The sequence below is a fragment of the Corynebacterium pilosum DSM 20521 = CIP 103422 genome (assembly GCF_000373805.1).
GTDB lineage: Bacteria > Actinomycetota > Actinomycetes > Mycobacteriales > Mycobacteriaceae > Corynebacterium > Corynebacterium pilosum.
Map to the genome: position 1 here is coordinate 57,331 of NZ_KB892461.1, position 115,343 is coordinate 172,673.

Consider the following 115,343-nt stretch of genomic DNA (forward strand, 5'->3'; position numbering starts at 1 on the left):
GAACCGAGCGTCATCGGCACGGCGTCCTGCAGCTGGGTGCGGCCCATCTTCAAGATGTCGACGAACTCGTCGCCCTTGTCGCGGAAGGAGCTCTGCAGCTGGTCCAGCTGGTCGATGAGTTCCTGCATCGCGTAGTACAGGCCGAGGCGCAGGCCGGTTGGGTATGCGTCGTTGGTGGACTGTGCCAGGTTGACGTGATCGTTCGGGTTGATCACGTCGTAGGAACCCTTCGGCTTACCCAGCTTCTCCAGCGCTAGGTTGGCCACGACCTCGTTGGTGTTCATGTTCAGGGAGGTACCTGCGCCGCCCTGGAATGCGTCGATCGGGAACTGATCCATGCAGCGCCCCTCGTCGAGAATCTGGTCGCAGGCCCACACGATCGCTTCCGCGATGTCCTTCGGCAGGGCGTGGAGCCGGCGGTTCGCGATGGCGGCGGCCTTCTTCACCTGCACCATGCCACGTACGAAGTGCGGGAAGTCATTGATGTGGGTGCGTGAGATCTGGAAGTTGTCCACGGCGCGCATGGTGTGCACGCCGTAGTAGTACTCGTTGGGCACCTCGACGGTACCTAGGAGGTCTTCTTCTGTCCGTGTTGACACGATTGCAGGTTCCTTTCATTGGTTTCATCACACCTTACTTCCTAGGGCGTGATCTTCACCAGAAAAATCGTTGAGGAATATTTTAAAGCCGCGCGATACGCAGTTCGGAGGCCAGGATCGCCTCGCCACCAACCGCCGCGAGTTCGTCCATCACAGCGTTGGCGTTTTTCTTCGGCACCATGGCGCGCACTGCGACCCACCCCTCGCGCGAGAGCGGCGAAACCGTCGGCCCCGACAGTCCCGGCGTAATCGCCGATGCCGCCGCCAAATTGTCGCGCGCGATGTTGTAGTCGATCATCAGGTACGTGCGCGCCGCTAGGATACCCCTGATGCGCGCGAGCACCACCTGCATTTCTTTGGTGGTTTCGGCATCAGCGCGCTTTACGACGACCGCCTCGCTAGTCACGATCGGCTCGGAGAAAGGGGCGAGCCCCTGCTGCCGCAATGTGGCACCGGTGGAGACAACGTCAGCAATCGCATCAGCGACACCTAGCTTGATGGAGATCTCCACGGCACCGTCGAGGCGGATCACTTCGGCAGACATGCCACGCTTAGCGAGGTAATCTTCCACCAGGTGCGGGTAGGAGGTGGCGATGCGCTTGCCGTTCAGCTTCTCCAGCGACCATTCCTCCCCTGCGGGTGCTGCGAAGCGGAACGTGGAGCCACCGAAGCCGAGCTCCATGACCTCGTCGACCTCTGCGCGTGAGTCGAGGGCTAGGTCGCGGCCGGTAATGCCGAGGTCAAGGTGGCCTCCGGCAACATAAATGGCGATATCCGTGGGGCGCAGGTAAAAGAATTCTACCTGGTTTTCTTCGTCGAAAACGTTTAGCGCCTTGGTGTAGCCGCGCGATTTGTAGCCGGCTTCGGCAAGGATCTCGGTGGCGGCCTCTGAGAGAGAGCCCTTGTTGGGCACGGCGATCTTAATCATGAAGCGGGCTCCTTACTAAAGGTACTTGTAGATGTCGTCGGGGCTGAGGCCGCGGGAGACCATCATCACTTGTGTCCAGTAGATGAGCTGGCTCATTTCCTCGGCCAGCTCCTCGTCGGACTGGTACTCAGAAGCGATCCACACTTCGCCGGCTTCTTCGATGATCTTCTTGCCGATGAAATGTACTCCCTTGTCCAGCGCGTCGACGGTGCCGGAGCCTTCGGGGCGTTCCTGCGATTTCTGTGTAAGTTCAGCAAAAAGGGTATCGAAATTTTTCACGCCGTTAACTCTAGTCGATGGACTCCCACCATGTGATCACATCCTCGGCTCCAGCCCTGACAAAATTGGCCGCGTCGAAGCGCACTACCCCGTCAGGGACAGGCCGATCTTCCCCAGGAAGACCAAGCACCCGGCACCCCGCCGCCGCAGCAGCCGACATCCCCGCCCAAGAGTCCTCAAAAACCAAGCACTCCGCAGGGTTAGCGCCCACCCGCCGGGCCGCCTCAAGGTACATGTCTGGGGCAGGTTTGCCATGGGGCACTTCGTCGCCGGTAATCGTGTCGGTGAACAGTTCACGGCCAATGGCGTCGATGCAGTAGTCGGCCAGTTCGCGCTCCGTGTTTGTGGTGACGAATTGGACCACGCCCTCGTCGTAAAGCGAACGAAGCAGAACTGCGATACCGGGAAGCGGTTCGATATCGCCGGACAGTAACTGGCCCATGCGCTGGTACATCCAGGCGCGGTCGCGTTCGAGGTCGCCGTCGACAAGCGTGACCCCGGCCCAGTCCGCGCAGACTTGCAGCGTGTTGGCGAAGCTGCCGCCGATCGTCTCTTCCCGCTTGGCGGTGCTGAGGCGGCGGCCGAGGCGCTCGGAGAGTTCGTAGGTAGCGATGCCCCACAGCGGCTCCGTATCGATCAGCGTGCCGTCCATGTCCCAGAAGATCGCGCGGAACGGGAAACGTGCGGGAGTTGTCATGCTACTCCAGCTCCGGAAGCTCGCTCAGCGCTTCCTCGTCGGCACCCGTCGCAGCTGAAGCATTGAAGATCAGCTCGGAGAGGTCCTCTTTCTCCTCCGGCTCCAGCACCGCGCCGTGATGTTTGGCGTTGAACTCATGCAAGTTGGTGTGGAAGGCCTCCACCACGGCGAGCAGCTCGGTAGCACTCGGATCCTCCAGGGTCTCCAGTGCGTCGAGGAACATTTCGATCAATTTTTTCAGATCCGGCAGCACCGCCGGGTCAAATGGTTCGTCCCAGAACTCCTTGTCCTCCTCGCGGAGGTAGGAGCCGGTAGCGAAGGTGTGCAGGTCGGCGATGAACTCGTCGACATCAGCTTGGAACTGTTCACGGATCGTCATGAGCTCTATTCTCACCGAAAACCACTAAACGCGCACGCCGAGCAAACCATGCACCGCATTGGCGATCATGCCCTCGTGGTCGCCGCGCGCTTCGTCGACAATGCTCAACGCACGCGGAGTATCCAGGTCATCGGACAGAGCTTGACGAAGCTTATCGACGATCGCCTCTGCCTCTTCCTTGCTGGATTCCTGGGCGAAGTTCTTCCGCCACGTAGCCAGGCGCTCTTCTGCTGCGGCCAAGATTTCGCCCGAGAAGTCACGGTCAGAACGGTAATGCCCGTTGAACACGGCCAAGCGGATCGCCGCGGCCTCGTGGCCTGCTTCGGTGAGCTTGTGTACGAAGACGAGGTTGCCTAGGGACTTGCTCATCTTCACCCCGTCCAGTCCGATCATGCCGGAGTGCACGTAGTGACCGGCCATGCGGTCGATTCCCTTGGCAGCCTCGGCGTGCGCGGCGGAAAACTCGTGGTGCGGGAAGGCCAAATCGCTGCCGCCACCCTGAATGGCGAACTGGTTGCCCAACCGATTGGTGGCGATCGCGGAACACTCCACGTGCCAGCCGGGGCGGCCAGGGCCGAATGGGGAGTCCCAGGATGGTTCCCCTTCGCGCTCGCCCTTCCACACCAAGGCGTCGAGGGGATGGCGCTTGCCTTCACGCTCAGGGTCTCCTCCGCGTTCAGCGAAGGCTTCATTCATTTCCTCGCGGGTGTAGTTGGATTCATAACCGAACTGCGGGGTGGCGTCGATCGAGGCGTAGATATCGCCCTTGTCGATCTGATAGGCCGCGCCCTTGTTCAGCAGTTCTTGGACCAGCTCGATGACTTCGTCGACTGATTCGGTAACGGAGACGTAATGCTGTGGCGGCAGCACGTCGAGGACGTCCATATCGGAGCGGAAAAGATCGATCTGCCCGCGGCCCAGCTCGCGCCAGTCCACGCCGTCGCGCTCTGCACGCTCGAACAGGGGGTCGTCGACATCGGTGATGTTCTGGACGTAATGGACCTTGTGCCCGTTAGCCAGCAGGATGCGATACACCAAGTCGAAGGTGAGATAAGTCGCGGCGTGGCCCAAGTGGGTGGAGTCATACGGCGTGATACCGCAGACGTACATACCCACCGGGTCATCCGACACGTCGACCGGTTTAACTACCTGGTCAGCGGTGTCGAAAAGGTGTAAAGGAGCGGGAGTACCTGCTACGTGGGGTACTGAGGGTTCTGGCCAAGTCTGCATGGCCCCCACCTTACATAGGTGACATCACACCGGTGGCCAAGAGGATCATGACCAGGATGCCCACTGGGATGCGGTAGGCGGCGAACCAGGAGAAGGAGTGGTTGGCCACGAACTTCAGCAGCCAGGCAATGGAGACGTAGCCCAAGACGAAACAAATCACCACACCGACGGTTAGCTGCGCGCCCGAGGCTGCCTGGCCCACATCCGGGTTGAAAGCGTCCGGCAGGGAGAACAGACCTGAAGCGAGCACGGCGGGAATCGCCAGCAGGAAGGAGAACCGGGTGGCGACCTCGCGGTCGAGGTTCATGAACAGACCACCTGAGATGGTGCCGCCGGAGCGCGACACGCCGGGGATCAGGCTGAGGCACTGGAAAAGACCCATAATCACGGCGTCTTTCATGGTCATCTCGTCGTAACCGCGGTTCTTCTTACCCACGCGCTCCGCCCAGATAAAGACAAAGGAGAACAGCACAAGCACGGTGGCGGTGATCCACAAGTTGCGCAGATTGTCGCGGATCAAGTCCTTGCCCAAGAAGCCGATGACACCCACGGGGATCGTGCCGACGATCACCATCCAGCCCATCCGATAATCCAGCCCGCGGCGCTCCGGGTTGAAGAGCCCGGCGAACCACCCGGTAAGGATCTGCCAGATCTCCTTAGCGAAGTACACCAACACGGCGGCCTCGGTACCCAGCTGGATCACCGCGGTAAAAGAGGCGCCGGCGTCTTGGCCCCAGAACAGCTCAGAGACGATCCGCAGGTGCCCTGACGACGAGACCGGCAGGAACTCGGTGAGACCTTGGACGATGGATAGTACGATGACCTGCACCCACGTCATCGACTCTGCAACTTGAGCTACTTCATTCACAGCGAACCACCCTACAACTATTGTGGATGAAGTGAAGAAACGAAACGTGGGTCACAGCGGATTGAGAGTCTCCTCCCTAGGTTTAGACACGAATTCGCTTATCGACGAGGACAGCGCCACCACTAACTCGATCGTCTCCGCTTTCGTCGATGCCGGCGGGGACTTGATCGACATCGCCCCCGGCACCGAGGCGCGGGTGGCGCAGGCGATACACGAGGTCGGCCGAGACACTGTGGTGCTCTCCGCATCTGCAGGCGTGGACATGTCCCTGCCGATGGGCCAACGTGTGAACTGCTCACGTTCCCAATTGCTGCGCGGATTAGAGCAGCGGCTGCGGGATTTGGACACCGAGTATCTCGACGTGTTTCTTGCTGGCTACTGGGATCCGCGCACCCCACCAGCCGAAGTCGCCGCCACCCTGGAATCGGCCGTGGCGGCAGGAAAGGTGCGCTATGCGGGCGCGATCGGCTACGGCGGGTGGCAGTTGGCGGTCACGCCAGGGCTCACCGTGGCGCGCACTGAGTACTCCCTGCTCCAACGCGACGCGGAAGAAGAACTCCTGCCCGCGGCGAACCACCTGGGAATCGGAGTCATCGCCTCCTCCCCGCTCGCCGGCGGGGTGCTCACCGGGCACCCAGTGCACGGCACGCCATCGACCCACCCCTATGAATCTGAGAAGGCGCGCACCATCGTCGAAGCGCTGACCACCGCTGCCGACGGCCTCGGCCTCTCCCCTGCAGCGACCGCGTTGGCCTGGGTATGCGACCAGCCTGAGGTGGCAAGCGTGCTGGTGGAGCCTTCGTCGATAAGCGAATTGGAGGAATGGCTGCCGGCCGCGGATCTGACCTTGCCGCGGGCGATCGTGGCGGCGCTGGACGACGTTTCGAAATAGGGGTTCAGCCTCCCAGTTGCTAGGCTTAGGCCTTGTGAAGAAGCTCAAGGTTATCGCCGTGGTATCAGCACTTTCTGTCGGTTTAGCGGGATGTGGGGAGGACACCGCCCCGCCGCCAAACCCAGAGATGGGCAGCGCTTCCCCGGTGGAATCCCCGGCTTCGACCAATCCAGCTGGTGAGGTCACCGAATTCGACGCGATCACTGACATGGACCTTACCGGCGACACCTTGGGCGTGCGCACTGCCGCAGGGTTATTCGTCGGCACGCTCGACGACATCCTTGCCGGCGAAGTCAACCCCATCACCCTCGACGACAGCTGCACCGAGGTCTCTGCCCACGACGGCGTCTTCACCGTTGCGTGTGGCACCACCGTGCACATGATCGACGAGAATGGCGCCGAAGAGACCCTGGAGCTGGAAGAGCCCGCGAACGCGGCGGTGCGCATCAGCAATGGCGACGTGGTCACCGCTAGCGGCACCGAAGGCCAGGCCTGGGTGTACCGTGGCGGCGCGCTCGATGCTGATTTCAAGGTCCAGGACAGTACGGATCAGCTGATCGCCGTGACGCATGACGACGATGAAGCGGACGATGTCGTGCGCATTGGCCGAGAGATGACCACGATCCAAGACATCGACCTCGAAAATGACCGTGGCGGCGGTACGCTGCGCGTCGGCCTGGGTGTGGCGCAGATGGCTCCGGGCGAAGACGGCCTGGTCGTCGTTGCCGACAACATGGCAGACCAGCTGGCAATCTATACCGCCGGTGAAGTGATCCGTCTACACCAGACCGCCCCAGTCGACCCCGCTCCGTGGGGCGTGGCGTGGGACCCGGCCAAGGACCTGGCGTGGATCACCTCCCTGGAAAAGAACACCGCGGCCGGCTACGACATCTCCAACGGCGTACCCCTTGAGCAAGCCCGCTTGGACACTGTCGCGGATGCGCAGAACATGGTCGTGCTTGCCGACGGCACCCTCGTCATCGCTTCCGCCTCCGGCGACGGCCTGCAGGTGGTCAGCCCAGACTCCATCAATGGAAACGACGCTTAAGGACACTCCATGACAATCGGCGACAAACTATACGATGCAGCCTACGGCCTCGCACTCAAAGCCATGCTCCGCCTGTCACCAGAGCGGATCCACGACATCATTAACGTGGGGCTACGCGGCCTTCACCTGGCCTACCCAGTAAACCGCCTCGTCGAAAAGCTGGTGCGTAACGACGATCCCTGCCTGAAACAGGAACTCTTCGGGGTGGACTTCCCCGCCCCGCTGGGCCTGGCCGCCGGTTTCGACAAGAACGCTGCATCCATTGACGCCTGGGGCGCGCTGGGATTCGGCTACGCGGAGCTAGGTACTGTTACGCCGAAGCCGCAGCCGGGTAACCCTGCGCCGCGGCTGTATCGTCTACCGAGGGATAAGGCGATTTTGAACCGCATGGGTTTCAACAACGAGGGCGCTCTGACCGTTGCCGAGGGGCTGAAGCGGCGTCGCTCTCAAGATGTGGTGGGCATTAATATCGGGAAGAATAAAACCTCCGAGGATGCAGTGGCTGACTTCCGCCAGTGCGCTGCCCTACTGGGCCCCCTGGCGGACTACGTAGCGGTCAACGTCTCCTCGCCCAACACACCGGGCTTGCGCGACCTCCAGGCCGTTGAGTCCCTCCGCCCACTACTCCAGGCAGTGCTCGAGGCAACAGACTCACCCGTCTTGGTCAAGATTGCGCCGGATCTTGCCGACGACGATATCGACCTTGTCGCAGACCTTGCCCTTGAATTGGGGCTGGCGGGCATCATTGCCACCAACACGACGATCTCACGTGCCGGACTGTCCACCGATGCCGAAACCGTCCACAGCATGGGCGCCGGTGGGATCTCGGGTGAACCGCTGAACGTTCGTTCCCTCGAAGTGCTGCGCCGCTTGCATGCACGTGTAGGGGGAAAACTGGTGCTGATTAGCGTTGGCGGGATCAGCACGCCGCAGCAGGCGTGGGAACGCATCACCTCGGGCGCCCACCTACTGCAGGGCTACACCCCGTTCATCTATGGCGGGCCCGGGTGGATCTACCGCATCCACCGCGACCTGGCCGCTCAGGTCAAAGCCCACGGCCTGACCAATATCAGTCAGGCCGTGGGCAGTGGCAGGCCGTGGCGCGGGTAGGTCTGCTCGTCGTTAAGCGATCGAACGGCGCAAGATAAGCGCGCAGACCACCGCCATCGCCGCGTAGGCTGCGATCCAGTACGCTGCTGTGGTCGTCAGAGCAATCGTCGGGGTGACCACGCTGATGATGATCAACACCAGAGCAATCACGAGCGCAATCACCTGAGACCGCGAGCCGGGATGGTCGCGGCGCTGAGTGGCAAAGGCGCCAAAAATCAGGGCGGCCACCCACACCAACACGGTGCCGACGGTGATCTCGAAGACCCCGCCGGAGATGAACGCCACGACGGCCTGGACGATAAGGACGACGGCGAGCGACATGAACGCACCGCCGACGCGAAGCTGAATCGGAATCATTTAGCCTTGGTTCTCGTAGTAACCCCACAGCACAGTGCGCGCCAGGGAATGGAAGTAGAGATTAAAACCTAGCACGGTCGGTGTGGATTCTGGATCAATATCCAGCTTCTCTACGTCCACGGCGTGGACCGCGTACAGGTAGCGGTGTGGCGCATGGCCCGCGGGTGGGTTGGCGCCATAGTGCTCTGCCACACCATTGTCACCCTTGAGAGTGACCACGCCGTCGATGCCGCCCAGCGTCGCATCAGAGCCGGCGCCGGTGGGAAGCTCAGTGACCGAGGTTGGGATGTTGAACACAGCCCAGTGCCAGTAGCCCGAGCCGGTTGGCGCGTCGGGGTCCAGGCAGGTAATCGCCAGCGACTTCGTCCCCTCTGGGAGGTCAGACCAGCTCAGCTGCGGGGACTGGGACTGCGGGGCGCGGAGCTTCTCATCGAGCTCCTCGCCGTTCGTCAGGTCGGTGGAGGTCAGTGTGAACGTGGGCAGATCCTTCAGCGGTGCGTAAGGATCGGGCCCTGGGAATCGATCTTGTACGTAATCAGGAGTTGAATGTGCCATATCCCATTTCTACCTGAAACCGTGCCCTCGGGGGTGGAGATTACATCATTAAGATTAACGCTCTACGAAAGCGCCCTGACGTGGCGATTTGTGCCAACGCGCACGTTCAGGATAAAGTAGGCGAAGTGTTCAGCGCAACAAGCCGCACAGGAGACTGTGACTGTGCGCTGGGTGCACAACCCTTGCCCGGGTGGCGGAATTGGCAGACGCGCTACCTTGAGGTGGTAGTGTTCTATTAACGGACGTGGGGGTTCAAGTCCCCCCTCGGGCACCACACAAAATCTCGCGACATCGCTCCAGCGGTGTGGCGAAATTTTTTCTTTTCCGAAGACCCACGCAGAAAAAGGAACTCCCGAAACACCATGCGATGCCTCGGGAGTCCCCCTGCCTAGTTGTGGCTAGTGCTGCTCATTTGGATCGTTGTCAGCATCTTCCTTCGTCTGGTGGAAGGTGCCCTTCACGTGGTCCGGGGCAGCGTAGATCGAGTACAGCTTCACGGGCTCGTCGCCGTCGTTGACCAAGTTGTGCCACTTCCCCGCCGGGACGAAGATGGCGAAATCATCCTCAACCACCTGATCAATATCCAGGTTGTCTTCGCTTTCACCGATCATGATGCGGCCCTTACCGCCCTCGAGGCGCAGGAACTGGTCGTGGTCGTCGTGGACCTCAGCACCAATCTCCCCGCCAGCTGGGATCGACATGACGGTCATCTGCAGGTACTTGCCAGTCCAGAGGGTGTCGCGGAAAGCATCGTTCTGCTTAGTGACGTCCTCGATGTACAGTACGTATGGGTTTGGGCCATGGTCAGTACGTAAGTCAGCCATAAAATCTCCTTTGTCCGAACTATTGGTATAGCTTCCACTATAGGAGCATTTTAGGCTTCGCGTCGTCGCCCCTTAGAATGATGGCATCATGAAAACGCGTACTTGGCGGATCGTCGCCATTATCCTTGCGGCTGCAGTTTTTGTCGTCGCTTGGGCGCTTATCGACGTCCCCCCGCTGTCTGTTCTGCGCGAGTGGGCCACCACCACCGGCGCATGGTTCCCAGTGGTGTTCTGGTTGCTGTATGTGTTGATCACACAGTTTCCAATCCCGCGGACGGTGATGACGTTATCCTCCGGCATCCTATTCGGCCCTGTGTGGGGCATCATCATTTCTCTGACAGCCACAACAGTCGCAGCCGCGTTGTCATTGGTGATCGTCCGCGGGCTCTTGCGCGACTGGATCGAGCCCCGGCTGACTCACCCCACCGTGGCCACCATCAATGACCATCTGGAGCGTCGTGGCTGGTTGGCAGTCGTGAGCTTGCGCTTAATCGCAGGTGTTCCGTTTTCGATCATGAATTATGTTGCCGCGCTGACCAAGGTTCGGCTGGTGCCTTTCACACTCGCTACTTTGGTGGGGTCTGCCCCCGGAACGATCCTGATTACCCTGTTCGGCGATACCTTGACGGGCGAGGCAAACCCAGCGGTGATTGCCACGATGGCCGTCCTGGCTCTGGTGGGAATCGCGGGGTTGATCGTCGATACGCGAAGAGCGCGTCGGGACAACGCGCAACCAGATGACCTAAACGTCAAGCCCTCACAGTAGACTGATAGCTGTGATTGCTGTCCATGCCCGTTACCGAGGCCGCGAAACCCGCCGCGCCGATATTGTCCGCCGTTCCGCCGACGCGCTGGCGACCCTGCCTGGCGTGGGCACCTTTGAGCATGTGGGTGTGGAGGACATCCGGGCGCACGTGATGGGCCCCGCCGAGACGTGTGATCTGGTCATGGCGCTGCTGTCGGACGGCAACTGGGCCATCGGCATCGGGATTACTGATCATGGACCAGCGACGTTCGCCGCTACCGAAGCGGTGGGTACGCGACCGGCTCAGGTGCGCGTGGTCGTCGATAGTGTTCGGGAAAGTAGCGATGCCTCAGATATTGAAGCCACCTTCGCTCTGATTGGGCACGTGCTGGCGAAGCGCACCGTCGAGGGGCGCGAAGCAACGTCACTGGTGCGCAGCGGGCGGAATCAGAACGAGGCAGCCGAAGCCCTGGGCATTTCCAAGCAGGCGATGAGCCAGCGCCTGCAAGCCGCCGGGTGGCAGGCAGAGCAGGCTGGTTGGCGCCTGGCGGTTAACCTGATTACTCGCGCGACCGCTCCGACAACTCCTTGAAATTAAAGCTGGGGTTCACTTCGTCCGAGCTTGACGACGACTCCTCCACCTTCGACTCAGGCCCATTATCTAGTTCCGCCGCCAGCGGCGAATCCGCCGGCTTGTTCGCCACCGCGCGGGCCTCAGCCACGGCGCGGGCAATCTCCGGGTCGGTATTGGTCTCGAACCAGGCGTCGGTGTCCTCTTGGCCGGCCAATTGCTTGGTCTGCTCGTCGGCCTTGGCGGGTTCATAGCGGAACACGCCATCGTCGTCCTTCTTGGCAAAGGCCTTCGCGAACTGCTCCAGCGAGTCGCCGAACTGGGACGGGATCATCCACATCGTGGAGGCCTCCCCTTGCGCCATCTGCGGAAGCTTGTCCAGGTACTGGTAGGTCAGCACCTCCGGGGTCACCTCAGAGGACTTGATCGCGGCATTAATCTTCTGGATCGCGCGCGCTTCACCCTGGGCCTCGAGGTACTTCGCGGCACGCTCACCTTCCGCACGCAGGATGGTGGCTTGACGCTCCGCCTCCGCCGCGAGAATAGCGGCGTGCTTCTCGCCTTCTGCGGACAAGATACGGGCCTGCTTTTCACCCTCGGCGGTTTTAATATCGGATTCGCGCTGACCCTCGGCCGTGAGAATCATGGCGCGCTTCTCGCGGTCGGCCTTCATCTGCATCTCCATCGACTGCTGGATGGATGGCGGCGGATCAATAGCCTTCAGCTCAACGCGGCTAATCCGCAGCCCCCACTTCGCGGTGGCCGCGTCCAGCTCGCCGCGCAGGCGCCGGTTGATCGTCTCACGCGAGGTCAGAGTCTCTTCCAGGGTCATGCCACCGACAACATCACGCAGTGTGGCCACGGAGATCTGCTCCACACCCACGAGGTAGTTGTCCACGCCGTAGATAGCACGCGCTGGGTCATTGATCTGGAAGGTCACCACAATATCAATGGCCACAGTCAGATTGTCTTGGGTAATGACGGCCTGCGGCGGGAAAGACACCACGCGCTCACGAGTATCGACGCGCGCACGAACGCGGTCGATGAACGGGACCAGCAGGGTCAGCCCGCCAGAGACGGTCCGCGTATAGGAGCCGAGCCGCTCGATCACTGCGGCTTCACCCTGCGGAATCAGCGCAATGGATTTGAAAACGACCGCGGCGATCAGAACAAGGATGAGGATGATTGCAATTGTTGCACCCACTGTTAAGCGTCCTTCCAGACGATAGCGGTTGGCCCGTCGATCTCCGCCACAACAACGGATTCGCCAACGGGAATTGATTCTTGTGGATCGATCGATTTGGCCGACCAGAACGTGCCATCAAGGCGAATTTGACCGCCCGAAGGACCGATAGCCTCAATCACCTCAGCACGCTTTCCGACGAGCGCCTGCGGCGACGTGTCCAGCACCTTCGGCTGGTGGTACCGCTTCTTCAGATACGGGCGAAGGAACCCAATAAGTGCAGCCGACGCGGCCGCGAACACCACAACCTCAACCCACAACGGAACCCCGAATAGAGCGACGCCTGTAGCCGCGAGCGCACCCCCAGCGAGCATGAGCAACGTGAACTCGCCAACTGCCAACTCCAAGCCGGCTAGGACAAGCGTAGCGATTAACCAAATAAGTGGACCCACGCCATAAACATTACATATCTTCCTTCGATAACTCAGGGGTTGTTACAAAATCGACCAACCGCTCAACCGCGCCGATCAGCGTGGAATCTAGGTCACGGAAAGAGTTCACCGCACCATAGACCCGGTTCCAGCCCTCCTTCGGGTCCGTCCAGCCCAGCCTGCGGCACACACCCGTTTTCCAGTCCTCCCCATAAGGCACCTCGGGCCAGGCGCGAAAACCTAGCCGCTCAGGCTTCACAGCAGCCCAAATATCAATATACGGATGCCCCATCACCAACACATCGGGACCCACATTAGCCACCAAGCGCGACTCCTTTGAGCCTTCCACCAAGTGGTCGGCCAAGACCCCGATCCGGCGGCCCGGGCCGGGTTGGAACTCGTCGAGACGCGCCGGCAGATTATCCAGCCCCTCGAGGTACTCCACGACAACGCCCTCCACCCGCAGGTCGTGGCCCCACACCTTTTCGACGATCGCCGCATCGTGGATACCTTCCACCCAGATCCGCGAAGGCATCGCCACTTTCGCCTGCACATTTTCCACGCGCCTCGAGCCCGAATTGGACCTGCGCGGGGCGTGCTTCTCGACGAAACGTGTCAAAGTGACGCGGTGGCCCTCATAGAGAAACGCGCCGGGCATCATCTTGAAAAGTCGCTGCACGCCGTGACGGTCCTCGAGGCGCACGAAGTGTCCGTCGTAAGTTTTCTCAAAGTTGATCACGGCTCCGACGAAGTCATCCCCGTAGACTTCTACGACGATTCCGGGCTTCGCCGGTACCTCCGGGTACGTGGGTGCTTTGGTGCGGGCGTGGCCAGAGAAAATGTCGCCACTATAACGATCATCAGTGCTCATAACCTGCACAGTGTATCGGCTAGAATGCCGGGAATGGATATGCGCGCCGAAGTCTATTCCCCCTTGCAAAACACCGCCGTGTGGTTGGCGGCGTGGCTCTACGGCTACGAGCCAACTGACTCCGTTCTTGACGCCTTCACCGACCTCGGCGGCACGCATACGTGGGATGGCGGCCCCCTCGTCGATATGCTGCGTGAGATCCGTGCTGCGGCCGATATCGATGGCGAGGAGCCAGTTATCCGGCTCATCCTATGGGGCCCGGGACAGGCTGCAGGAATACCGGCTGGTTCGCAGGCTGCGGAAGCGCTGACTTCGGCGGGTGCGCTCGTCGTTCGTGGCGCTGGCGTGTCGCACATCCTGATCCCGCGTTACGACGAGGGCGGGGTGGCTTGGCGCTGGTTCGAAGAAGAGGAGCGCCTGCCGGAGCCAGCGTGGCTGTCCCCCGGGGAGGCCGACCGGCTCCTCGCGCAGGCGACAGACGGGGCAGCGGCTCTCATTGAGGCGATCGGATACAGCACCGATGCACTGCCCAATCCGCGGCTGACGGTGGGCACTTTAGCTGATTTCTATGACACCCCCGGGCTGCCCAGCAGCATCACGCCGCGTGCCGCAAAATTATTTGCCCGTGCGGACCGGGTGGCCGCCATCATCGAAACGGTGACTGACCGGATCGGCGACCACAGCCTTGACCCCCAATTGTTTGCCCTGTGGCGCCACATCCGCACCGCACGCATGGCAGGCGTGGCGGATGCGGTCCAAGACTATTGGCGTGACGCCTAGTCGTTCTTGCAGCAGCCAGGCGCACAAGGGGCACCGTTGGTGGTGCAGCCCTGCACGGTGATCGTCGACAAGGACTTCGGACGTTCGTCAGCGCCGACGTTTTCTGCGAGGTCGACGACCATTTCCGCGAATTCGCGCGTGTGGCCAACCGTTGGCGTGCGATCCAGGGTGATCCCTGCTTTGTCGCATGCTTCCTTCAGCTCGGTGTCCAGGTCCCAGATCACTTCCATGTGGTCGGAGATGAATCCCACGGGCACACAAATCAGGTGCTTGAAGGATTCGTCGTCACGCGCCAGCTCCTCGGTGCGGTCGACGACATCCGGCTCTAGCCACGGGGTGCGTGGGTTGCCGGAGCGTGACTGCCAAACGATCTCATAGTCCTCTACGCCAGCGGCTTCGGCGATCAGGCGAGAAGACTCTGCGACCTGACGGGAGTACAGGTGTGCGTCGTTCGGCCCGCCGGCAACCTCGTCCGCCGCGGTCGGTACCGAGTGGGCGGTGAAGAGGACCTTCGTCGCATCCTTGTCGGCCGCTTCCCACGCCTTCTTTAAGTCGTCTGCCATGAGACGCACGAACGTGGGGTGGGCGTAGAACTGCCACAGTTTGGTGAAGTTCAGCCCTGGTACTGCTTCGCGCATACCGACGATGTCCTCGTCGTACTGTCGACATGCCGAGTAGCCACCCCACGCGGAGGTAGCGAACACGAGGACGTTGCGGTGACCGTCGTCAGCGATCTGCTGGGCGGTGTCGTTGGCCATCGGGTGCCAGTTGCGGTTGCCGAAGTACACCGGAAGGTCATGGCCACGCTCCTTGATCACCGCCTCTACGTTGGCGATGACTTCGCGATTGAGGCGGTTGAGGGGGCTGACCCCATCGAAGTGAAAGTAGTGTTCACCCACCTGCTCCAGTCGCTCGCGTGGGATGCCACGACCGCGCGTGACGTTCTCTAGAAAAGGCACAACCTCGTCATTTCCTTCAGGACCACCGAAGGAAAGGACGAGGAGTGCATCGTAGTCGCTCATAACCATATAGGAGAGCCTATCAAACTTTCGTTTGTGATTGGATTCAGCGCTTAGATCAGGCGAACCGCGTACTGGGACATACCGGACCAGCGGACGGGAGACTTCTTCACCACGTCACCAGACTGTGGGGCCTCGATCATCATGCCGTCGCCCAGGTAGATCGCCACGTGGTGATTGCCAGCAGGCCCCCAGAACAGCAGATCGCCGCGCTGAGCCTCGCTTGGGGCGATCTTAGTTCCGCGCTGGTACTGGTATCCCGTGTAGTGCGGAAGCGAGATGCCCACGCCCGCAAAGGCGTACAAGGTAAGACCGGAGCAGTCGAAGCCGATCTTGTTGTAGTCGCCATGTGCGTCAGCGACACCGCCATCGCGGATGCCCTTAGTCGGGCCGTTCGCGTCGCCGCCGCCCCAGGCATAGGTGACGCCCAGCTGCGATTCAGCGCGTGCGATGACCGTCTCGATCTTCGCCGCCCGGGACGTGTCCGCGACGAGCTCGGTAGCTGCCTCGGTGACGTCCTCGACGGTCGAGATTTCCGGTAGCACGGTATCTAGATCAGCGGTATCCGTTTCCACGGTGTTAGCCGTGGATGGAAGCCCTGAGTTTGAGGTATCGGTGGAGTCCCTAGACTCCGAAGCGTCCGTCGTGTCCCCTGCGTCAGACTGTTCTGCGCCGCTAAGCGACGAGGAGCCTTGCGCCAAGTCCGTGTTCGACACCTGTGTAGCCAAAACAACAAGTGTTGCTGCGACGACAGACGCTGCAGAGGCCAGGTCGTTCTGACTGGACTCGTCGAAAGAACCGCGGGCGGACATCACGGTGTTTACCGCGTCTTCGATCTGCTGCTGAGTCGGCACCGGGATCTGACGGTCAAGGATGGAATCCTCAGCCTTATCGGTTGCCATTTCCGAGATTGCAGTGACGGCCTGCGAAGACAGCTCCGATGCCGCGTCACTGTCTGCTGCGGAGTCTTCCCCGGACTCCTCAGCCTCAGTGTCGCCATTGAGAGAGCGAGTGTCGCTGAAGTACTGGTTCGCGGGCTGTTCAACAGAGTCTTCCCCGGACTCTGCTGGCTGCTCCTCTGCAGGTTCCTCAGCTGGTGCCTCTTCACTCGTCGTGGGCTCAGCCTCCGTTTCCGCCTCAGTTTCGGTGGTATGGCCGCTAGTGCTTTCCGACGCCGCCGTGGCCTCAGTGCCCTCGGAGGTCTCGGCGGTGGCGGCCGCTCCTGGGCGAACCTCTTCGAGTGCCTCTTGGGCCTCTACGAGCTCGCTTTGCGCCTCAACGAGTTCATCACTCTTCTCAAGGAGGGCCTCCTGGTTTTCAGAAAGCAGATCATTTGCGCTTTCCTCAGCCGCAGCGGCCTCGCTCTCACGCTCCTCAGCAAGTTGCACCGCTAGGCGCAGAAGTGAGTCCGCGTTGGCCTTAGCCGTGCGTTCCTCTTCAAGCGCATTGAGGGTGTTCTGCTTCTCATCGCGTTGCTTCTGCAGGTAGGCGTTACGGTCCAGCGAATCCTTGACCGCATCGCCGCTGTCGAGCGGAGCAATGCTGTTTCCGGACCCGCCGTTTCGGTAGGTCGAGCGCGACACTTCATCGAGCTCGTCTTGCGCCGTTTCGACGGCACTCTGGGAATTCTTCAGCGCTTCCCGAGCTTCCTCGGCGCCCCGGCGGGCCTGTTCGGCGGCCGAGCGGGCATCGCCATAGTCGACGATCGCCTTATTCACCGCTTCGCGAAGTGCACCCACCTCAAGGTTGAGGCGGTCAATCGTGGATTGGGCTTCGGAAATGGCGGATACGAGTGAGCTTGCCGACGACCCCTCTTGGGCGACGGCGGGGGTTATCGGTGCTGCGAGAGACACCGAGGTGGTGCAAGCGACGGTGGCGACCCAAGCGCGGGCACGCACACTCCATCGCTGACGGTTCAGATTAAGCACGAAGGAACTCCTTCACACCGCATGCCGAAGTAGAGCCGGGTGGCCGCCTAGCAGGCAGATCCCAGCCAAGCTTCGTCAAGCTATAAGACTTGACCGCTGCGGTAGATATAGATCGACTACTGATGTACGGACACATGAGCGCGACGATGTAGCCGATCTACCTATGAAGTATCTGACGCTTGGCGTGCTTCCCCACATGCCCGTGTCTTGTCGATACGCAAGATATTCGTGTTACATATACGCGACTCATGAGCCGACATTGAAACCTTAAGCCACTTCACTGGTCAGTCGCACAAGCTTTACCAATTTTCACATCAGTCAAGGCAAACCTCATGACGACACAAGCGCCCCAGCTGGGACTTCGTCGATAGGCATAAAAAATGTGATTCTCGTCACTTCGAGAATCACAGTCGGGTAACTTTTTGACTACATTTCAAAAGTCAAGCTTTAGCGCTTGACGAAAAATGCAGTAAAGACCGCCACTCCTATAGCAAGAATTAAGAGGCCAATGAATACGACACTCCACGAAATATCCAACCCCTGGGAGGCGGAGGCAAAGTCCTCCAGACCGGCCACATAATCAGGCTGCGCGAGCATCGCCTCCTGACCCGCCTCGATTTCGCTTCTCGTCAGCGTGTCACTGACGGCCGCCACCGCCTGGGGGGAACGAACGACGACAGTATCTATACCCGTCTCCAGGTTGAGGTCCTGAGCAAGATCGCGCAGCTGTGCGCCGTGCAGGTCGACCCCCTCAACGACCACTACCCCCAACTGGGGGAATCCCTCGTCGGCCACCTCGTCAACCACATGCAAGAGCGATTCCTCTATCCCCCAATTCGCTAGATTATCCGTGCCGAAGGCGACACCATCGTGACGTAACTGCTGGGCTAAAGCCTCTAGATCAAGATTGTCCTGACGCATTAGAGTTCCCTTCTCGCGGTCGAATCGGCTTTGAGGTTACCTGAATGGGGGTGGTACCCGGACCTAAACATGCCTCAATTCAGTGAGAACCCCCAACAGAACGGACGTACTGTTAGACTCGGCAGTTGACCGCGACAACTGTCATACAATTGGCGGTTGACCGCTGTGCTCGCGTTGCGACGAGGAGAAGGTCCGACAGGGGCTTTTCCAAGTGATCAACGTAGGCGCCCGCATTAGGGGTCACACCCATTCTGAAAACGGATCACCAACGAGAAACGGAGCTCACTGTGACTGAAAGCAAGAACTCCTTCAACGCCAAGAAGACTCTCGAGGTCGGCGATAAGTCTTATGACTACTTCGCACTCGACGCAGTCGAAGGCATGGAGAAGCTACCCTACTCCCTCAAGGTTCTCGGCGAGAACCTGCTGCGTACCGAAGACGGCAAGAACGTCACCGAAGACCACATCAAGGCAATTGCGAACTGGGATCCAAAGGCTGAGCCTTCCATCGAGATTCAGTTCACCCCAGCACGTGTCCTGATGCAGGACTTCACCGGTGTTCCTTGTGTCGTCGACTTGGCTACGATGCGTGAGGCAATCTCCACCCTCGGCGGCAACCCAGATGACGTGAACCCACTGGCGCCAGCCGAGATGGTTATCGACCACTCCGTCATTATCGAAGCCTTCGGTACTGAAGATGCGATGGCAAAGAACGTGGAGATCGAGTACCAGCGCAATGAGGAGCGCTACCAGTTCCTGCGCTGGGGCGCAGAGAACTTCTCGAACTTCCGCGTCGTGCCTCCAGGCACCGGTATTGTCCACCAGGTCAACATCGAGTACCTCTCCCGCGTCGTCTTCGACAACGAGGGTCTGGCATACCCAGATACCTGTATCGGTACTGACTCGCACACCACCATGCAGAACGGCCTGGGCATCTTGGGCTGGGGTGTGGGCGGCATCGAGGCCGAGGCAGCAATGCTGGGCCAGCCAGTATCCATGCTCATTCCTCGCGTCGTCGGCTTCAAGCTGACCGGTGAGATCCCTGTCGGCGTGACCGCAACTGACGTTGTTCTGACCATCACCGACATGCTGCGTCAGCACGGTGTGGTCCAGAAGTTCGTTGAGTTCTACGGCAACGGCGTGAAGTCCATCCCACTGGCAAACCGTGCAACCATCGGTAACATGTCGCCAGAGTTCGGTTCCACCGCCGCGATCTTCCCGATCGACGAGGAGACCATTAACTACCTGCACCTGACTGGTCGCGACCAGGCTGACATCGACCGCGTTGAGGCATACGCCAAGGCACAGGGCATGTGGCTGGAGCAGGACGCTCCAGAGGCTGAGTACTCCGAGTACCTCGAGCTGGACCTGTCCACCGTTGTTCCTTCCATCGCTGGCCCGAAGCGCCCCCAGGACCGCATCCTGCTGTCCGAGTCGAAGGAAACCTTCCGCAACCAGCTGCCTGACTACAACACCGCTGGCGATGACACCACCGAGCCAGTGCGCGCTGAGAAGGTCGACGCTGTTGACTACAACGAGTCTTGGCCAGCAAACGGTGAGTCCGCAGCAGAAGGTGCTGAGGGCCGCGCATCCAAGCCGGTCATCATCGAGTCCCCACAGGGTGGCGAGTACACCCTTGACCACGGTGCCGTGACCATCGCTGCTATCACCTCCTGCACCAACACCTCCAACCCTTCTGTCATGGTCGGTGCAGCCCTGCTGGCACGCAAGGCCGCAGAGAAGGGCCTGACCGCAAAGCCATGGGTCAAGACCATCATGGCGCCAGGCTCCCAGGTCGTTGACGGCTACTACCACCGCGCAGATCTGTGGAAGGACCTTGAGGCTGTCGGCTTCTACCTGTCCGGTTTCGGTTGCGCATCGTGCATCGGTAACTCTGGTCCACTGCCAAACGAGATTTCCACTGCTATCAACGAGTACGACCTGACTGCAACCGCTGTTCTGTCCGGTAACCGTAACTTCGAAGGCCGCATCTCCCCAGACGTGAAGATGAACTACCTTGCATCTCCGCTGCTGGTCATTGCGTACGCTATTGCCGGCACCATGGACTTCGACTTCGAAACCCAGGCGCTGGGCAAGGACCAGGACGGCAACGATGTCTTCCTGAAGGATGTCTGGCCATCCTCCGAGGAGATCGAGACCACCATCCAGGGTGCGATCTCCCGCGAGATGTACGAGGCTGACTACGCTGACGTCTTCAAGGGCGACGAGCAGTGGCAGCAGCTGGATGTTCCACAGGGCAAGACCTTCGAGTGGAACGAAGACTCCACCTACATCCGCAAGGCTCCTTACTTCGACGGCATGCCAACCGAGCCAGAGCCAGTCTCTGACATCAAGGGCGCACGCGTTCTGGCGAAGCTGGGCGACTCGGTCACGACCGACCACATCTCCCCTGCTTCCTCCATCAAGCCAGGCACCCCGGCTGCTAACTACCTCGATGAGAACGGTGTTGAGCGCAAGGATTACAACTCCTTCGGCTCCCGCCGTGGTAACCACGAGGTCATGGTTCGCGGTACCTTCGCGAACATCCGTCTCTCCAACGAGTTGGTTGACGTCAAGGGTGGCTACACCCGCGACTTCACCCAGGAGGGCGCGCCACAGGCATTCATTTACGATGCCGCTCAGAACTACCGCGCAGAGGGCACCCCACTGGTGGTCCTCGCAGGTAAGGAATACGGCACCGGTTCGTCCCGTGACTGGGCTGCAAAGGGCACCAACCTGTTGGGCGTGAAGGCAGTTATCACTGAGTCCTTCGAGCGCATCCACCGTTCTAACCTGATCGGCATGGGCGTTATCCCACTGCAGTTCCCAGAGGGCGAGTCCCACGGCTCCCTGGGTCTGGACGGTACCGAGACCTTCGATATCACCGGTATCGAGGCTCTGAACGAGTCCGACACGATCCCGGAGACCGTGCACGTCACCGCCACGAAGGAAGATGGCAACACCGTTGAGTTCGATGCTAAGGTCCGCATCGACACGCCAGGTGAGGCTGAGTACTTCCGCCACGGTGGCATCCTGCAGTACGTGCTGCGCAACATGGTGAAGTAATTCCCACTAGCTTGCTTGAAGGCAACACTGCATAAAGGGTAAAAGGGCCATGCTCACCCCAGAGCACGGCCCTTTTAACTATTTACTACACTAATTTTCTTTCCCCTGCGTTGCAGGTTTTTAGGAGGTCTCCCCTATGCCGATCATCAGCGATAATGAGCTACAACGCCGCCGCGACGACATCCTCGTTGGGGCCCGCAAATGCTTCGCCGAATTCGGCTATGAGGGAGCCACCGTGCGACTGCTCGAAGAAGCCACGGGCAAATCCCGCGGCGCTATCTTCCACCACTTTGGCGACAAGGAGAGCCTCTTCCTCGCGGTTGCAGAGGAAGACGCACAACGCCAGGCAGATGTCGTCGCTGAAGGCGGTCTGGTGGAGGTCATGCGCGATATGCTGCGCCACCCCGAGCGCTACGACTGGCTGGCCACCCGCCTCGAAATTGTGCGCAAACTCCGTTCAGACTCCGAGTTTAAGGCCCGCTGGAAGGCACACCAGGAGGTATTGGATCAGGCCGTCGCTAAGCGTCTGCAGAAAAACGCCGACCAGCAACGCATGCGCGACGATGTCCCCGTGGAGGCCCTGCACACGTTGCTGGAAACCTTCATGGATGGTTTCATCACCAGGCTTGCCAGCGGTGAGAGCACGGAGCATCTCGACGAGGTCCTCGATCTGGTGGAGCAGACTGTCCGAGGGCAGGTTAGCACCGAATAGACCAAGCGGTATAGAATCTGTTCATGTCAAAAATCTTGTTGCTGTCGCTGCGCGACGGACCCCTAGGTAATAGCGTCGCCGCTGCAGAAGCTCGCGACGTCATGCAGGCCACAGGATTATCCAACGACACCTTGGTGCACCGCATCCTCGAGTCCACCGACCACGTTGTCGGCGACCTGACCGACATCAGCGGAGTGATCATCGGTGGCAGCTCGCTCAACATCACCGACCCCGAGTGGTCGCCCTGGCAGCATCACGTGCACCAGCAGCTCGCCGAGCTTATCGACGGCCCCTTGCCAGTCTTTCTGATCTGTTATGGCACAAGCTGGCTCACCCACCACACCGGAGGTGCAGTCAGCCACGCACATGCCGAAGATTCAGGCCCCACGGTGGTACGCCTAACCGACGCTGGGCGCGAAGACATATTGCTGCAAGGTTTTCCAGACGAGTTCACTTCGTTGACCGGGCATACGGAAAACGCAGAAACACCATCTAGCGCTCTCGAGGTTCTGGCGACTGGACCGTCCTGCCCAGTCCAACTGGTCCGGTACGGCGACCGCGTGTGGGCCAGCCAGTTCCACGCAGAGATGGATGCCCAGGCGATGAAGACCCGGATGGATTTTTATTACGACTACGGTTATTTTTCGCCTGCCGACTATGACACGATCGTCGCCGGGCTACCCGCCGTTGACACAACCTGGGCCAACCTCATCTTGCGCCGCTTCGTCGAGACGTGTTTTAAAGCTCAATACTGAGGATCTCTTCCTTACCATCGACGAAGGCCACAATGCGTTGCTGCGGGTGGTCCTCGCGCAGGGCACATTCAGCGATCACTTCTGCCACGAGTTCGCGTGAGGTCTGCTTGGCCTCGGCGGCGCTGGGCGTATTGTCGACGATCTCAATGCCTGTCGCGGGACCGTCGTGAAGTGCGGCCGGGGCCAGAATCGTGTACTCGATATCAGAATCGACCAGTCGTCGGTCGACAGCCTTCTTGGATTCGACGTAGGCGTACCACGTTCCACCGTCGTCCTCGGCAGTGTTGTCCAAAGCACCGACGTAGGACACCATGATCAGTCGCGGAGGGAGATCCATGGATTCGAGTGCCTCGATCAGAGTGAGGGCACCATCGCGGTCCACGGCATAAGTCACGTCCGCTCCCCCGCGCCCACCGTTTCCAGCAGACCACAACACTACGTCAAAGTCTTCAACGAGGGTGCCCCATTGCTCCACTGAGAGTTCGGTCAGATCTTGGACGAGGGCTGTCGATCCGAGCGGTTCGACTTCGGCGCGTGATTCGTCGTTACGCACCATCGAGGTGATCTCCGCCCCGGCCCCACTCAACATTTCCGTAGCAAGCTTGGCAATCTTGCCACGCCCGCCAATGATTAGTACTTTCTTTACGTCTGCGCTCATATACCTACGCTAGCGGAAAATTCGCAAAGCGGGGCTGTTTCACCACCAGCTGCCCCCGCTCGTGCGTGAGGGCGGTGAAAGGAGGAAAAGCTTTGATAGCTACAATCATTCCCATGTACGCCATCATTACCGTGACCGGTGCAGACCACACCGGAATCATCGCAGCTGTCACCGCCGCCCTTGCAGAAAACGACGTCAACATTCTCGACGTGTCCCAGACCTTGATGGACAAATGGTTCACCATGATCTTGCGCGTCGAGCTTAACGACGATCGCATCGGCATCAAGGAACTGCAGGGCCGCATGGACACAGTCGGTGAAGAGCAGTCGCTGGTGATTCGCATCCAGTCCGAAGCTTTGTTCACCGCCGTCAACGAGATCTAGGAAGGCAAGGCAATGGAGCTGAAGTTTGCCAGCCACAGCATTCTCGACACGATCGACATGATCGAGAAGTACCGCCTGGACATCCGCACCGTCACGATGGGTATCTCCTTGTTGGAGTGCTCACGTAGCTCGATGGAGGATACGGCCCAGGCAGTCTATGACCGCGTCACCACCCAGGCCGCGCGTCTCGTGGAGGTTTGCGAGGGCATCGAGACCGAGTTGGGCATCCCCATCGTGAATAAGCGCGTCTCTGTCACCCCAGTGTCGCTGGTCACCGCCGGCTGCGAGGGCGATCCGACGCTCGTCGCTAAGGCGCTGGATCGTGCGGCGCAAGAGATCGGTGTGAACTTTATTGGTGGCTACTCTGCCCTCGTCGAAAAGGGCGCCACCACCGCAGAAAAGCGTCTGATCGATTCCATCCCGGAGGCCTTGTCGACGACGGACCTCGTCTGTGGTTCCGTGAACATCGCCACCTCGCGCGCCGGCATCAACATGAATGCCGTGGCCCGCATGGGCGAAGTGATCAAGGAAGCCGCCGAGCTGACCAAGGATGAGTCCTCGATCGCGTGCGCCAAGCTTGTCGTCTTCGCTAACGCAGTCGGCGATAACCCGTTCATGGCCGGTGCCTTCCACGGCATCGAAGAGCCGGACTGCGTCGTCTCGGTCGGCGTGTCCGGCCCCGGTGTCGTCGACCGCGCCCTGGGCAACCTCGAGGGCGCGAGCCTGAACGATGTTGCAGAGGAGATCAAGAAGGCCGCGTTCAAGATCACCCGTACCGGCCAGTTGGTGGGAACGATGGCGGCAGAACGCCTAGGCGTGCCTTTCGGCATCGTCGATCTGTCCCTAGCACCTACTGCAGAGATGGGCGATTCCGTCGCGCACATCCTGGAGCACATGGGCTTGGACCAGGTGGGCACCCACGGCACCACCGCAGCTCTTGCACTGCTGAACGACGCGGTGAAGAAGGGCGGCATGATGGCGTGTTCCCGCGTAGGCGGACTGTCCGGCTCCTTCATCCCCGTTTCTGAGGACAAGGGAATGATCGACGCGGTACGCTCCGGTTCCATCACGATGGACAAGCTGGAAGCAATGACCTCGATCTGCTCGGTTGGTTTCGACATGATCGCCATCCCGGGCGACACCCCCGCCACCTCCATCGCGGGCATGATTGCCGACGAAGCTGCCATCGGCGTGATGAACCATAAGACCACGGCCGCTCGCCTCATTCCGGTGCCCGGCACCGTGCCTGGCGACGAAGTGAACTTCGGTGGGCTGTTGGGCTACGCACCCGTGATCCCCGTCAACGAGGTTGGAAATTCCGCGTTCATCGAGCGTGGCGGCTATATTCCGGCCCCAGTGCACGGTTTCCGTAACTAGGATCACAACCGGCGCGCGGCTTTTTCATTAGCCTAGGGTTATGAAGATTATCAACCTAGGAAGCGATGAAAATGAGCGCGCCCTCGGCACTACCCAGCTCCCCACATGCACAAACTATTGATGCGGTATATGAGGAGGTGGACAGTTCCCCGGGCGGGCTCAGTGGCGACGTCGCGCAGACGCGCCTTGAACAGTTCGGGCCCAACGCGTTGCCCCGTGCGGAGCAAGAGACCGCTCTGCAGCGCCTGTTGCGCCAGTTCAATGACCCGATGATCTATGTCCTCATCGCCGCGGGCATCCTTACCGCGGTTCTGGGGCAGGTCATCGACACGATCGTCATCGCGGCTGTTGTCCTGATCAATGCGCTCGTCGGCTTTTTCCAAGAGGGTAAAGCCGCTGACGCGTTGGAATCCATCCGCACCATGCTCTCCCCGGAATCCGAGGTCAAGCGCGACGGAACGTGGTCGACCATCGATGCCGAGGACGTCGTGCCCGGAGACCTGATCAAGCTGCGCGCCGGCGATAAAGTACCCGCCGATGCCCGCGTGGTGGAATCCGCCAGCCTCCGCATCGAGGAATCCGCGTTGACCGGCGAGTCAGTACCCACGGACAAGTCCACGGCACCCGTCGACGAGTCCTCTGATCTCGGCGACCGACACTCCATGGCCTTCTCCGGCACAACGGTAGCCGCGGGCAGCGGGGTGGCCGTTGTCACCTCCACCGGATCCGACACCCAGATCGGCCACATCACGACGATGCTCGAAGATGTCGAACAGGTCGAGACTCCCCTGACTAAATCCATGGGCAAGCTCTCCTCCCTGCTGGCGGTGATCGCTGTGGTCCTTGCTATCGCGATGATCGTGGTCGCCTGGATCTTCTACGACTACACCTTCATTGAGCTCATCATGTCCGCGATCGGTTTCGCCGTCGCTGCGATCCCCGAGGGCCTGCCCGCCGTCATGGCGATTACCCTGGCTCTCGGTGTACAGCGCATGGCGCAGCGCAACTCGATTACCCGCCGCATGAATTCGGTGGAGACGCTCGGCTCCGTCACCTCCATCTGCTCCGATAAGACAGGCACGCTGACACGCAACGAGATGACAGTGCGCCAGGTGGTCACGAATAGCGACACCTACGAGGTCACGGGCACCGGCTACGCTCCCGAAGGGCAGGTGCTTATCGACGATCAGCCCGCCCACGCCTCCGACCACCCAGATTTGCTACGCATCGCCCGTGTGGCGGCGTTGACTAATGACTCTTCAGTGGTGCAACAGGAAGACGGATCATGGACCCTCAACGGCGAGCCGACGGACGGTGGCATCCGCACCTTCGCCCTCAAAGCAGGGTTCGAGGAGCCTGGTGATGATGTTCGCTTGAGCGCTGTCCCATTCGATTCCGAGTTTAAGTACATGGCCACCCTGGACCGCGTCGGCGATGGTGAAGCCCGCGTCCATGTTAAAGGTGCCCCCGACAGGTTGTTGGCGCGCAGCGAGTACCAGCTCGATGCCGAGGGCAACCCCGAACCTATCGATGTCGCCGCATGGGAAGAAAGGGTCGACGAGCTCGGCTCAACGGGTGAACGCGTTCTTGCCGCCGCCTACCGCCCGGCCACGGAGGAAGATAGTGAGCTGACCACGGAACGAATCGACAGCGGCGGCCTGATCTTCCTCGGCTTCTACGGCATCATTGACCCGCCACGCGAGGAAGCAATTGAAGCAGTGGATACCGTGCAGAAGGCGGGCATCAAGGTCCGCATGATCACCGGCGACCACGCCTCCACGGCCGCAGCAATCGCCCGCGAAATCGGTATCGCTGACGCTGACTCCCGCACGCTCACCGGCGCGGAATTGGAGGCCGCAAACGACGAGGAACTGCGCGAGATGGTCAAGGACACGGCAGTATTTGCGCGCACTTCCCCCGAACACAAACTCCGCCTCGTCCAGGCCCTCCAGGCCAATGGCGAAGTGGTCTCCATGACCGGCGACGGTGTCAACGACGCGCCCAGCCTGAAACAGGCCGACGTGGGCGTTGCCATGGGCATCAAGGGCACCGAGGCCACAAAGGATGCGGCAGACGTGGTGCTTGCCGACGATAACTTCGCCACCATCGCCCACGCGGTCAAGATGGGACGGACCATCTATGACAACCTGAAGAAGGCCATCGTCTTCATGCTGCCGACTAACGGTGCTCAGGGGCTGGTCATTTTCGTCGCGATGCTCGTCGGCATGACCTTGCCGATCACTCCCCTGCAGGTGCTGTGGGTGAACCTGATCACTGCGGTGACTCTCTCGCTGGCTCTGTCCTTTGAGCCACCAGAGCCAGGCATCATGCAGCGCAAGCCGCGCGACCCGAGCGAGGCCTTCCTCAACTCTGAGGCGGTCATCCGCATCGTGTACGTGTCCCTGTTGATCGGCGGGGCCACGATCGGTGTCTTTGCCTGGCAGATGTCCACTGGCGTCGGTGTTGATCACGCCCGCACGGTCGCGGTGAACACGCTGGTTGTCGCCCAGATCTTCTACCTGTTCACTGCCCGGTTCAGCAAGGTCAGCGCGCTGCGGAAGGAATTGTTCACCACGAACCCGATCTCGTGGTTGTGCGTCGGCATCATGCTGGTGCTGCAGCTGATCTTCGTGTACACGCCATTTATGCAGATGGCGTTCGATACCACGCCTGTTGCACTAGACACGTGGCTCGTGCCCCTCATCGTCGGCCTGATCGTGTTTGCCGCAGTTGAGATAGACAAGGTCATTCGCCGTTAAGCGAGCTCGACGATCTCCATGTACTCGTCGCTCCACAGGTCCTCGTCGCCCTCCGGCATGATGATCACGCGCTCGGGCTCGAGAGCGCGCACAGCGCCCGGGTCGTGGGTAACCAGCACCACGGCGCCGGTGTAGGTGCGCAGAGCATCCAGCACCTGCTCACGGGACTGCGGATCCAGGTTGTTGGTGGGCTCGTCGAGAAGCAAAACGTTCGCGCGTGAGGAGACCAAGGTGGCCAAGGCCAGTCGCGTCTTCTCACCACCGGACAGGGTGCCCGCAGGCTGCTCCAGCTTGTCGCCGGAAAACATGAACGCGCCTAGGAGGCCGCGGAGGTCCTGCTGACCGGCATCGGGACAAGCCTCGATGGTGTTCTCCCACACGGTCTTGTTGGGGTCGATGGTGTCGTGCTCCTGGGCAAAGTAGCCAATCTTCAGGCCATGGCCGGAGACGATGCCACCTTCCCCATCAGTGCGCTCCACGCCCGCAAGCAGTTTCAGCAAGGTGGTCTTACCAGCGCCATTGGTCCCCAGCACGACCACGCGCGAACCCTTATCGACGGCCAGATCAACGCCGGCGAAGACCTCTAGGGATCCGTACATTTTGGTCAAGCCCTTAGCGTGCAGCGGTGTCTTACCGCAAGGTGCTGGCTCAGGGAAGGAAATGTGGGCTACCTTGTCGGCGACGCGAACGTCGTCAAGCTCGCTCATCATGCGCTCCGCACGCGCCAGCATCTGCTTCGAGGCGGCGGCCTTCGTCGCCTTCGCCCCCAGCTTCGCGGCCTGCTTCTGCAGCGCGTCGGCTTTCTTTTCGGCGTTGGCGCGTTCACGACGACGACGTGCCTCATCCTGCGCGCGTGCGTCCTTGTACTTGGAAAAGCCCATGTTGTAGACGTCGGCCTCGGCGCGCACGGCGTCGAGGAACCAGACCTTGTTGCAGACCGCGTCGAGAAGCTCAACGTCGTGCGAAATCAGGATCAGGCCGCCTTCGTGCTTCGCCAGGAATCCGCGCAGCCACCCGATCGAATCCGCATCCAAATGGTTGGTGGGCTCGTCGAGAAGCAAGGTGGTCGTCGACTTGCCCGAGCCGTTGTTCGCCGCGAACAGGATCTGCGCCAACTCCACGCGGCGGCGCTGCCCGCCAGACAAAGTCTTCAACGGCTGATCGAGGATCCGTTCCGGCAAACCAAGATTGTCGCAAATCTGGGCCGCCTCCGCGTTGGCCTCATAGCCGCCGAGCGCATGATACTGCTCCTCTAGACGGGAATACTTGTTGATGGCCGTATCGCGCTTGGAGCCCTCGGCGATCTCCATGATCTCCTGCTGCTTGTCCATCGACGCCCGGATCCGGTCCAGTCCCCGAGCAGAAAGCACGCGGTCACGCGCCGACTGATCAATATTGCCTTCGCGAGAATCCTGCGGCAGATAACCGACCTCGCCGGAGCGCGTCACCGAGCCACCATAAGGCTCCGTCTCCCCCGAAAGGATGCGCATCGTCGTCGTCTTTCCCGCGCCGTTGCGCCCCACCAGCCCGATACGATCGCCTGGCTGCACGCGTAGGTGCTGGCCAGGGGCCTCCAGCAAGGTGCGCGCGCCGACTCGGACTTCAAGATCATTGGTGACAATCACAAGGGCACAGTGTACCCCGCACCCCGCTTCACCTGCGAAACGGTAGATCATCCTATTAGAATTAGAGGCATGGAAAAAATGCTAAAGGACAAAGTCGCAATCATTACCGGCGCTGGGTCTGGCTTCGGTAAAGCCACCGCCAAACTCTTCGCCGAAAAGGGCGCCGCAGTAGTCGTCGTCGATATGAACACAGAAGCTGCGCAAGCTGTCGCTGGCGAGATTCAGGCCGACGAACGCCGCGCCATCGCCGTCACCGCGGACGTGACCAAGGAAGACGACGTCAAGAATTTCATCGACCACGCGATCAAGCACTTCGGCAAGATCGATGTCCTGTTCAACAACGCGGGCGTGTACGTACCTGGCAACGTCGAGGAAACCGATATGGACGGCTGGTTGGCCTCCCTCAACGTCAACCTCACCGGCGTGTACCTGGGATGCAAGTACGCCATGCCTCACCTGAAGAAGACCAAGGGCTCGATCATCAACACCGCCTCCGCCGGTGGTGTGATCGGCTTCCCTGACGCGTTTGGCTACGCCACCACGAAGGGCGGCGTCATTTCCGCTACTCGCGCCATCGCCGTGGACTACGCCGACGACGGCGTGCGCGCAAACGCCATCGCCCCAGGCACCGGCGTGACCGGCATGACCGAGGACCTGCTGAAGGACGAAAACGTCTACGATGCTTTCGTCTCCCCCATCCCCATGCACCGCCTGGGCCAGCCGCAGGATGTTGCGGGCGCTGCACTCTTCCTCGCATCTGATTACGCTTCCTATGTCACCGGCGCCACCATCCCAGTCGATGGCGGCTGGACGATGTCCTAGGCGTATGACGGCAAACTCACTCGGGGGCAGAGAGTACGTGATCGAGTACTCTCTGAGCGAGTATCAGCACGGATCTTTGGTGGCTCGGTTTGATTCCGAGCCCAAGGAAGCGGATGCTCGACAGCATCTCGCCGCGTACGGAATCGCTCCAGACACGGCAACGTCGATATCTATCCAGCTTCTTGGCACACCCGCGGCGTCGAATAGCTCGCTGACGAGCGTCGTTCGTTCCACACCGGAAACCTCGCGCTCACGGTACAAAGAGATCCTATTGGACGAGGACGTGTGGAAGTGGGCCACGAAAGTCCTGCCCCCAGTACTACTATTACTTTTCTTGATCGTTACGGACCTGGCAGGGCTCATTTTCTAGCCTGCACAAAGAAAATACGCCTGACACACGTCAGGCGTATTTTTCATAGCTTGGGCTTAGACCGCGAACCCGAGCGCGCGTAGCTGCTCGCGGCCTTCCTCAGTAATCATGTGCGGGCCCCATGGCGGCATCCACACCCAGTTCAAGGTGAGGCGGTCAGCGATGCCATTTCCGACGATCGCCTGTTCAGCCTGGTCCTCCATCACATCGGTCAGGGGGCAGGCAGGCGAGGTCAACGTCATGTTGATGACGCACTCGCGGTCCTCACCCTCATGGTCGACGAAGAAGATTTCATAAACAAGGCCTAGATCCACGACGTTGATGCCCAGCTCTGGGTCAATCACGTCACGCATATATTCTCGAGCGTCGAATGCTAGGGACTGGTGTTCCTCAGTCTGCGGCGGGCGCACGCCGGCGCCCTCAAAACGGGACTCAGAGGTTTGCTTGTTCTCGGTAGGTTCAGTGGTGTTGTTCGGCTCAGTCACTTCTTTTCCTTTTCTTCTAATGCTTCAGCGGTTGCTGCCTGAAATGCTTTCCAGCCCAGCAGCGCGCATTTCACACGTGCGGGGAATTTCGCGACACCCGAAAATGCGATGCCATCGCCGATGAGTTCTGGGTCGCCCTCTTTGGTGCCGCGCGAGGTGATCATCTCGTCGAAAGCGTCTAGCTTCTTCATCGCTTCGTCGACAGGCAGGCCGATGATCTCCTCGGTCATGACACTGGTCGAAGCCTGCGAAATGGAGCATCCCTCAGCGTCATAGGAGACGTCTTCGACCACGCTTCCATCGTCGGAAAGCTTCACCCGGACGGTCTGTTCGTCCCCGCAGGAGGGATTAACGTGGTGAACCTCGGTGTCGAAGGGGTCGCGCAGACCTGCGTGCTTCGGGTTCTTGTAGTGGTCCAGGATGACTTCCTGGTACATCGATTCAAGGTTCATCTAGTTCACCCCAAAGAATTCTTGCGCCTTGCGGATACCTGCTGCCAGCGCATCAATTTCAGATTCAGTGTTGTACAGGTAGAAGCTAGCACGCGCAGTAGACTGCGCCGACAGTGCCCGGTGCGCCGGCCACGCGCAGTGGTGACCAACGCGGATGCACACGCCCTCCGAGTCGAGCACTTGGCCCAAGTCATGTGGGTGGACGCCGTCAACGCCGAAGGCTATCGCGCCTCCACGGTTCTCCGCGGTGGTTGGGCCGTAGATCGTCAACCCATCAATGGCTTGGAGCTGCTCCAGGGCATAGGCGGTGAGCTTATGCTCGTGGGCCTGAATGGCCTCCATACCTACCTCTTCGAGGAACTCAACGGCGGCACCCAGGCCGACTACTTGACTGTTCATCTGCGTGCCGGCCTCAAAGCGCTGCGGAATATCAGCGAAAGTCGTCTTCTCCATCGTGACCACCTCGATCATCGAGCCACCAGTCAGGAATGGAGGCAGCTTCTCAAGGTGCTCCGCCTTGCCGTACACAACGCCCACACCGGAAGGGCCAAGCATCTTGTGGCCAGAGAAAGCGGCGAAGTCGACATCCAAATCATGGAAATTGACCGGCATGTGCGGCACTGACTGGCACGCATCCAGCACCGTCAACGCGCCAACGGCCTGGGCGCGCCGCACGATTTCTGCCACGTCTGCCACTGCGCCAGTCACATTCGACTGATGAGTAAACGCAACAACCTTGACAGACTCATCAAGTTCTAAGGAATCGAGGTCAATTCGGCCGTCCTCGGTGGACTTGTACCACTTCAGCGTTGCACCGGTGCGCTGTGCCAGCTCCTGCCATGGAACCAAGTTGGCGTGATGTTCCAGCTCGGTGATCACGATCGTATCGTTTTCGGTGACCTGCAGATCGCCGGCGCGCTCGTCGCCAAGCACGTACGCAACGAGGTTCAAGCCCTCTGTCGCGTTTTTCGTGAAAGCGATCTCCTCGCCGGACGCGCCCACGAACCGTGCGATATTCTCGCGCGCGGTTTCGTAAGCGTCGGTCGCCTCCTCCGCCATGGCGTAGGCGCCACGGTGAACGGGGGCGAAATTGTTCATGACGAAGTGCTCTTCAGCCTTCCACACCCGAGCCGGACGCTGCGAGGTAGCACCCGAATCCAAATAGATTAGGGGCTTGTCGTCGCGCACGGTGCGGCCGAGGATGGGAAATTCGGCGCGGATGGCGTCGACGTTCAGCGTTCCGTCTGCGTGTGTAAAAGTCATGTGTTCCTCGTCATTCCTTCCCTAAGTTCCTTCTATTACTTCAGGAACTGATCGTAACCATCGGCCTCAAGCTGGTCAGCCAGCTCGGCGCCACCGGTCTTGACGACCTTGCCGTCAGCGAACACGTGGACGAAGTCTGGCTTCACGTAGTTCAGAATGCGCTTGTAGTGGGTGATCATGAGGATGCCGCCGTTGGTTTCCTCCTGGTAAGCGTTGATTCCATCGGAGACGATGCGCAGTGCGTCAACGTCAAGGCCGGAGTCAGTCTCATCCATGACAGCAAACTTTGGCTTCAGCAGGCCAAGCTGCAGCACCTCATGGCGCTTCTTCTCGCCACCGGAGAAGCCCTCGTTGATGGAGCGCTCGCCAAAGGACTTATCGATCTGCAGCGCTTCACGCTGGCCGTTGAGTTCCTGGACCCATTCGCGCAGCTTCGGTGCCTCGCCGCGCACGGCCGTCACGGCAGAGCGCATGAAGTTCGACGAGGAGACACCAGGTACCTCGGTTGGGTACTGCATAGCCAAGAAGAGGCCAGCGCGTGCGCGCTCGTCAACCTCGAGGTCGAGCAGGTTCTGGCCGTCCATGAGGACTTCACCTTCGGTGACTTCGTAACGAGGGTGGCCAGCCAGCGCGTAGGCAAGGGTGGATTTGCCGGAGCCGTTAGGGCCCATGATCGCGTGGGTCTCGCCGGACTTAATGGTCAGGTTGACGCCCTTCAGGATTGGGGTCGGTTCCTGGCCTTCCTCGCTCGGCAGCACCTGAGCGTGGAGATTCTTGATTTCAAGAGTGGACATTAAAGCTCTTTTCTTTCTAGTTCGTGATGTTTGTCAGGTGCGGGCTTAGAGGTTGATCTGGCCCAGCTCGTCCTCGACGCGCTCTGCCAGTGCCTCGCGAACGGACTCAACAGGGACCTGGCGGATTACTTCGTCGAAGAAGCCACGGATGATCAGGCGGCGGGCCTGGTCCTCCGGGATACCACGGCTGCGCAGGTAGAAGACCTGCTCATCGTCGAAACGCCCGACGGTAGCTGCGTGGCCTGCGCCAACGATTTCACCGGTTTCGATCTCCAGGTTAGGAATCGAGTCAGCGCGAGCGCCCTCGGTGAGCACGAGGTTTCGGTTGACCTCGTAGGTGTCGGTGCCCTGTGCGCCGGAGCGGATGAGCACGTCGCCCACCCAGCAGGTCCGGGCCTCTGGCAGTTTGGACTGCTTATCAGCCTGGAGTGCGCCCTTGTACATCACGTTGGAGCGGCAGTTTGGCACGGTGTGGTCAACGAGCAGACGGTTCTCGATGTACTGACCATCGTCGGCAAAGTACACACCCAGCAGTTCGGCATCGCCGCCAGGGGCGGTGAACTTCACGCGTGGCACGATGCGGACGATTTCGCCGCCGAATGTTGCCACGGTGTGGCGCAGGGTTGCGTCACGGCCGACGACGACATTCTGCTGGCCCAAGTGGACTGCGTCCTGTTCCCAGTTGGCATCGACCACAACGTCGAGGCGAGAATTGTCGCCAAGCACGAAGTTGACGTTATCGGCGTGGGTGCCGGAGCCCTGGTACTGAACGACGACGGTGGCATCCGATCCGGTCTCGGTCTGAACCAGAACGGCGCCAAACGACGTCACGTCCTCACCAGCACCGGTAATGGTGATGACGATGGGCTCGTCGATAGCTTCGTTGGCCGGGATGGTGACGATCGTCGCGCCTTCTGCAGAGGTCCATGCCTGTGCAGCAACGCGATCAACCGCGCCGCCGGCTACCTTGAGGCGCTCGTCGTTAGGCGCAACGGTTTCGACGGTGACTGCCTCGGATCCCTTGACCTCAATGTTGGCCTTGGTCGCTGGGGCGAATTCGCCATTGTGTAAACCGCGCATCCGGCGCAGCGCGATGAAGCGCCACACCTCGTCACGGCCACCTGGGACCTCGAAGTCTTCCACGTTAAAGGAAGAGAACAGGTCACCCTTGGTCTGGTTAGCGCCACCAGACTGTACAACTGTATCTGCCATGGGTTTTAGCCCACCGATCCTTCCATCTGTAGTTCAATCAGGCGGTTGAGCTCAAGCGCGTACTCCATCGGGAGTTCCTTTGCGATGGGCTCGACGAAGCCACGGACGATCATTGCCATTGCTTCTTCCTCAGGAATGCCGCGGCTCATCAGGTAGAACAGCTGCTCCTCGGAGACCTGCGAGACGGTTGCCTCGTGGCCCAGCGTGACGTGATCGTTGCGGATGTCGTTGTACGGGTAAGTGTCCGAACGCGAGATGTTGTCGACCAGCAGCGCGTCACACTCAACGTTGGAGTAGGAGTGGTGCGCGTTGGCGTTGACCTGGATCAGGCCACGGTAGGCTGCGCGTCCGCCGCCACGTGCCACAGACTTGGACACGATATTCGAGGAGGTGTGCGGAGCCATGTGCGTCATCTTCGCACCGGTGTCCTGGAACTGACCCTCACCAGCGAATGCTACGGAGAGCACCTCGCCCTTAGCGTGTGGGCCGGTCATCCATACAGCTGGGTACTTCATGGTCACCTTGGAACCGATGTTGCCGTCCACCCATTCCATGGTCGCGCCCTCTTCGGCCTTGGCACGCTTGGTCACCAGGTTGTAGACGTTATTCGACCAGTTCTGAATGGTGGTGTAGCGGCAGCGGCCACCCTTCTTCACAATGATCTCCACCACTGCCGAGTGCAGGGAGTCAGACTTGTAGATCGGTGCGGTGCAACCCTCGACGTAGTGCACGTATGCATCTTCGTCGACAATGATCAGGGTGCGCTCGAACTGACCCATGTTCTCCGTGTTGATACGGAAGTAAGCCTGCAGTGGGATATCCACGTGCACGCCAGGTGGGACGTAGATGAACGAGCCTCCGGACCACACAGCTGTATTTAGCGCGGAGAACTTGTTGTCGCCGGCTGGAATGACGGAACCGAAGTACTCCTTGAAAAGCTCCGGATGTTCCTTCAGCGCGGTGTCGGTATCCAGGAAGATGACACCCTTTTCCTCGAGGTCCTCGCGGATCTGGTGGTAAACGACCTCGGATTCGTACTGTGCTGCAACACCCGCGACGAGGCGCTGCTTCTCAGCCTCGGGGATGCCAAGCTTGTCGTAGGTATTCTTAATGTCTTCCGGGAGATCTTCCCACGTCTGTGCCTGACCTTCGGTTGAGCGGACGTAGTACTTGATGTTGTCGAAGTCGATCTCCGAAAGGTCCGCGCCCCACTTGGGCATGGGCTTCTTTTCGAAGATGTCGAGTGCCTTGAGACGCTGGTTCAGCATCCACTCGGACTCTTCCTTCTTGGCTGAAATATCGCGCACGACTTCTTCGCTGAGGCCGCGGCGCGCGGACGCGCCCGCCTCGTCGGAGTCATGCCAGCCGTAGTTATATGCGCCGATGGAATCGATGATTTCGTCATCGCTCATCGGGGTTTCAAGACCTGGTGCTGGGTTAGCTTTGGTCAAGAGTCGCTCCTTTCCGTCTGAGTCCTCGCTTTGATCGCGAGGGGAATATTGGTGGTGCATACACCGTGGCCACCAGCAATGGATGCAAGTGGTTGCACGTGAACGCCGGTGATCTCCGAAATTGCCGTATGTTCTGCTTCGCACAGTTCTGGGTGCTCTGCTGCCACTGCCGCAACTGGGCAGTGGTGTTGGCAAATCTGGATTCCGGTTCCTGCCCGGGTCACCGTGGCGGCGTAGCCGTTGCGGTCAAACGCCTCCGCTACCTCACGCGTTGTCTCTTCTACAGAGACATCGTCGTCCCCTGCCGGTTCAATATCGTCCAGGATCTGTTCGATACGCCCACGTGCGAGTGCACGCACCGCCTCGTCTCCCCCAGCCTCTCGAAGTTGATCGAGTGCTAGTAAAGCGAGGGTGTCATAGCTGTGTCCGAACTGGGCCCTGCCCTGCTCCGTCAACCGGTATGTCTTGGCAGGCCGTCCCCGTGATTGGGTTTGGCCGCTAATTCCGGGTGCTTCACAGTTTTCGGCGAGGTGTTCTTCCACCAGAATGTCTAGGTGTCTGCGGACACCAGCGGCTGATAAGCCGAGATGCTCTCCTAATTCGCCAGCGTTGGAAGGCCCAAGCTTCAACAGGAGCAGCATGACGTTTTTGCGGGTTTCTCCGTCGGTGGAGCGCGCCTTGCTTGCCATGTGGTCACCTCCGGGTTGTTGCGTGTTCCGTCTCCGCCGCTCGCAAATCAAGCAGCTATCTTTAGACAACACTAGTGTGCCTAAATTCATTCCCAGTGTCCACCCGAGCCTTTATGCCAGCACCTAAGCCGCTCATGTGCGCGCGGGTTCACGGAACCTTCAGCACACTTTGTAGAATGGCCTTTCATGAAGGAACCTCAACGTCGGCGCGGCCTCGGCATCGGCAATATTGCCGACGAGCTGCCACGTTTAGGCGCCGCTGGTTCCCGCTCCGCGCTGCTTAATCAGGGCCCCGACACGGCCCCGGATACTGAGAAGTCATTGTATGCCCCGCCGCGGGAGCTCAATCGGTTCATGGTGTTGCGCATCGTCGGCACTGTCGGTGCGTTGTTGATCGGCATCGGTGCCCTCGGCGCGGGTGCACTCCCCGTGGTGGGCAACCCTTTCAATAATCTTCCGGGCGGCGCGATCATGGCGCGCATGCTCCAAGCATCGTCAGTGATCGTGTTAGTCGGCGTGGCGATGCTCGTTGTCGCTTGGGTGTTGATGGGCCCGTTTTTGACCGGCCGTAACCACGCCTCGTCGATAAGTCCCGGCATGATCATGCGGACCTTTGTTGCGTGGACCATTCCGCTTCTGTTCACCGCCCCGATTTTCACCCAAGACATTTATTCCTATCTGGCCCAAGGCTCCATCGTCGCCCAGGGTATGGATCCCTATGCCGCCGGCCCCGTGGAACTGCTCGGACGCGAGCATCACCTTGCACGCTCCGTCCCATTTATATGGGCTGAGTCCCCCAGCCCATATGGCCCCGTCGCGTTGGGGATCGCCGCGCTGATCTCCCGCCTCACAAACGATTCGATATTGCTGGGCGTACTCGCTCACCGCGCCGTATCCCTCGTCGGCTTACTCGGAGCCGCGTGGGCGATCACCAGATTGGCTCGGCGCTGCCGTGTCGCTCCAGCGACCGCTCTATGGCTGGGCATCCTCAATCCGCTCACCATCCTCCACCTCGTCGGCGGAATTCACAATGAGTCCCTTCTGTTGGGCTTCATGCTTGTCGGTGTGGAAGTCGGCTTGCAGGGCATTTCGCTTATCGACGAACACCCCTCCCGCGCCTGGGCATTAATTATTGCGTCCGGCGCCCTGATCACCTGTGCCGGAATGGTGAAAGTGACAGGCTTTATGGCCCTGGGATTCGTCGGAATGGCGCTGGCGCGTGCGTGGGGCGGGTGGTCCGGCATACTCAAGGCAGTCGTCGTTCAGGTGCTTCTGCTGGTCGGTACCGCCTTGCTGGTGGCGTGGATAACCGGCATTGGTTTTGGGTGGGTCACCGGACAAGGTGGTGCTGCCACGATTCGTAGCTGGCTGTCGATGAGCACCAATATCGGCGTCGTTTTCGGATTTCTGGGGATGCTGCTTGGCCTGGGAGATCACACTGACGCGATGCTTCTGCTCACTCGCGGGATTGGCATCCTCATAGCCGGGCTGTTTATGCTGCGCATGCTGCTTGCCACCTTCCGTGGCTCCATTCACCCCGTCGGCGGGTTGGGCGTGGCGACATTCGTCCTTGTTCTCTTGTTCCCCGTAGTCCATCCCTGGTACATGCTGTGGGCCATCGTGCCGCTGGCTGCATGGGCTAATCGCACCTTCTTCCGCGGGGCAGTGGTGATCTACTCTGCATTCTTCAGCTTCATCGTGCTGCCACGTGGTCAATCGCTGCCTCCGGGGACGGTGGCGTCAATTTATATTAGTGCGCTGGTGAGCTGTCTGCTGCTGGCATTGCTTGCTTGGATCTGGCTTCGGTCGCAGCGACTGCGTAGGCTACTGTAGGACGAGTGACTACGACTTTTGACGGGCCCGCGCTGCGCGTTGACAACGTGGTGAAGCGTTTCGGGTCGAAGACAGCTGTCGATGGGTTAAGTTTTACCGCCCGCCGCGGTGAGATTCTCGCTCTGCTGGGCCCAAATGGCGCCGGCAAGACCACCACCATCGAGATGTGCGAGGGCTTCCAGTCCCCTACCTCGGGCTCGATCTCTGTGTTGGGCCTTGACCCGACCACTCAGGGCGAGCAGGTGCGTGCCCGGATTGGCATCATGCTCCAAGGTGGCGGTTCCTACAACAGCATCACCGTCTGCGACATGCTGCGGCTCTCAGCCAGCTATAACGAGGACCCGCATGATCCTCAGTGGCTCATGGAACTCTTGAGGCTGGAAGGCGTAGCGAAAACCACTTACAAACGCCTGTCCGGAGGCCAAAAGCAGCGCTTATCGCTCGCCCTGGCGATGATCGGCCGACCCGAAATGATCTTTCTCGACGAGCCCACCGCGGGCATGGATGCGCAATCGCGCCTCGCGGTGTGGGACATCGTCAACGCCATGCGTAACGACGGAACCACGGTCATCCTCACCACCCACCTGATGGATGAGGCTGAATCCTTGGCCGACCACGTCGTCATCGTGGACCACGGCCAGATCGTGGCCGAAGGCACCCCGAGCGAGCTCACGGCTGATAACGCAGCGGACTACCTCACCTTCGAAACGGAATCACCTTTCGATCTCGCCGCTGCCGAGGCCGAGGGAGTAACTGCGCGTTCTGACCGTCCGCTGCACTATCGCCTCGACCACCCTGCGTCACCGGAACTTATCGCGGCGGTCTCCGCGGAGGCTGCGCGCCAAGGTGTTTTGATCCGCAGCCTGGGGGTTCGTCATCGCAACTTGGAAGAAGTCTTTTTGGACATCACCGGACGAGAGCTGAGGAGCTAGCACATGCCTGCCAATTCCATCGCCCCTGGAACCTTTACACCGGCTCCCCGCCGCGCTTCCCCATGGAAGATGGCCCTTGCCCAGGGACGCATCGAGTCCAAGCTTATGCTCCAGCACGGCGAGCAGATTTTGCTGAACATCATCATCCCTGTGGTGGTCCTGATTGCCGCAGCCAACCTGCCTCTCTTAGGCGATGCAACCGTCAACGATATCGTCCCCATGGTCTTCGCCATGGCAGCCACCAGTGCGGGTTTTACTGGCCAGGCAATTTCTCTGGCGTTTGATCGTCGTTACGGCGCCCTGAAACGCACCGGCGCCTCCGGCGTACCAAGGTGGACAATCATCGCCGGAAAAATTATCGGCGTGCTCACCATGACCGCAGTTCAGCTGATCATCATCAGCACAGTAGCGATCATCGTCGGTTGGCGCGTGACGCTACTCGGGGCCATTATGGGTGCGATCGCCCTATTCATCGGCGTGATTTGCTTCACGTCATTAGGCCTGCTGATGGGCGGTTCCCTGCGCTCAGAGCTGGTGCTCGGCCTAGCTAACTTGATCTGGATGATCCTGATCGGCATTGTCGGTTTCGTCGTCTATATCGGGGCGATCGCCAATCCTGGCCTGTGGGTTCTGGTGCCCACGGTTGCCCTGACAACGGTGATTGACGCAGCCTTTCGGGGCGGTATTCACCTTGTCGGATGGCTGGTGTTGTTGGCGTGGGCGCTCGTCGGCACGCTCGCTGCTGTGAAGTGGTTCCGCTTTGACGGATAGTCCGCTACTATTTTCGGCCCTTTCTCCGATATGCTGACGTTCATACCAAAGATTGATTAACCATGAAGAAGGACAGTGAGATGTCTGTCTCAACTCGTACGGCACCTGATACCCACCCCGCCCACAAAGGTGTGGGGCGCAGCGTGCGTTTTCAGCGCATCGCCGCGCTTATCCTGTTGTTCGCCCAAGGTGGCATCACCGTCACCGGTTCCCTCGTTCGCGTCACCGGTTCCGGCCTCGGATGCGACACCTGGCCGCTGTGCCACGAAGGCTCGCTGGTCCCGGTCGCCGGCGCGGCTCCGTGGATTCACCAAGCCATTGAATTTGGTAACCGCTTGCTCACCTTTGTGTTAGCTGCGATTGCGCTTGTCGTGTTCATCGCTGTCCTGCGTGCGAAGCGCCGCCGGGAGATTCTCGTGTTGTCCTTCGTCTCCGGTCTCGGCATCATCGTCCAAGCGATCTTGGGCGGCATTTCTGTGTTGCTTGATCTGCAGTGGTGGTCGGTGGCTATCCACTTCCTCCCTTCGATGGTCTTGGTGTGGATCGCAGCACTGCTATATATGCGCATCGCCGAGCCTGACGACGCCCCGCAGGTGCAGCGCTTTAGCAACGCCACTCGTGTCTGGACTGTCGTTGCAGCCATCGCCCTCTCCGTTGTGCTGTTTACGGGCACGATGGTCACCGGTTCCGGCCCGCATTCCGGCGACGCAGGCGTTGGTATGGAAGGCCGCCTGGAGCTCGACACCGAGATGCTGGCCTACGTCCACGCAGGGTGCATGTACCTGTACTTGGCTGCAACCCTGGTCGTGGTCTTCCTTTTGTGGCGCCAGAACGCCCCGCAGGACGCGAGGCGTACCGCGCTGGTTCTCATCGCGATGATCGTGGTGCAATGGGCCGTCGGCGTGGCGCAGTTCTACTTGGGCGTCCCACGCTGGACGGTGCCGGTCCACATCGGCTTGTCGTCGGTCGTCGTGGCGTTTAGTGCTTTCTTGTATGCGCACGGCCGTCGTCGCCAGTACGGCGAGCGTATCGACGATACTCCTGCGATGCAGCACGTATCTGCCTAAAAACCGGTTCAGACACTCTGTCTTTCTGTAGCCTGGGTGTTATGAAAGCCATCCAGATTACCGACCATGGCGGGCCCGAGGTTCTTACCTACACCGATGTGGCCGAGCCAACCCCTGATGCCGACCACGTCCTCGTTGAGGTCATCGTGGCCGGCATCAATTACATCGACACATACTTCCGTGAGGGCATTTACCATACGCAACTGCCCTATATTCCCGGCTCCGAGGGCTGCGGCCGAGTTATTTCCGACCCCCGCGGAGAAATAGCTGAGGGCACCGTCGTCGCGTGGTGCGATGCGCCCGGCTCTTATGCCGAACGCGTCGTCGTCCCGCGCAACCGGCTCGTTGCCGTGCCTGAGAGCTTTGACCATGAGGTAGCGGCCTCCATGCTGCTGCAGGGCATGACCGCCCACTACCTCATCCACGGGGTTCACGACACTCAGCCCGATGATTCCATTTTGCTCACCGCTGGCGCGGGCGGGGTCGGTCTGATCGCCACCCAGCTAGCCCGCGCGGCCGGGGCGACAGTATATTCCGTTGTCTCCTCCGACGAGAAGGAGAAGCTTGCCTACGAGGCCGGCGCGACCGAAGTTTTCCGCTACAGCGATAATCTTGCCGAGGTCGTCCGACGCCGCAACGGCGGCCGCGGCGTCGACGTTGTTCTCGACGGCGTGGGCAAAGACACCTTCAACGAGTCACTCGAGGCCGTCAAGCCACGCGGCCTAGTGTGCCTGTTCGGTGCGGCTTCCGGCCCTGTTGAGCCGATCGACCCCCAGATCCTCAATTCTCACGGCTCCATCTTCCTCACCCGCCCCTCCCTTGGCGCATATACCGCCACCGACGATGAGTTCCGCATGCGCGCGCAAGCCATGGTTCGCGGAGTCGAAGACGGCGTGTTGAAGTTCCGCATTGGGAACAGTTATGCGCTTTCCGACGCTCGCCTGGCCCATGAAGACCTTCACAGCAGAAAGACCACCGGATCGGTGGTCTTGAGAGTGCGTGAGTCTTAATTCTCTAGCTTTAGAACTTAGAACAGGGTCAGATTGATTCCCAGTACCTCGGCGATGGTGGTCCAGCCGAGGACTGCATCGATAGACAGGCCGATGAACAAGATGGCCAAGTAGTTATTCGACAGAATAAACAGTTTGAGTGGCTTGACGTTTTCGCCAGCCTTGACGCCGTTGTGAAGGCTGGTGGCCATGATGAGGAAGACAGCGCCAGTCACCACTGAGACCACAAGGTAGATCCACGACGTGGCCGGGATGATCAGCAGCGAGGTGATCACCGTCAGCCAGGAATAGACCAAGATCTGCTGGGTGGTTTTTACTGGGGATGCGATCACCGGCAGCATAGGCACCTCGGCCTTGGCATAATCATCGCGATACTTCATGGCCAGCGCCCATGTATGAGGCGGTGTCCAGAAGAAGATGATCATGAACAGGACCACGGCCTGCCACCACTGGTCCGGGGTACCGTCGTTGACGTTGTCACGGATCACGGCCCAGCCAACTAAGACAGGCATGCAGCCGGCTGCGCCACCCCAAATGACGTTTTGCCAGGTGCGGCGCTTCAGCCACTTGGTGTAGACGTAGATGTAGAACCAGTTGGTCAGCAGGATAAAGACCGCGGCCAACCAGGAATTACAGACCAGCCACAACCACAACACGCTAGCAATCAACAGTGCCCAAGCGAAGACAGTCGCCTTTCCCTTGGTGATTTTCGCCCGTACCAACGGACGGGCGCGAGTGCGGCCCATCTTCTGGTCGATGTCATAGTCAGCGACCATGTTGAAGGTATTGGCGGCACCCGCCCCCATCCAACCCCCGAAGAGCGTGGCGAGGATCAGCCAGACCTCGGTCAGCGTGGGAACTCCACGGTTTGCCTGCAACATCGCAGGAATTGCTGCGACCAAGAGGAGTTCAATGACCCGAGGCTTTGTCAGTGCTACATAGGCCTTGATCGTCTCCAAGAATTACTCCTCATTCCATTCGCGCCCATCCGACTGGGCCGTGGCAGGTTATCCTGTCACGGCCTTTTGCGGACTTGTCTACGGAACTAGTCGGATGCCTCCGCTGGAAAGTTCCCGACGAATTTATCGTCGTTAAGCGCCTGTCATTCCTTCGGACGATGGTACATCCATCACGCCACGTAAGAGTAATCCGACACCACCGTTTCGTGAAGGTTGCGGATTCAGTGGTGAGACCGCCCACACTGCGCAATCTTTTCGCTCATAATACCAATGAGCGAACTTTTCCAAGTACAGTAGAAAGGGAAGTGATCCAACACTCTCCTGCACCCGTGGCGCGGTGTTTAACGCACTGGACTACGGGATGCGGATTTTCTACATAAAGCGAGGAAATTGTGACTCTGTCCCCTGAACTTAAGGCGATGACCGAACGTCGTTACCCAGACGACTGGACCGACAACGACACCCGAGCGATCGATACGGTTCGCGTACTCGCCGCAGATGCCGTGCAGAATGTTGGTTCTGGCCACCCAGGTACCGCGATGTCGCTGGCTCCCCTGGCGTACACCCTTTACCAACGCGTCATGAACGTGGATCCGAATGATAAGGACTGGATCGGTCGCGACCGCTTCGTCCTCTCCGCTGGCCACTCTTCCCTTACCCAGTACATTCAGCTCTACCTCGGCGGTTTTGGCCTTGAATTGGATGACTTGAAGGCGCTGCGCACTTGGGGCTCCAAGACCCCGGGCCACCCTGAGTACAACCACACCGACCACGTGGAAATCACCACTGGTCCGCTCGGCCAGGGTTTGGCTTCCGCTGTCGGCATGGCAATGGCTGCTCGTCGTGAGCGTGGCCTGTTTGACCCTGAGGCCCCGTCTGGCGAATCCCCATTCGACCACTACGTTTATGTCGTTGCAGGCGACGGCTGCCTCCAGGAGGGCGTTACCTCTGAGGCATCGTCGCTGGCTGGCACCCAGAAGTTGGGCAACCTGATCCTGTTCTGGGACGACAACCGAATCTCGATCGAGGACGACACCCAGATCGCGTTCACCGAAGACGTAATGAAGCGCTACGAGGCCTACGGCTGGCAGACCCTTGAGGTCGGATCCGGCGAAGACGTCGCTGCAATCCTCGAGACAGTCGAAGAAGCGAAGGCAGAGACCACCCGCCCGACCATCATTCGTGTCAAGACCGTCATCGGCTACCCAGCACCAACCATGATGAACACCGGTGCAATCCACGGTGCGGCACTGGGCGAGGAAGAGGTCGCTGCTACAAAGAAGGAGCTCGGCTTCGATCCTGAAGTCTCCTTCCCTGTCGAAGATGACGTGATTAACCACACCCGCAAGCTGGTTGAGCGGGGTGCCGAGAAGCACGCTGAGTGGCAGAAGAAGTTCGACGCATGGGCGGAGAAGAACCCAGAGCGCAAGGCTCAGCTGGACCGCATGACGGCACGTGAACTGCCTGAGGGCTGGGATGCAGAACTGCCTACCTGGGACGCTGACCCGAAGGGTGTTGCTACCCGTAAGGCCTCCGAGGCCGTTCTCCAGGAGCTGGGCAAGACCCTGCCTGAGCTGTGGGGTGGCTCCGCTGACTTGGCTGGTTCGAACAACACCATCATTAAGGCAGACCCGTCGTTTGGTCCGGAAGAAATTTCCACCGACATGTTCCAGGCCAACCCTTACGGCCGCAACCTGCACTTCGGTATCCGCGAGCACGCCATGGGCGCCATCATGAACGGCATCGCACTCCACGGCCCCACCCGTGTCTACGGCGGTACCTTCCTGATCTTCTCGGAGTACCTCTACCCCGCTATCCGCGTGGGTGCTCTCTCCGGTATCGACGGCTACTACGTGTTTACCCACGACTCCATCGGTCTGGGCGAGGACGGCCCAACCCACCAGCCTGTTGAGACGCTGGCTGCGCTGCGCGCTATCCCGGACCTTGCGGTCCTGCGCCCAGCAGACGCCAACGAGACCACCGCTGCATGGGCGGCAGCCCTGGAGGGCAAGGAGCAGCCGAAGGCGTTGGCACTGTCGCGCCAGAACCTGCCCGTCCTGGAAGGCACCAAGGAGAAGGCCCGCGAGGGCGTCAAGCGCGGAGCATACGTTCTTGTCGAGGCGTCCAAGGAGACCCCGGATGTCATCCTGATGGCATCCGGTTCCGAGGTTCAATATGCAGTCGAGGCTGCTCAGAAGCTCGAGGACGAGGGTGTTGCTACGCGCGTCCTGTCTGTGCCATCGATTGACTGGTTCCTAGAGCAGGACGAGTCCTACCGCAACGAGATCCTGCCTCCAGAGGTCGGCGCACGCGTTTCTGTTGAAGCAGGAATCGCCATGCCGTGGCACCAGTTCACTGGTACGTTCGGCCGTAACGTCTCGATCGAGCACTTCGGTGCGTCCGCACCGGGTGCAGAGCTGTTCGAGCGTTTCGGCTTCACCACAGACAATGTTGTGAAGGCTGCTAAGGAGTCCCTCGAACTGATGAGGGAACACACTAAATAATCAATTACTGCTTAAAGATTCACCACTGAAAGGATTGAACTTTATGAACACAATCGACAAGCTAGCGGACATCGGTACCTCCACATGGCTCGACGACCTGTCTCGCGACCGTATTAAGTCCGGCAACCTGCAGGAAGTCAAGGACAAAAAGTCCATCGTCGGTGTGACCACAAACCCAGCGATCTTCGCTAAGGCAATGTCCACCGGTAATGCTTACGACGAGCAGATCGCCGAGCTGAAGGAACAGGGCGCAGACGTGGACACCGCGGTCTACGCCATGTCCATCAAGGATGTGCAGGATGCCTGCGATATCTTCGCCGACGTTTACAAGGCCACCAACGGCGAGGACGGCCGCGTTTCCATCGAGGTTGATCCTCGGATCTCCGCTGATGAGGAAGGCACGCTGAAGCAGGCGAAGGAGCTGTGGGAGAAGGTTGATCGTGAGAACGTCATGATCAAGATCCCAGCTACCGACGAATCCCTGCGCGCTGTCTCCGACGCTCTTGCAGAGGGCATCTCCGTCAACGTCACGCTGATCTTCAGTGTTGAGCGCTACAGACAGGTCATCGAGGCGTACAAGGATGGCATCAAGCGCGCAGCTGAGGCTGGCAAGGATGTCTCCAAGATCTACTCGGTCGCCTCCTTCTTCGTGTCCCGCATGGACACCGAAGTTGATAAGCGTCTCGACGAAATCGGGACTGAGGAGGCGAAGGCCTTGAAGGGCCGGGCTGGTGTCGCCAACGCGCGACTAGCTTACCGCCTGTTCCTGGATGAGTTCGCCAACGAAGATCTTCCAGCTGGTGCGAACAAGCAGCGTCCACTGTGGGCATCCACCGGTGTGAAGAACCCGGACTACCCTGCAACTCTGTACGTCACCGAGTTGGCTGGTCCAGACACCGTCAACACCATGCCTGAGGCAACGATCGACGCTGCTTTGGACACTGAGAAGCTTCACGGTGACACCCTGACCGGGTTTACGTCATCGGCTCAAAAGATCTTCCAGCAGCTCGAAGAGGTTGGAATCGACCTCGACGATGTGGTCAAGGTTCTTGAGCGTGAGGGCGTCGAGAAGTTCGTGGACTCCTGGCAAGAGCTCCTCGATTCCATGGAGACTCAGCTGAAGTAAGCACTTCTCCCCTAAAGTCCCGGCAACCGACTATTCTGGCGGTAGCCGGGACTTGGTATTTTTATCAATAGAATTATTTCTTAAGCGAAAGGTTTCTCGTGACTGATAGCGGAACCCCCTGGGTCAACCCCTTACGCAACCCACGCGACAAGCGCCTGCCACGTATCGCAGGCCCGTCGGGCATGGTCATCTTCGGTGTTACCGGTGACCTTGCGTACAAAAAGCTTCTCCCAGCCGTCTATGACCTCGCCAGCCGTGGCCTGCTACCGGCCGGGTTCACCCTCGTCGGCTTTGGTCGCCGCGATTGGTCGAAGCAGGACTTCGAAGATTACGTCCGGGGTTCCGTGGAAGCAGGTGCGCGAACCAAGTTCGAAGAGCACGTGTGGACGCGCTTGGCCGAGGGCATGCAGTTCGTCTCCGGCGCATTTAACGACGATCAGGCCTTCGACAACCTGGCGGAAACGTTGGCGGAGATGGACCGTACTCGCGGCACCGGCGGCAACTGGGCCTTTTACCTGTCCATTCCACCATCAGCTTTCGCCGATGTGGTGTATCAGCTCGACCGCGCTGGCATGGCTCAGGCAACCGAGGATTCCTGGCGTCGAGTGATCATCGAAAAGCCCTTCGGCGATGACTTGGAGTCCGCGAAAGAACTTAACGCGATCGTCAACAACGTGTTCCCGGAGCAATCGGTCTTCCGCATCGACCACTACCTGGGCAAGGAGACCGTGCAGAACATCCTGGCGCTACGATTTGCCAACCAGCTGTTCGAGCCACTGTGGAACGCACACCACATCGACCACGTCCAGATCACCATGGCCGAAGACATCGGCTTGGGCGGACGCGCCGGCTACTACGACGGCATCGGTGCCGCACGCGACGTGATCCAGAACCACCTCCTCCAGCTCTTGGCCTTGGTGGCGATGGAAGAGCCGCTGAACTTCTCCCCGAAGTCATTGCGCGCCGAGAAACTGAAGGTGCTACGCGCAACCACGCCAGTGTTACCTCTCGATGAGACCACGGCGCGCGGCCAGTACACCGAAGGGTGGCAGGGCTCGCAGCACGTGCCAGGGCTGCGTGATGAAGAAGGCTTCGACCCAGAATCGACCACCGAAACCTATGCTGCCTGCACCTTGGAGATCAATTCTCGTCGTTGGGCGGGCGTACCGTTCTACCTGCGTACCGGCAAGCGCCTCGGACGCCGAGTCACCGAGATCGCCTTGGTATTCAAGGAGGCCCCGCACCAGCCTTTCGACGAGGAACAGACCGGATCGCTGGGCAACAATGCCGTGGTCATCCGCGTGCAGCCCGACGAGGGTGTGCTCATGCGCTTCGGCTCCAAGGTGCCGGGCTACACCATGGAGGTCCGCGATGTGAACATGGACTTCTCCTACTCGGAAGCATTCACGGAAGAATCCCCAGAGGCCTACGAGCGCCTGATCCTCGATGCGCTGCTGGAAGACTCATCCCTCTTCCCCACCAACGACGAGGTGGAGCGCAGCTGGGAGATCCTCGACCCCATCATCGAGCACTGGCACGCCGGCGGCCGCCCCGATGAGTATGAGGCGGGCACGTGGGGCCCGCAATCTGCAGATGACATGTTGGCACGTAACGGACACACCTGGCGTCGCCCTTAACCGGGCACCTGGTTGAAAGGAACTTTTTCATGATTTTGAACTTGCCTGATACCAGCACCCGAGAGATCTCGAAGACGCTGCTGGAGGCCCAAGACAACTTTTCGCTCGCGACTGGCCGTGTGCTCACGTTGATCGTCGTTGCGCGTGCCGACGATAAACTCGACGAACTGCTCGACACGGTGCGTGACGCATCCCACGAGCACCCATCGCGCGTGCTTGTGCTGATCTCTCATGACCGCCACGCTGAAACGAAGATGGATGCGAAGGCCATCCTCGCCGCTGACGCTGGTGCCTCTGAGATGGTGGTGATGAATCTTTACGGCGCGCTTACTGAGGAGCTCGATTCGATCGTTACCCCACTACTCCTGCCTGACACCCCGATCGTGGCGTGGTGGCCCACCACTGCTCCCGCTCGGCCTGCAGAACACCCACTGGGCAAGATTGCTCAGCGCCGCATTACCAACGCGCGCCACAATGTCTCTGGCAACGCGCTGCTGCGCTTGTCCAACGGCTACACTCCGGGAGATTCGGACATGATGTGGTCCCGCATCACCCCGTGGCGCGGCATCGTCGCCTCTGCCCTGGACCGCTACCCGCACGAACCAGTCGAGTCCGCGGAGATCGTCGGGCCCGCCGACAACCCAAGCGTGGACATCGCTGCCGGCTGGCTAGCGGATCGCCTGCGTGTGCCGGTCACGCGCAACTCGTTCCGCCCTGACGATGAGGACAAGCAGACGCTGTTCTCCATCCGCTCGGTCACGCTGCACCGTGCATCCGGCCCGCTCGTCGTAGAAGTTCTCGACGAACGCACCATGCGCCTTGGACTTCCCAACCAGCCTGATTCCCTCGTGGCTGCCAACATCCGCACCGACGCGGAGTGCCTAGCTGAGGAACTGCGCCACCTTGACCCCGACGTGGCTTATGCGCAGGCCCTAGACGGCCTGGCTCACGTCCAAGTCAACTACTAAAACGATCACTACCGAAAGGAGTACATATGGTAACAATCAATCAAGTTTCTGATCTTGACGAGCTGACAACCACGGCCGCGCAGAACTTCGCCGATGCCGTGAAAGAGATCCAGACAAGCGACGACGGCGGGGTGAACCGCGACGGTATCGCTCACGTGGTTCTGACCGGGGGTACGGCGGGCATCGCCACCCTTGAAAAGCTGGCCTCCATCGAAGGTATTGACTGGTCGAAGGTCCATGTCTACTTTGGCGACGAGCGCAACGTCCCCGTCGAGCACCCCGACTCTAACGAAGGCCAAGCCCGCGACGCGCTGCTAAACAAAGTCGATATTCCCGCCGACCGCATCCACGGCTACGGTCTTGGCGACACAGACATGGAGTCTTCGGCGCGTGAGTATGAGCAGGTGATCACCACTACCTCACCGCAGGGCTTCGATATCCACCTGCTCGGCATGGGCCACGAGGGCCACATCAACTCGCTATTCCCCCATACCGACGCGGTGCGCGAAACCGAACGCCTCGTCATTGCCGTCACTGATTCCCCGAAGCCCCCACCGGAGCGCACCACGCTGACGCTTCCCGCAGTGGCACGCGCGGAACGTGTCTGGTTCCTCATCTCCGGTAAGGACAAGGCCGAGGCAGCCGGTCATGTCACACGGCGCTCGCCTGCCGACGATTGGCCAGCCGCCGGTGCGCAGGGCCGCCAGGAAACGGTCCTGTTTGTCGCTGAGAACGCGGCAGCACACCTCTAAAAGATACGAGAAATCCTCCTCACCAACAGCGGTGAGGAGGATTTTTCGTCGATAAGCGTGTGTTAGACGTAGGCCTGAATCAAGTTAAGGCCCACGATGCAGGCGATCCAGATAATCGCCATCAGGATAGTGATGCGGTCGAGGTTCTTCTCCACCACGGTGGAGCCGGACAGGTTCGACTGCACGCCGCCGCCGAAGAGGCTGGACAGGCCGCCACCCTTGCCTTTGTGCAGCAGCACGAAGATGGTCATCAAAATTGCAGCGATAACCAGGATGATCTGCAATGCCAACGTCATGGTAGGTCGTGTCCTCTTTCGTCTGAATCGTGGAACTTGATCAAGTCTACACCACGGCGATCAAAAGCCGTGTAGCCGCCTAGCCCGAGTTACGTAGCGCGGTAGCCAGCCCGTTCATCGTCAGCTGAATGCCACGCGATACTCCCGTGCGGTGATCACCGGCGCGGTGGCGACGCAACAGCTCCAGCTGGATGACGTTCAGCGGCAGCAGGTATGGGAAGCGCGAACGCACCGAGCGAGCCAGTGCCGGGTTGTCCGCGAGCAGATCGTTGGAACCGGTGATGCGCGAAAGCATCTTCAGGGTGAGCTCGAACTCCTCCCTGATCACCCGGCAGATCCGTTCGGCGACCTCCTTGTCAGACACCAGCCGCGAGTACCGCTCCACCAGTCGCATCTCCGCCTTGGCCATGACCTGCGCCATGTTGGACAGGGTCGAATTGAACCACGGCCAGTGCTCGTTGAGGTCGCGTAGCTCGTTGAGGCGGTCTTCGGCGTCGTCGCCCTCACCGACCCACCAGGACAGCGCCGAGCCGACGCCGAACCAGCCCGGAATCGCAGCACGCGACTGCGACCAGGCCAGCACCCACGGGATGGCGCGCAGGTCCGAAACGTCCTGGGTCTGCTTGCGCGAAGACGGGCGGGAACCGATGTTGAGCTCGCCGATTTCGTCGACAGGCGTGGACTGCGTGAAATACTCGATGAAGCCGGGGTCTTCGTGGACAAGAGCGCTGTACTTCTTTTGGGACAGAGCGGAGATCTCTCCCATGATTTCGCAGGCGCGCTCATGGTCGTCGATCTTGCCGACTGGCAGCAGGCTGGCCTCGATCGTGGCGGAAACAAGAGCCTCCAAGTTGCGGCGGGCGGTGGCTGGGTTGCCGTACTTGGCGGAAATGATTTCGCCTTGTTCGGTGACACGGACGCTGCCGTCGACCGCGCCTTCGGGCTGGGCCAGGATCGCATCGTAGGACGGGCCGCCGCCACGGCCGACGGTGCCGCCGCGGCCGTGGAACAGGCGCAGGCGCACCCCTTCCTCCTTGCCAAGTTCAACCAGTTTGATTTCGGCGTCGTAGAGCGCCCAGCTGGCGGCGAAGAATCCGCCGTCCTTGTTGGAGTCGGAGTAACCAAGCATCACTTCCTGCAGGTCCCCGCGCTGACGCAGGTAGGCGCGGTACAGCGGCAGGTTCCATAGGTCGCGCAGGATGCCGGCGCCGGCCTCGAGGTCTTCGATGGTTTCGAAGAGCGGGATGATATCGATCTCACCGGTCGGCTGGTCGCCATCGGCCCGGATCACGCCCACCTCCTTGAGCAGGACCATGGGCTCCAAAATGTCGGACACAGACTGTGCCATCGAGATGATCTGGTGCGGCACCATATCGGCGCCGAACGCATCGACGGCGAGCTTAGCCTGACGCAGCAAGCTCATTTCGCGGGCGGTGGGTTCGCTGTACTGGTGCGATGAGCTTGGCATGAGCGGCCGCGGCGTCTGCAGTTCAGCAGTCAGTAGCGCGACCTTTTCGTCTTCGCTCAGCGCCCGGTAGTCTTCGTCGACACGCGCCACGGCGAAGAGCTCGCTGATCACGTCCTCGAAGCTCTCGGAGTTCTGGCGCAGGTCGATCGAGTACAGGTGGAACCCGAACGTTGCTACCGCAGAGCGCAGGTTGAGTAAGCGGTCGTCGGCGATGATCGCGTCGTTGGAGGCGCGTAATGACGCATCGATCACATCCAGATCCGCCAGGAAGTCGGTCGCCAGCTCATAAGGATCAAAGACCTCATGCCAGTTTCCTTCCAAAGATCCGGGGCCCAAGAGGTGCTCGTGTGTGCGGCGAATCCGCCCCCGGATGCCGTGGATGGCGCGGCGGTAGGGTTCGTCGATACGCGAAGGGACGTTGTTGTGGCCTTCGGAGGCCAGCGCGATCAGTTCCACCGTGACGTCGGTCATGCGGTCCGACAGGCTGAGTTCGTGCTCAAGCGCGTGCAGTTGGGTCTCATAGTGCTGCAGCACGACCTGGGCTGCGCGGCGGGTTGCGTAGTCGAGCGTTTCCGCGGTGACATAAGGGTTACCGTCATGATCGCCGCCGACCCAGGAGCCAGGGCGCACGATCGCCCCCGTGATCGCCTCCGGCCCGTAGCTTTCCCCAAGAGCGGTGAAAACGTCGCGGTTGATACGCGGGATCTCCTCGAGCAGGCTCAGCTTGTAGTAACGCAGATTCACCTCGACCTCATCCTCAATGCGCGGACGCGCCACACGAATGAGGGCGGTTTGCCACAGCAAGGTCATCCGTCGCCGGATATCACTTTCGACAGCGTCAAGTTTCTGCTGCGTACGCGCCGTTTCGGGAGCATCGAGGATACGGTGACGCTCCATCATCAGGCGCGTGATGTGCTTCTGCGCATCAAAAACGGTGCGGCGGCGGGTCTCGGTGGGGTGCGCGGTCAGGACTGGGGCGACAAGGCCATCGCTTAACGACGAAGCGACCTCCGCTTCCGTCACCTCGGATGCCGCCAGCTTCTCCCAGGTTGCCTCGAGGGTGGAGTCCTTCGGGGCCTCACCGTTGTCGGCTGCTCGCTCACGCTTCCACTCGTCGTGAAGATCTTCGGCCAGGTTGGCCATGAGAGCGAAGTGGCTGAACGCGCGGATGACGGGTGTGGCGTCGTCGGGCGCGATGTTGTCGAACATGTCAGTCAGTACTGAAAGTTCTGCTTCGCCCTTGGCGATCTCGAATGCGGCCTGGCGTGCGGACTCGACGCGATTGAACACGTCCTCGCCTTCTTGCTCGGCGATGATGTGTCCGAGGATCCGGCCGAGGTAGCGAATGTCCTCTTGGAGATGGTCGTGCGTAGACATCAAACAGTGTCCCTTAATTGAAATAGTACGGAGAAGCCCCGAAGAAAACGGGTTCTTCGGGGCTAGCGGGAGTGTGAACCCCTTTTAGTTGGTTGCGTCAGCAGCCGCTGCGCACAGCTTTGCGAAATCGTAGCCGTCGAGCGATGCGCCACCAACGAGGCCGCCGTCGACATCTGGCTGGGAAATGATTTCGGCAATGGTTTCCGTCTTGACGGAGCCACCGTAGAGGATGCGCATGTTGGCAGCGACGTCCTCGTCGGCAAGCTCTGCAACTGTCTTGCGGATTGCAGCATTGACCTCCTGCGCGTCAGCGGCGGAGGCCACCTTACCGGTGCCGATAGCCCACACAGGCTCGTATGCGATGACCGTCTTAGACAGCTCCTCGGTGCTCAGGCCAGCAAGCGAGTTGCGGGTCTGCTCCACCACGTAGTCGACATGGGTGCCTGCCTCGCGGATTTCCAGAGGCTCGCCGACGCACACGATGGGGCTAATCCCCCACTTCAGAGCCGCCTTCGCCTTGGCAGCGACGATCTCATCGGTCTCATGGTGGTACTGACGGCGCTCCGAGTGGCCCACGACTGCCCAGGTGCAGCCCAGCTTGGACAGCATCTCGCCGGACACCTCGCCAGTGTAGGCGCCAGAGTCATGCTGAGAGATGTCCTGCGCACCGTAGGTGATCTTCAGGTCATCGCCCTCAACCAGGGTCTGTAGGGAACGAATGTTGGTAAACGATACGGTTAGTGCAACGTCGACCTTGTCGTAGTCTTCCTTCGGCAGCGCGAAAGCGAGCTTCTGCACATCCGCGATGGCCTGCAGGTGGTCATGGTTCATCTTCCAGTTGCCGGCGATAAGTGGCTTACGTGCCATAAGTGACAGTGTCCTTTCGATTGAAAAGTGTGTTTAGGAACCCAGGACGGAAACGCCTGGCAGATCCTTGCCTTCAAGGAACTCTAGCGATGCGCCGCCGCCGGTGGAGATGTGCGAGAAGCCCTCTTCGTCGAGGCCGAGGGTGCGTACCGACGCTGCGGAGTCGCCACCACCGACAACCGTGAAGGAGCCATTGTTCTTCGTTGCCTCGATCATGGACTCTGCGACAGCGCGGGTGCCATCGGCGAAGTTGGACAGTTCGAAGACACCCATGGGGCCGTTCCAGAACACCGTCTTGGAGTCCTTGATGATCTCCGCGTACTTCTTCGCGGTCTCTGGGCCGATGTCCAGGGACATCCAGCCTTCGGGGGTGCCGTCGAGATCAACGACCTTGCGGTCTGCGTCGTTCGAGAACTCAGATGCGACGACTAGGTCGACCGGCAGAACGATCTTGTCGCCGAAACGCTCCAGCAGGTCCTTGCACGTATCGATCATCTCTTCCTGCAGAAGGGACTTCTGGGTGTTGTGGCCCTGGGCGGTGAGGAAGGTGTAGCACATGCCGCCGCCGATGATGACGTGGTCGGCCTTGGTTGCCAACGCCTCAATCACGCCGAGCTTGTCAGAAACCTTGGAGCCGCCGAGAACGACGACATAAGGGGACTCTGGGTTGTCCTTGACTGCTGCCAGGGTGCTGACCTCGTTGTCCACCAGCTTGCCGGCGTAGGAAGGTAGGCGCTTTGCAACGTCGTAGACCGAAGTCTGCGCACGGTGCACAACACCGAAGCCGTCGGAGACGAATGCGCCGTTGTCTGCGGCCAGGGCCACCAGCTCATCGGCGAATTCTCCACGCTCTGCCTCATCCTTGGAGGTCTCGCGCGGATCGAAGCGGACGTTCTCCAGCAGGAGGATCTCGCCTTCAGTCAGTCCGTTGGCGCGCTCGTGGGCGTCCTCACCGGAGACGTCCTGAGCCAGCGCAACGTACTGGTCAAGGCGCTCAGACAAAGCTTCCGCCACTGGTGCCAGGGAGTACTTCGAGTCTGGCTCACCCTTGGGGCGGCCCAGGTGCGCCATGACGATCACCTTCGCGCCACCCTCAAGGAGTGCCTTCAGCGTCGGCAGTGAAGCGTCAATACGGCCGGGGTCGGTGATCTCGCCGGCGTCGTTGAGTGGCACGTTGAAGTCAGAACGGACGAGGATGTGACGCCCGTCGACGCCCTCGTCGAGCAGGTCTTGGAGATTCTTTACAGTCATGAGGTCAAGCTCCTAAGTAATTTCGTTGCTAATGGGTAAAACTAACGGCCCGAAGTGTGTGTCTACACACCCCGGGCCGCCATGAGGTTACGCGCTACGACAGCGGGCGCGTGCCGACGAGGGCGCGCGGCTTAACGCTGGCAGCTTGGGGCGCGGTGTCCTTAGAGCTTGGACGCAACCAGCTCGGTCAGACGCAGCAGCTGAGAGGTGTAGCCCCACTCGTTGTCGTACCAGGAAACAACCTTGACCTGGTTGCCATTGACCTTGGTCAGGCCAGCGTCGAAGAGGGAACCGTGGGAGTCGCCGATGATGTCGGTGGACACCAGTGGTTCCTCGGTGTAGCCGAGAGTATCTGCGAAGTCACCGGTGGAAGCCTTCTTGATGATCTCGTTGACTTCCTCAACGGTGGTCTCGCGGCCTGCCTCGAAGGTCAGGTCAGTTGCGGAGCCGGTGATGACTGGGACGCGCAGTGCGTAGCCATCCAGCTTGCCCTCGAGCTCTGGAAGAACCAGGGATACAGCCTTAGCAGCACCAGTGGAGGTAGGAACAATGTTCTGTGCAGCTGCACGTGCGCGACGCAGGTCCTTGTGAGGAGCGTCGTGCAGGCGCTGGTCACCGGTGTAAGCGTGAATGGTGGTCATCAGGCCCTTGACGATGCCGAGCTCGTCGTTCAGAACCTTTGCCATTGGAGCCAGGCAGTTGGTGGTGCAGGATGCGCCGGAGATGATGTTGTGGTTCTCTGGGTCGTAATCCTCGTGGTTCACACCGTAAACGAAGGTTGCGTCCTCGTTCTTTGCAGGAGCGGAGATGATAACCTTCTTCGCACCAGCGTCGATGTGCGCCTTTGCTGCCTCAGCGTCGGTGAAGAAGCCGGTGGACTCGATCACGATGTCAACGTCGTGCTTCGCCCAGTCCAGGTTCTTTGGATCGCGCTCTGCGTAGACGGCGATGCGGTTGCCGTCGACGGTGATGGACTCGTCGTCAAACTCAACATCCTTGCCCAGCTGGCCCATGATGGAGTCGTACTTCAGCAGGGTCGACAGGGTCTTGTTGTCGGTCAGGTCGTTGACTGCAACGACCTCGAGGTCAGAGTTGCCCTGGACAACTGCGCGGAAGAAGTTGCGGCCGATACGTCCGAAACCGTTGATACCAATGCGTGTAGTCACTAATCTATCTCCTCTAAAGTTGGGAATATTTCCGGACAGACATCACTAAAAATGCCATCTAGCAGCGGTCTTTGTCCGACAATCACCAGTTTAGCGCGGTTCTACTCTTCTCGCAGAAGGCCAGAAAGCTCTTTTCTCCCCACATTGGGCGGTTGCCCGATTCTGTCCGAAACTGCCACATTCGAAGTCGTCGAAATGTGCCTTTGTCTAACAAAGTGCAGGACATGTGGTCGACACCGGGCACGCTGACTACCCCCAGCCATTCCTCCCGCGATGCTGATAAATCACCAATCTTTGTCAGTGATGTTAGTCACAACAGGTAGGGTCGTGTTAAACGCGGTCCACTGACGAGGTGGAAATCTAGTCGGCGCCCGCACCGTCGTTATTAATAGCGGAATGCGTATCTGGGATACCCAGTTCGCTCGCACGCTTATCAGCCATCGATAGCAAGCGCCGGATTCGCCCGGCCACGGCGTCCTTCGTCATCTGCGGATCAGCCAACCGGCCCAGCTCCTCCAAGGAAGCGTGCCGGTGCTGCACGCGTAAGAACCCGGCTTCAGCCAGATGCTCGGGCACGTCGTCGCCCAAAATTTCCATTGCCCGCTCCACTCGCGCAGCGGCAGCTGCTGCGGCCTGCGCGGAACGGCGCAGGTTGGCATCGTCGAAATTCGCCAAGCGGCTGGCGTTCGTCTTCACGATGCGCTTCTTCCGCTTCTCGTCCCACTCCAGGCGCGTCCGTGTTGCGCCGATGCGGGTCAGCAAGATGCCGATCGCCTCGCCGTCGCGCACCACCACGCGTTCCACGCCACGGGACTCTTTCGTCTTCGCCGACACACTGAGCCTGCGAGCAAGACCGACTAGCGCCAGAGCAGCCTCTTGGCGCGGACAGATCACTTCCAATGTCGACGAGCGCCCCGGCTCCGACAACACGCCACGAGCAAGAAAAGCGCCCCGCCACGCCGCCTCGACTTGGCTGACTGTGCCCGAAATGACCTGGCGGGGCAATCCCACCACGGGGTGGCCGGAGGCCGTCACCAGATGGAGCCTACGAATCACTTCTTCGCACCCATCGGTGATGGTGACTTCGTGGCGGGTTTCACGCGTTGTTGCGCCAGGAGAAATCGTCATCACTTTCACTGTCGCCGGGCACAGATCTCGGATGAGCTCGGCTAAATGATCGGCGACGGGTCGCGAATCGAAGTCGGCGACGATGGTCAGACCGTGCACGCCCTGCTCAATCTCGCCTGCGTAACGAATCATCGCAGTCGCCTCAGCGATCCGGTCTTCCCGGGTCCCCAGAGACACCTGCAATAATTCATCCTTGACTTTCGCAGTCAACGCCACGATCGGCCTGCCTTTCTACCTCACTTCGCACGGGACCTTCACAACGGTCCCCGGAACTACTGGCGCTTCTCGTACAGATCGCGCAGCGCCATTGCCAACTTGGCGGGATCATGCTTGTTCACACTCGCCCCAGACTCATCGGCGACGTGGACATCATAGTACGCAATCTCCCCACCGAGGCTGGCCGCAGCCCGCTGCAAGTGGCCCCGCTCCCCTTTAGTTGGACTGATGTAATTGTCGGCCACAACGGCATCGACCCGCAGCTCAGGGGCATGCTGGCCCAGAACGTGGATGTGGCGCTCCGTCGTGAAACCGTGAGTCTCCCCGGCTTCCGGCGATAAATTCAAGATGACGACGACAAGCGCCGAGGTCTCATTGAGCGCAGCGACGATATCAGGCACCAAAACATGCGGGATTACCGACGAAAACCAGGACCCCGGGCCTAGTGTGACCACGCTGGCATCCATGATTGCGTTGACTGCATTCTCGTTGGCAGCCGGAGTCTCCGGAATCAACCGCACGCGCCGCACCTGCCCTGGTGTGGTCGCCACCGCCACTTGGCCACGCACAGGACGCATCACGCGGGGGTCGTCGTCAAGCCCTGCGACATCGGCCTCTAAATCCAGTGGCTCGTTGCACAGCGTGATCACGCGTCCTGCCGAGCGCGTCCAGCGCGCCACCAAGTCCAAAGCTTGCTGCATGTCGCCAAGCTCCTCGGCTAGACCTGCCAGAATCAGGTTTCCTACTGCGTGGCCGGCCAGTGCACCATGACCACCGAAGCGATGCTGTAAAAGATTGCGCGACAGGGCGCCCTCGTCGTCGTCATGCGCAAGCGCAGCCAACGCCATCCGCAAGTCTCCCGGAGGGACGATGCCAAGTTCACGCCGGATACGTCCCGACGATCCGCCATCGTCAGCCACAGTGACAACCGCGTTGACGTTACCGGTGGTCAGCGACTGCGCCGCCAGCAAAGTTTGATAAAGACCGTGGCCGCCACCGAGGCAGGCCAGATCTCCCGAATATTTCTTCATGGAAAAACTCTCTACCCAGCTCTGCGCTAACTCTTATCTAGGTCGCGGTGCAGGACCGCAACATCGACCGAATCGTCCTCGTTTAAACGACGCCCGATCTCTTCCGAGATCGCAACGGAACGATGGTGACCGCCCGTACAGCCAATACCAACCGTGATAAAGTTCTTTCCCTCATGGCGATACCCAGGCAGAATAGAGCCGATGAGCTGGACAACGCTATCGACGAAGGCCGGCGCATCATCTTGCGACAGCACATAATCAGAGACCTGCTGGTCCGTGCCACGATAAGCGCGTAACTCAGGTATCCAGTAAGGATTCGGCAGGAAGCGGACATCGAACATGTAATCGGCATCGCGCGGGGCACCGTGCTTGAACCCAAATGACTGGATGGTGATGTGCTGCTTCTTCTTCGCAACATCGCCGAAGGAGGCCTCGATGGCGCGGCGCAGATCATGGATCGACAAGTTCGACGTATCGATAATGATGTCAGCCTGATCACGCACCGGCGCAATGGAATCGCGTTCGCGCTGAATACCCGTGCTTAAAGGATCATCTCCTTGCAACGGGTGGGTGCGGCGGACACCGTCGAAGCGGCGGATCAGCACGTCGTCACGAGCCTCTAAGAACAGCACGGTCGGGTCGTAGCCCTTCTCGCGCAGGTTCTGGATTGTGCCTAAAAGGGAACCATTAAACATGCGGGCGCGCACGTCGGTGACAATCGCGATACGGTCCACCGGCGAGTCATCCGCTGTGGCTAGCTCCACCATCTCTTCAATCAACTGCGGAGGGAGGTTTTGGGGGACGAAAAATCCCTTATCCTCGAAAACCTTTGCGGCGGAAGACAGGCCACCCCCGGACAGGCCGGTAATAATTACCGGTGGGATAGGACCGCCCATTGCAAAATCGTTTGTCATGGCACCTATCGTATCGAATCCCTATTGTTCGAGGTGCAAATGTTCATAAACAGTTGCCGCTAACTTCGGGCCGATCCCCGGTGCCTCAGCGATCGCGTCAATTGAGGCCTCGCGAATCTTTTTCACACTGCCGAAGTGCTTCACCAAATCGCTCTTCCGCGTCGGCCCCAGTCCGGGCACCCCATCAAGGGCAGAGGCGCGCATCCGCTTCGACCGCTTCTGGCGGTGGTAGTTGATCGCAAAACGGTGCGCCTCATCGCGAACCTGCTGGAGAAGGTACATTCCCTGCGAGTTGCGTGGCAGGATCACCGGTTCATCGTCGTCAGGCACCCACACTTCCTCCAGGCGCTTGGCCAGGCCGATCAGCGTGACATCCACGACGCCAAGTTCGTCAAACACCGCCTGAGCTGCGTTGACCTGGGGCTTGCCGCCATCGACGATGAACAGGTTCGGCGGGTAGGCAAACTTTCGCCCCTCCGCGGCCGCAGTTGCGGCAGAAACAGCTGTAGCATCCGTGGTCTCTACCTCGGTCACCTCGTCAGCGAAGACCGTCTCGTCGACGTCGAGTTCCTCCGGGTTCGCCAACTTATCTGCGTTGTAACGCTTAAAACGACGACGAGTGACCTCCGCGATCGATCCCACATCATCGCTGCGCCCGTCACCCGCGGCCTCCTTGATGCGGTAACGCCGGTAGTCATTCTTCTTCGGCAGCCCGTCCTCGAACACCACCAGCGACGCCACCACATCCGTACCCTGGATGTGCGAAATATCAGTGCACTCAATGCGCAGCGGAGCTTGATCCAACCCCAGAGCATCCTGGATATCCTGCAATGCTTGCGAACGCGCTGTGAGGTCACCCACGCGCTTCAACTTGTGCTGATGCAACGCTTCCACCGCGTTACGGTGCACCGTCTCCATCAACGCGGCCTTATCCCCGCGCTGCGGTACACGCAGATCAACCTGTGCACCACGCAACTCGCTGAGCAGTACCTGGACTTCCTCTGCCTCATCAGGCATGACCTCCACGAGGATCTCGCGAGGCACCGGGTTGTAGACACGCACTGGAGCGTGCGACTCCTGGTCCACTCCCCTGCGGCGAATCTTGGTCTGATCGATTTTCTTGTCTTCTTCGGCTTCAGCTTCGGCGCGCTCTACCGCATCCGAGTAGTACTGGACGAGGAAATTTTGCATCAGCACCGGGACTGCCGGATCCGGCTCTCCATCGTCGCGACGCTCCATGCTGCCTGGCTCATCGCCGGTCTTTTCGACGACCCACCCCCGCTGGGCACGGATCCTTCCGTCCCGCACATTGAACACCTGCACTGCCGCTTCAAGCTCGTCAGTAGAAAAGGCGATGACATCGGCATCCGTGTCCGTGCTGAGCACGACGGTTTGGCGCTCCGTTACCTTCTTTATGGCATCAAGGTCATCGCGCAGTTTGGCGGCCTTCTCGAACTCGAGGTTCTCGCTGGCCTCCATCATGCGGCGTGTGAGCTCCTTCGTGACAGGTTCTGTGCGCCCCGACAAGAAGCCCATGAAGCCGGAGACGATCTCGTCGTGCTGCGCCTCGTCGACACGCCCGACGCACGGGGCCGCGCACTTGTCGATATAGCCCAGCAAGCAAGGCCTGCCCAGTGACTCGTGCCGGTTAAATACTCCCTCGGAGCAGGTGCGCACCGGAAAGACTCGGGTGAGCAGGTCGAGGGTCTCGCGCACGGCCCACGCATGCGAATAAGGGCCGAAATAGCGCACGCCCTTACGCTTCAGTCCACGATAGAAAAACGCGCGCGGAAATTTCTCCCCCACGCTGACTGCCAGCATGGGATAGGTCTTATCGTCGCGGTACATGACGTTGAACCACGGATCAAAGCGCTTAATCCACGTATATTCCAGCTGCAGCGCTTCGACTTCGCTGGCCACCACGGTCCACTCCACCTGAGAAGCAGTGAACACCATCTGCTTCGTGCGGGGGTGCAGCTGGGCTGGGTCCTGGAAGTAGTTCGACAGGCGAGCGCGGAGATTCTTCGCCTTGCCGACGTACACGACACGCCCTGAATCGTCGCGAAATTTATACACGCCCGGGTCCGTCGGAATGGTTCCAGGGGCCGGGCGGTAGGTATTCGGATGTGCCACAGACTAATCTTCCGGCATGTACTTGGACTCTAGGACGCGGAACTGGCGTACATACTCCAGTGCCTTTTCACGGTCAGCCGACTGGATCGCCCACAGCGGAACGTACTCAAACTCGGGCAACTCCAAACGCGCCATCTTTGAGCCCTGCGGGAAGCTCAGGCCGTAAATGACGACCCAGCTATAAAAACGAGTGCCGATCATGTTGCGGACCTCAACACCGTCTGCGTTGGCGCGCACGCGTGGGCGGTTCAGCGCAATCCAGGAAAGAATGGAAATGATGACGCCGATCAGCGGATAAGCCCACTTATCAATCGGGGTGATGGTTGCGCCGGTGAATTCGATGTCCACCACGACGCCCATGAAGATATGGATCAGCATGACGACGATCACCCAGCCGATTGCCACCTTGCGCAGGAAATTCGAGGTCGCCTCAAACTCCCAGGGCTTATCAGTGGTGGCCGCAAATGGGTCGGCCGCGTTCATGATCGCGATTTCGCGGTCTGTGAGTCCACCCGGGGTGTTCTTAGTGTTTGGTGTATTCTCGTCCACTTAGTTTCGTCACCATTTCCACGCTTGATTGATCGTTACCTGATCCTAGTCCGCTCCGCGCGCGCCGACTAATCGGCCGGAATGGCGCGCACCTTCTCTAGTTCCACCGCGGCCCCGAGGGCCGCACGCATCGCCTCGGCTCCCTTATCCTCGATGGCGCCGTCCCCGCCTGCTCGCGCCACAGCCTGCTCATGGGTGTTCACGGTAAGAACGCCGTTGCCTACCGGGGTCTGCTCGTCGAGAGCAATCCTGGTCAGTCCGGCGGTGACGGAGTCGCACACATAATTAAAGTGTGGTGTATCCCCACGGATCACGCAGCCCAGAGCCACCACGGCATCGTAGCGTTGAGCACACGCTTGGACGACCACGGGCAATTCCATGGCGCCGGCCACGGTGTATTCGTCGGCACGTGCGCCGGCATCCTTTGCCGCGGTGAGGGCGCGCTCGCGCATCGGTTCGACGATGTCGGCGTTCCACTGCGTGGTGATCACGGCCACGCGCATGCCTTCGGCCTTGACGGGTGCTGGTTCTGGTCGTCCTGTGGTTGCCATGTAATTCCTTGCTAGTGGTGGTCGGGATCGGCGTCCCATTGTTCGACGGCTGGCAGGTCGTGGCCCATCCGGTCGCGTTTAGTACGCAGGTAGCGGATATTCTCGCAGTTCGGGACGACGTCGATACGCACCCTTCCAGCGACCTGGGGGCCGAAGCCCGCGAGCGCCTCTGTCTTGAGGGGGTTGTTCGTCATCAGCTGAAAAGACTTCACTCCCAGGTCCGCGAGGATCTGCCCGGCCACGGAATACTCCCGCGCGTCGGCCGGCAGCCCCTGCTCCAGATTTGCATCGACTGTGTCGAGGCCCTCGTCCTGGAGCTTATAGGCCTGAAGCTTGTTCATCAGGCCGATCCCGCGTCCCTCGTGGCCGCGGACGTAGACGATCACGCCCGCGCCTGCTTCCTGGACGCGGCGCATCGATTCGTGCAGTTGCTGGCCGCAATCGCAGCGCGTGGAGGCAAAAACATCGCCGGTAAGGCACTCTGAATGGACGCGCACCAGCACGTCCGAAGCCCCGGAGACGTCCCCGACGACCAGCGCTACGTGTTCGGTGCCGTCGATTACGTGCTTGTAGCCATGGGCGGTGAAGCGGCCAAACTCTGTGGGCAGTTGTGCCGTTGTCACGCGCTCGATGTGGGTTTCGGTGTGCTTGCGGTAAGCGATGAGCTGCTCGATGGAGATCATCTTCAGCCCATGTTCGTCAGCAAAGCGGCGCAGCTCTGGGGCGCGCGCCATGTCGGTGGGGTCTTCTTCGGACACGACCTCGCACAACGCGCCGACAGGCTCAAGCCCCGCCATGCGCGTCAGATCCACCGCGGCCTCGGTGTGTCCGTCACGCTTGAGCACCCCGCCGCGACGAGCGCGCAAGGGCACCACGTGGCCGGGGCGGGTGAAGTCCTCAACCCCGCGCGCCGGATCTGCCAGGCGCGTGATGGTCTCTGAGCGTGAAGCGGCCGAGATGCCTGTGGTGCCGGTGGCGGCATCGACGGTCACGGTGTAGGCCGTGGAGCGCGCGTCCTCATTGCGGGCCACCATGGGCGGCAGGTTCAGCGCATCAGCCCGGTCATCCTCCATGGCCACGCAGATATAGCCGGAGGTGTAGCGCACCATGAAGGCCACTAAATCCGGGGTGGATTGCGCGGCGGCGAAAATGAGGTCGCCCTCGTTTTCACGTCCCTCGTCGTCCACAACAACCACGGCCTCGCCACGAGCGATCGCGGCAACGGCCTCCTCGACGGAATCTAGGCGAATGGTGCTCTCGGTCATGAAAATAGACCTTACTTGGTCACCATTTTCTCAACGTACTTGGCCACAATATCGACCTCGATGTTCACCACATCACCGACAGCCAAGTCCCCCGCGGTGGTCTCCGCCAAGGTGGTGGGAATCAGTGACACCTCGAAATAGTCCTCACCCACCGCAGATACTGTGAGGGAGGTGCCGTTGACGGTGATCGAGCCCTTTTCGACGACATACCGCGCTAGTTGCTCCGGAAGCGAAAAGCGAAACACCTCCCAATGTTCGGAGGCCTCGCGGCTGAGCAGCTCCGCTACCCCGTCGACATGCCCCTGCACGATGTGGCCGCCGAAGCGCGCACCGGCCTGCAAAGCGCGTTCCAGGTTCACCTTCGCCCCGGGCGCCAGCGCGCCCAGACCGGAGCGATCCAGCGACTCCTGCATCACGTCCGCGCTGAACACACCCTCCTCGATCGCGGTCACGGTCAAGCAGACACCGTTGACCGCGATCGAATCGCCCAGCGCAGCATCGGAGGTCACCAGTGGGGCGTCGATAGCGATGCGCCGGGAATCACCCAAATCCTCAAGCTGGGTAACAGTGCCGATTTCTTCAACGAGTCCAGTAAACATCCAAATCCTTTGCCATCTCAATGAGCACATCGCCTTCGAAGTAGCTCGTATCTACTACCTCAAACCGCGGCATCTCCGTTAATGTTCCACCCAACCCACGCGCTAGCACGCCGCGCCCTGCGCCCATGAGCATCGGCGCGACATAGGCCTGCACGCAGTCGGCATAACCGGCCTCAACAAAGCTTGTAGTCAGCCCCGCCCCGCCCTCGACGAGAATGTCGCGCACGCCCTCGTCGTACAGCGCGCTCAAGGCTTCATCGATCGTCGGAAATTGCTCATACCCCAGGCGCGTCAGGTTTCCTTCGGGCACATCGCGCGTGCCGACGACCACCCTTCGCGGCTGCTGATCACGCAGGGACCCATCGGGGTAGCGGGCGGTCAGGGAGGGATCGTCGGCAAGTACGGTGCCGGTCCCCACGACGATCGCATCCCGCCGAGCACGGTCAACATGGACGTGCTCGCGCGCAGCGGGGCCGGTGATCCACTGGCTGGTGCCGTCGGGTGCGGCGGTAAAGCCGTCGACGCTGGCTGCGAACTTGATAGTCACCGCTGGGCGTTTCAGGCGCATGCTGGTCAGCCACGGGATCAGGTCCGGGACAACGTGGCGGTGGTACACCGCCTCGACCCCTCGCGAATGCAGGTACTGCGCTCCCCCGCTGGCCTGCAGGTTCGGATCCGGGGTGAGATAAATGACGCGGGAGATTCCAGCCTCGGCCAGCGCATGCGAACACGGCCCAGTCCGGCCTGTGTGGTTGCACGGCTCCAAGGTCACCACAGCGGTGGCCCCGCGGGCGCGTTCTCCTGCTTTGCGCAGGGCGACGATTTCCGCGTGCGCGCCGCCCGCCGGCTCAGTCCCGCCGGTGGCAATCAGCGCGCCGCGCTCGTCGTAAAGCGCGCACCCGACAGGTGGATTGGGGCTGGTCGTGCCGCGGACCTCACGTCCGGCCGCGAGGGCGTCCGACACTTTAGGACGCAAGCTTGCGCAGCTCCTCCACCGCGGCGCCCGGGTCCTCCTTGCCGAAGACGGCGGAGCCAGCGACAAAAGCGTCAGCGCCAGCGGCCGCGCCCTGGGCGATGGTCTCGGTATTGATCCCGCCGTCGAGCTCAATGATGCAGTCCAGGCCGCGCTCGTCGATGGCAGCACGCAGGGCGCGGACCTTGTCCATCATCTCGGGCATGAACTTTTGCCCACCGAACCCAGGTTCGACGGTCATGACGATCACTTCGTCGAAGTGCTCCAGGTCATCCAGGTAGGGCTCAATCGGGGTATCGGGCTTGATGGCAAAACCTGCCTGGCAGCCCTTCTCCTTCAACAGCTTCGCGGCGGCCACGTGGTCGTCGGTCGCCTCCACGTGGAAAATAATGCGGTCAGCGCCAGCCTTGATATAGGTATCGAACCACTTCTCCGGCTCCTCGATCATCACGTGCACGTCCATGAACTGGTCGGTCACGCCGTCGACGGCCGTAGTCACGTCCGGGCCGAAAGAGAGGTTCGGAACGAAATGGCCGTCCATGATATCCACGTGAATCCAGTCCGCATTCGGGACCTTCAACACGTCGGCGCCCAGGTTGGCGTAATCGGCGGCAAGGATAGATGGGGCAATATATGGTGCAGACATACCCCTGATCCTACTCCCCCTTCTTCCGCAACACTGCAAAGAACATCGCATCAGTGCCGTGGCGGTGCGGCCACATCTGAACACTCAAGTTGTCACCGGTATTTTCCATGCCACCGGTATAGCCGTGCGCGTCTTCCTCAGTGACCTCACCAGTAGCAAGCAGCTTATCGACGACGCCCCGGGTCTCGCGCAGGTCAGGCGAGCAGGTGGAATAGACCACCACGCCACCCGGCTTCACCAGCTCCACCGCGCTGCGCAGGAGCTCTTCCTGCAGGACCGTGAGCTCGGCGATGTCCGATTCCTGTTTGCGCCAGCGCGCCTCAGGCCGACGCCTCAAAGCGCCGAGGCCGGAGCAGGGGGCGTCGACAAGCACGCGGTCAAAACCGGGCTCCAAGCCGGGGGCGCGGCCATCAGCGACGTGCACGGTGACGGGCTGGCCGGCGACCGTCTTGCGGATCAGATCTGCCCTGTGGGAGGAGACCTCCACCGCGTCGACGTGCGCCCCGTCGATCGCGGCCAACGACGCCATCAGCGCCGCCTTGCCCCCCGGGCCCGCGCACAGGTCGAGCCAGCGGCCCTGGTCCTCATCGACGGGCACTTCGGTGACCGCACGAGCAATCAGCTGCGAGCCCTCGTCCTGGACGGCAGCCATGCCATCGCGCACCGGCTGCAGTTGCCCGGGATCGCCCTGCTCCAAATAGACCGCATAGGGAGAGTATTTGCCTTCCTCGCCACCGGTGATCAGCGCAAGCTCTTCGGCAGAAATCTCTCCGGGGCGCGCCACGAGGTGGACGACTGGGCGTTCGGAATCGGCACGCAGCGCCTCCTCCAATTCCCCTAAGCCCAGCGCGCGGGAAAAAGACCGCGCGATCCACTCCGGGTGCGCGGTGCGAAACGCCACCGCCGCCAGCTCGCCGCTTGGCGTCAGTTGCTTAATCCATTCTTGCGGCTTGGTACGGCTGATCGAGCGCAAAATCCCGTTGGTAAAGCCCTTGGCCTTGTCCTGGCCTGCTTCTTCCACGAGGCGTACCGACGTATCCACCGCCGCGTGTGGCTCAACACGCGTGTACAGCAGCTGATAGGCACCAAGGCGCAGCGCGTCAAGCACCTCTGGAGCGATCTGATCAAGGCTTCTCGACGAGCACTTCCCAATCACCGCGTCCACCACGCCCAGATTGCGCAGCGTGCCGTAGGTCAGCTCCGTGGCAAAGGCGGCATCGCGGCCTGTGATCTTGCGCTCCCGCAACAGGTTCGGCAACGTCAAGTTGGCATAGGCGCCATCGCCGCTGACGCGTTGTAGCACGTCGAAGGCTGCGCGGCGTGGCTCATCCACCCCTGCCGTATTTTTCCGCTGGGGTTTCTGCTTCTGTTGTGCCCGTTCAGGCTTGGGCGCTTGTCGACGACCGGACGTACGCGACCGAAATCCACCACTCACTGGAACACCACTTCACCTTCACTGTTATAGCCACGCGCCCATGCGGCAGCATGCATCATCTTCTTCCCCGGCGGCTGAGCGGTACCCAGCACGACATCAGTGGTCGCGGTACCCACGTAGACAGCGTTCTTCTCTGCGCGCACATGCCCAGGAGCCAGAGTGTCTTCCTCACTCACTGTGACCGGCCCAAGTTTGAAGCGCTCGTCGTTAAGCGTGGTCCACGCCCCAGGCCCAGGCGTATGTGCCCGGATGTGCCGATCAATCGCGAAGGCCGGTGCGTCCCAGGAAATGCGGGCGTCCTCCGTGGTGATCTTCGCGGCATGGGTGGCCTCCCCGCGCTGCGGCTGCGGGTCCGCCTGGCCGGAGGCGAGCAGATCCATCGTGGCGGTCAGCAAGTCCGCGCCCGAATAGGCCAGCCGGGTCAACAGGTCATCCGCGGTGTCGGTGTCCCGAATCTCCTCGGTGACCGTGCCTAAAATATCGCCGGTATCCAAGCCCTCGTCGATGCGGAACGTCGTGGCACCAGTGATCTCGTCGCCTGCGCGAATCGCGGCCTGCACCGGCGCGGCACCACGCCACGCCGGAAGCAGCGAAAAGTGCAGATTCACCCAACCGTGCGTCGGCACGTCCAGCAGATCCTTCGGCACAAGGTTGCCGTAGGCCACCACGGGAATCGCCTCAGGGGCAAGCTCTTGTAGACGGGCACGCACCGCCTCGCCGTCGTCGGTGCCAGCCTTCAGCGTTGTCGGGGTGAGCACCTCAATGCCGTGCTCGACCGCCAGTGCCTTCACCGGCGAAGGATGCAGCGTCCTGCCCCGGCCACGGCGGGCATCGGGGCGCGTAATCACCGCCACCACTTCATGGTCAGAGGCCAGTAACTTCTCTAAGGCCACCACCGCAGGTTCCGGGGTTCCAGCAAAAACCAATTTCATCGTCGTTAGTCCTCCTTAAACCAATCGGCAGCACGGATCTGCCCCATCGCGGCCTTACGCACCTCCGGCTCAAGCCGCTTCAAAAACAGCACGCCGTCGAGATGATCCGTCTCATGCTGAATGCACCGCGCCATCAGGCCCGAAGCCTCCAGCGCCAGCGGGCGCCCATGCACGTCCTGGCCGCGCACCACCACCGTGTTGTAGCGCTGCGTCTCAGCCGAAATATCAGGGATAGACAAACAGCCCTCCGCGCCCAACTGCATCACATCGCCCACAGGCTCCCACACCGGATTGATGATCGCGCCGCGCAGACCCGACTCAACGTGGGAACAATCGAACACAAACACACGCTTCAACACACCAGTTTGATTGGCGGCCAGCCCCACCCCGCCAGCAGCGTCCATGGTGTCCAGCATGTCGTCGACAAGCGCGCGCAAAGACGCATCAAATTCGGTGATCTCGCTGGCGCGCGAAGTAAGCACGGGGTCCCCGAACAGCCGGATCTCGCGGATAGTCATCCTGTGTGGTGCACCTTTCCCAAAACTGTTAAATGTACGGGCACCAAGTCTACTCGGTCTGCTTCCCCTAACCTATGTGGATCGGATCGACCTGGATCCGCAACGGCGCATCATCCTTGAGCAGCGCGCGATTAATCGCCGCCACCCGCAAAGCGTGCCCCAGATCATTACGGCCCCGCAGGGGAATGCGAATCAGCACGCGCTGCGCCGGGCCCAACTCATCCCGCTTCCAGGTCCCCGGCAAGTCCACCCCCGCCGGCAGATCCACCGGCCCCAACACATCCGCATCAGCCGGCAACTCCACCAGCGATAGGAAATGCTCCAACGTCGCCGCCGGCGCGTCCACCGCCGCCATATGCACCGCCGGAGGAAAGCCCACCTCACGCCGCGCCTCCAACTCGGCCGCGGCATGGCCCGTCATATCCCACCGAATCAAATGCTGCACCACCGGCGCATTCGGGGCCGCGACGACGATCACCTCACCACCATCCGCGTGCGGCTCCACCAACGTGGCCGCCGCCGACCACTTCGCCATCGTGTCCTCCATCGCGCGCAGATCCGCCCGGCCCATCAGTGCCCAAGTATCCAACAGCACCACCGCATCATAGGTCCGGTTCGAACCGATGACCGCGGGCTCCGCCCCCGGCGTGGCCACCACAATGGTCGGGCCCTCGTCGATCGCCTCATGAATCCGCTCACCCCACGACGACACCACCCGCACCTGCGGAAACGCCCGCCCCAGCTCCTCCGCCGTGCGATCAGTCCCCTTCACACCATCACGCAACTGCGTCGAACCACACTCCGGGCACGAATAATGCCCATCCATCCGGCCACACCAGCGGCACGTCAACGCCTCGTCGCGATGCGACTGACGCCCCAACGGCCCATTGCACCACCTGCAGCGCGCCGGGGTGCGGCACCGCTGGCACAAGATCGACTGCACGTAGCCCGCACGCGGCACCTGGAACAGGACCGGGCGATTGCGGGCCAGCGCGCGCCGGGCAGCCTCAAAGGCCACCGACGGCAGGCGCGCAGTACGGGCCCTTGGGTCGCGCGCAAGCTCAAAGTTCGTATCGCCCGCCGCGTGAATATACGGCATCTGTGCACGCACGATCTCGCGCGGCGCCACCAAGTCATGCGCCCAGCCAGACTCCACCAGCAGCTGCGTCTCTGCAGTGCGCGAATGCCCACCGATCACCAGGGAGGCTTTCTCAATCGCCGAGCGCGTCGTCATCACCTCGCGGGCGTGCACGTACGGGGCGCGCGGGTCGACGAGGTTATCGTCCCCGTCGTGCATCAGCACCATCAGGCGCAGATCATTCACCGGGGCAAAAGCCGCAGAGCGCGTGCCGACGACCACCCTGCCCTGCCCGCGCAGCACAGAAAGATACCGGGAATACCGCGCCTGCGGGCCCTGGGCTGCTGTCAGCACCGTGATCTGCCGTGGTCCCATTCGTTCCCGCAGGGCCGCCTCGACGGCGTCCACGTCACGTTGATCGGGAACGACGACCAGCGCCCCGCCGCCATCGATCGCCACCTTGGTGACCAACGCAGCCACAGTGTCCGCCCAATCCGCCCCGGGTGCCACCTGCCATGCGGCGCGCGCCAGTTTTCCAGCGACAACCGCATCAACAAAGGACGGCCCGTTGACATAGGCGCTCCACGCCGACAGATCCGGCTCGGTGACACTGCCCAGCTTCTCCCACGGGGTGTCCGTGTCTTTTTCTTCCGCCTTCGTGTGCCGCGGTGGGATGGCGGCGCGCACGATATCGGAGCGCACGCCCGCATAACGTTCGGCCAGGGCGTCGACAAGCGCACTGATCCGCGGCGGATAGACCACGTCCTCGGCGACGACGCGCTCGATATAGCGCAGTGCCCCGTCGTGCTCACTAGTGGCGGCGCGCTCGATGACGAAGGCGTCGACAAGCCTGCCGCCGAAGCGGATGCGCACGCGCACGCCCGGCTGAGCCGCCTCAAGATCCTTGTCTTTGACCAGGTAGTCGAATGTGCGATCAAGGTGCGGCAGCCCCAAAAGAGGCAATACCCGCGCCACGGGTGTCTGTGTGGTGGCGCGGGTATCAGTCATAGCCTTCAAGAGTCTAGCCGTTAATCGCGGCCTTCAGCTCGTCGACCTTATTAAGCTGCTCCCATGGCAGGTCCACATCGGTACGGCCGAAGTGGCCATAGGCTGCGGTCTCTGCGTAAATCGGGCGCAGCAAATCCAGCTCGCGGATGATCGCCGTTGGTCGCAGATCGAAGACCTCCTGCACCGCCTGCTGAATAGCGGCATCGGTGAGGCCTTCCTTTGCGGTGCCGAAGGTCTCCACGTAGAGCCCCACCGGGGCGGCACGGCCGATGGCGTACGCCACCTGGACCTCCGCGCGATCCGCCAGACCCGCCGCCACGATATTCTTCGCTACCCAGCGCATCGCGTACGCGCCGGAACGGTCCACCTTCGACGGGTCCTTGCCGGAGAACGCACCGCCGCCGTGGCGAGCCATGCCACCGTACGTATCGACGATGATCTTGCGACCAGTCAGGCCCGCGTCACCCATCGGCCCGCCAACGACGAAGGAACCGGACGGGTTGATCAGCAGCTTCAGATCATCGGTGACGAACTGCTCCAGACCCGCATCCTTCACAACCCAATCAAGCACGTGCTCGCGAAGAGCGACCTCGAGTTCCTTGCCCGTGAAGTCTGGGTCGTGCTGCGTCGAAATGACCACGGTGTCGAGGTAGACGGGCTTCTCACCGTCGTAGGCGAAGGTGACCTGAGTCTTGCCATCGGGGCGCAGACCGTCGACGATGCCATCCTTGCGCACCTGGGTCAGGCGGCGTGCCAGGCGGTGAGCCGTCGAGATCGGCAGCGGCATGTACTCAGGAGTCTCGTTGGTCGCGTAGCCGAACATCAGTCCCTGGTCGCCGGCGCCAGACTGGTCGTCAGCAACGGTCGAGTTCTGCTCGCGGACCTCCTGCGAATTGGTCACGCCATCAGCAATTTCCTGCGACTGCTCGCCGATCGAGATAGCAACACCACAGGTGTTCCCATCAAAACCGACGTCCGAGGAGGTGAAGCCGATCTCCACCAGTTTGTCACGGACAAGCTTCGCGATATTGGAGTATGCCTTCGTCGACACCTCGCCAACCACATGCACCATGCCGGTTGTCACCAAGGTCTCCACTGCTACCCGGCTCGAGGGGTCCTGGCGCAGCAAGTCATCGAGAATGGTGTCCGAGATCGCATCGCAGATCTTGTCGGGATGGCCTTCGGTGACCGATTCGCTGGTGAATAAGCGGTAAAAAGTCTCAGGGGAAGTCACGATTATGTGGTTTCCTTCTCTCAAATCAATATTATGTAGCACCGCGCGAGTCCCGCGCCGGATATCACACCAATTTAGACCAAGCTGTCTAAACCGGCAATGATTGACCCTACTTTAAGTCAACCTCTGCCAAAATCGCGGCCGCTACCAGGTGTTTTGATCCATCCGGAATTGTTACCTCTGAGCCATCCGCCCCCAAGAGCCAACCCCGGTTGGTCGATTCACCAAACACCTTGCCACCCGTGACCTCATTGACCATGAGGTAATCGCAGCCCTTACGCCCCAGCTTCGCCCGGCCATAGTCCAGCCCGGACGACGAATCATCCCCGGTCTCCGCCGCAAACCCCACGATGCGCACACCGTCCTTCAGTTCCCCGCGCTTACGCTTATCGACGAGGCCCGCCAGGATATCTGGGTTCTCCACCAGGTGGACGGTGCTGAGCGCATCCTCGTCCTCTTCGCTGCCCTTTTTGAGCTTGGAGTCTGCCTCCGCAGCTGGGCGGAAATCCGAGACCGCAGCGGCCATGATGACCACATCCGCGTCCTTGACCGCATCATTCATCGCCTGCTCCATCTCTCGGGTGGAACGCACGCGGATGATCGTGGCGCCCGCTGGGGTGTCTAGCTCGTCAGTATCGCCGGCAACGATTGTCACGTCGGCACCGCGGTGAGCGGCCACGTCGGCAAGCGCAAACCCCTGCTTGCCCGAGGAACGATTGCCGATGAAGCGGACCGGGTCAATGTTCTCCTGCGTGCCACCAGCGCTCACCACAACCTTCCTGCCCTCCCAGTCGTGGGTGAAGTCTGCCCCGTCGAGCACCGCGCGCGACAGCTCGGCGATCTGCGCGGGTTCCAGCATGCGGCCCGCACCCGTATCCTTCCCGGTCAAGCGCCCGTGGGCGGGCTCAAGCACAATCACTCCCCGCTCGCGCAGAGTTGCCACATTGGCTTGGGTCGCTGGGTTATTCCACATTTCGGTGTGCATCGCCGGGGCCACGATCACGGGGCACGTTGCGACCAGCACCGTTGCGGTTAACAGGTCGTCGGCACGCCCGGCGACGAGCCGCGCCATGAGGTCCGCTGTGGCTGGCGCAATGACGATCGCATCGGCTTCCTGCCCGACGCGCACGTGCTGCACCTCATCCACGGCGTCGAAGACCTCGGTGGAGACCGGATTGCCGGACAGCGCCTCAAAGGTTGCCGCGCCGACGAAGTTGAGGGCGTTAGGTGTGGGGACGACGCGGACATCGTCGCCATGTTCCTTGAATGCGCGGACCAACATGCAGGCCTTATAGGCGGCGATTCCGCCCGATACTCCAACGACGATCTTGCGCGTAGCCATGGACAAAGCTTCCTCCGTTACGTGGGTAGTGTGTCCACCCGACTGTAGCCGACCAAAAGCCCAGAAACGACGAACACCCACCGGCACCAAAGGGTGCGGGTGGGTGCAGCATTACAGCGCGGATGCCTCTTACTGGCCTTCCTCGTGCTCGAGCAGACCAGCCTGGATCTCACGCAGCGCGATCGACAGGGGCTTTTCACCCGCTTCGGGAGTAACTAGCGGTCCGATGAACTCGAACACGCCCTCATCATGCTCCTGGTAGTAACTGTTGATCTGACGCGCGCGCTTCGCAGCGAAGATCACCAAGGCGTACTTTGACGACACCTTGGTCAACAGTTCATCGATGGGTGGTGCGGTAATACCTTCTGGTGTGTCGTACACCAAGTCTTCCGACGCACCCAAGTCGTTGGTCACGTTGCTCACTTATACCTACTCGCTCTTTGTTGGGTCGTTTCGTTTGCCATCCCGCAGGATAGCACTGATTTCTGCCACGGCTACATCGACGTCATTGTTTACAACCACGTCATCGAACTCATCCTGTGCGGCGAGTTCGGCGCGTGCTGTCTCCAACCGCCGGTCGATCACGTCCTGCGTTTCGGTGCCGCGGCCGGTCAAGCGGTCGACGAGCACGTCCCATGATGGTGGTGCCAGAAATACCGTGATCGCTTCAGGCATGATCTGTTTGACAGCGCGTGCTCCCGCTAGGTCAACCTCAACGAGAACGGGCTTGCCTGCGTCGAGTGCATCGCGCACCGGCTTGGCAGGGGTTCCCGAGCGCTGCAGGCCACCGTGGATTTCGGCCCACTCTAGCATTTCGCCTGCGTCGATACGCTCTTGAAACAGCTCAGGGGTGACGAAGAAGTAGTCTTGACCGTCGACTTCACCAGGGCGTGGTGCCCGGGTGGTCATCGATACCGAAAAATACAGGTCCCGAAGGTCTTCGCGGAGGCGGTGAACAACCGTCGACTTCCCAACGGCCGACGGCCCCGCCAATACGACGAGACGACCTTTCGGGTTGTCTACGGCCACGGAATTAGGCCTCGGAGAAGCCGAAGCGCTCCAGCAGAGCACGGCGCTGACGATCACCCAGGCCACGCAGGCGGCGGGTCTGAGCAATCTCGAGCTCTTCCATGATCTCGCGAGCCTTGACCTTGCCCACCTTTGGCAGGGCTTCAAGAAGGGCCGAGACCTTGGTCTTACCGATGATCTCATCGGTCTGAGCCTTATCCAGGACTTCCTTCAGGTTGGTGTCGCCGCGCTTCAGGGATGCCTTCAGCTCTGCACGCTTCTTGCGTGCCTCCGCTGCCTTTTCGAGTGCGGCCTTGCGCTGCTCGTCAGTCAACTTGGGAAGGGCCACGGGGTTCCTCCATGCTTTCGTAGTAGTAAATTTTCTTTCCGAGGTGCGCGAGCACCCCAGTGACAGGCAGATGATAACCGAAATTTCATCCGTGTTACTCACTGACTTCGGCCCAGTCTAGCACCGGGTACCGACAAACACGATAACTGATCAGGTGTTTCTCCACGTCATCGCATTGCCGGTACTAAACTACCAGGCTTTTTGTCCACACAAAACGGAGACACACTCCTAAAACAGTTTCGCCTGGTCGATCACATGTTTCCGCAGGTCAGCGACTTCTGGCCCCGCGGACAGGACGGAACGCGAAACACTAGGGAAAACGAGGTGAGAGTTCCTCCCTGCGATCCGCGCCACATCTTCCGCAGTGCCGCCTTGAGCACCAACACCCGGCATCAGAACTGGACCATTAAGGTCGTCGAGACGCGGAGATGCCGCCAGTGTTGCACCAACGACGACACCGACCGATCCCACGCTGGCCCCGGCATTCAGTTCCGCGCACTCGTCGACCATGTACTGGGCGATGGTGCGCCTGTCGGCGAGCGTCTGCGATTGAAAGGCAACGGCCTCCGGGTTGGACGTCGCGGCCAAGACGAACACTCCCCCACGCTTGATCGCTGGCGCTAAAGCGCCGACGCCAAGGTAAGGAGAGACGGTCACCGCATCGGATTGGAGGGGGCTTTCGCCCAGCCAGGCCTCGGCGTAGCCGTCCATGGTGGAACCAATGTCGCCACGTTTGGCATCCGCCACCACAAGCGTTCCAGCCTCACGCAGCCCCTGGATCGTCTCCTCCAGCACGGCGTACCCTTCCGCGCCGAAGCGCTCGAAGAAGGCCACCTGGGGTTTGACTAGGGCGACGTGGCCGGCGAAGGCCTCGACGCAGCGTGAGGCAAACTCGCGCAGGCCTTCCGCGGTGTCGCCGAGGCCCCAGTCCCGCAGCAAAGACGCGTGCGGGTCAATGCCCACGCACAGTCGCCCATGATCGCTACCCGCAGCGACCAAGCGTTCGCCGAAAGCCACGCTCATCGCATGCCACCGTTGGGTGTGTGGTCGAGCTCCTGCAGCGACTGCACCGTCACCTCATTAGCCTTGATCGCCTCAATGCCCTGCACCGCAGCGGTGACCCCCTGCACGGTGGTCATGAGCGGCACATTATTCGCTACGGCGGCGGCGCGGATTTCATAGCCGTCGTGGCGCGCACCCGAAGATCCGGCCGGGGTGTTCAAGATCATGTCGATCTCCCCGTCCTTGATCCGGTCGACGATCGACGCGCCCTCGGCGCCCTCGCGGACCTCAGAGGCCTTGAGCACAACCTCGCAGTCGATACCGTTACGCTTCAGCATCTGGGCCGTGCCCGAGGTGGAGAGGATCTTGAATCCCATGGTGGCCAGGCGCTGGATCGGGAAGATCAACGTGCGTTTATCCCGGTTCGCCACTGAGACGAACACGGTCCCCTCAGTGGGCAGCTCACCGAACGCAGCAGCCTCAGCCTTCGCGTAAGCCACGCCGAAGTTTTCGGCCAAGCCCATGACCTCACCGGTGGACTTCATCTCTGGGCCCAGGATGGTGTCCAGCATGGTGCCGTCAGCCCGGCGGAACCGGTTGAATGGCAGCACTGCTTCCTTTACCGCGATTGGGTGGTCCAGAGGCAGGGTTCCACCATCATAGGAGTCCGGCAACAGGCCTTCGTCGATAAGCTCCGGAATCGTGGAGCCCATCATCACGCGTGCCGCAGCCTTAGCCAGGTGCACACCGGTCGCCTTGGAGGAAAACGGTACGGTGCGCGAGGCACGTGGGTTGGCCTCGATGACATACAAAATGTCGTCCTTCAGCGCGAACTGGACGTTCATCAGGCCCTTCACACCGATGCCGTGCGCCAGCGCTTCGGTAGAGCGGCGCACCTTGTCGATGTCCTCAGGACCCAGGGTCATCGGCGGCAGAGCACACGACGAGTCACCGGAGTGCACGCCCGCCTCTTCGATGTGCTCCATAACGCCGCCCAGGTAAACGTTTTTGCCATCGCACAGCGCGTCCACGTCGATCTCGATCGCAGAATCCAAGAAGCGGTCGACGAGCACCGGGTGGTCTGGGGAGAGCTCGGTGGCGCGGTCGATATAGTCTTCCAGCGACTTCTCGTCGTACACGATCTCCATGCCACGCCCGCCCAGCACGTACGAAGGGCGCACCAGCACTGGGTAGCCGATACCAGCGGCCACAGCCTTGGCCTCCGCGAAGGTAGTCGCGGTACCGAATGCGGGAGCAGGCAGCTCAGCTTCAGCCAGCACCTTGCCGAACTCACCCCGGTCCTCGGCCAAATCGATGGCCTCGGGGCTCGTGCCGACGATCGGGACGCCCGCATCCGCCAGGCGCTGCGCCAGGCCCAGCGGTGTCTGCCCACCAAGCTGAACGATCACGCCAGCAACGGGGCCGGACTCTAGCTCCGCGTGATAGACCTCCATCACGTCTTCGAAGGTCAGTGGTTCGAAGTAGAGACGATCAGCGGTGTCGTAGTCCGTGGACACGGTCTCTGGGTTGTTGTTGACCATCACGGTCTCATAACCCTTCTCCGAAAGCTCAAGGGCTGCATGCACACACGAGTAATCGAACTCAATGCCCTGACCGATGCGGTTCGGGCCAGAACCCAAGATGATGACCTTGCCCTTCGACCCCTCTGGCGCCGGCCCAACCTCAGACTCAGCGTCTGGGGAGTACTCGTAGGCGGAGTAGTAATAAGGTGTCTGCGCCTCGAACTCGCCGCCGCAGGTATCCACGGTCTTGTACACCGGGCGCACGCCCAGCGACCACCGCAGGGAACGCACGCCGTCTTCGCCAGCCAACTCTGGGCGCAGCGCGGCGATCTGCGCGTCAGAAAGCCCGAAGACCTTGGCTTCGCGCAGCAATTCCTCGCCCAGCACAGGCGCATTTTCCAGCTTCGCGCGAAAATCGACGAGCGCGCGCAGCTCCGCTAAGAACCACGGATCAATGCCGGAAGCCTCGTGGATCTGGTCATCGCTTGCGCCGAGACGCATCGCCAGCTCAACATCGTAAAGGCGCCCGTCGGTGGGACGCTTCAAATCCTCCAGCACGGCATCCACGTCGGTGGCGCGGTCGCCGGCGAAGTATTCGTCGGGCTGCGTCCAGAACCCGGCAGGCTTCGTCTCTAGGGAGCGCAGCACCTTGTTCAGGCCCTGGATGTAGTTGCGGCCAATGCCCATGGACTCGCCGACAGCCTTCATGGAGGTGCCCAGGGTGTCGTCGGAACCGACGAACTTCTCGAAGGCAAAGCGTGGGGCCTTGACGATCACGTAGTCCAGCGTCGGCTCAAAGGATGCCGGGGTCACACCGGTGATGTCATTGGTGATTTCGTCCAGCGTATAGCCGATAGCCAGCTTGGAGGCGATCTTCGCGATCGGGAAACCCGTCGCCTTGGACGCCAGCGCCGAGGAACGTGACACGCGCGGGTTCATCTCAATGGTGATGATGCGGCCGTCCTTCGGGTTCACCGCGAACTGGATATTACAGCCACCGGTGGCCACGCCGACCTCGCGAATGATCGCGATGCCTTGGTCGCGCATGGTCTGGAACTCGCGATCAGTCAAGGTCAGCGCCGGAGCCACGGTAACGGAATCGCCGGTATGCACACCGAGCGCGTCAACATTTTCGATCGAGGCGATGACCATGACGTTGTCGTCGCCATCGCGCATCAGCTCAAGCTCGAATTCCTTCCACCCCAGGATGGATTCCTCAATCAGCACGTTAGCCTCCGGCGACGCCTCGAGGCCACCGCCCGCAATCCGGTCCAAGTCTTCCATGGTGAACGCCAAGCCAGAGCCCAGCCCACCCATGGTGAACGACGGCCTGACGACGACGGGCAGGCCGAGCTCAGCGACAGTGTCGTGGACCTCGTCCATCGTGTAGCACACCCGCGAGCGCGCGGATTCGCCGCCGATCTTTTCGACGATGTCCTTAAACTTCTGGCGGTCCTCACCGCGTTCGATGGCGTCGATGTCGGCACCGATCAGCTCCACACCGTGCTTGGCCAGCAGGCCCATACGGTCCATCTGGATCGCAGCGTTCAGGGCGGTCTGCCCGCCCAGGGTGGCCAGGATTGCGTCAACCTTGTGGCCTTGTTCGGCCTCCTTGGTGAGGATCTTGTCGATGTAGGCCGGCTCAATTGGCTCCACATAGGTGTGGTCGGCGAACTCGGGGTCGGTCATGATGGTCGCCGGGTTGGAGTTAATCAGAGTGACGCGCAGCCCCTCCTCTTTCAGTACACGGCACGCCTGGGTACCGGAGTAGTCAAACTCACAGGCCTGGCCGATCACGATCGGGCCAGAGCCAATAACCAGGACGTGGTTAATATCAGAGCGCTTAGGCATTGTTTCTTGTTTCCTTCCTGGTTACTTCTTGTTCGGCGAATACTGGTCCATCAAGGAGATGAACTGGTCGAATAGTGGATTCGCATCGTGCGGGCCGGCCGCGGATTCGGGGTGGTACTGCACGGAGTAGGCACGCCCCCTTTCGAGGGCGACGCCCTCCACGGTGCCGTCGTTGAGGCACGTGTGGGTCACCTGCGCTGGGCCGAACTCGGTATCGAACTTGTCGCCTGCCTCCCCTTCCAGCGCAAAGCCATGGTTCTGGGAGGTGATGTCGATCTTCCCAGTCAGGTGATTTTTCACCGGGATATTGATGCCGCGGTGGCCGAACTTCTTCTTGTAGGTGTTCAGGCCTAGCGCGCGGCCCAGAATCTGGTTGCCGAGGCAGATACCAAACAGTGGCACACCGTCGCGGATGATCTGCTTAGTGATCTCCACCATCTCATCCGCAGTGGAAGGATCCCCCGGCCCGTTGGACAGGAAAACACCATCCGGGTTGTGCCTCTTAATTTCCTCCACCGGCGTATTCGCGGGCACCACAATCGTCTCGATGCCACGAGCCGCAAACTGCGCCGGCGTCGCAGACTTCAGACCCAGGTCATAAGCCACCACTGTGTACTTCGCCTCACCCTCAGCGGGGACGGTGTACGGCTGCTCGGTAGTTACCTCAGCAGCCAGGTCGGCGCCCTTCATCTCTGGTTGCGCATTGACCTTATCGACGAGCACCTCTACCTCTTCCAGCGCTTCATCTCCAGAGAAGATACCGGCCGCGATGGAACCGTGGTTGCGGATGTGGCGCACCAAGGTGCGGGTGTCCACCCCTTCAATACCGATCACGTTTTGTGCGGCCATCTCGTCGGCAAGCGAACGCTGCGCGCGCCAGTTGCTCACGCGCTTGGCCAGGTCGCGGACTATCAAGCCGGCTACCCAGATCTTGCCGTCGCGGGACTCATTGTCCTCGTCGTTCCAGCCGGTGTTGCCGATCTGCGGGGTAGCCATGACCAGCAGTTGGCGGTGGAAGGACGGGTCGGTCATGGACTCTTGGTACCCCGTCATCGCGGTGCTAAATACGGCCTCGCCGAGGGTGGACCCGGTCGCTCCGAAGCCGAATCCTTTGAAAATGGTGCCGTCGCCGAGCACGAGGACGGCGGGTGTGCGGGAATCAGTCACGTCAGACCTTTCAGACTGTAAATTATTCATTGCTCTGTATTCTATGCTTCTTTGGGGTGCGGCGTGGAATCTTCACTCGAATCCGAGCCAAACGTCACCCGCCCGCGCAGCACCGTGTGCGTGACGCGCGCCGCGAACTCCATATCCTCGTACGGGGTATTCTCCGCCTTCGACTCAAGCTGCTCACCAGACACAGTCCACGGATCGTTCGGGTTCACAATCGTCAGGTTCGCAGGCTCCCCGACTGCGATCGGCCGGCCATGGCCAGGCAAACGCGTAATCTCCGCCGGCTTCTCGCTCATCACCTTCGCCACGAAACGCCAGTCCGCCAGCCCAGATTCCACAAAGATCTTGACGACGATCGCAAGCGACGTCTCCAACCCCAGCATGCCGGGCTTCGCGAACTCGAACTCCACGCACTTCTCTTCCGAACCATGCGGGGCATGATCGGTGGCGATGCAGTCAATAGTGCCGTCGAGCAGCGCGTTCTTCAGCGCCTCCGCGTCCTTCGCCTCACGCAGGGGCGGGTTCACGCGGAAGCGGCCATCGTAGCTGCGCAGGGCCTCGTCGGTAAGCAACAAGTGGTGCGGCGTCGCCTCAGCGGTCACGCGCGCCCCACGCTGCTTGGCCAGGCGGATCATGTCCACGGTGCCCTCAGTGGAGGCGTGGCAGATGTGCACGCGGCCGCCGTAATCACGGCTCATGATCGTATCGCGAGCCACAACGGCCTCCTCTGCCACACGCGGCCACCCGCGCAGACCCAGCCGCGCAGCCTCCGCGCCCTCGTGGGCGACAGCGCCCTCCGTCATCCGGTGATCCTCGGCGTGCTGCGCCAACAACACGTCCAAGCCCTTGGCGTATTCGATGGCGCGGCGCATAATCTGGGGATCGTTGACGCAGCGGCCGTCGTCGGAAAACATGCGCACCTTCGCCTCGGAGCGCGCCATCATCCCGAACTCGGTCAGCTGCGTGCCCTCCAAGCCCTGCGTGATCGAGCCGACCGGGTGCACGTCGCACTTGCCATAGGCCTGGGACTTCAGCCACACCGATTCCGCGATGATCGGCTGATCCATCACCGGATTCGTATTCGCCATGGTGAACACGGCGGTGAACCCGCCCTTCGCGGCGGCGTTAGAGCCGGTGGCGATGGTCTCGGTGTCCTCGCGGCCGGGCTCGCGCAGGTGCACGTGCATATCGACGAGGCCCGGAAGCAACACATTGCCGCCACCGTCGATCACGCGCGCATCCTCGGGGACGTCCACGTCCGCACCGATGGCGCTGATCTCGCCGTTTTCAACCAGCACTGTTACTGGATCGCCCTCACCGTAGGGGCGCACGTTCTGAATGGCTAGAGGCTCAGTGGGGACAGGAGCGAGAGGACCTGTGGGGGGATAATTCGTTGTCACGTTCTTGTCTCCTACTCTCCTGCAGCGATCAGCGTAAACAGCACGGCCATGCGCACGTGCACACCATTGGACACCTGCTGCAGCACAGCGGTCTCGTCGTAATCGGCTACGGCGTGGTTGATTTCCATGCCGCGCAGCATCGGGCCGGGGTGCATGATGATCGCATCCTCTTTCATTCGCGCCGCACGGTCCTTCGACAAGCTATAAAGCGTGGCGTATTCACGATGCGAAGGGAAGAAACCACCGTTCATCCGCTCCTGCTGCACGCGCAGCATCATCACCACATCGGCGTCCGCGATCTCTGCGTCAAAATCACAACTGGTGCGCACCGGCCACGTCTCCACGCCGGTGGGCAGCAGCGTCGGCGGCGCAACAAGCACAACCTCCGCGCCCAGGGTGGACAGCAGATCCACGTTCGAACGCACCACGCGCGAATGCAGGCAGTCGCCCACGATGAGCACCTTGCGGCCCTCAATCCCGCCCAGGCGCTGGCGCATCGTCACCGCATCAAGCAGCGCCTGCGTGGGGTGCTGGTGGGAACCGTCACCCGCGTTGATCACACTGGGGCCGACGCCGCTGGGCGCCACCCAGTCCGCGACCAGGTGTGCCGCGCCTGAGCTTGGGTGGCGCATCACGATCGCATCGGCGCCAATCGCCGCCAGCGTGGAGGAAGTGTCCTTCAGGGATTCGCCCTTCTTCACGCTTGACGACGAGGCGCCGATATTAATCACGTCCGCGCTCATCCACTTGCCGGCCGTCTCAAAGGACGCCCGGGTGCGCGTGGAGTTCTCATAGAACAGGGTAAAAATGGTGCGGCCCCGCAAGGTGGGCAGCTTTTTGATCTCGCGGCCTTCAAGCGCTTCGCGAAAACGGTCAGCCTCATCCATCAGGCCGACAATCTCATCGCGCGACAAGTCCGCGATACTCAGTAGGTGCTTCATTGTTGAGCCTCCTCATCGCGGGTGAGAACCACGGCATCCTCGCCGTCGAGGGCCTTAATCTTCACCGTGACATCTTCAGTGCGCGCCGTCGGAATGTTCTTGCCGACGTAATCAGCGCGGATCGGCAACTGGCGGTGACCCCGATCCACCAACACGGCCAACTGCACCACAGCAGGGCGGCCCAGATCGCGCAAAGCGTCCAGCGCAGCCCGGATGGTGCGGCCAGAAAAGAGGACATCGTCGACAAGCACCACAATGGCATCGTCGAGATCGATCGGAATTGTCGTGGGCTGCAGCGCCCGGTGTGGCTTATCCCGCAGATCATCGCGGTACAACGTGATATCCAAACTACCCACGGGGACAGACACCCCGGAGAACTCCTCCACCGCGTCCGATAAACGCTGGGCCAGTGGAACACCACCGGACGGGATGCCTAACAAGACGATATGGGTGTCGTCGTTAAGCGCTGTCTTTTCAATGATTTGATGCGCGATGCGTGCGACAGTGCGCCCGACGTCATCGGCTGATAACAGCTCAACGGTCGTGCGTTGCGTGTCCATACTCATCGAACCTCCTTCTCCGCCTCTCTGTGCGGTCCTTTAAAGGATGTCAATGCTGTTGTCTATGCTTGTGTGCTAGACCGGTTGTTACTCTAGCACCCACAGCTACATTTTGGCGCGAAGGAGCTCCATGGGAATCACAGCACATCACGTTGTCCCAGCAGACAGGGACACAGTGTGGGAGTGGCACACCCGGCCGGGGGCAGTCGCGCGCCTGGCGCCCACCTTCCTGCCGATGAAACCCGTCCAAGCAGCCGAGCGCCTGGCCGACGGCACCACCATCTTTTCGCTGCCCGCCGGCCTGAAATGGGTCGCGCGCCACGACCTCTCCGGCTACCGCACAGGCCACGTCTTCACCGACGTCTGCATCAACGCCCCCATCAAGGTCCTGGCAGGGTGGCGGCACGTCCACCGCTTCGAATCGCTTGACGACGACCCCCTGGCCACTCTTGTCACCGACGAGATTTCCACGCGCGTGCCCGCAGGCACCCTCGAACCCATGGTGGCCTACCGCCAGCACCAACTCATCGAGGACATCAGCTTCCTCAACCGAGTCAACGCCGCTGGCGCCACCACCCCGCTGACCATCGCCATGACAGGCTCGCGGGGACACGTCGGCCGCGCGCTCATGGCACAGCTGCAGACCGCCGGCCACACCGTGATCCAACTCGTCCGCGGCGAGGCCAAAGAACACCAGCGCCACTGGAACCCGCAGCGCCCGGCCCGCCATCTCCTGCGCGGGGTCGACGCCGTGGTCCACCTGGCCGGCGAGCCCCTCATGGGCAGGTTCAATGAGGCCCATAAGAAAGAGATCTACGCCTCCCGGGTTGCGCCTACCGAAAAGCTCGCGCGCCTGGCCGCCGATACTGAAGGCGTGCACGCCTTCGTGTCCGCCTCCGCCGTCGGCTACTACGGCGCAGCAGGGTCTGAGTCCGCGATCGATGAGACCGCCCCGCGCGGCGAAGGCTTCCTCGCCGACACCGTCGAGGCCTGGGAAAACGCCACTGAGCCCGCCAGGGCTGCGGGACTGCGCGTGGTCAACGTGCGCTCCGGAATCGCGCTTGGCTCGTCGTCAGGCGTCCTGCCCATCTTCCGCGCCGTCTCCGCCACCGGTCTGGCCACCCGCTTCGGCGACGGCGAATTCTGGATGAGCTGGATCGCGCTCGACGACCTCACCGACATCTATTTCCGCGCGCTTGTCGACGACACCCTGAGCGGCCCCATCAACGCCACCGCACCACACCCAGTGAAAAACTCCGAACTGTCCGACGCCATCGCCAAGGCCCTGAAAAACCCACAACTGATGCCCGTGCCCACCTTCGGCCCACGCATCCTGCTGGGCAAGGAAGGCGCGGAAGAACTCGTGATGGCCGACCAAAATATCCGCCCAGGCGCTCTCGAGGACGCTGGGCACACCTTCCGCTACCCCACCCTCGACGTGGCGCTCGCCCACGAATTAGGCACCGAGAAGCTCTACGGCGCCTGATCGGTTGCTATCGTGGTGGAATGGACGAAAACCACGACCACAAAGATACCGTCACGGACTTTGACATCACCGTGGTCGGCGACGTGCTTGCCGACGAAAACCTCGAATACCGCCTCCAAGACACCCCCACCGCCGACGGTACAACCACCGTCGTGCGCACCGGATTCGTCAACTCCGCCATCGCATTCGTACGCGAAGGCGACAATCTTGTCTGCGAAGCACTGTGGCGCGGCGAATTCCCCAAGGCCATGGCCACCACCCTGCTCGCCATGTGCAACGAGTACAACCAGCTGCAGTTCGCCCCCACCCTGCGTTTCTACGAACAGGGCGAAGAGCACGTCGCGGCCAACGCGTTCCGGATCCTCGACATTTCGAAGGGCGCAAGCTACAACCAGATCGGCGCGTTCGTTGTGTCCACCCTGGACATGGTCGTCGGTGCGTTCAACGTACTGGAAGAGCAACTCCCCAACCTTGTTACCTGGGAGGACACCCATGAGCACTAATCCCACCCCGGTCACCTTCGACCGCGTCGAGGCCGTCATGGCCACCCGCGAGATCACCCTAGTGCGCGACGAGGCCCGCGAGATCGCCCAGGCCAACCTCAACGGCTACACCGTCATCTTCGCGATCCTGGGCTCCGTGCTCGTCGTCCGCGCCGACGCCGCCACCGACATCCCCTCCGACGATGCCAACGCCACCCTCTACCTGGCCGCCAACCAGGTCAACTCCACATCATTCGGGGCGCGCGCCGTGATCGTCAACAAGGCCGAGAACCTCATCGTGCGCACCGAACGCGAACTACCCATCGCCGCCGGGCTTAACGACGAGCAACTCTCCCACACCCTGCAGTCCGCAGTCGACGCAGTACTGGCCGCCCAGGACGGGCTGGTGGCAGTCGTCGAGCAATTAGACCAGCTCATGGAGGGCAACGACTAAAAGTTATCCACAGGGTACTAGTTATCCACAGGTTTTTCGTCGTCACGCACGCGCTTTAAAAATCTGCCTTATGGTAAAGCCATGGACAGATTTGAGCGGTTCGCCGAAGCCTTCGGCGATACACTGGGGGTGCTCGAAGATGCCCAAGGCTTGAGTCGCGCAACGCTCGTCGACAAGCTCGGCGACAATGAATTAGCGGGCGCGATACACAAGCTTTCGGGGGTCTATTTCGGCGCAACCAGGTACAAGAAACAACAGCGGATGGCGCGCGATGCCGTGGCTACCAACAAACACAGCCTAGGCACGCTGAAGGTCATCGAAAGATACGCGCGCAAGGTCAGCGACAAGCATGCCTGGAAGATGCGTCGGGAACTGGCACGCATCCGCGGAGGCTTATCGACGATCAGGGCCGCAGCGCGCACGCTGGTCGCCAAATTCAACGGCGACACTGGCGATAAACCCGCGCGCACGCAAGCCTCGATGTCCAACCCATCCGACAGGCTCGACCGCACCATCCACCTCACCGGGCCCGAAGCGGCCATCGCCGAGATCTGGGAACGCGGCCGCGACCACGCAGCCGCCACCGGGCAAAGCGTCGCCGAGGCGTTGTTGGATCTGTTCAACTCCGGCGGTGGGACGACCAAATACACGCCGATGGTCATCGTGTCCATCGGCGACCTCCAGGCCATCCATAGCGGCGAGGACGCGGACACCGACGTGATCCTCTCCGCCACCAACGGCGCGCGCATCCCTGGCAAGGACTTCCTCGATCTGGAACTGACCGAGCACGGCTATTTCATGCTGACTAGTCGGGTCAGTGGCCCAGTGGACCTGTACCGCACCGAAAGATTCTTCAGCACCAAACAGCGCACCATGGCCAAAGCCTGCGACCCGGTCTGTTCTATCCCGGGCTGCGGACAGCCCGCAGACCGCTGCGAGCCCAACCACAACCGAGCATGGAGCGCCGGCGGTGATACGAATGTGTCGAATGCGTCGATGCTGTGCAGGTATCATAACGGCAAAGTGGACGATGACCGCAGCAAGCGGCGCTTCGGCTATGTCGAACGAGTTAACGGGCACTCGAAATACTTCAGCGCATTCGGTGGGCCACCGCGGCGCAACGAACACCCCACCGCGCGGGGAGGTGCATTGCGTATCGCCTAGCTCAGCTCGAGGCGACGGCGTTCTTCGTCGGGATCAAAGTCAGCCTCCGGCCACTCCAGGTTCATCTCCTGCATCGCGTGGACCAAGAGCGCCTTGACGATCGTGCGCGCGTACTTCTTGTTGTCGCCGGGCACGCAGTACCACGGGGCTGCCTCAGTGGAGGTGCGCTCCAAGGCGATCTGGTAAGCCGCCTGGTACAGCTCCCACAGGGAACGGTCCTCGATATCGCCTGGGTCATACTTCCAGTGCTTATCTTCGCGCTCAATGCGTTCTAATAGGTTCTCTTTCTGGAACGCCCGAGAGATGTGGAGCATGATCTTGATGATGCGGGTGCCATTAGCGGCAATCGCGTTCTCAAAATCGACAATCGCCCCGTAGCGGCGTTCAATCTCCTCCGGCGGGGCGAGATTTTTGACCCGCTGCACCAGAACGTCTTCGTAATGGGAGCGATCATAGACCGTGATCATGCCGGGCACCGGCAGGTGTGGTTCGAAGCGCCACAGAAAGTCGTGCGCCGCTTCCTCGTCAGTGGGGCGGCCAAAGCCCACGGTGTGCACGCCCTGGGGATCAAGCTCTTTGACCACGTGGCGGATCACCCCGCCTTTGCCGGAGGTGTCCATGCCTTGGAGAACCAGCAGAATTGAACCAGTGTCCTCGGGGTTCACACGGCCATTGGCGAAGAGCTTTTCTTGCAGTTCTTCGAGAGCGTCGTCGAATAGGTGGAAGGCCTCGTCGAGATCGTCGCCGTCGCCGTCAAATCCGGGTGTGGAGGCGGGGACGACGTCGGAAAGGTGAAAGCCCTCGTTGACACGCAGGGCGAGGGCCTCGTCGATAAGGTCGGTGGATATGTCAGACATACCCGCCGAGTCTACAACTCAGACCCCAGGTCCGGCGCGTTGTCCTTGCTTGCCTGAACAATGTCATCCAGGACCGCGTGGATATAGGCGGGCGCCTGTTTACCAGAGTATTCGGTGGCCATCTCCACGCCTTCGACCACCGAAATCGGTCCGTCAACCTCGTCGTTGAACATGATCTCCCACGCGCAGACGCGCAGAATGGCGCGGTCAACGGCGGGCAGGCGGCCGAGTTCCCAGTCGATGGAGAGATACTTCTCGATCGCGTCGTCGAGATCGTCGAGCTTCTCCGCGGCGCCGGTGATGATGGTGCGGGTGTACGCGTTGACTGGGGCGACCTGGTTCTCAGGAGAGCGGGCTAGTTCGACGCGGTCCTCAACGATCGCCACCGGGTCGAGGTCGCGCGCCTCAGCCTCAAACAAAATGTCGACCGCGCGGCGGCGTGCCCGATAACGGGTGCCGCGGCGCTTGTGGTCTCGGTTCTTCTCGCTCATTAGTTGTTAACGCGCGACAGGTACTCGCCGGTACGGGTATCCACCTTGACGACGTTGCCCGTCTCAAGGAAGAGCGGCACCTGGATCTCTGCGCCGGTCTCGACGGTGGCGGGCTTGGTGCCGCCGGTGGAGCGGTCGCCCTGCAGGCCCGGATCGGTGTGGGTGATCTCCAGGTCAACGGAGACTGGCAGCTCGCCGAACAGGGCGTTGCCTTCGTGGAAGGAGACCTGCACCTGCATGTTTTCCTTCAGGAACGCGCCTGCATCCCCGAATGCGTCATGCGGCAGTTCGAACTGCTCGTAGGTCTTGTCGTCCATGACTACGTAGGAGGTGCCGTCGTCGTACAGGTAGGTCATGTCGCGGCGGTCCACCGTTGCGGTGTCGACCTTCACGCCGGCGTTCCACGTCTTGTCGACGGTCTTTCCGGTGAGGACGTCCTTGAGCTTGGTGCGCACGAATGCGGGCCCCTTGCCCGGCTTGACGTGCTGGAACTCAACGATCTGCTGCAGCTTTCCGTCTACGAGCAGGACGAGACCGTTTTTGAAGTCGGCGGTTGTTGCCACGAAGTTCTCCCCTTAACAATTGTCGGATATTCGCTGCCCAAGCCTACACCACTGTCAGTTCCTTACTGACACCGGTGATAATTTTCGGCGCGCCCGCGGTGATCAGGAGGGTGTCTTCGATGCGCACTCCCGCACGGCCGGGTACGTAGATTCCGGGTTCGATGGTCAGTGTCATATTTTCGCGCAGGATCTCGTCGGAACGCGCCGCGGCCATCGGCGCCTCGTGCACGTCAAGCCCGACGCCATGGCCGGTGGTGTGCGTGAAGTAGTCGCCGTAACCGGCGTCGTCGATGATGTCGCGGCAGGTGGCATCGATGTCGCGCAGCGCTGTGCCGGGGGTGGCGGCCTCGATGCCCGCGAGTTGGGCGCGCAGCACAACTTTGTAGATTTCCTCGGCGAAGGCATCGGGCTTGCCGACGACGAACGTGCGCGTCATATCGGAGTTGAAGCCACGGCGGTGGGCGCCGAAGTCGATGGTGACGAGGTCGCCGTCGATAAGCACGCGATCTCCGGCGCTGTGGTGGGGTTTTGCCGAGTTCGGGCCGGAAGCGACGATGGTGTCAAAGCTGGTGCGCTCGGATCCGAGGCGCCGCATGCGGTACTCGAGATCGGCCGCGATGGCGATCTCGCTGCGCCCTGCGCGGATTTCGCCGGCCTCCAACATGTCGGAAAGGGCCTGGGTGGCCAGTTCGGCGACACCGGTCAGCTCCTCGAGTTCGCCCGCGTCTTTGATGGCGCGTTGTTGCTCGATGACACCGCGCACGGGCACGAGTGTCACGCCTTCGGGACAGGCCTCTTCGAGTTTTTCCAGGGCGGTGACCGTCATGTGGTCTGCTTCGAAGCCGACGCGCCGTCCCGGTTCGATGGTTTCCAGCAGAGCGACGGCGCAGTCCCGACGAATGGTGGCCTCCAAGTCAGGGACCTCTTCGGCGACCTGGGTGGTGTAGCGCCCATCGGTGGCGATCGCCGCCGTCAGGTCCGTCGACAGGACCAGGGCCGCATTCGATCCTGAGAAACCCAAAAGGTACCGGACATGGGTCAGGTGTGTGACGAGGATGTCGTCGATACGCATACCTGCCAGCGTGGACGCCAGCGCGCGACGACGGGAATCAAACCGAGTATCTGCTAAAGCCATACCGGCTACTGTAGCGCGGCGAAATACTCCAGGGCGAGAATATAGCCCATCACGCCCAACCCAGCGATAGTGCCAACGGCGATCGCGGACAGGTAGGAGTGCTGGCGGAAGTCCTCTCGCGCGGCCACATTGGAAATGTGAACCTCGATGAAACCGTGGTGGTCGGTCGTTTCGACGAGGGCGTCACGCAGCGCGACCGAGGTGTGCGTGTAGCCGCCGGGGTTGATGATCACCGGCCAGGCGTTATCGGCGGCTTCATGGGCCCACTCGACCAACTGGCCTTCGTAGTTGGACTGGCGACATTCGACGTCCACGCCGAGCTCGCGCGCCTTGTCGACGATCATCTGTTCCACATCGGCAAGCGTGGTGGAGCCGTAGATCTCCGGCTGGCGCTTGCCTAGGCGGTTCAGGTTGGGGCCGTTGAGAACGAGGATTTTCATCGGGTGTTACTCCGAGATCGCGTCGTAAGCCGCGCGCAGTTCTTCGACGGATGGGCCTTCGATACGCGTCACGCTGCCCACCCCGTCCAAGGCCACGAAGCGGATCATGCCGTCGCGGTTCTTCTTGTCGTGGCTCATACCCTCGAGCAGCTCGTCGAAGGCGCCGGCTTCGTAGGTGGTGGGCAGCCCAACAGATTCGAGAATCGTCTTGTGGCGGCGGAGCAGGTTGTCGTCGATCAGTCCGCGCTCGTGCGCGAGGTGGGCGACGAACATCATGCCAACAGCCACTGCATGCCCGTGGCGCCAGCGGTACTGTTCGCGCTTTTCGACGGCGTGGCCGAAGGTGTGGCCGTAATTGAGCATCTCGCGAAGGCCGGATTCCTTTAGGTCCTGGCCTACCACGCGGCCCTTCACGGCCACGGAGCGTTCGATCAGCTCAGGCAGGTCGCCATCCACGTCGAGGGCGCGCTGCGGGTCCGCCTCGAAGATTTCCAAGATGCGTTCGTCGGCGATGAATCCGGTCTTGATGATCTCTGCGGAGCCGGCGACGATTTCTTCGTCGTCAAGCGTGTACAAGCGGTCGAGGTCGATGTAGACGCCGCTGGGCTCGTGGAAAGCGCCGACGAGGTTCTTGCCCGCAGCTGTGTTGATGCCAGTCTTGCCTCCGACGGCGGCGTCGACCATCGCCAAGAGCGTGGTGGGTACCTGCAGGACCTTGATGCCCCGCATCCAGGCGGCCGCGACGAAACCGGCAAGATCCGTCGTCGCGCCGCCGCCCAGGCCGATCACCGCGTCCTGGCGCGAGAAGTTGTGCTCGCCGAGCAGGTCCCACAGCCCACCGGCGACCTCGAGGGTCTTGCCGTCTTCCGCATCCGGAATCGGCGCCAGAACGGCCTCGATATTGGAGGCGCGGATCTCTTCGGCAAGGCTTCGAGCGGGTGCCGCAAGCGCCGGCTGGTGCACGATGGCCACCTTGTGGGCCCCGATGTCCTTCACGCACGCTGACACCGCATTGGTCAGGTTGCGGTCAATGTAGACATCATAGGGGGTGGGTCCGGATACGGTAATGGTGGCCATCGCTTCTTTAGGTTCCTTTGCGGTCTCGGGGTGATCTAGCGCTATTCGGTGTCGATGATTGCAAGTACTTCGGCAACCACACGCTGCGGTGGTCGCTCGTCGGTACGCACGCGGTAATCCGCCACCTCGCGGTAGAACGGCTCGCGCTTTTCCAGCAATGCGCGGTAGTGCGCCTCAGGGTCCTTCGCAGCCAGCACCGGGCGCGAGGTATCACGCGACGTACGACGAATGCCTTCTTCCGGGCTGACATCGATCCAGACCACCGTGTGGCCTTGCAGCATGTCGCGGACCTCGTCGGTCAGTACCGCTCCCCCGCCCAGGGCCACGACGCCGCCGGAGTGCAGCGCCTGGGAGACGTAGCCTGCCTCTACCTCGCGGAACTTTTCCTCGCCGACCTTGGCGAAGAATTCGCCAGTGGGCATGTTTTCACCGGCGGCAAGCAGGTCATCGGAGTCGACCAGTGGCAGGTTTGTGGCTCGCGCTAAACGACGACCAATCGTCGACTTTCCCGCCCCTGGAGGGCCCACCAGTACAACTCTGGGGGTGGTGTGGCACACAGCATCAGGCGTCACGTCAAACTGTTCCATGTTAATTCCCTCCAAAAGCCAAACGCTCGTCGACGTACTGCTGATACGCAGCAATATTACGCTTCGTCTCCACTAGGCTGTCACCGCCGAATTTCTCCAGCGCAGCGCGTGCCAGCACGAGAGCCACCATGGCCTCTGCCACGACACCGGCCGCGGGCACAGCGCACACGTCGGAACGCTGGTGGATGCCCGTTGCGGCGCCGCCGGTAGCCATGTCCACCGTCTTCAGCGCGCGCGGAACAGTGGAGATCGGCTTCATGTGGGCGCGCACCCGCAACTGCTCGCCGTTGGTCATGCCACCTTCGATGCCACCGGCGCGGTTGGTCAGGCGACTCACGCCGGCGCCATCGTCGTCACGCACCATCTCGTCGTGCGCCGCGGAGCCGCGGCGACGAGCCTCTTCGACACCGTCGCCGATCTCCACGGCCTTGATCGCCTGAATACTCATCAAAGCACCCGCCAGCTGCGCGTCGAGGCGGTCCTCGCCGGAGATGTGCGAGCCCAGCCCAATCGGCAGCCCATCGACGATGACCTCCACGACACCACCCAGGGTGTTACCGGCCTTCTTCGCCGATTCGATGCACGCGACCATATCCGCCTCCGCGTCCTTGTCGAAAGCGCGCACGGGCGACTCATCAATCGCCTCAATATCGGAGAACTGCGGCAGCGGCCCCGCATATGGTTCGGATTCGCCGATGGAAATCACATGCGAGAACACCTCCACACCCAGCGTTTCGCGCAGGAAGCTCCGCGCCACGGTTGCGGCAGCGACGCGGGCTGCGGTTTCGCGTGCCGACGAACGCTCAAGCACCGGGCGGGCCTCATCGAAGCCGTACTTCACCATGCCAGCGAAATCGGCATGCCCTGGGCGTGGGCGGGTCAACTTAGCGCCGCGACCCGAGTTCATGGCCTTGGCCACCTCTGGGTCGTCCATATCTAGCGGCTCGGCGCTCATGATTGTGGTCCACTTGTCCCACTCACTGTTGCCGATCATGATGGCAATCGGCCCGCCCAGAGTCTCACCGTGGCGGATGCCCGTGAGCAAAGTCAGTTCGTCCTGCTCAAACTTCATGCGTGCCCCGCGCCCGTAGCCAAGACGGCGGCGGGCAAGCTGGTAAGAGATCTCTTCTTTCGTCACCGGTACCCCGGCGGGCATGTGCTCAACCAAAGAGATGAGCGCCTGGCCGTGAGATTCACCTGCTGTAGTCCAACGAAGCATGCCGATCATTGTCTCACACTTCGAGGCCAGATCCGACTATTACCCCATTTAATTCACGGCGTTGAGTACGACGGTCCACGCGCCCAGCAACATCGCAGGTCCGTGCGGTCCGTCGGGAGATCTTCGCAGCAGCAGTAACACCAGCGTCAGCGCGCTTGCCAGCCCCATCGCCACGACCACCCCGAATAATCCAGCGTGGTGCGCAACCCAGATCCCCAAAGGGACGGCCAGCTTGATATCACCGCCCCCGATCCCTCCCCCGCGCCACGCCAGCGCCAGATACGCCGCCGGCCAGAGCAGCCCCACCAGTGCTTGCTTATCGACGAACACCGCTGCCACTACCGCGAGACCAGTCGCCGGCAGTGTCAGCCAGTCAGGTAGTCGTCGATAAGCAATGTCATAAATGGCAAGCGTCACGCTCCATGCCAGTACTCCCCCGAGTTCCCACATGCGCCCGACTTTAGCCGAGGTGTTCCTCCAGCGCTTGACGCATGGCTTCGCGTGGGGCGTCGACGCCGGTGAACTGTTCGAACTGGCTATAGGCCTGCCCGGCCAACATCACGTGGCCGCCGATCGTGCGGTATCCGTTGGCAGCCGCGCGCACCACAAGTGGCGTGGGCCAGGGATCATAGATCACATCGAAGACTGGGGCGTGGCCAAAAGCGGGCACATGTTCCTCGATGCCAGCGGATGGCACCGTGGAGATGATCGCGTCGGCCGACATGGTGATTGCCTCCAGGTCGGCGTCGAATGATACGAAGTCGACGGTCGCGCCTGTTCGAGCGAATAGCTCCTCGAATTCGGCGCGTCGATCGGAGCGGTTGATCATGGTGATCCGTTCCACTCCAAGGGTGCCCAGCGCCCAGACCGCCGGACGTGCAGTACCACCCGCGCCGATGATGACGACGTGGCGCATGGCGGCGGGCTCGTCGATAAGCTCGCCCAAAGCGTAGAGGATGCCCTCGCAGTCGGTGTTGTCCGCGCGCCACCCAGAGCCGACGCGTACGAGGGTGTTGGCGGCGCCGATCAGCTGGGCGCGCTCAGTGACCTCATCGGCGAACTTGAGCGCAGCGAACTTGCCGGGCATCGTGACGGAGAACCCGCGGTACTCTGCGCCTGCTTCCCCGACGATGCGCGGAAGATCCTCCGCGGAGCATTCGATGCGTTCATATTCCCAGTCGTCGAGCCCCGCCGCCGCATAACCAGCATTGTGCAGCAGAGGCGATAGCGAATGTTCGACGGGCAAACCCAGGACTGCAGCTTTGAACATGGGAACCTTTCGGTGCTAGCGGTTCGAGTCCAACACGCCGGACTGTTGTGCGCGCTGCACGTCGTTGAGGTGCTCCTCGAAGGTGTTGTTGAATACGGTTGTGCCATCCGTGTCAATGGTGACGAAGAACAACCAGTCGCCCTCCGCAGGGTTCTCCATAGCCTGGATCGCGGCCTCGGACGGCGAGGCGATTGGGGTTTCAGGCAGCCCATCCTTGGCGTAGGTGTTCCATGGGGTCTCTCGCGCGCGGTCCTCGTCGGTGGTGGCCACCTCAACGTCCTCCAGGTCATAGTTGACCGTGGAGTCGAACTCGAGGCGCATCGGCTCATCCAGGCGATTGAGGATCACGCGTGCCACCTTGTCGAATTCTCCGGCCGGCGCTTCACGCTCGACCAGGGAGGCGGCGGTGAGCAGCTCATAAGGGCTCAGGCCGATTGCTCCGGCGCGTTCAACAATGCCGGTCTCGTTATAGGCCTGGGCAGAACGAGTGATCAGATCCGTCAGGATTTCTTCCGCCGAAGAGTCAGGGTTCACGATATAGCGGCCCGGGGCGATCAAGCCCTCAAGTCGCTTCGGGCTGCCCCTGCGTTCATTGACCTGGGCCAGCGCCCATTCAGGAACCCCCAGCGCGCCGGCATCGGCGTTCGCTCCGACGTCTTCGAGCTCCCCGGCGGTGATGCACTGCTCTTGGTTGCTGGTTCCGCAGGTGACATTCGAAATCATCGTGTAGATGCCATAACGCGTATCGCCGCCCACAACGGTGAGGTCAGCCAGCGTCGCACCACCTGGGATATCCAGCAGATCAATCTGGTTCTCCGGGTTGAGCAGCGCCTCGACGGCAGCCGCTGCGCTCATCTCTTCCTGCAGTCGGAAGAAACCGGGCTGAATATTGGCTGAGTTCGGATTGTTCGCAGCCGCCGTCTGGAACGCGGCATCAGACTTCACGATGCCACGCTCTTCCAGTTCAGGGCCCAGCGCCGACATGGAGCTGCCTTCGGGGATCTCCACAATCTGCTCAACACCGTTGCCGGTGCCCTCAAAGTCGCGGGAGAGGGTTTCGCCTGACGACGAAGTCATCGCGAAACCGATATATGCGACAGCGCCAATGATCAGAAGTAATGAGGTGACCAGCACCGCCACTGCACCGGTACGATTCCGGGATGAACGCTGGGTGCTCATGATTGGTTCTCCTTACTTGAGCTGAGATTATGTGCTCGGCCATCGAGCCACGACTGCAGGATTTCCACCGCTGCTGCCTGATCGATCACCGCACGACCCGCTTTTTCCGAGACTCCGGATGCCCGTAGGGCCTGGGTCGCCGCGACCGTGGTCAAGCGCTCGTCGGCCATGCGCACAGGGATGGTGCCGCCCAGCCGCCGATTGATCCGAAACGCAATTTCCTTTGCATGTTTCACACTCGAAGACCCGTTGCCTTGGAGGTCCCTCGGCAGCCCGACGACGATCTCTACCGCCTGATATTCTTCAATGATTTCGAGGAGGCGGTCAATGTCTTCCTTGTCGCGGTCCTTGAAACCGGTGACACGTGGGACCGTCTCTACGGGCATGGCTAGCGTCGCTTCGCGATTCGACGAGGCGACGCCCATGCGGACAGTTCCCACGTCGATCCCGATGCGACGCCCAGAGCCTGGGTCGTCGACACCTGGGGTGTCCGGGGCGATCTGCTTAGCAGCCATAGGCGATGTTCAGGTCCCTCGTTCGTCGTAGCGGTCATTGTGGCAGTGCCCAAGGCACTCTCGGATCAGTCTTACGCTATACGTTTTCACGTCAACATGACGTATCGTGCACGGCGTGTTTGTAACCAATCCGTTACATTACCCCAAAAGTACTACAAGGAAGCAAGTTCTTCACGCACAGCCCGGAAACCTTCCTCCAAGCCAGCTGCATGAGAACCGGAGCCCTGGGCCAGGTCTGGCTTACCGCCACCCTTGCCGTCGATATAACCGCCGAGCAGTTTCACGAGGTCACCGGCCTTTACGCCCTTCTCTACTGCCCCGGCGGACACACCGACGACGAACGGCACCTTGCCACCATTGTCCGCTGCCAGCACCACGACGCCTGGTTCTTCGCCGTAGCGAGCGCGCAAGTCCTGAGCTACGGTACGCAGGTCACCCGCATTGGTGCCGTCGCCCAGCTTGAGTGCCAGCAGCGTGAAGGCACCGGTCTCCTCTGCCTTGTTCAGCAAGTCGCCGGTCTGCGAAAGCAGCTGCTTTTGGTGCAGAGCCGCGATCTCCTTCTCCGCGGCCTTCAGCTTCTCCGTCAGCTGCGCGATGCGCTCCGGCAACTGCTCAGTTGGGGTCTTCAGCTCCTGCGCCAAGCCTGAGGCCAGCGCGGCCTCCTTCGAGAAGTAGCGGAACGAGTCCATGCCGGAGTAGGCCTCGATGCGACGCGCACCCGAACCGACCGACGATTCACCCAGCACTGCGATCGGCCCGATCTGGGAGGAGTGGCTCACATGCGTGCCACCACACAGCTCGATGGAGAACGGGCCACCGATCTCGACCACGCGGACCTCGTTGCCATAGTTCTCACCGAAAAGCGCCATTGCACCCATCGCCTTTGCCTCCTCCAGGGAGGTTTCAAGCGTGTTCACCGCGTAGTCAGAATCGACCGCCTGGTTGGCAATAGAAGCGATCTCTGCGAGTTGGTCGTCGGAAAGCTGCTCCGTGTAGTTGAAGTCAAAGCGCAGGTAACCCGGCTTGTTCATCGAACCAGCCTGGACCGCTGTGGGGCCAAGCACCTCGCGCAAGGCCGCGTGGATGAGGTGGGTCGCAGTGTGCGCCTGGCGTGCACCATGGCGCCAGCGAGGGTCGACCTCGGCGCGCACGACAGAGCCCAAGTCCAGACCACCATTTTGCACGGTGGCCTTGTGCACCCACAGCTTCTTGCCGATCTTCTGCACATCGTTCACGTTGAGCAAGGTGTCACCGATGACGATGCGTCCGCGGTCGGCTAGCTGGCCGCCGGCCTCTGCGTACATTGGCGAAAGATCCAAAATCACCTCGACTTCATCGCCTGCGGCCACCTCGTTGACCTTCGCGCCGTCCTTGACCAGGCCGATCACGGTGGATTCGGCTTCCAAGTTGTCGAAGCCGACGAACTCGGTGGGCTGGTTGTCGACCCACTCGCGGTAGACGGACTCGTCGGCACCCGCGCTCTTCTTTGCGCGGGAGTCAGCCTTGGCGCGCTCGCGCTGCTGCGCCATCTCGGCGTCGAATGCAGCCATGTCGACCTCGAGGCCTGCCTCAGCGGCCATCTCGATGGTCAGATCGATGGGGAAACCATAGGTGTCGTGCAGCTCGAAAGCCTGGGAGCCGGACAGAATAGTCGCACCCTTCTCTTTGACTTCGGCTGCGGCATCGTCGAAACGCTCGGTGCCGGACTCCAGCGTCTTCAAAAACGCACGCTCTTCGGCAATGGCGACGCGCAGGATGCGTTCGCGGTTATCCGCAATCTCCGGGAAGGAGGGCGTCATCGTGTCCATGATGGTATTCATGAACGTCTCCAGGGTCTGGCCCTTCGCACCCAACAGGCGTGCGGAACGAACGATGCGGCGCAGCAGGCGGCGCAGGATATAGCCGCGGCCCTCGTTCGACGGGGTGACACCGTCGAGGATGATCATCATCGAGGTACGGGCGTGGTCGGCGATGATACGGAAACGCACATCGTTGTCTGCGCTGTCCGCATCGCCGGCATCGTACTTCGTCCCGGTCAGCTTCTCCGCGGCGTCGATGACAGGGCGCAGCAGGTCGGTCTCATACACGTTCTCCACACCCTGCAGGATGCAGGCTACGCGCTCCACACCCATGCCGGTATCAATATTCTTCTGGGGCAGCTCGCCCAGGATGTCGAAGCCGCCCTTCTTGTCGCCCTCGCCGCGTTCGAACTGCATGAAGACCAGGTTCCAGATCTCCAGGTAGCGGTTGTCGTCGACAGCCGGGCCGCCGTCCTGCCCATAGTCAGGACCGCGGTCATAGTAAATCTCCGAGCACGGTCCCGCAGGGCCAGGAATACCCATGGACCAGTAGTTGTCTTCCATGCCCAGGCGCTGGATGCGCTCGGCCGGCACACCGATCTTCTTCTCCCAGATCTCGGCGGCCTCATCGTCGTCAAGGTAAACAGTGACCCACAACCGTTCTGGGTCCAGCCCGTACCCGCCCTCAGCAACCGGCGAAGTCAGCAGCGCCCACGCATGCGTGATCGCGCCTTCCTTGAAGTACTGGCCGAAGGAGAAGTTTCCCGCCATCTGGAAGAAAGTGTTGTGCCGGGTGGTAATGCCCACCTCTTCAATATCCAGGGTGCGCACGCACTTCTGAATCGAGGTTGCCATGCCTGAATCAAACGGCGGGTTCTGCTGGCCCAAGAAATAAGGCTTGAAGGGGACCATGCCCGCGTTGACGAAAAGCAGGGTGGGATCGTCCAAGATCAGTGACGCGCTTGGCACGGCCTGGTGGCCGTGGTTGACGAAGTAGTTGGTAAAGCGGTCCCGGATCTCATGGGTTTGCACGAGCGGTCTCCTTCAATTGCGATTGTTCTCAACGTGACTTCGCTACACTTTACCCCCGCGCCCGCCCGCGGACGATTCTGCGTAGCTTGCCGACGAAATTCCTGATCCTATTTTCGTTTCCGTGGTCAGTCGGCTCGTAATATACAGCGTCATCCAAACCCTCGGGGATATAGCGCTGCGGCACTACCCCAGTGGGATCGTCGTGCGGGTAGATGTATCCCACCGCGTGCCCCATGGCCTTGGCGCCTTCGTAGTGGCCATCGCGCAGATGCGCTGGAACGTGGCCGGCTTTGCCCGCGCGGACGTCGGCAAGCGCCCGATCAATCGCCAGGTAGGTGGCGTTCGATTTCGGTGCAGTGGCCAGGTGAATTGTCGCCTGCGCCAACGGAAGACGCCCCTCGGGCATGCCGATGAAACTGACTGCCTCATAAGCCGCCACCGCGGTCTGCAAGGCGGTAGGGTCTGCCATCCCAATGTCTTCCGTAGCGTGAATAACTAGGCGACGGGCGATAAACCGTGGGTCCTCCCCCGCCTCAATCACGCGCGCCAGGTAATGCAGCGCAGCGTCCACATCTGAGCCACGGATCGATTTAATAAACGCACTGGTGACATCGTAATGCTGGTCACCGTCGCGGTCATAACGCACGATCGCCCGATTCACGCTGTTGCGCACCGTATCAAGCGTCAGCTCGTCGCCATCCTCCACAGCCTCGGCCGCCGCCTCCAAATACGTCAGACTGCGTCGCGCGTCTCCCCCAGCCAACAGGACTAACTGGTCTAGGGCCTCCTCGCTGACGGTGATGCGTTCGTTCAGGCCACGCTTATCGACGATCGCGCGACGCAATACGGTGCGCAGGTCATCAGCGTCGAGCGGTTCCAGTTTCAGCAACAACGACCGTGACAGCAGGGGTGCTACCACCGAAAAAGAGGGATTCTCCGTCGTCGCCGCGACAAGGAGCACGGTGCGGTTTTCCACCGCAGCCAACAACGCATCTTGCTGCGTTTTTGAAAAGCGGTGCACCTCGTCGATAAACAACACGGTGCGCCGACCACTGCGCAGGTCACGGGTCGCGCCCTCAATGACCTGGCGCACCTGCTTCACCCCGGATGTCAGCGCAGACAGGCCGACAAAATTATCACCCATCGTCTGCGCAATCAGCGAGGCGACCGTGGTCTTGCCCGTCCCCGGAGGCCCATAGAGGATCACCGAGGCATCCCCCGAGCCTTCGATCAGACGGCGTAGTGGCTTCCCCTCTGCGAGGAGGTGCTCTTGGCCAACGATCTCGTCGAGGCTGCGCGGACGCATCCGGGCCGCTAGTGGTGCTCCAGCACCAGCCTCAAAAAACGAGATTCCACGTTGTGTGGAGGAATCGTCGTCACGCGCCCCTGGCTGCTCAAACAAACCTTCCTGCATGGCCCAAGACTAACTGATCCGGCTACGGGCGTGGATCATGCAATAGCTCGGCGATCCGCAACGCGAATTCAGAAACGACGGAGTACGTCCCGTCACGCCCGGACGCCGCGAACCTGCTGAGTGCTTCAAAGGTTTCGTAGAGATCGCGGCGCACCAGACGTTCATCGTCGGAAAAAGCGACCTCCCCGGCAGGGCGCAACAAGTTCGTCGTCAGTTCCTGACCGCGGTTGGCCGAAACCCCCAACTGAGTGAGATCCTCGGCGCTGATGTTGAGGAATTCGCGCGCCTTGGGGTGACCGGAAATCACGTTGCCCAAAGAACCGTAGGACATCACCGTCAAACTAGATAGCGCCCAACCCACCAAAGCGATGGTGATGCGCTCATGCAACACGTCCTCGTTGATCAAACCTGGCCAGAGTTCATCAACTTCGTGCAGCCAGGCCTCAACGAACGCTGCGGTTTCATCGTCGGTGATCGGACGGAGTGAAATGTACTGCGGGAAACCGGCGATCACGCAGGCGAGGTCGAAGGAAATATCGCGGAAACCGGCCCACTCATAGTCAAGAAACTCGATGCGATCAGCCACGATGATGTTGTCCGGCGATAGGTCAAAAGGCGTAAATGCCCGGTAGCGGCCTTTCCTCAAGCGGCGCTGCACCGTGGGCAGGTATTCAGTGAGCTCGCGCGGCACTTCAATGCCTGCTTGACGGATCACATCCAAGCCAACGGCGACGCCAACCTCAAGCAAACCTTCGCGGATCTCTTGGAAACGCTGCGCATTGGGGTCGTTCTTCCCCAGCCTGCGCAACAAGATGTTGAAGGCCTCTTCCTTGCCGGCCGTGCCCCCGTGCATCCGCCCCAAAGAGGTACCTAACGCGCGCAGAATCTGCACCCGCCTATCGGGGTCCGATTCACTGAGCAAATCCGCAAACGTGTCGCCATCACCACTGTCAGAGAGCACGATGAGCCGACTGTCGAGGTCATGCGCCAGAAGCACCGGACCGAGACGGAACTCTTCCGCCAGCGATGTGGTGAATTGATAGGAAGCGACTTCGCGCAGGAATGCAGCGTCCTCGACCAGCTCCCCGGTATCCGGAGACTGCTTCAACACCACCGAACGATGCGGTAAGAACGGGCTGGAGGCCACGCGCGCGCGTAGCACGCGTGCATGCCCAGAACCGCTGAGCGCAACGGGATCGAGCAGTTTTTGCGTTCCGCCGTAGCGGCGGGTGAGCAAGTCCTCTGCGATCTCGATGATGTGCTGGTGGGTTGAGTCCACGGTGTTGAGCTCCTTCACAAGTCTTCGCCCCCATCGTGCCACGCCACAGCCGCGGGTGTACACGAAAAGCGCAAGACATACGAAACCTCCCGCGTGACCAACATGCGCTGGCACCGGGAGGTTAGCGCGGTAGTGTTTACTGCGTTCCGGCTTCCGCGCTGTTGCCAGCCTTGTCGTCCTTCTTTGGCTTGAAGTCGACGCCGGTCTCCTTGCGCTGCTCCGGCGTGATCGGGCCTGGGGCATCGGTCAGTGGGTCGACACCGCCGCCGGACTTCGGGAAGGCGATGACGTCACGGATGGAGTCGTAGCCACCCAGCAGAGACACGATGCGGTCCCAGCCGAAAGCGATACCGCCGTGTGGTGGAGCACCGTATGCGAAGGCATCTAGGAGGAACCCGAACTTCTCGCGTGCTTCTTCTTCGCCAATACCCATCACGTCGAAGACGCGCTCCTGCACGTCGCGGTCGTGGATACGGATGGAGCCGCCACCGATCTCGTTGCCGTTGCACACGATGTCATATGCGTAGGCCAGCGCTTCTCCCGGATTGGTATCGAAGGTATCCAGGTACTCAGGCTTCGGCGACGTAAAGGCGTGGTGGACGGCGGTCCACTTGGAGTTGCCCAGGGCCACATCGCCGGAGGCGGTGGCATCGGCAGCAGGCTCGAACATTGGGGCGTCCACGACCCAGGTGAATGCCCAGTCGCCTTCCTTGATCAGGTCCAGCTTCTCTGCGATGGCACCGCGGGCCGCACCCAGCAGCGCACGGGAGCTCTTGGTCTCGCCGGCGGCGAAGAAGATGCAGTCGCCTGGCTTAGCGCCCACGTGATCGGCGATCCCGGCGCGCTCCTCGTCGGTAATGTTCTTCGCTACCGGGCCGGACAGCTCGCCGTCTTCGCCGATGAGGATGTAGGCCAAGCCCTTGGCGCCGCGCTGCTTTGCCCACTCCTGCCATGCGTCGAGCTGGCGACGTGGCTGGGATGCGCCACCTTCCATCACGACGGCGCCGACGTATTCGTTCTGGAACACGCGGAACGTGGTGTCCTTGAAGAATTCGGTGCACTCCACCAATTCGATATCGAAGCGCAGGTCGGGCTTATCAGAGCCGTACTTTTCCATGGCGTGGGCATATGTCATGCGTGGAATCGGGGTGGAAATTTCATAGCCGATCAGTTTCCACAGCTCCACCAAGATCTCTTCGGCCAGGGCGATCACGTCATCCTGGTCGACGAAGCTCATTTCGACGTCTAGCTGGGTAAATTCCGGCTGGCGGTCGGCACGGAAGTCCTCGTCGCGGTAGCAGCGCGCGATCTGGTAGTAACGCTCCATTCCTGCAACCATGAGCAGCTGCTTGAACAGCTGTGGCGACTGCGGCAGCGCGTACCAGGAACCTGGGCGCAGGCGTGCCGGCACGAGGAAGTCACGCGCGCCCTCAGGGGTAGACCGCGTCAGGGTCGGGGTTTCAATCTCGGTGAAGTCGTGGCGGTCCAGTACGTCGCGCGCCGCCTTGTTCGCCTTAGAGCGCAAACGCAGCGCGTTGGCCTGACGCTCGCGGCGCAGGTCCAGGTAACGATACTTCAGACGGGTTTCCTCGCCGACCTCGCCGGAAGAAGCATCCTCGATCTGGAATGGCAACGCTGCGGACTTGTTCAGAACGTTCAGTTCTGAAACGTTGATCTCGATCTCACCGGAGGGAAGGTTCGGGTTTTCGGAGCCTTCCGGGCGTGGCTCGACCACACCGGTGACCTGAATGACGTATTCGCTGCGCAAGTCATGCGCTGCCTCGGCGACTGCGGACTCGCGGAACACCACCTGGGCCAGGCCGGAGCGGTCGCGCAGATCGATGAAGATCACGCCACCATGATCACGACGACGAGCTACCCAGCCCGTCAATGTGACGGATTGGCCAGCGATATCTTTGCGGAGGTCTCCCGCCAGGTGAGTGCGCAGCACGGTTTCTTCCACGTCCTTCCACGTGTGGTGATTATGAACGTTCGAAAGTCTACCCCCTGACAGCTTTTGTTTCGCGTGCTACCCCTGTTTTCATCAGGTTTCATCGCTTGAGAACGTCGCTTTACGACGAAATCCGCACCTACTTAATGCACACATCCATGCGTTGCGTGGCATGATAGGCGCATGACTTTTAAAAGTGGGCGACAACTCAACCAAAACCGTGCGCGCACAGGCGGCGGGCGCGGTGGGGCCATTGCATTGGGCGGCGGCGGTATCGGCGGCCTGCTGCTAGTCGGTCTTTTCATCCTGATGGGTGGCAACCCAGGCGATCTCGGTCAGTTGACCGCCGGCAGTCCACAGCGCGCCGAAGACAACGGTTATACCCTGGAGCACTGCCAAACCACGGATGATGCCAACGAATACGCCGACTGCCGCGTGCTGGCCGCCGCTGAGTCGATCGACCAGATGTGGACTGAGCTCCTCCCCCAGCAGGCTGGCATCGAATACCAAGAACCCGGCCTGGTGGTATTCCAAGACGCGACCCAGTCCGGTTGTGGCTATGCCTCGGCTAATACCGGCCCGTTCTACTGTGGTGCGGATGGTTCGGCGTACTTCGACGTAAGTTTCTTCGACCAATTGGAGCGCCTCGGTGGCGCGAATGCGCCGCTGGCTCAGATGTATATTGTTGCCCACGAATTCGGCCACCACATCCAGAACCTGGAGGGCACCATCGGCCTGATTGATTACAACAATCCAGGCAAGGACTCCAATGCGGTGAAGTTGGAGCTGCAGGCTGACTGCTACGCAGGCATGTGGGTCAATCGTGCCGACGAAGGCGAGAATGCGATGCTGGAGACCATCACTCCGGAGCAGGTGCAGTCCGCCATTGACACCGCGCGTGCCGTCGGCGATGACAATATCCAGAAGCGCACCCAGGGTGAGGTCCAGCCTGACCTCTGGACGCACGGTTCCTCCCAGCAACGCCAGGATGCTTTTCTGCGCGGATACAACGAGGGCACTATGGCCGCTTGTGACTACCTAGAGACGGGCAATTACCGCGTCTAGCACGCGCTAGTTTCCTGGGTATCCTTGGGAGCATGAGTTCTTCGTCGGAAAGCACGCCCCCGCACAGATCCGTCGCCTTTCTTGCGGCGTTCAACGATGTCGAAGGTTTCCTTCGGACCAAGTTGAGCGCGAAGAAGAGCGACGGTTTTTCTCGTATGGTCAGTTGGGCGGAGCGTGATCGCATCGTCACGCCCCAGCAGGCCGAGGATCTAAAAGAGTTCGCTGACCTGCGCAACGCGATCTCTCACGGTGCGTACAAGGATTTCACCCCGATCGCTGAGCCACTCCAAGAGACCGTTGATGCCTTGGAGCGCATTCGCGACTTGCTTCTGCATCCGCCGTTGGCCATGCAGGTGCTTCCTCACCAAGAGGTGGTCACCGTGAGCCCGGAGGATGATATTCGCGTCGCGCTCGAAGTGGTGCGTACGACGACGATCTCCCAGTTCCCCATCTACGACGGCAATGTCTGTACAGGGCTCTTAACGACGAACACCATTGCCCGCTGGGTTGCTGCGGACCTAGACGATAATGACCACCTAGATGCCCGAATCGTGAGCGAGGTCTTGGAGTATGCCGAAAGTTCTGACCAGGCGGTGTTCGTGCCACGCGATGTCACAGCCGGTGAGGCGCTGCACACGTTGCTGTCTCCGATGAACAATGGCGTATTGCCACGTGCTGCGGTGATTACCGAACATGGCACGCCCCGGCAGCGGCCTTTGCGGGTGATTGGCGGCTCGGATATTAAAGCGCTGATCGACGCCTCCCAGTAACCCCCTTGCATGTTGTTGTCATGTCATCTACCCTGGAATATACTTTAAATTTTAGGAGTTATAGACAACATGCAATTCGGACTTTTTACTATCGGTGACGTTACCCAAGACCCCACCACCGGCGAGACCCCCACAGAACACGAGCGCATTAACGCCATGACGCAAATTGCGCTCAAAGCCGAGGAGGTCGGCCTTGACGTATTCGCCACTGGGCAGCACCACAATCCCCCATTCGTACCGTCGGCACCCACCACGCACCTAGCTTATATCGTAGCGCAGACGAAGAACCTGAAGCTGTCCACCGCTACCACCCTGATCACCACGACAGATCCGGTGCGCATCGCCGAAGATTACGCCTTCTTGCAACACCTCTCGGGCGGGCGCGTCGACCTCATGATGGGGCGCGGCAACACCGGTCCGGTCTACCCATGGTTTGGTAAAGACATCCGCCAGGGCATCCCCCTCGCCGTCGAAAATTATCACCTCCTGCGCCGCCTGTGGCGCGAAGACGTGGTGAACTGGTCCGGCAAGTTCCGTACCCCGCTGAACGGATTTACCTCCACCCCACGCCCGCTGGATGACGTTCCGCCCTTCGTCTGGCACGGCTCCATCCGCTCACCCCAGATCGCGGAACAAGCAGCCTTCTACGGTGATGGCTTCTTCCACAACAACATCTTCTGGAATAAAGAGCACACGGCCAAGATGGTGAACATCTACCGCCGCCGCTACGAAAAGTACGGCCACGGGCGAGCTGACCAGGCCATCGTCGGCCTCGGCGGACAAGTCTATATCGCCGATACCGAAGAGCAAGCGAAGAAGGAGTTCCGCCCCTACTTCGACAACGCGCCGGTCTACGGCCACGGCCCGACGCTGGAGGAGTTCACTGAGCTGACCCCACTGACGGTGGGTACCGTGGAGCAGGTCATTGACCGCACCATGCAGTTTGCCGACTGGGTCGGTGACTACCAGCGCCAGCTCTTCCTCGTCGACCACGCCGGCCTGCCGCTAGAGACGGTGCTGAACCAGATCGAAATCCTGGGCACCCAGGTGGTCCCAGAGGTGCGCCGCCGCATGGAGGAACGCCGCCCCGAGCACGTCCCCAGCGAGCCACCTACTTTCGCCACCCTGCGCGAAAACCGCGACCACCCACACTTCAAGGTGAACCCCGGCCAGACTGAATCAACCGAATCAGAGGAGGAATAAGGTTTATGCGCACACTTGCAGTTGTCTCGGCAGGTTTGTCGAATCCCTCGTCGACACGTTCGGTAGCCGACGCGATCTCCAGCGCAGTCGACGCTGCCGTCAGCGCACGCGGTGAAGCCCTGGAAATCCACACCATCGAACTACGCGAGCTAGTCAATGACCTAGCGACGGTTTTCACCACCGGCATGTCCTCGGCGCGTCTCGACGAGATCAAGAAGCTCATCTCTGCCGCCGACGGCTTGGTCGCCGTCACCCCGGTGTTCAAGGCGAGCTACTCCGGTCTGTTCAAAATGTTTTTTGACGCGCTTGACCAAGACTCGCTCAACAGCATGCCGACGATCATTGCCGCCACCGCGGGGACTCCACGCCACTCCCTGGTGACCGAATATGCGATGCGGCCACTGTTTACCTACATGCGTGCAGTCGTTGTTCCCACGTCCCTGTTCGCCGCGACTGATGATTTCGGTGGCGAAGAGGGTGTCTCCTTCGACAAGCGAGTAGCACGTGCCGCTGGAGAGCTAGCGGACCTCTTCGTCAGATCCGGCGACTACTCCCCAGGTTTCGGAGGAGCCACGGTGGAATCGAGCCGCAAGCCGCGCAAGACGGGCGTCGATTTGGAAGAGGACTTGGTGGACTTTGCCGATTTGCTCCGCGGACACGACGGAAACAGTTAGCTCAGTCACAAATCGGTAGAATATCGGGCACGGCATTAGAGCCGAGTTAAAGATCCACAACTCTTAATCCGAGGAGCATTATGGCAGCCGCGAGCATCAGTGTGATGGACCTTTTCACAGTGGGAATTGGCCCATCGTCTTCCCACACAGTCGGACCGATGCGAGCGGCCCACGCCTTCGTCGACAAGCTTGATGCTTTCCCCTCACGCGTGCGCGTTACCCTGCGCGGATCCCTTGCGGCCACAGGCGTGGGTCATGGCACCGATCGCGCGGCTCTGCTCGGGCTTGTCGGCTACACCCCCACCACCGTGACTCCCGATGTAGAGCCCGTCCTGGGCACCGCCATCGCCGCCAGCGGCACCATCTCTGGGCCTGCTGGAACTCTCACGTACAGCTTGATCTTCGACCCCGCGCCCGTGCCCGAACATCCCAACTGCATCATCTTCGATGCCTATGCAGACGACGGCTCGGTGATCGTTGAAGGCGTCGAATACTTCTCTGTTGGCGGCGGCTTCATCCAAGACCGTGCGTCGCTGGAGGCCCAGTCCGCGCGAGGACCGCTACCGTCAGGCGCAGCAACCGTCCGCGAGGAGCCGACCGTCACCTACCCATTCGGTAGCTCCGCGGAACTGCTTGAGCGTTGCGACGCGGCCACGTGCTCTATCGCAGAACTCATGGCCCACAACGAGGCCACTATCCACGCTGATCAAGGAGGCTGGGAGGCCGTCGCCACACACCTCGACTTAGTGTGGGACACCATGCAGGAATGCGTGGCTGCCGGTACAGAGGCTGAGGGGGAGCTGCCTGGCGGGCTGGGCGTGCGCAGGCGCGCACCGCAGCTTCGCGACCGCATCACGACGCAAAGCGGGCCGCAGAGTGCAGCGGGCCTTGACGCCATGGAATGGGTGAACCTCTACGCCCTTGCGGTCAACGAGGAAAACGCAGCGGGCGGACGTGTGGTCACCGCGCCCACCAACGGTGCAGCGGGGATCATTCCAGCGGTCATGCACTACTGCCGCGACTTCACCGAGAACTTCGACCAGCAGCGCGCGCGAGAGTTTCTGCTCACCGCGGGTGCGGTCGGGGCGATCATTAAGACCAACGCTTCGATCTCTGGGGCTGAGGTTGGCTGCCAGGGTGAAGTGGGGTCCGCATCGGCGATGGCGGCGGCAGGCATGTGCGCGCTTCTTGGCGGGACCCCGGCGCAGATCGAAAACGCCGCAGAGATCGCGCTGGAGCACAACCTTGGGCTGACCTGCGATCCTGTAGGCGGACTCGTGCAAATCCCGTGCATTGAGCGCAACGCGATCGGCGCCATCAAAGCGATCAATGCGGCACGCCTCGCCCGCTTGGGTGATGGCACCAACAGGGTCACGCTCGACGATGTCATCGAAACCATGGCCGCCACCGGCCGCGACATGTCGACCAAATACAAAGAAACCGCAACCGGTGGCTTGGCCACTCAGTTGGGTTTCCCTGTCAATATCACCGAATGCTAATCGACGAACACTCCGGCTTTAAGCAGCCAGAGCAGCGCGCAGAGCCGTCACCACTTCGTCCAGCTCTACCGGCTGCTGCGACTGGTCAGACATGTTCTTGATGGAGACCTGGCCTTCTTCCAGCTCGCGGTCGCCAAGCACCAAAGCAAATGCTGCTCCTGCGCGATCGGCGCCCTTCATCCCGCCCTTGAGGCCGCGCTCCCCGTACACCATGTCGGCGGAGATTCCAGCGGCGCGCAGCTGATTGATCAGCAGGCTCATCCGACGTTTCGCCGCCTCGCCCAGTGCTACGCCGTACACGTCGACACGACGTTCCACGCCATCGAGGGTGATTCCCTCAGCTTCGAGGGCCAAGACGGTGCGGTCAACGCCTAGGCCATAGCCGATGCCCGAGAGGTCCTGGCCGCCGATTTGCGCCATCAGGCCGTCGTAACGCCCGCCGCCACCGATGCCGGACTGTGCGCCAAGGCCGTCGTGGACGAACTCGAAGGTGGTCTTCGTGTAGTAATCCAGGCCACGCACCATGCGCGGGTTGATCGTGTAGGCGATCCCCATGTCATCGAGCGTGCCAGTCACGGTCTCGAAGTGTTCCTGGGTATTCGCGTCTAGGTGGTCCAGCATCAGGGGTGCCTCGGCCGTCATCTCTTGTACCTCTGGGCGCTTATCATCCAGCACGCGCAGCGGGTTGATTTCAGCGCGGTGGCGGGTCTCGTCGTCAAGCGGAAGCTTGAACAAGAACTCCTGCAGCTTCTCGCGGTAGGCCGGGCGGCAGTTATTATCGCCCAAGCTGGTCAGCTCCAGACGGAATTCCTTCAAGCCAAGCGCGCGGTAGGACCGGTCGGCCAAAGCGATGACCTCAGCATCCAGCAGTGGGTCATCCACGCCGATTGCCTCGATGCCCACCTGCTGCAGCTGGCGATAGCGGCCGGCCTGCGGGCGCTCGTAGCGGAAAAACGGGCCGTAGTAGTTCAACTTCACGGGCAGGTGCCCGCGGTCTAGGTTGTGCTGGATGACCGAGCGCATTACACCCGCTGTCCCCTCGGGACGCAGGGTGACAGATCGATCGCCGCGATCGGCGAACGTGTACATTTCCTTACTCACCACGTCGGTGGACTCGCCGACACCGCGGGCGAACAAGGTGGTGTCCTCAAAGATCGGCAGCTCGATGTGCTGGTAGCCGGCCAGATGCGCCTGGCGCACCATTTCGTCACGGACGCGCAAGAACGTCGCAGAGGCCGGTGGCACATAATCGGGCACGCCCTTGGGCGCGGATAGTGCCTGGAACTTGTCGGTCTTTTTGTTAGTCACAACCGGACATCTTAGTACCTCACTGCGGGTACTTCTGCTTTGCCATCCGAAGATACGGATTGGAGGTGCGTTCCATGCGCATCGTCGTGGTCGGGCCGTGCCCAGGAAGTACGTCCAGATCGTCGGAAAGCGACCAGACGGGACCTGCCAGCGAGCGATCCATCGCATCCGGGTCTGAGCGGTCCAAATCAGTGCGGCCGATCGTTCCACGGAAGAGAACATCGCCGCTGAAGCAGGCCTCATCATGGATCAGCAATACGCTGCCCGGAGAATGCCCCGGGGCATGAGCCACGCGCACGCTGAAGCCGGCGTGCATAACCGTCTCGCCATCGACGAAATAGCGCAGCTCCTCGATGGGCACCATATTCTTCGCATCGAAGAGCAATTTGCTCTGCTCGGACACGCCATCGCCGGCAGCCAGCATGTACTCGTCCTCGGGGTGAATGTAGACAGGCACGTTATGCCTCTTCGCCAGCGCCCCGGCATCACGCGTGTGGTCGAGGTGGCCATGCGTGAGATAGACCGCCTCCAGCGCCACGGCCTGCTCACGCAGGTATGCCTCCACCTTCTCTTGGGTGTGCATCCCCGGATCCACCACCACCGCAGCCCCGTCGCCGGTGACGACATAGCAGTTGGTCTTGTACGGGCCTGCAGCAAAACCGGCAATATTCATGTGGGTCATCCTAGCCAACAGTGGGCGCAGAAAGCTTAACGACGATGACCCCTACCGGGCGGGGCCATCGTCGTTAAGTAAAAAAGGTGGGTTACTTCAGGGCATCGATTGCCGCGTCGTAATCCGGTTCGTTGGTGATCTCGTCGACAAGCTGGGTGTAAATGACCTTGTGGTCAGCGTCGGTGACAACTACCGAGCGCGACAGCAGGCCCTCCAGCGGCGAACCCTGCAGGGTCACGCCGAAATCATCACCGAAAGAGGAGCGGAAAGCCGAACCGGTGGTGACGTTGTCCACGCCGTTCTCCTCGAGGAAACGGTCATGCGCGAAAGGCAGGTCCTTAGAAACGTTGAGCACGACGGTGTCCTCGCCCAGGTCCTGGGCGCGCTTGTTGAACTCGCGAACGGAGTTAGCGCACACGCCGGTATCCAGGGATGGGAAAATGTTCAGAACAAGGCGCTTGCCCTGGTAATCCTCGTCGGTCACCGCCGAAAGATCGGTGCCGACAAGTTCGAAAGATGGAAGCTGGTCGCCCTTGTCTGGGAGCTCGCTAGCAGTGGTTGTAGGTGCAGAATCAAAAGTAACGTTTGCCATGGGCCCCACTGTAGTGACGCAGCTCGCACTTCGCCACGACGATAACGGGCACTCCTGCTCCTCTCGCCCACGTGGGGAAGTAAAGTGGTGCATAAGTTTCACTTTTGTCCCACGAATCGAGCGAGGTTTACCCTAGGTGAGCAATAACAAACAGCGAGGCAAGGACGCCCTCAAAGAACTTGAAGGCGCGCTGAATTCTCGCGACCGGAAAGAGAAGACCCAGCCGCTGACCGTCGTTGTTATCGCTGCCGTAGTTTTAGTGGCGATCGTCGGAGGCATCTACTGGGCCGCCACCTACGACAACGAAGACGAAGAAGTAGTCGCAGAAGACCAGGCAACCAGCACCGAGTCCACCGACCAAGCGGACCCGCTGGCCAACTTCGAGCCACTGGCCACCGAACGCGCAGAAGCCCTGCCAGCGACCGTGACCTGTACCTACGAGGAGACCGGCGATCCTGCGCGCGATGTGGGACTGCCTGAAGGCGAAAACATTTCCACCGAGGGCACCGTGACCGTGGAGCTAGACACCACCGCTGGACCAATCGGCATGGAGCTTGACCGCAGCGTGGCGCCATGCACCGTCAATGCGATTGAACACCTGGCCGACAATGACTACTACGACGACACGATCTGCCACCGCCTGACCACCAGCGATTCCCTCAAGGTGCTCCAGTGCGGTGACCCTTCTGGCACCGGTTCCGGCGGCCCGGGCTTCCAGTTCGCTAACGAATACCCCACCGACGAGGCAGCGGACACCTCCACCCCAGTCATCTATGAGCGCGGCACCATTGCCATGGCCAACGCAGGCCCTGACACCAACGGCTCCCAGTTCTTCCTGAACTACGGCGACGGCGGCCTGCCACCGATGTACACCTACTTCGGCCAGATCACCGACGAAGGACTGGCAACACTTGACTCCATCGCAGAAACCGGACTCGAGGCCGAAGCGGCTCCGACCGGTGACGGCGCCCCAGCCGAAGAAGTACGCATTAACTCGGCAACCGTCGTCGAGTAATTACTGACGGTCGTTCACAGTTCCTACCCCCTAAATCAGGGGGAGGAACTTTTTCTTTTTACGCAGTACAGCGGTAGTTTTGCAGACAAAGGTGAACATTGGTCCATCGACGGGCGTGCCCAATGTGGGCACCTTTATCATCCTTTCCCAAGGTAGCTGGCAAGATCGCGGGGCACGAGCTTCCCGAACCTTGAGAGGCAGCTAGGTATTTTCCTTTAGCTAACCACCATCGCCTAACGTTTGCGCAGGTAAACGCTAGGGAAACTAACACAGGACACACCCAGGTTAGTCTTGCGGGATTATCGAATTACAGCTAAGTTTGTTACACAGTAATCGATGCCGTTCAGAAAGATTGGTTTTTCATGAAGCTCCGCAAGTCTCTCGCAGCAGTCGCAACCGCACTGGCCGTCGCAACCGCAGGCACCACCGCCGCTGTCGCCCAGGAGGGCAGCTCCCTCTCCTCCTCCAACGTCCCAACCTCGCCAGATGACAAGACTGCTGCAGACCAGGAAAATGGCGGCGAGGAGGGTAACGAGAACAACTCCGCGAAGAAGGAAACCGACACCGAGAACACCGGAAACGGCTCCTCCATCAAGGATGCATCGCCAGACGACATCAAGGCGTGGATCTCTGTTTTCACCGCAGTTGTCACCGCTCTGGGCACCCTGTTCGCTTTCGTTCAGAAGTACCTCTAAGCCTCAGAGTTGATCGTCAGACTTTCTGACACGCTTCAAAGCCACTGTTCCGACGCTGGGACAGTGGCTTTTTCATGCCCGCGGCGGGACTAGTAAAAGAGATGCTCGTCAGCGCCGATCACGATGTCAAATACCTCTGGATCGAGCTGCTGACCCGTCTTGATAGCAGTAAACGCCCCCGTCGGTTCAATCACCACCGCAGCAAGATCGCCCAAGGAACCCACCCCGGTCCGCCGTGCAACAGTGTTGAGGTCGTGCATGGACACGTGAGTTTTCTTCATCAGCTCCGGCAAGGGCTTCCCGTGGGCGAGGACAAGGACAGGAGCGCGATCGAAGAGCCTATCGATATGGGTGTTCTTCCGGATCGCCCCGAACACCGCCTCCAGCACCATGAGCGTGGCCAAGCCAATGATGCCGGCGACCAGCGACGGCGGATGCCCGATAATCACGCGCCCCGCGACCGCACCGAACATAATCACCACCACCGCATCGGTGGCGGTCATCGAAGACAGAATGCGCGAACCAAAAATCTTCGCCAAGAGCATGAACGCGATATAGATCCCGGCCGCAGACAGAATCACAACGGGAATCCGGCCGAGCTCAATTCCCCACTGTTCGGAGGCCATCTCCCACCACTGGCCCAGTTGATCAACGTTCATGCTTATCGACGATACCCGCCCTCGTCGATAAGCAAAGAACCTCTCCGCAGCCCATTAACAGGCTGCGGAGAGGTTGTTGAGGAGCAAGCGCTTCCTAGAAGAAGTTCGCCAGTGCTGAGTCAATCTGGTTCGGGAACAGCAACGCGATCAGGCCACCCAAGCCGAGAGCTGCCGCGAGGCCGAGGATAAGGCCCATGATCGGGTTGGAAGACAGGCTGCCAGCGGAACCTGGGGTGTCCTGGGACGGAGCCGGTGCCGGATCCGGAGTCGAACCATCTGCGTCCGCGACGGTCACCGGCATAGAGATATCGGTGCCGGCGTCAGTGGTCACGCTCAGGGTCTGGTCACCCGCTGCCTCCGCGGGAA

Annotated in this window: 112 protein-coding genes and 1 tRNA gene (2 of these 113 only partly in view); 36 read left to right on the plus strand and 77 right to left on the minus strand. The window is 61.0% G+C overall.

Annotation, left to right across the window (positions count from 1 at the left end; all coding sequences use genetic code 11):
* The 7 genes from aspA to B097_RS0107760 all read right to left on the minus strand — a co-directional run.
* Positions 1-599, minus strand: partial view of an aspartate ammonia-lyase gene (gene aspA, locus B097_RS0107730; RefSeq protein ID WP_018581960.1) — the 5' portion only. Its footprint begins 826 nt before the window's first position; the window shows 599 of its 1,425 coding nt (coding positions 1-599); its start codon is at positions 597-599; its stop codon lies off the left edge, out of view.
* An 82-nt stretch (positions 600-681) separates the two neighbouring features.
* Positions 682-1,527, minus strand: a complete 846-nt coding sequence (hisG, locus tag B097_RS0107735; protein WP_018581961.1) for an ATP phosphoribosyltransferase — start codon at positions 1,525-1,527, stop codon at positions 682-684.
* A gap of 15 nt (positions 1,528-1,542) precedes the next feature.
* The gene (locus B097_RS0107740) at positions 1,543-1,806 is read right to left on the minus strand and encodes a phosphoribosyl-ATP diphosphatase (RefSeq protein ID WP_018581962.1); all 264 of its coding nucleotides are present in this window, start codon (positions 1,804-1,806) and stop codon (positions 1,543-1,545) included.
* A gap of 10 nt (positions 1,807-1,816) precedes the next feature.
* Complete coding sequence (locus tag B097_RS0107745; RefSeq protein ID WP_018581963.1) at positions 1,817-2,503, minus strand: HAD family hydrolase; 687 nt, start codon at positions 2,501-2,503, stop codon at positions 1,817-1,819.
* A 1-nt stretch (position 2,504) separates the two neighbouring features.
* Positions 2,505-2,882 (minus strand): hypothetical protein, encoded by a 378-nt coding sequence (locus B097_RS0107750; RefSeq protein WP_018581964.1) that lies wholly within the window; start codon positions 2,880-2,882, stop codon positions 2,505-2,507.
* Positions 2,883-2,906: 24 nt separating this feature from the next.
* Positions 2,907-4,112, minus strand: a complete 1,206-nt coding sequence (gene mshC / locus B097_RS0107755; RefSeq protein WP_018581965.1) for a cysteine--1-D-myo-inosityl 2-amino-2-deoxy-alpha-D-glucopyranoside ligase — start codon at positions 4,110-4,112, stop codon at positions 2,907-2,909.
* 10 nt (positions 4,113-4,122) lie between these two features.
* The gene (locus tag B097_RS0107760) at positions 4,123-4,950 is read right to left on the minus strand and encodes an undecaprenyl-diphosphate phosphatase (RefSeq protein WP_018581966.1); all 828 of its coding nucleotides are present in this window, start codon (positions 4,948-4,950) and stop codon (positions 4,123-4,125) included.
* A 61-nt stretch (positions 4,951-5,011) separates the two neighbouring features.
* On the opposite strand from B097_RS0107760, the gene B097_RS0107765 reads away from it, so the two are divergent.
* Genes B097_RS0107765 through B097_RS0107775 form a run of 3 tightly spaced genes read left to right on the plus strand, consistent with a single transcriptional unit; the run spans position 5,012 to position 8,030 of the window.
* On the plus strand, positions 5,012-5,872 hold the full coding sequence (locus B097_RS0107765; RefSeq protein ID WP_040429498.1) for an aldo/keto reductase: 861 nt from the start codon (positions 5,012-5,014) through the stop codon (positions 5,870-5,872).
* Positions 5,873-5,906: 34 nt separating this feature from the next.
* Complete coding sequence (locus tag B097_RS0107770; protein WP_018581968.1) at positions 5,907-6,920, plus strand: YncE family protein; 1,014 nt, start codon at positions 5,907-5,909, stop codon at positions 6,918-6,920.
* Positions 6,921-6,929: 9 nt separating this feature from the next.
* Positions 6,930-8,030, plus strand: coding sequence for a quinone-dependent dihydroorotate dehydrogenase (locus tag B097_RS0107775; RefSeq protein WP_018581969.1), 1,101 nt, complete (start codon positions 6,930-6,932; stop codon positions 8,028-8,030).
* Between the two features lie 12 nt (positions 8,031-8,042).
* Here the strand turns inward: B097_RS0107775 and B097_RS0107780 are convergent, their stop codons facing one another.
* Together B097_RS0107780 and B097_RS0107785 are read right to left on the minus strand one after the other, a co-directional pair.
* Complete coding sequence (locus B097_RS0107780) at positions 8,043-8,387, minus strand: hypothetical protein (RefSeq protein WP_018581970.1); 345 nt, start codon at positions 8,385-8,387, stop codon at positions 8,043-8,045.
* Positions 8,388-8,942: a YbhB/YbcL family Raf kinase inhibitor-like protein gene (locus B097_RS0107785; protein ID WP_018581971.1), complete on the minus strand. Its 555-nt coding sequence runs from the start codon at positions 8,940-8,942 to the stop codon at positions 8,388-8,390.
* 184 nt (positions 8,943-9,126) lie between these two features.
* Between B097_RS0107785 and B097_RS0107790 the strand changes: the two genes are divergently transcribed.
* Positions 9,127-9,216, plus strand: a tRNA-Leu gene (locus B097_RS0107790).
* 124 nt (positions 9,217-9,340) lie between these two features.
* On the opposite strand, the gene B097_RS0107795 is transcribed toward B097_RS0107790, so the two are convergent.
* Entirely contained in the window at positions 9,341-9,766 is a 426-nt protein-coding gene (locus tag B097_RS0107795) for a cupin domain-containing protein (RefSeq protein WP_018581972.1), read from the minus strand.
* Positions 9,767-9,854: 88 nt separating this feature from the next.
* On the opposite strand from B097_RS0107795, the gene B097_RS0107800 reads away from it, so the two are divergent.
* Together B097_RS0107800 and B097_RS0107805 are read left to right on the plus strand one after the other, a co-directional pair.
* The gene (locus B097_RS0107800) at positions 9,855-10,532 is read left to right on the plus strand and encodes a TVP38/TMEM64 family protein (protein WP_018581973.1); all 678 of its coding nucleotides are present in this window, start codon (positions 9,855-9,857) and stop codon (positions 10,530-10,532) included.
* 10 nt (positions 10,533-10,542) lie between these two features.
* Positions 10,543-11,103 carry a hypothetical protein gene (locus B097_RS0107805; RefSeq protein WP_018581974.1) on the plus strand — a complete coding sequence of 187 codons (561 nt, stop codon included), beginning with the start codon at positions 10,543-10,545 and terminating at the stop codon, positions 11,101-11,103.
* On the opposite strand, the gene B097_RS0107810 is transcribed toward B097_RS0107805, so the two are convergent.
* The 3 genes from B097_RS0107810 to B097_RS0107820 are packed head-to-tail and all read right to left on the minus strand — an operon-like array spanning position 11,072 to position 13,567.
* A complete protein-coding gene (locus tag B097_RS0107810; protein ID WP_018581975.1) occupies positions 11,072-12,286 on the minus strand; it encodes an SPFH domain-containing protein in 1,215 nt (404 codons plus the stop codon). The two genes, B097_RS0107805 and B097_RS0107810, sit on opposite strands and share 32 nt — an antisense overlap.
* A 2-nt stretch (positions 12,287-12,288) precedes the next feature.
* The gene (locus tag B097_RS0107815) at positions 12,289-12,717 is read right to left on the minus strand and encodes an NfeD family protein (RefSeq protein ID WP_018581976.1); all 429 of its coding nucleotides are present in this window, start codon (positions 12,715-12,717) and stop codon (positions 12,289-12,291) included.
* A 10-nt stretch (positions 12,718-12,727) separates the two neighbouring features.
* Positions 12,728-13,567 (minus strand): DUF3097 domain-containing protein, encoded by an 840-nt coding sequence (locus B097_RS0107820; protein ID WP_018581977.1) that lies wholly within the window; start codon positions 13,565-13,567, stop codon positions 12,728-12,730.
* 33 nt (positions 13,568-13,600) lie between these two features.
* Here B097_RS0107820 and B097_RS0107825 point away from each other — a divergent pair, with 33 nt between their 5' ends.
* Positions 13,601-14,347, plus strand: a complete 747-nt coding sequence (locus B097_RS0107825) for an Rv1486c family protein (protein ID WP_018581978.1) — start codon at positions 13,601-13,603, stop codon at positions 14,345-14,347.
* Here the strand turns inward: B097_RS0107825 and B097_RS0107830 are convergent.
* The 3 genes from B097_RS0107830 to B097_RS0107840 form a co-directional block, all read right to left on the minus strand.
* The gene (locus tag B097_RS0107830) at positions 14,344-15,375 is read right to left on the minus strand and encodes a ferrochelatase (RefSeq protein WP_026254390.1); all 1,032 of its coding nucleotides are present in this window, start codon (positions 15,373-15,375) and stop codon (positions 14,344-14,346) included. The two genes, B097_RS0107825 and B097_RS0107830, sit on opposite strands and share 4 nt — an antisense overlap.
* A gap of 44 nt (positions 15,376-15,419) precedes the next feature.
* Positions 15,420-17,294 (minus strand): DIP1281 family NlpC/P60 protein, encoded by a 1,875-nt coding sequence (locus tag B097_RS13815; RefSeq protein WP_018581980.1) that lies wholly within the window; start codon positions 17,292-17,294, stop codon positions 15,420-15,422.
* Between the two features lie 447 nt (positions 17,295-17,741).
* Positions 17,742-18,215: an Rv1476 family membrane protein gene (locus B097_RS0107840; protein WP_018581981.1), complete on the minus strand. Its 474-nt coding sequence runs from the start codon at positions 18,213-18,215 to the stop codon at positions 17,742-17,744.
* 287 nt (positions 18,216-18,502) lie between these two features.
* Here B097_RS0107840 and acnA point away from each other — a divergent pair, with 287 nt between their 5' ends.
* From acnA to B097_RS0107855, 3 genes are all read left to right on the plus strand, one after another.
* Positions 18,503-21,280 (plus strand): aconitate hydratase AcnA, encoded by a 2,778-nt coding sequence (gene acnA, locus B097_RS0107845; RefSeq protein WP_018581982.1) that lies wholly within the window; start codon positions 18,503-18,505, stop codon positions 21,278-21,280.
* A gap of 136 nt (positions 21,281-21,416) precedes the next feature.
* Positions 21,417-21,992, plus strand: coding sequence for a TetR/AcrR family transcriptional regulator (locus B097_RS0107850; protein WP_018581983.1), 576 nt, complete (start codon positions 21,417-21,419; stop codon positions 21,990-21,992).
* A gap of 23 nt (positions 21,993-22,015) precedes the next feature.
* Positions 22,016-22,747, plus strand: coding sequence for a glutamine amidotransferase (locus tag B097_RS0107855; RefSeq protein ID WP_018581984.1), 732 nt, complete (start codon positions 22,016-22,018; stop codon positions 22,745-22,747).
* Here the strand turns inward: B097_RS0107855 and B097_RS0107860 are convergent.
* Entirely contained in the window at positions 22,731-23,405 is a 675-nt protein-coding gene (locus tag B097_RS0107860) for an NAD(P)-dependent oxidoreductase (RefSeq protein WP_018581985.1), read from the minus strand. The two genes, B097_RS0107855 and B097_RS0107860, sit on opposite strands and share 17 nt — an antisense overlap.
* A gap of 113 nt (positions 23,406-23,518) precedes the next feature.
* Between B097_RS0107860 and B097_RS0107870 the strand changes: the two genes are divergently transcribed.
* The 3 genes from B097_RS0107870 (at position 23,519) to B097_RS0107880 (ending at position 27,924) form a co-directional block, all read left to right on the plus strand.
* On the plus strand, positions 23,519-23,788 hold the full coding sequence (locus B097_RS0107870) for an ACT domain-containing protein (protein WP_018581987.1): 270 nt from the start codon (positions 23,519-23,521) through the stop codon (positions 23,786-23,788).
* A gap of 12 nt (positions 23,789-23,800) precedes the next feature.
* On the plus strand, positions 23,801-25,165 hold the full coding sequence (locus B097_RS0107875; RefSeq protein WP_018581988.1) for a PFL family protein: 1,365 nt from the start codon (positions 23,801-23,803) through the stop codon (positions 25,163-25,165).
* Between the two features lie 65 nt (positions 25,166-25,230).
* On the plus strand, positions 25,231-27,924 hold the full coding sequence (locus B097_RS0107880) for a cation-transporting P-type ATPase (protein ID WP_026254392.1): 2,694 nt from the start codon (positions 25,231-25,233) through the stop codon (positions 27,922-27,924).
* Here the strand turns inward: B097_RS0107880 and B097_RS0107885 are convergent.
* A complete protein-coding gene (locus B097_RS0107885; RefSeq protein ID WP_018581990.1) occupies positions 27,921-29,549 on the minus strand; it encodes an ABC-F family ATP-binding cassette domain-containing protein in 1,629 nt (542 codons plus the stop codon). The genes B097_RS0107880 and B097_RS0107885 overlap by 4 nt on opposite strands.
* Positions 29,550-29,618: 69 nt before the next feature.
* On the opposite strand from B097_RS0107885, the gene budC reads away from it, so the two are divergent.
* Both budC and B097_RS0107895 read left to right on the plus strand, forming a co-directional pair.
* A complete protein-coding gene (gene budC, locus B097_RS0107890) occupies positions 29,619-30,371 on the plus strand; it encodes a meso-2,3-butanediol dehydrogenase (RefSeq protein WP_018581991.1) in 753 nt (250 codons plus the stop codon).
* A gap of 37 nt (positions 30,372-30,408) precedes the next feature.
* Positions 30,409-30,741, plus strand: a complete 333-nt coding sequence (locus B097_RS0107895) for a hypothetical protein (RefSeq protein ID WP_147287133.1) — start codon at positions 30,409-30,411, stop codon at positions 30,739-30,741.
* A 56-nt stretch (positions 30,742-30,797) separates the two neighbouring features.
* On the opposite strand, the gene B097_RS0107900 is transcribed toward B097_RS0107895, so the two are convergent.
* Genes B097_RS0107900 through B097_RS0107930 form a run of 7 tightly spaced genes read right to left on the minus strand, consistent with a single transcriptional unit; the run spans position 30,798 to position 37,087 of the window.
* Entirely contained in the window at positions 30,798-31,226 is a 429-nt protein-coding gene (locus tag B097_RS0107900; protein WP_018581993.1) for a metal-sulfur cluster assembly factor, read from the minus strand.
* Entirely contained in the window at positions 31,223-31,678 is a 456-nt protein-coding gene (gene sufU, locus B097_RS0107905; protein WP_018581994.1) for a Fe-S cluster assembly sulfur transfer protein SufU, read from the minus strand. The genes B097_RS0107900 and sufU overlap by 4 nt, the downstream gene beginning before the upstream one ends.
* On the minus strand, positions 31,679-32,941 hold the full coding sequence (locus B097_RS0107910; protein ID WP_018581995.1) for a cysteine desulfurase: 1,263 nt from the start codon (positions 32,939-32,941) through the stop codon (positions 31,679-31,681).
* A gap of 35 nt (positions 32,942-32,976) precedes the next feature.
* Positions 32,977-33,735, minus strand: coding sequence for a Fe-S cluster assembly ATPase SufC (gene sufC / locus B097_RS0107915; RefSeq protein ID WP_018581996.1), 759 nt, complete (start codon positions 33,733-33,735; stop codon positions 32,977-32,979).
* 45 nt (positions 33,736-33,780) lie between these two features.
* A complete protein-coding gene (gene sufD, locus B097_RS0107920) occupies positions 33,781-34,947 on the minus strand; it encodes a Fe-S cluster assembly protein SufD (protein WP_018581997.1) in 1,167 nt (388 codons plus the stop codon).
* Positions 34,948-34,952: 5 nt separating this feature from the next.
* Positions 34,953-36,359 (minus strand): Fe-S cluster assembly protein SufB, encoded by a 1,407-nt coding sequence (gene sufB / locus B097_RS0107925; protein WP_174905300.1) that lies wholly within the window; start codon positions 36,357-36,359, stop codon positions 34,953-34,955.
* Positions 36,360-36,394: 35 nt separating this feature from the next.
* Positions 36,395-37,087 carry a helix-turn-helix transcriptional regulator gene (locus tag B097_RS0107930; protein WP_018581999.1) on the minus strand — a complete coding sequence of 231 codons (693 nt, stop codon included), beginning with the start codon at positions 37,085-37,087 and terminating at the stop codon, positions 36,395-36,397.
* Between the two features lie 186 nt (positions 37,088-37,273).
* On the opposite strand from B097_RS0107930, the gene mptB reads away from it, so the two are divergent.
* The 5 genes from mptB to B097_RS0107955 all read left to right on the plus strand — a co-directional run bounded on the left by mptB (position 37,274) and on the right by B097_RS0107955 (position 42,700).
* Entirely contained in the window at positions 37,274-38,920 is a 1,647-nt protein-coding gene (gene mptB / locus B097_RS0107935; protein WP_018582000.1) for a polyprenol phosphomannose-dependent alpha 1,6 mannosyltransferase MptB, read from the plus strand.
* Between the two features lie 5 nt (positions 38,921-38,925).
* On the plus strand, positions 38,926-39,852 hold the full coding sequence (locus B097_RS0107940; RefSeq protein ID WP_018582001.1) for an ABC transporter ATP-binding protein: 927 nt from the start codon (positions 38,926-38,928) through the stop codon (positions 39,850-39,852).
* 3 nt (positions 39,853-39,855) lie between these two features.
* On the plus strand, positions 39,856-40,623 hold the full coding sequence (locus B097_RS0107945) for an ABC transporter permease (protein WP_018582002.1): 768 nt from the start codon (positions 39,856-39,858) through the stop codon (positions 40,621-40,623).
* Between the two features lie 80 nt (positions 40,624-40,703).
* Positions 40,704-41,690 (plus strand): COX15/CtaA family protein, encoded by a 987-nt coding sequence (locus B097_RS0107950; protein ID WP_040429513.1) that lies wholly within the window; start codon positions 40,704-40,706, stop codon positions 41,688-41,690.
* Between the two features lie 41 nt (positions 41,691-41,731).
* The gene (locus tag B097_RS0107955; protein WP_018582004.1) at positions 41,732-42,700 is read left to right on the plus strand and encodes a quinone oxidoreductase family protein; all 969 of its coding nucleotides are present in this window, start codon (positions 41,732-41,734) and stop codon (positions 42,698-42,700) included.
* Between the two features lie 17 nt (positions 42,701-42,717).
* Here the strand turns inward: B097_RS0107955 and B097_RS0107960 are convergent, their stop codons facing one another.
* On the minus strand, positions 42,718-43,659 hold the full coding sequence (locus tag B097_RS0107960) for a heme o synthase (RefSeq protein WP_018582005.1): 942 nt from the start codon (positions 43,657-43,659) through the stop codon (positions 42,718-42,720).
* 419 nt (positions 43,660-44,078) lie between these two features.
* Between B097_RS0107960 and tkt the strand changes: the two genes are divergently transcribed.
* From tkt to pgl, 5 genes are all read left to right on the plus strand, one after another.
* A complete protein-coding gene (gene tkt / locus B097_RS0107965; protein ID WP_018582006.1) occupies positions 44,079-46,163 on the plus strand; it encodes a transketolase in 2,085 nt (694 codons plus the stop codon).
* 43 nt (positions 46,164-46,206) lie between these two features.
* A complete protein-coding gene (gene tal / locus B097_RS0107970; RefSeq protein ID WP_018582007.1) occupies positions 46,207-47,289 on the plus strand; it encodes a transaldolase in 1,083 nt (360 codons plus the stop codon).
* A 98-nt stretch (positions 47,290-47,387) separates the two neighbouring features.
* Positions 47,388-48,926 (plus strand): glucose-6-phosphate dehydrogenase, encoded by a 1,539-nt coding sequence (gene zwf / locus B097_RS0107975; protein ID WP_018582008.1) that lies wholly within the window; start codon positions 47,388-47,390, stop codon positions 48,924-48,926.
* A gap of 29 nt (positions 48,927-48,955) precedes the next feature.
* Positions 48,956-49,894 (plus strand): glucose-6-phosphate dehydrogenase assembly protein OpcA, encoded by a 939-nt coding sequence (locus tag B097_RS0107980; RefSeq protein WP_018582009.1) that lies wholly within the window; start codon positions 48,956-48,958, stop codon positions 49,892-49,894.
* Between the two features lie 26 nt (positions 49,895-49,920).
* Positions 49,921-50,646, plus strand: coding sequence for a 6-phosphogluconolactonase (gene pgl / locus B097_RS0107985; protein ID WP_018582010.1), 726 nt, complete (start codon positions 49,921-49,923; stop codon positions 50,644-50,646).
* A 62-nt stretch (positions 50,647-50,708) separates the two neighbouring features.
* Here the strand turns inward: pgl and secG are convergent, their stop codons facing one another.
* The 30 genes from secG to pyrR all read right to left on the minus strand — a co-directional run bounded on the left by secG (position 50,709) and on the right by pyrR (position 84,430).
* Positions 50,709-50,942 carry a preprotein translocase subunit SecG gene (secG, locus tag B097_RS0107990; RefSeq protein WP_018582011.1) on the minus strand — a complete coding sequence of 78 codons (234 nt, stop codon included), beginning with the start codon at positions 50,940-50,942 and terminating at the stop codon, positions 50,709-50,711.
* A gap of 79 nt (positions 50,943-51,021) precedes the next feature.
* Entirely contained in the window at positions 51,022-53,787 is a 2,766-nt protein-coding gene (ppc, locus tag B097_RS0107995; protein WP_018582012.1) for a phosphoenolpyruvate carboxylase, read from the minus strand.
* An 84-nt stretch (positions 53,788-53,871) separates the two neighbouring features.
* Positions 53,872-54,654: a triose-phosphate isomerase gene (gene tpiA, locus B097_RS0108000; RefSeq protein WP_018582013.1), complete on the minus strand. Its 783-nt coding sequence runs from the start codon at positions 54,652-54,654 to the stop codon at positions 53,872-53,874.
* A gap of 33 nt (positions 54,655-54,687) precedes the next feature.
* Positions 54,688-55,905 carry a phosphoglycerate kinase gene (locus B097_RS0108005; protein ID WP_018582014.1) on the minus strand — a complete coding sequence of 406 codons (1,218 nt, stop codon included), beginning with the start codon at positions 55,903-55,905 and terminating at the stop codon, positions 54,688-54,690.
* A 161-nt stretch (positions 55,906-56,066) separates the two neighbouring features.
* Positions 56,067-57,071: a type I glyceraldehyde-3-phosphate dehydrogenase gene (gene gap, locus B097_RS0108010; protein ID WP_018582015.1), complete on the minus strand. Its 1,005-nt coding sequence runs from the start codon at positions 57,069-57,071 to the stop codon at positions 56,067-56,069.
* A gap of 360 nt (positions 57,072-57,431) precedes the next feature.
* A complete protein-coding gene (gene whiA / locus B097_RS0108015; RefSeq protein ID WP_081618031.1) occupies positions 57,432-58,418 on the minus strand; it encodes a DNA-binding protein WhiA in 987 nt (328 codons plus the stop codon).
* A gap of 53 nt (positions 58,419-58,471) precedes the next feature.
* Positions 58,472-59,446 carry a gluconeogenesis factor YvcK family protein gene (locus B097_RS0108020; RefSeq protein ID WP_018582017.1) on the minus strand — a complete coding sequence of 325 codons (975 nt, stop codon included), beginning with the start codon at positions 59,444-59,446 and terminating at the stop codon, positions 58,472-58,474.
* 26 nt (positions 59,447-59,472) lie between these two features.
* Positions 59,473-60,360, minus strand: a complete 888-nt coding sequence (gene rapZ / locus B097_RS0108025) for an RNase adapter RapZ (RefSeq protein WP_018582018.1) — start codon at positions 60,358-60,360, stop codon at positions 59,473-59,475.
* 21 nt (positions 60,361-60,381) lie between these two features.
* Positions 60,382-62,493 (minus strand): excinuclease ABC subunit UvrC, encoded by a 2,112-nt coding sequence (uvrC, locus tag B097_RS0108030; protein WP_018582019.1) that lies wholly within the window; start codon positions 62,491-62,493, stop codon positions 60,382-60,384.
* Between the two features lie 3 nt (positions 62,494-62,496).
* Positions 62,497-63,042 carry a PH domain-containing protein gene (locus tag B097_RS0108035; protein WP_018582020.1) on the minus strand — a complete coding sequence of 182 codons (546 nt, stop codon included), beginning with the start codon at positions 63,040-63,042 and terminating at the stop codon, positions 62,497-62,499.
* A 68-nt stretch (positions 63,043-63,110) separates the two neighbouring features.
* Entirely contained in the window at positions 63,111-63,593 is a 483-nt protein-coding gene (ribH, locus tag B097_RS0108040) for a 6,7-dimethyl-8-ribityllumazine synthase (protein ID WP_018582021.1), read from the minus strand.
* An 11-nt stretch (positions 63,594-63,604) separates the two neighbouring features.
* The gene (locus B097_RS0108045) at positions 63,605-64,858 is read right to left on the minus strand and encodes a bifunctional 3,4-dihydroxy-2-butanone-4-phosphate synthase/GTP cyclohydrolase II (RefSeq protein ID WP_018582022.1); all 1,254 of its coding nucleotides are present in this window, start codon (positions 64,856-64,858) and stop codon (positions 63,605-63,607) included.
* Between the two features lie 11 nt (positions 64,859-64,869).
* A complete protein-coding gene (locus tag B097_RS0108050) occupies positions 64,870-65,457 on the minus strand; it encodes a riboflavin synthase (protein ID WP_018582023.1) in 588 nt (195 codons plus the stop codon).
* Entirely contained in the window at positions 65,438-66,433 is a 996-nt protein-coding gene (ribD, locus tag B097_RS0108055; RefSeq protein WP_040429504.1) for a bifunctional diaminohydroxyphosphoribosylaminopyrimidine deaminase/5-amino-6-(5-phosphoribosylamino)uracil reductase RibD, read from the minus strand. Before ribD ends, B097_RS0108050 begins: the two co-directional genes overlap by 20 nt.
* Positions 66,423-67,076, minus strand: coding sequence for a ribulose-phosphate 3-epimerase (gene rpe, locus B097_RS0108060; protein ID WP_018582025.1), 654 nt, complete (start codon positions 67,074-67,076; stop codon positions 66,423-66,425). The genes ribD and rpe overlap by 11 nt, the downstream gene beginning before the upstream one ends.
* 10 nt (positions 67,077-67,086) lie before the next feature.
* Complete coding sequence (locus B097_RS0108065) at positions 67,087-68,511, minus strand: RsmB/NOP family class I SAM-dependent RNA methyltransferase (RefSeq protein ID WP_026254395.1); 1,425 nt, start codon at positions 68,509-68,511, stop codon at positions 67,087-67,089.
* On the minus strand, positions 68,508-69,443 hold the full coding sequence (fmt, locus tag B097_RS0108070; RefSeq protein ID WP_018582027.1) for a methionyl-tRNA formyltransferase: 936 nt from the start codon (positions 69,441-69,443) through the stop codon (positions 68,508-68,510). Before fmt ends, B097_RS0108065 begins: the two co-directional genes overlap by 4 nt.
* Before the next feature lie 5 nt (positions 69,444-69,448).
* Positions 69,449-69,961: a peptide deformylase gene (gene def, locus B097_RS0108075; RefSeq protein ID WP_018582028.1), complete on the minus strand. Its 513-nt coding sequence runs from the start codon at positions 69,959-69,961 to the stop codon at positions 69,449-69,451.
* 67 nt (positions 69,962-70,028) lie between these two features.
* Positions 70,029-72,047 (minus strand): primosomal protein N', encoded by a 2,019-nt coding sequence (locus B097_RS0108080; protein WP_018582029.1) that lies wholly within the window; start codon positions 72,045-72,047, stop codon positions 70,029-70,031.
* A 13-nt stretch (positions 72,048-72,060) separates the two neighbouring features.
* Positions 72,061-73,281 (minus strand): methionine adenosyltransferase, encoded by a 1,221-nt coding sequence (gene metK / locus B097_RS0108085; protein WP_018582030.1) that lies wholly within the window; start codon positions 73,279-73,281, stop codon positions 72,061-72,063.
* A gap of 109 nt (positions 73,282-73,390) precedes the next feature.
* Positions 73,391-74,623, minus strand: a complete 1,233-nt coding sequence (gene coaBC / locus B097_RS0108090) for a bifunctional phosphopantothenoylcysteine decarboxylase/phosphopantothenate--cysteine ligase CoaBC (protein ID WP_018582031.1) — start codon at positions 74,621-74,623, stop codon at positions 73,391-73,393.
* A gap of 129 nt (positions 74,624-74,752) precedes the next feature.
* Positions 74,753-75,046, minus strand: a complete 294-nt coding sequence (gene rpoZ / locus B097_RS0108095; RefSeq protein ID WP_018582032.1) for a DNA-directed RNA polymerase subunit omega — start codon at positions 75,044-75,046, stop codon at positions 74,753-74,755.
* A gap of 6 nt (positions 75,047-75,052) precedes the next feature.
* Positions 75,053-75,652 carry a guanylate kinase gene (gene gmk, locus B097_RS0108100; protein ID WP_026254396.1) on the minus strand — a complete coding sequence of 200 codons (600 nt, stop codon included), beginning with the start codon at positions 75,650-75,652 and terminating at the stop codon, positions 75,053-75,055.
* A 4-nt stretch (positions 75,653-75,656) separates the two neighbouring features.
* Positions 75,657-75,980, minus strand: a complete 324-nt coding sequence (gene mihF, locus B097_RS0108105; RefSeq protein WP_018582034.1) for an integration host factor, actinobacterial type — start codon at positions 75,978-75,980, stop codon at positions 75,657-75,659.
* Between the two features lie 228 nt (positions 75,981-76,208).
* Complete coding sequence (gene pyrF / locus B097_RS0108110; RefSeq protein ID WP_018582035.1) at positions 76,209-77,003, minus strand: orotidine-5'-phosphate decarboxylase; 795 nt, start codon at positions 77,001-77,003, stop codon at positions 76,209-76,211.
* Entirely contained in the window at positions 77,000-80,356 is a 3,357-nt protein-coding gene (gene carB / locus B097_RS0108115) for a carbamoyl-phosphate synthase large subunit (RefSeq protein ID WP_018582036.1), read from the minus strand. Before carB ends, pyrF begins: the two co-directional genes overlap by 4 nt.
* A gap of 21 nt (positions 80,357-80,377) precedes the next feature.
* Positions 80,378-81,553 (minus strand): glutamine-hydrolyzing carbamoyl-phosphate synthase small subunit, encoded by a 1,176-nt coding sequence (carA, locus tag B097_RS0108120; RefSeq protein WP_018582037.1) that lies wholly within the window; start codon positions 81,551-81,553, stop codon positions 80,378-80,380.
* Positions 81,554-81,564: 11 nt separating this feature from the next.
* Positions 81,565-82,929, minus strand: coding sequence for a dihydroorotase (locus B097_RS0108125; protein WP_026254399.1), 1,365 nt, complete (start codon positions 82,927-82,929; stop codon positions 81,565-81,567).
* Positions 82,930-82,940: 11 nt separating this feature from the next.
* Positions 82,941-83,870, minus strand: coding sequence for an aspartate carbamoyltransferase catalytic subunit (locus tag B097_RS0108130; RefSeq protein WP_018582039.1), 930 nt, complete (start codon positions 83,868-83,870; stop codon positions 82,941-82,943).
* The gene (pyrR, locus tag B097_RS0108135; RefSeq protein WP_018582040.1) at positions 83,867-84,430 is read right to left on the minus strand and encodes a bifunctional pyr operon transcriptional regulator/uracil phosphoribosyltransferase PyrR; all 564 of its coding nucleotides are present in this window, start codon (positions 84,428-84,430) and stop codon (positions 83,867-83,869) included. Before pyrR ends, B097_RS0108130 begins: the two co-directional genes overlap by 4 nt.
* 130 nt (positions 84,431-84,560) lie before the next feature.
* On the opposite strand from pyrR, the gene B097_RS0108140 reads away from it, so the two are divergent.
* From B097_RS0108140 to B097_RS0108155, 4 genes are all read left to right on the plus strand, one after another.
* Positions 84,561-85,916 (plus strand): TIGR01777 family oxidoreductase, encoded by a 1,356-nt coding sequence (locus B097_RS0108140; RefSeq protein ID WP_018582041.1) that lies wholly within the window; start codon positions 84,561-84,563, stop codon positions 85,914-85,916.
* 20 nt (positions 85,917-85,936) lie between these two features.
* Positions 85,937-86,419 carry a type III secretion system chaperone family protein gene (locus B097_RS0108145; protein WP_018582042.1) on the plus strand — a complete coding sequence of 161 codons (483 nt, stop codon included), beginning with the start codon at positions 85,937-85,939 and terminating at the stop codon, positions 86,417-86,419.
* A complete protein-coding gene (locus tag B097_RS0108150; protein WP_018582043.1) occupies positions 86,409-86,852 on the plus strand; it encodes a YbjN domain-containing protein in 444 nt (147 codons plus the stop codon). The genes B097_RS0108145 and B097_RS0108150 overlap by 11 nt, the downstream gene beginning before the upstream one ends.
* An 81-nt stretch (positions 86,853-86,933) precedes the next feature.
* The gene (locus B097_RS0108155; RefSeq protein WP_018582044.1) at positions 86,934-88,016 is read left to right on the plus strand and encodes an HNH endonuclease signature motif containing protein; all 1,083 of its coding nucleotides are present in this window, start codon (positions 86,934-86,936) and stop codon (positions 88,014-88,016) included.
* Here B097_RS0108155 and B097_RS0108160 read toward each other — a convergent pair.
* From B097_RS0108160 to aspS, 16 genes are all read right to left on the minus strand, one after another.
* A complete protein-coding gene (locus B097_RS0108160) occupies positions 88,013-88,873 on the minus strand; it encodes a PPK2 family polyphosphate kinase (RefSeq protein ID WP_018582045.1) in 861 nt (286 codons plus the stop codon). The genes B097_RS0108155 and B097_RS0108160 overlap by 4 nt on opposite strands.
* Positions 88,874-88,884: 11 nt before the next feature.
* Positions 88,885-89,364: a transcription antitermination factor NusB gene (gene nusB / locus B097_RS0108165; RefSeq protein ID WP_018582046.1), complete on the minus strand. Its 480-nt coding sequence runs from the start codon at positions 89,362-89,364 to the stop codon at positions 88,885-88,887.
* Positions 89,364-89,927 (minus strand): elongation factor P, encoded by a 564-nt coding sequence (efp, locus tag B097_RS0108170; RefSeq protein ID WP_018582047.1) that lies wholly within the window; start codon positions 89,925-89,927, stop codon positions 89,364-89,366. The genes nusB and efp overlap by 1 nt, the downstream gene beginning before the upstream one ends.
* Positions 89,928-89,970: 43 nt before the next feature.
* Positions 89,971-91,062 (minus strand): aminopeptidase P family protein, encoded by a 1,092-nt coding sequence (locus tag B097_RS0108175; RefSeq protein WP_018582048.1) that lies wholly within the window; start codon positions 91,060-91,062, stop codon positions 89,971-89,973.
* Positions 91,063-91,067: 5 nt separating this feature from the next.
* Positions 91,068-91,502: a type II 3-dehydroquinate dehydratase gene (gene aroQ / locus B097_RS13495; RefSeq protein WP_018582049.1), complete on the minus strand. Its 435-nt coding sequence runs from the start codon at positions 91,500-91,502 to the stop codon at positions 91,068-91,070.
* A gap of 6 nt (positions 91,503-91,508) precedes the next feature.
* The gene (aroB, locus tag B097_RS0108185; protein WP_018582050.1) at positions 91,509-92,579 is read right to left on the minus strand and encodes a 3-dehydroquinate synthase; all 1,071 of its coding nucleotides are present in this window, start codon (positions 92,577-92,579) and stop codon (positions 91,509-91,511) included.
* Between the two features lie 41 nt (positions 92,580-92,620).
* Positions 92,621-93,166, minus strand: coding sequence for a shikimate kinase (locus B097_RS0108190; protein ID WP_018582051.1), 546 nt, complete (start codon positions 93,164-93,166; stop codon positions 92,621-92,623).
* Position 93,167: 1 nt separating this feature from the next.
* The gene (gene aroC, locus B097_RS0108195; RefSeq protein ID WP_202593343.1) at positions 93,168-94,385 is read right to left on the minus strand and encodes a chorismate synthase; all 1,218 of its coding nucleotides are present in this window, start codon (positions 94,383-94,385) and stop codon (positions 93,168-93,170) included.
* Positions 94,386-94,433: 48 nt separating this feature from the next.
* Positions 94,434-94,835 carry a prepilin peptidase gene (locus B097_RS0108200; RefSeq protein ID WP_018582053.1) on the minus strand — a complete coding sequence of 134 codons (402 nt, stop codon included), beginning with the start codon at positions 94,833-94,835 and terminating at the stop codon, positions 94,434-94,436.
* A gap of 10 nt (positions 94,836-94,845) precedes the next feature.
* The gene (locus B097_RS0108205) at positions 94,846-95,655 is read right to left on the minus strand and encodes a shikimate dehydrogenase (RefSeq protein ID WP_018582054.1); all 810 of its coding nucleotides are present in this window, start codon (positions 95,653-95,655) and stop codon (positions 94,846-94,848) included.
* Positions 95,656-95,670: 15 nt separating this feature from the next.
* On the minus strand, positions 95,671-96,834 hold the full coding sequence (mltG, locus tag B097_RS0108210; RefSeq protein ID WP_018582055.1) for an endolytic transglycosylase MltG: 1,164 nt from the start codon (positions 96,832-96,834) through the stop codon (positions 95,671-95,673).
* On the minus strand, positions 96,831-97,349 hold the full coding sequence (gene ruvX / locus B097_RS0108215) for a Holliday junction resolvase RuvX (protein ID WP_018582056.1): 519 nt from the start codon (positions 97,347-97,349) through the stop codon (positions 96,831-96,833). The genes mltG and ruvX overlap by 4 nt, the downstream gene beginning before the upstream one ends.
* Positions 97,350-97,501: 152 nt before the next feature.
* A complete protein-coding gene (gene alaS / locus B097_RS0108220; protein WP_018582057.1) occupies positions 97,502-100,180 on the minus strand; it encodes an alanine--tRNA ligase in 2,679 nt (892 codons plus the stop codon).
* Between the two features lie 49 nt (positions 100,181-100,229).
* Positions 100,230-101,594 carry a replication-associated recombination protein A gene (locus tag B097_RS0108225; protein WP_018582058.1) on the minus strand — a complete coding sequence of 455 codons (1,365 nt, stop codon included), beginning with the start codon at positions 101,592-101,594 and terminating at the stop codon, positions 100,230-100,232.
* Positions 101,595-101,616: 22 nt separating this feature from the next.
* Complete coding sequence (locus B097_RS0108230; protein ID WP_018582059.1) at positions 101,617-102,891, minus strand: phosphotransferase; 1,275 nt, start codon at positions 102,889-102,891, stop codon at positions 101,617-101,619.
* Positions 102,892-103,009: 118 nt separating this feature from the next.
* Entirely contained in the window at positions 103,010-104,824 is a 1,815-nt protein-coding gene (gene aspS / locus B097_RS0108235) for an aspartate--tRNA ligase (protein WP_026254402.1), read from the minus strand.
* A 183-nt stretch (positions 104,825-105,007) separates the two neighbouring features.
* Here aspS and ypfJ point away from each other — a divergent pair, with 183 nt between their 5' ends.
* From ypfJ to B097_RS0108260, 5 genes are all read left to right on the plus strand, one after another.
* Entirely contained in the window at positions 105,008-105,889 is an 882-nt protein-coding gene (gene ypfJ, locus B097_RS0108240; RefSeq protein ID WP_018582061.1) for a KPN_02809 family neutral zinc metallopeptidase, read from the plus strand.
* Between the two features lie 32 nt (positions 105,890-105,921).
* The gene (locus tag B097_RS0108245; RefSeq protein WP_026254403.1) at positions 105,922-106,659 is read left to right on the plus strand and encodes a CBS domain-containing protein; all 738 of its coding nucleotides are present in this window, start codon (positions 105,922-105,924) and stop codon (positions 106,657-106,659) included.
* A 69-nt stretch (positions 106,660-106,728) separates the two neighbouring features.
* Entirely contained in the window at positions 106,729-107,862 is a 1,134-nt protein-coding gene (locus B097_RS0108250; protein WP_018582063.1) for a CE1758 family FMN-dependent luciferase-like monooxygenase, read from the plus strand.
* 5 nt (positions 107,863-107,867) lie between these two features.
* Positions 107,868-108,536 (plus strand): FMN reductase, encoded by a 669-nt coding sequence (locus B097_RS0108255; RefSeq protein ID WP_018582064.1) that lies wholly within the window; start codon positions 107,868-107,870, stop codon positions 108,534-108,536.
* An 80-nt stretch (positions 108,537-108,616) separates the two neighbouring features.
* Positions 108,617-110,035, plus strand: coding sequence for an L-serine ammonia-lyase (locus tag B097_RS0108260; protein WP_018582065.1), 1,419 nt, complete (start codon positions 108,617-108,619; stop codon positions 110,033-110,035).
* Between the two features lie 18 nt (positions 110,036-110,053).
* On the opposite strand, the gene hisS is transcribed toward B097_RS0108260, so the two are convergent.
* The 3 genes from hisS to tpx form a co-directional block, all read right to left on the minus strand.
* On the minus strand, positions 110,054-111,343 hold the full coding sequence (gene hisS, locus B097_RS0108265; RefSeq protein WP_018582066.1) for a histidine--tRNA ligase: 1,290 nt from the start codon (positions 111,341-111,343) through the stop codon (positions 110,054-110,056).
* Positions 111,344-111,362: 19 nt separating this feature from the next.
* Entirely contained in the window at positions 111,363-112,016 is a 654-nt protein-coding gene (locus tag B097_RS0108270) for an MBL fold metallo-hydrolase (RefSeq protein WP_018582067.1), read from the minus strand.
* Between the two features lie 91 nt (positions 112,017-112,107).
* Positions 112,108-112,608, minus strand: coding sequence for a thiol peroxidase (gene tpx / locus B097_RS0108275; protein WP_018582068.1), 501 nt, complete (start codon positions 112,606-112,608; stop codon positions 112,108-112,110).
* A 136-nt stretch (positions 112,609-112,744) separates the two neighbouring features.
* Here tpx and B097_RS0108280 point away from each other — a divergent pair, with 136 nt between their 5' ends.
* Both B097_RS0108280 and B097_RS0108285 read left to right on the plus strand, forming a co-directional pair.
* Positions 112,745-113,623, plus strand: coding sequence for a peptidylprolyl isomerase (locus B097_RS0108280; RefSeq protein ID WP_018582069.1), 879 nt, complete (start codon positions 112,745-112,747; stop codon positions 113,621-113,623).
* A gap of 362 nt (positions 113,624-113,985) precedes the next feature.
* On the plus strand, positions 113,986-114,318 hold the full coding sequence (locus tag B097_RS0108285) for a hypothetical protein (RefSeq protein ID WP_018582070.1): 333 nt from the start codon (positions 113,986-113,988) through the stop codon (positions 114,316-114,318).
* Positions 114,319-114,407: 89 nt separating this feature from the next.
* Here B097_RS0108285 and B097_RS0108290 read toward each other — a convergent pair whose 3' ends face one another.
* Positions 114,408-114,977, minus strand: coding sequence for a DUF421 domain-containing protein (locus B097_RS0108290; RefSeq protein WP_018582071.1), 570 nt, complete (start codon positions 114,975-114,977; stop codon positions 114,408-114,410).
* Between the two features lie 94 nt (positions 114,978-115,071).
* A protein-coding gene (locus B097_RS0108295) for a bifunctional metallophosphatase/5'-nucleotidase (RefSeq protein ID WP_018582072.1) crosses the window boundary here: on the minus strand, positions 115,072-115,343 show its end. The gene runs 1,852 nt beyond the window's last position; only the last 272 of its 2,124 coding nucleotides appear in the window; the start codon falls outside the window, past its right edge; it ends in the stop codon at positions 115,072-115,074.

Coding starts and splice junctions, on each gene's coding strand:
- hisG (WP_018581961.1), bottom strand. CDS start 1,527: ATGATTAAGATCGCCGTGCCCAACAAGGGCTCTCTCTCAGAGGCCGCC.
- B097_RS0107745 (WP_018581963.1), bottom strand. CDS start 2,503: ATGACAACTCCCGCACGTTTCCCGTTCCGCGCGATCTTCTGGGACATG.
- B097_RS0107750 (WP_018581964.1), bottom strand. CDS start 2,882: ATGACGATCCGTGAACAGTTCCAAGCTGATGTCGACGAGTTCATCGCC.
- mshC (WP_018581965.1), bottom strand. CDS start 4,112: ATGCAGACTTGGCCAGAACCCTCAGTACCCCACGTAGCAGGTACTCCC.
- B097_RS0107760 (WP_018581966.1), bottom strand. CDS start 4,950: ATGACGTGGGTGCAGGTCATCGTACTATCCATCGTCCAAGGTCTCACC.
- B097_RS0107775 (WP_018581969.1), top strand. CDS start 6,930: ATGACAATCGGCGACAAACTATACGATGCAGCCTACGGCCTCGCACTC.
- B097_RS0107780 (WP_018581970.1), bottom strand. CDS start 8,387: ATGATTCCGATTCAGCTTCGCGTCGGCGGTGCGTTCATGTCGCTCGCC.
- B097_RS0107785 (WP_018581971.1), bottom strand. CDS start 8,942: ATGGCACATTCAACTCCTGATTACGTACAAGATCGATTCCCAGGGCCC.
- B097_RS0107795 (WP_018581972.1), bottom strand. CDS start 9,766: ATGGCTGACTTACGTACTGACCATGGCCCAAACCCATACGTACTGTAC.
- B097_RS0107800 (WP_018581973.1), top strand. CDS start 9,855: ATGAAAACGCGTACTTGGCGGATCGTCGCCATTATCCTTGCGGCTGCA.
- B097_RS0107820 (WP_018581977.1), bottom strand. CDS start 13,567: ATGAGCACTGATGATCGTTATAGTGGCGACATTTTCTCTGGCCACGCC.
- B097_RS0107825 (WP_018581978.1), top strand. CDS start 13,601: ATGGATATGCGCGCCGAAGTCTATTCCCCCTTGCAAAACACCGCCGTG.
- B097_RS0107830 (WP_026254390.1), bottom strand. CDS start 15,375: ATGGTTATGAGCGACTACGATGCACTCCTCGTCCTTTCCTTCGGTGGT.
- B097_RS0107840 (WP_018581981.1), bottom strand. CDS start 18,215: ATGCGTCAGGACAATCTTGATCTAGAGGCTTTAGCCCAGCAGTTACGT.
- B097_RS0107850 (WP_018581983.1), top strand. CDS start 21,417: ATGCCGATCATCAGCGATAATGAGCTACAACGCCGCCGCGACGACATC.
- B097_RS0107855 (WP_018581984.1), top strand. CDS start 22,016: ATGTCAAAAATCTTGTTGCTGTCGCTGCGCGACGGACCCCTAGGTAAT.
- B097_RS0107860 (WP_018581985.1), bottom strand. CDS start 23,405: ATGAGCGCAGACGTAAAGAAAGTACTAATCATTGGCGGGCGTGGCAAG.
- B097_RS0107870 (WP_018581987.1), top strand. CDS start 23,519: ATGTACGCCATCATTACCGTGACCGGTGCAGACCACACCGGAATCATC.
- B097_RS0107875 (WP_018581988.1), top strand. CDS start 23,801: ATGGAGCTGAAGTTTGCCAGCCACAGCATTCTCGACACGATCGACATG.
- B097_RS0107880 (WP_026254392.1), top strand. CDS start 25,231: ATGAAAATGAGCGCGCCCTCGGCACTACCCAGCTCCCCACATGCACAA.
- budC (WP_018581991.1), top strand. CDS start 29,619: ATGGAAAAAATGCTAAAGGACAAAGTCGCAATCATTACCGGCGCTGGG.
- sufU (WP_018581994.1), bottom strand. CDS start 31,678: ATGAACCTTGAATCGATGTACCAGGAAGTCATCCTGGACCACTACAAG.
- B097_RS0107910 (WP_018581995.1), bottom strand. CDS start 32,941: ATGACTTTTACACACGCAGACGGAACGCTGAACGTCGACGCCATCCGC.
- sufC (WP_018581996.1), bottom strand. CDS start 33,735: ATGTCCACTCTTGAAATCAAGAATCTCCACGCTCAGGTGCTGCCGAGC.
- sufD (WP_018581997.1), bottom strand. CDS start 34,947: ATGGCAGATACAGTTGTACAGTCTGGTGGCGCTAACCAGACCAAGGGT.
- sufB (WP_174905300.1), bottom strand. CDS start 36,359: ATGAGCGATGACGAAATCATCGATTCCATCGGCGCATATAACTACGGC.
- B097_RS0107930 (WP_018581999.1), bottom strand. CDS start 37,087: ATGGCAAGCAAGGCGCGCTCCACCGACGGAGAAACCCGCAAAAACGTC.
- mptB (WP_018582000.1), top strand. CDS start 37,274: ATGAAGGAACCTCAACGTCGGCGCGGCCTCGGCATCGGCAATATTGCC.
- B097_RS0107945 (WP_018582002.1), top strand. CDS start 39,856: ATGCCTGCCAATTCCATCGCCCCTGGAACCTTTACACCGGCTCCCCGC.
- B097_RS0107950 (WP_040429513.1), top strand. CDS start 40,704: ATGTCTGTCTCAACTCGTACGGCACCTGATACCCACCCCGCCCACAAA.
- B097_RS0107955 (WP_018582004.1), top strand. CDS start 41,732: ATGAAAGCCATCCAGATTACCGACCATGGCGGGCCCGAGGTTCTTACC.
- tkt (WP_018582006.1), top strand. CDS start 44,079: ATGACCGAACGTCGTTACCCAGACGACTGGACCGACAACGACACCCGA.
- tal (WP_018582007.1), top strand. CDS start 46,207: ATGAACACAATCGACAAGCTAGCGGACATCGGTACCTCCACATGGCTC.
- B097_RS0107980 (WP_018582009.1), top strand. CDS start 48,956: ATGATTTTGAACTTGCCTGATACCAGCACCCGAGAGATCTCGAAGACG.
- pgl (WP_018582010.1), top strand. CDS start 49,921: ATGGTAACAATCAATCAAGTTTCTGATCTTGACGAGCTGACAACCACG.
- secG (WP_018582011.1), bottom strand. CDS start 50,942: ATGACGTTGGCATTGCAGATCATCCTGGTTATCGCTGCAATTTTGATG.
- ppc (WP_018582012.1), bottom strand. CDS start 53,787: ATGTCTACGCACGACCATCTCCAAGAGGACATTCGCTACCTCGGCCGG.
- tpiA (WP_018582013.1), bottom strand. CDS start 54,654: ATGGCACGTAAGCCACTTATCGCCGGCAACTGGAAGATGAACCATGAC.
- B097_RS0108005 (WP_018582014.1), bottom strand. CDS start 55,905: ATGACTGTAAAGAATCTCCAAGACCTGCTCGACGAGGGCGTCGACGGG.
- B097_RS0108020 (WP_018582017.1), bottom strand. CDS start 59,446: ATGAAGAAATATTCGGGAGATCTGGCCTGCCTCGGTGGCGGCCACGGT.
- rapZ (WP_018582018.1), bottom strand. CDS start 60,360: ATGACAAACGATTTTGCAATGGGCGGTCCTATCCCACCGGTAATTATT.
- ribH (WP_018582021.1), bottom strand. CDS start 63,593: ATGGCAACCACAGGACGACCAGAACCAGCACCCGTCAAGGCCGAAGGC.
- B097_RS0108045 (WP_018582022.1), bottom strand. CDS start 64,858: ATGACCGAGAGCACCATTCGCCTAGATTCCGTCGAGGAGGCCGTTGCC.
- B097_RS0108050 (WP_018582023.1), bottom strand. CDS start 65,457: ATGTTTACTGGACTCGTTGAAGAAATCGGCACTGTTACCCAGCTTGAG.
- rpe (WP_018582025.1), bottom strand. CDS start 67,076: ATGTCTGCACCATATATTGCCCCATCTATCCTTGCCGCCGATTACGCC.
- fmt (WP_018582027.1), bottom strand. CDS start 69,443: ATGAAATTGGTTTTTGCTGGAACCCCGGAACCTGCGGTGGTGGCCTTA.
- def (WP_018582028.1), bottom strand. CDS start 69,961: ATGACTATCCGCGAGATCCGGCTGTTCGGGGACCCCGTGCTTACTTCG.
- B097_RS0108080 (WP_018582029.1), bottom strand. CDS start 72,047: ATGACTGATACCCGCGCCACCACACAGACACCCGTGGCGCGGGTATTG.
- coaBC (WP_018582031.1), bottom strand. CDS start 74,623: ATGGCTACGCGCAAGATCGTCGTTGGAGTATCGGGCGGAATCGCCGCC.
- pyrF (WP_018582035.1), bottom strand. CDS start 77,003: ATGAGCGTGGCTTTCGGCGAACGCTTGGTCGCTGCGGGTAGCGATCAT.
- carB (WP_018582036.1), bottom strand. CDS start 80,356: ATGCCTAAGCGCTCTGATATTAACCACGTCCTGGTTATTGGCTCTGGC.
- carA (WP_018582037.1), bottom strand. CDS start 81,553: ATGAATAATTTACAGTCTGAAAGGTCTGACGTGACTGATTCCCGCACA.
- B097_RS0108130 (WP_018582039.1), bottom strand. CDS start 83,870: ATGAAGCACCTACTGAGTATCGCGGACTTGTCGCGCGATGAGATTGTC.
- pyrR (WP_018582040.1), bottom strand. CDS start 84,430: ATGGACACGCAACGCACGACCGTTGAGCTGTTATCAGCCGATGACGTC.
- B097_RS0108140 (WP_018582041.1), top strand. CDS start 84,561: ATGGGAATCACAGCACATCACGTTGTCCCAGCAGACAGGGACACAGTG.
- B097_RS0108145 (WP_018582042.1), top strand. CDS start 85,937: ATGGACGAAAACCACGACCACAAAGATACCGTCACGGACTTTGACATC.
- B097_RS0108150 (WP_018582043.1), top strand. CDS start 86,409: ATGAGCACTAATCCCACCCCGGTCACCTTCGACCGCGTCGAGGCCGTC.
- B097_RS0108155 (WP_018582044.1), top strand. CDS start 86,934: ATGGACAGATTTGAGCGGTTCGCCGAAGCCTTCGGCGATACACTGGGG.
- B097_RS0108160 (WP_018582045.1), bottom strand. CDS start 88,873: ATGTCTGACATATCCACCGACCTTATCGACGAGGCCCTCGCCCTGCGT.
- nusB (WP_018582046.1), bottom strand. CDS start 89,364: ATGAGCGAGAAGAACCGAGACCACAAGCGCCGCGGCACCCGTTATCGG.
- B097_RS0108175 (WP_018582048.1), bottom strand. CDS start 91,062: ATGGCTTTAGCAGATACTCGGTTTGATTCCCGTCGTCGCGCGCTGGCG.
- aroQ (WP_018582049.1), bottom strand. CDS start 91,502: ATGAAAATCCTCGTTCTCAACGGCCCCAACCTGAACCGCCTAGGCAAG.
- aroB (WP_018582050.1), bottom strand. CDS start 92,579: ATGGCCACCATTACCGTATCCGGACCCACCCCCTATGATGTCTACATT.
- B097_RS0108190 (WP_018582051.1), bottom strand. CDS start 93,166: ATGGAACAGTTTGACGTGACGCCTGATGCTGTGTGCCACACCACCCCC.
- aroC (WP_202593343.1), bottom strand. CDS start 94,385: ATGCTTCGTTGGACTACAGCAGGTGAATCTCACGGCCAGGCGCTCATC.
- B097_RS0108200 (WP_018582053.1), bottom strand. CDS start 94,835: ATGTGGGAACTCGGGGGAGTACTGGCATGGAGCGTGACGCTTGCCATT.
- B097_RS0108205 (WP_018582054.1), bottom strand. CDS start 95,655: ATGTTCAAAGCTGCAGTCCTGGGTTTGCCCGTCGAACATTCGCTATCG.
- mltG (WP_018582055.1), bottom strand. CDS start 96,834: ATGAGCACCCAGCGTTCATCCCGGAATCGTACCGGTGCAGTGGCGGTG.
- ruvX (WP_018582056.1), bottom strand. CDS start 97,349: ATGGCTGCTAAGCAGATCGCCCCGGACACCCCAGGTGTCGACGACCCA.
- B097_RS0108225 (WP_018582058.1), bottom strand. CDS start 101,594: ATGCAGGAAGGTTTGTTTGAGCAGCCAGGGGCGCGTGACGACGATTCC.
- ypfJ (WP_018582061.1), top strand. CDS start 105,008: ATGACTTTTAAAAGTGGGCGACAACTCAACCAAAACCGTGCGCGCACA.
- B097_RS0108245 (WP_026254403.1), top strand. CDS start 105,922: ATGAGTTCTTCGTCGGAAAGCACGCCCCCGCACAGATCCGTCGCCTTT.
- B097_RS0108250 (WP_018582063.1), top strand. CDS start 106,729: ATGCAATTCGGACTTTTTACTATCGGTGACGTTACCCAAGACCCCACC.
- B097_RS0108255 (WP_018582064.1), top strand. CDS start 107,868: ATGCGCACACTTGCAGTTGTCTCGGCAGGTTTGTCGAATCCCTCGTCG.
- B097_RS0108260 (WP_018582065.1), top strand. CDS start 108,617: ATGGCAGCCGCGAGCATCAGTGTGATGGACCTTTTCACAGTGGGAATT.
- B097_RS0108270 (WP_018582067.1), bottom strand. CDS start 112,016: ATGAATATTGCCGGTTTTGCTGCAGGCCCGTACAAGACCAACTGCTAT.
- tpx (WP_018582068.1), bottom strand. CDS start 112,608: ATGGCAAACGTTACTTTTGATTCTGCACCTACAACCACTGCTAGCGAG.
- B097_RS0108285 (WP_018582070.1), top strand. CDS start 113,986: ATGAAGCTCCGCAAGTCTCTCGCAGCAGTCGCAACCGCACTGGCCGTC.
- B097_RS0108290 (WP_018582071.1), bottom strand. CDS start 114,977: ATGAACGTTGATCAACTGGGCCAGTGGTGGGAGATGGCCTCCGAACAG.